Consider the following 115,343-nt stretch of genomic DNA (forward strand, 5'->3'; position numbering starts at 1 on the left):
CCGAAAAAGAAAGATTTCTGTTTCTACTGAAATCTTCAGCATTAACTATAAATCTTTTCTTTGTAAAACTATGAGAAATTTCGCATTGAAGAGAAGATAAAATATCATTAATATTTTTTCGTCTAGGTTTAACTGATTGATTCACTGTTAAATATACGAAAAAAAGATAAGATAAACAAGGTGAATCGTCTGAAAATCAAAATATTAGACCCTTAACTTAATGACATTGGGCTGAAGCCCGCTCCTACTGAATCTGATACTATATGTATAATAGAAACATACAAGAGATTTATGTAAGAGATCCAAAAACGGATCAATGTCATTAGTAGTATTTTATTTAGAAAAAACGTTTGATTAACATCTTATATATATAGTACCCTATTAAGCATCCTACAGTATCTGCTACGACATCTAAAGATTCCATGGATCTGCCTAATCCCATCTCCTCCTGAAGGATCTCAGTAAGGAAGGCATATATAAGGATGATCTGAAAAAAGTATGAAAATTTGATTCTGGGAAATGCCGCAATGAAGGAGAACCCCAACATGGCAAATATGCTCACATGTAAAACTTTGTCGATACCGCTGAACATAAACCAGTATTCCTGGTTCTCTTCACCCGGCTTCAGGAGCATATAAGTAAGAAATGCCCAATAAATGGGCAAAATCTTACTGAATATTTTTGAAATCTTATCCAATGATTGCCTGGTATTCTTCTGCAGTAAGCAGTTCTGAATGGTCAGCACCATCAGCAAGTTCTAATTTAATGATCCAACCGTCTCCATAAGGGTCTGTGTTTAACAGCTCAGGCTGAGCTTCCAATTCTGAATTAAATTCAATAACTTTTCCTGCAATAGGTAAGAATAAATCTGAAACCGTTTTCACCGCTTCTACACTTCCGAAAACCGCTCCCCCTTCAAGATCGTCATCTACAGTATCTACATCTACATATACGATATCGCCAAGTTCTCCCTGTGCGAAGTCTGTAATACCAATTGTAGCTACGTTACCTTCAATCTTGATCCATTCGTGATCTTTCGTGTACTTTAATTCTGATGGTGTATTCATTTTAATTTTTATTTTGTACAAATGTATTCAAAATAATAGTAGTTTCAAATATCGGATATAAAAAATGTCCTTCAAAATTGAAGGACATTTAAGCTTTATCAGTTTTAGTTTAGAAACCACCGCCTGAGTCACCAAAAGTGAACGTCGCAGACAGACCGGCTCTGATGGTAGACAGCGGGAATGCCGTCGATATTTTATACTTGGAAGTCATCTGCTCGTAGAAGACTCTTAAGTTAAGATTCTCGGAAACATTGTAGTCTGCAGAAATCTTGATATTCATCAGTTTCTGACCTCCCGTGATCTGTGAATCATCGAGCAGGATATTCATGATAGAGGTTTTGCTGTCTCTTAATGAAATGTCTCCTCTGATGTTAAGATCGCTTCCTTTTCCTCTGGAACCTCTTGTATTAGCCATTCCTAATCTGAAGTTTTTCACAATATATCCCAACCTCACTACATATTCACTATTGGAGTCTTCCGTAAGGGTATGGTTTACCAGTCCAAGAATCATCATTCTGTTTCTGTTGTACTGAAGTCCGAACTGCATATTATTTCTCATGGTCACATCTATTCCGATAAGTGGTGAGAAAGATTCTACATAACCCACCTGAGAGAAGGTAAACGGATTGATATAATCATTATTCACATCGAATGCATTTCCTCCTGAAATCCTGTTAAAGTAATCAATACTTGACTGAATTCCTGTTGCCGTATAGGTTGCAGTATACCCGTGCAGGATATCAAATTTAGAGAACTGACCATTAATGATCGGAACATTTCTTAACCCTGAGTAAGTAATCCTCCAGTTTGGAATCGGGATTCCTGCTTTCTTGGCATTTCCGATCTGCTTCACAGATTTTCCTTCTACTGCTGCTCTGAACGCCGGGATCAATACATAAGCATTGGCAATACTGTAATGATCTGCAAAACCGTCGCTATTCAATATTTCTCCTATACCCATCTGTTGTGACAGTATTCTTGCATTCTCTCTGATCGCCTGGTAGACGGCCTTAGTTTCCTGGAATGAAGTTTTAAGAAGCACCACTGAATTGGAGTATGTCACCTGATCATTAGCAAAGGCATAATCATGATTGGCTGTTCCGAGGTTATTCCTGTTATTAAATCCGGATTGTGAAAAGTTTCTGTTATAGTTGTGCAGTGCACTCAGGTCAATCCTGAAATCATTCATCGGAACGATCTGTAAATTGGCTCTCAGTTCCCTGGTCGACATCTTGATGTAAGGATCGGTCATGTATGGCGAATCACTTACCCATCCGTTCTCCAGCACTGTTCTTCTGATATCGGCCTGTGATCCGAAAAGGAATCCCATCGTAGGACCACCCAATGTCTGGCCGTAACCATACATATTTGGAGCAGACAGTAAACCGGGAAGCACTGTTCCGTTGTTTTCAGAGTAATTAACATCTAACTGCTTGAACGATGTCAATACAAAAGCTGCACTCTGAAGAATCGTCAGTTTGTTTTTAAATTTATAGCTCTTGTATCTGTATCTTCTCTTCTCCCACTGCTGAGTATATGCGTTATTCAGGGAGTCTATTTCCTGCTTACGTTTCTGTAGTTTTGCGGAGATATTCTTGAAGTATTTAAACTGTCCGAAGAACTTAGGAATATCTGCCGTAGCTGTTACCTGGATCACGTTGGTATTCTGCCCCACGGAACCTAAGCTTCCTTCAGGACTTGAAAGGAGTGCTGTAGATCTGGAATTCCAGTTATACGTCATTCCGTAACCTACTTCTGCATCGATGAAATCTAAATACGGAAGATACTGGAACGGCAGTTTGTAGTTCAGCTGTACTCTGTGATTGTACAATACCGGTCTACCCGCTCTGAAGATATTTCCAAAGATGGATTTATCATTCATTCCATTCACGTCTATATTATCGTTCAGTGTTCTTGTTGCAGAATTGATTTCCAGTTTTAATGATTTTGTAAAATTGAATCCTAAACCGTACTGCCACCCAAAGAAGAAGTTTCTGTTTCTGATGGCCGCAAAGCTATCCCCTGTATTTCCGCCTAAGATGGCCTCTACATTTCTAAACTCAAGCTCGTTATAATTTCTGTCTATTTCCGTTCTGAAAGATAATCTGGTAGGAATCGGATTGAAATTGAATTCTTTGACCCATCTCAGGTATTTTGTAGACTTCGCCGTATCACTGATCATTTTGTTGAAAGGCTTAATCACCCAAGGCTTGAAGGTGTAGTTGTAATCCACATATCCTCTTAGATACTGTCTGTAGTTTTTAGAGGTATAAATATCTCTGAAATAGTCATCGTTGTAAACCGCGGTTACGGAAACGTTTTCTATATCGTAGAATTTAGGTTTTTTATTCGGATTTACTCTTTCCTTGTGCATGTTCACCACACCGATACTTCTTTGCTGGGTGTAGGTTCTTGCTACTTTTTTCAGCTGCTCTTTATTGGCGGCTTTACTGAATTCCACATCGGTATCAAGAGGATTGTATTTCGGATCCTCAATGGTTTGTGCATAAGAGTAATTCAATGGAATTTTCATTCCACTTTTTTCAGGAAGGAATTTATCTACATTGATCGCGGTATTGATACTGAATGCTGACTGTGTAGACTGAGTTCTTTCTGCCGGTTTTGAATCTATATTACCGAAACCTACAGAGGTATACGATGCACTCGTATTAATGGTTGCAAAATCCCCAAGGTTAAAATTCAAGCTTGCATTCCCCGCATATCCGCCATCGTTTTCAATTTCAGAAAGACGGATTTCGTTTACCCAAAGGATTCTCTCAATCCCGGCAGACAGACGATCATTGTTTCTTACTCCTATCATGATCGTTGTGATATTCCCCAAGCTTGGACGCCCTTTTATGTAAATCTTTTTAAGCTCGTTAGCCGCACTAAATGCAGGATCTTCAATTCTATTGACAATATCATTTGGCGAGTTTTTATCTCTTCTTATTTTTGCATCGACAAAATTTTGAATTTCAAAATCTACATTGTTTTCAATAGGCCATATTTCCAGTGGTGCAGTTGCTGTACCTTTTGTAAGCATCATTGAAGATTCATATTCATAGTAATTATCTGTAGCATCACTACCGAAACGAATGAAGAACTTAGCCTGCGGGTCAATATTTTCATATCGATTAGATGGATCCTGAGCATGCACAAAAAGTTTTAGCTTTTTATATCTTCTCATATCCAGTGACGTATTTTTGAAAACTCCTCTTGCTTCAGCCTTCAAATCTTTCACTCTCATATAAAGAGATGCCTCATTCTGTCTTTGTGCGCCGGCATTTCCGCTCAATACCTGTCTGTCGATACCCGGAGGCAGTACATAAGGAGGCTGATTCAATGCATTTTCTTCAATATTTACACTCCCTACTTCAAAGTTATTGTTCAAATTCAGATCTGTAGATGCTACCCCTTCATTAGCAGAGGTTACAGTCTGGCTGGCAATCTGGTTTGGATATCTTCTCCAGTCAGATCTTACAAGATCCATTGTACCGAATCTTAAAGTAGAAGTCTGCTCGAATCCTGCAAGCATTAATCTTGCAAACCTTACATTGTTCAACACGGACTGACTTCTTTCTCCTTCAGCTTCTGTCTCTGCATATTTTGAAACCGGGATTCGGAATAAGTACCATTTTACATCTGAGGTCTGTCCGTTCTGGAAGCTTGCCTTTACTGTTTTTACATCTACGATATTGTTTGTTCCTAAAGCAAGGCTAGGCTTATCAAGTTTTACAATATATTCATTGTAGCTTTCCGTCTGATCAAGGTTGTAATCTTTATTGATATCTTCTGCATCCGGAGTCTGTGAAGCCACTTCCAGAGAGTTGGCCAGAGAGTTCCCTTCCGGGTTTCTGAAGTATTTGTATCGCTGAACAAGAGATGAAGCCTGCCCGCCTGTAAATTTGTCAGACATGAAAAACACGAAATCATCTACTGCAGGGTCAGCCAGGTTGGTCACCGGGTTTACGAATGTATTCCCGAATCTCATCGCTTCCTGGTCAGAGCTTAAACCATCGTATCCTAAATCCTGAGATCTTCTGTCGTCTCCTTCGCTGGAGAAGGCATAAAGGATAGGTGGCTGTTTCGGCTGTACTCCCCAGTTGGAGGTGGTTGTAGTAGAAGGTGCTCCCGGAGTAGGAAGACCGTTTTCATACTGCATTTTACCGTCCTTCAGGATATCTTCGGAAACGTTTCCTAGGTGAAGTAATAGTCTGGCTCTGTTTCCTAATGTATTTCCGTCCGCATAAGGATCCATCATCCAGAATTCCACATATTCGATGTTGGAATTCACAAAGTTGGACACACTGATTGGTCTCATGATCCCCGCCCATCTCGCAGCTGCTGTTTCAGTGCCCGGATTGACGTTATAAGGACCTTTTTCATTCGGGTAATAAGAAATATCTAAAGTATTGGTGAAGGTCTGCTCACCCGCAACAAAATCTCTGTTATTGTAAATTTCAGAATACTGAACTCTTCTGGAAGCGTGATTGGAAACGGACTGTGCCGTAATTCCCGCAGGCGCTCTGCCTCCTACTCCCCAGAATCTAGGGTCAATATTATACCAGGATAGAAGTCCTCTACCGTAACCGCTTGTTAATGCATCGTCAGCAGGTGGTCCGTTGAACGGTGCTGCTGTATTTTTCTCCGGTCTTGAAGCAAGGCTCCATGCAGCCGGTTCTTTTAAAGATATTTTAGAAGTGGTCTGTTCGAAATCATCTACATAAGACTGGTCATTGGTTCCTTTATTCAGTCCCGGAAGCAAATAAGCTGCTTCCATCTTAAAGTTAAGGTTGGATGGTGCTTCGGTATTTATTAATGGAATTTTATCCGTCAGTCTGGTCAGGAAAGGTACTTGATTGTTGTACATCATATTCACTCCTGCCATGGTGTTGTTAACAGCCTCCTGTCCATAATTTACCTTCTGGGTAAGCGGAGATTCTGAATAATTGACAACGGTACCTCCCACGATAAAGTTTTCACTGAATCTTCTCTCAAGGTTTAACCCTAAGAATCTTTTTCTCTGGGTATTAAATGTAAGCTGGTTTTCAAGTGAAATATTGATCGCCTGTCCAGACTGTTTAACGTTTTCATTGATTATCGTTACCGTTCCCAGCATATAGTCTACGGTATAGTCTACCCCTTCGGTCAGCTGAACTCCGTTTGCTGAAACTTTTACAGATCCCTGAGGAACATTTACTGCTCCAAGAGAAATTCCCTGCCCCTGTGTTCCTTTGTAGCGCCCCTCGATGGTATAACGCTGTGCAAGATTACTGGAAGTGGCTACCTGCTTTTGCTGACGGTAAAGATCATTAAAGACAAACTGCGGGTCATTGGTTCCTATCTGACTCTGCATAAAGCTTCCGAAAGGCTGTACTTTGGTGAAAATAATTCTTCCTGTTTCCGGGCGTATCGTAATCCCGTTCACAAAGTCAAAGATACCGTCTCCCAATACACCGCTGCTGGCCTGGATATCACCGTTCATGTTCAAACGGTCCCAGTTGAATAGTTTCAATAGATTCTTATCCTGAACAGGGGTACCCGGAAGATAGTTTACCTTACCTCCGCTCTTAGGATCTCTGTAGAAAACATTAAGAATAAATCCGTCCTGGGCTACCTGTCCTGCATCCAGAGAATAGATGTTTTTCATCATCAGGTCCCACATCGGAGACTCTGTATTCACTTTGTTGTTTACTCTAAGAACCTTGGTGACCAATACAGGGCTTTCTTCGGAGAATTCCCCTACTTTATATACTTTATTGGTTCCGTCTGTATAAGAGTAAGAAACGGCTAAAAGCTGATTTTCGTTCAGCTTCTGGTTTAATGAAACATATCCTAACTGAGGCTGTAATGTATATTCATTGGTATTCAGCCTTCTTGCTTTTGTATTAAAAATAAACTGCTCACCGTTATCATAAGGTTGCACACTTCCCGGGAAACTCTGTCCCTGGAATGTCGTTGCATAGTTTTTACCGGCTTCTCTCGGTCCTATGGCAGCATTAATAGACTGGTACAAACCATTCTGTGAGTTATCCGGCAATCCTCCGGCCCCTTCTCCAAGGTCCCTGATCCCAATGATACTTTTCTGGTAAGCCAGGTTACTGTTCCCCTGGTCCAATACCCAAACTTCCAGTCTGGTTACGTTGACTGTGGAATTGATCTGCGGATAATTAAGTAATGCCTGGTCATAACGGTCGAGGAAGTAATGTCCCAGGAAAAAGTGTTGGTTATCTTCGTAGTCGATGGCGTTGACTTTAAAGTTATTCATCACACCACCACCCTGTACTACAATATTTCTGGCCTCACCCTGCTGTTGGGAAAGAACCACTGTTCCGAAGGTCTTCCCAAGCTGGAATTCCGACTTTACCCCAAACAGTGATTGCGAGCCACGGATAAGACTGGTAGAAAGCGGCATATTCACGTTACCGAATTCTACTCTTTTTATGATTTTATCTTCCCCTCCGGCACTTGGCTTATCTACATCACCAAGACCCTTGGTTTGAAGGTCTTTCCAGCTTCCTTTTGCCTGCCATACGAGGTTCATTCTGTTTTCAAATGCGAAACCACTTTGGGTATCGTAATTGGCTTTCAACTGAAGGTTCTCTCCTACCTTTCCTAAAAGTCCCAGTTGTATTCTCTGGTCTATATCAAACGTAAAACTGGTCCTGTTTTGTGGCAGGATCAGCGGGTTGTCTATTTTCTGGTAAAGTCCGGCAAAGTCTAAAGAGGCATATCCTGAAGGAATGATCTCAATTTTATTACTCCCGAAAATCGTTTCAAACAATCTGTTGTTGATCATCAGAGATGGAATAAGGCCTTGCTTTTTGGCATCCGTCCTATCTCTTCTGAAAAGGAGACTGTATTTATCCGATTTCTCTTTGTAGTAAGCTCTTGTCTGGGTAGCGAGCATAAATTCTTTATACTCTTCAGGAGACATCGCTGTAGGCGGGCCGGTGTAAGTATTTCCAATCTTTGGATATACATAGTACATTCCGGTTTTTATGTCATAAAAGGCTTCATACCGGGTGGGGTCAGCCAGTTGATATTCTTTCTTTATGATCGCAGTATCACGTACCTGCTGTGCAAAGGCACTTACTGACATGCACAGGAACGACAGGAACAGAAATATTTTGAGATGCTTATTATTCGCCACCAAATGTTAAATGTTTTTTAAAATTTGTTTTACCAGTTCTTCTACCGAGATCTCCGGATTCTGCTTCATCATTCTGTCTGCTATCTTCTCGCTCATTCGTTTCGGGATCCCTAAAACTTCTAATGCAGATAACGATTCTTCCTTAACTTTATTATCCACAAAAGCAGAAATATTTTCTGCCTCAATGCCGAATTTCTGGACTTTATCCTTCAAATCTACAATGATTCTTTCAGCGGTTTTAGCTCCTATCCCTTTAGCTTTTTGGATCAGTGCGCTATTCTTGGAAAGGATAGCCGTAGCGATCTCTTCAAGGCTTAAAGTAGATAGAAGTATAAGGGCGGAAACAGCTCCTACTCCGTTAACGCTTATTAACAGATTGAACATTTCTTTTTCTGAACGAGTGTTAAAACCAAAGAGAAGATGTGCATCTTCCCGAATGATCTGCTGAATAAATAAGAATGCCGGCTTATTCAGGGCCAGTGCCTGGGAGGTCATCAAACTGATACCTACATAGTAACCAACTCCTTGTACGTTGATCACTGCGTAAGTGGGCGTAAGTTCTTGAACGCTGCCTTGTAAGGAAAATATCATTATTAATTTTTAAAACTCCCAAATATAGCAATTTAAACTAATTAATATTTTCATTTCATGTACGAATGATTTTTAACTTAAATTTTGACTATGAATTCAATGAATTAATATAAAAACAAAAGACTCCAAAATATGGAGTCTCGTGTTCTATTTATCAAGATTAAAATTGTCTTTTAAATAACAATCTGACTATTTCTAGCCATTATTTTTTTCAGCATTTTTCTTTTCTCTTCTCTGAGCATCAAGAACGGCTACCGTCGCTAAGTTTACAATTTCGTCTACGCTTGAACGCATCTGTAAAACGTGTACCGGCTGCTTCAGTCCCATCAGGATTGGCCCGATTACCTGAGCTACTTTCATTCCTCTGATGATCTTGTAAGAAAGGTTCGCACTTTCAAGATTCGGGAAAACGAATGTATTGGCAGGAGTGGTTCCTAATTTAGAGAACGGATAATCGCTCAAATGATCTGCATTCATCGCAAAATCCGGTTGGATTTCACCATCAACTATCATTTTAGGATATTTCTCGTGAAGAATGCTTACCGCTTTCGCTACTTTTTTGGACGTATCGGAAATGGCTGCAAAGTTTTCGAAACCAAGCATCGCAATTCTAGGCTCTATTGCAAAAGATTTCACTGTGATTTCTGCCATTTTCGCAATATTCACAAGGTCTTCTGCGGTAGGATTCTGGTTGATGGATGTATCAGCAAAGAAAATAGGTTTCTTTTCTGAAAGGATCATCATCATCGCCGCGATTTTATCTACACCTTTATCTTTTTCAATCACTTCCAAAACAGGACGAAGCACCGATGTATAGTTTTTAGAGAAACCAACGATCAATCCGTCTGTATCTCCATGTCTCAACATCAATGGACCGAAATAATCTCTCTGGCGCACATATCTTTTCGCTTTGTACTCGTTCATTCCTTTTCTCTGACGAAGTTTCCAAAGGGTTTCTCTGTATCTCTTTCTGTTTTCCTTCTGATCATCATCGCTTGGATCAATAATCGGAATATCCAGATTGATACCGAAACGTTCCATCTGTTCTTTGATGTATTTTTTATCTCCTAAAAGACTTGGGAATGCAATTCCTTCCTCATAAAGAATCTGTGCTGCTTTCAATACGTTGTACTCTTCAGCATTTCCTAAAGTGATTCTCTTCGGATTAGATTTTGCACGGCTCTGCATCATTCTTACCAACTTCTCATCTCTTCCCATTCTGTCCAGCAGCTGGTTTTCGTATTCTTCGAAGTCTTCGATGGTTTTTCTGGCAATACCGCTTTCAATAGCTGCTTTTGCTACAGCGCTGGAAACTTTGGTGATCAGTCTGTTATCAAATGGTTTTGGAATAAAATATTCTCTTCCAAACTGTAAGTTCTGAACATTATAAGCAAGGATTACAGCTTCCGGCACCGGTTCTTTGGCAAGATCTGCAATCGCGTGTACCGCTGCAAGCTTCATTTCTTCATTAATTCCTTTCGCCTGAACGTCCAATGCGCCACGGAAAATGTAAGGGAATCCCAATACATTGTTCACCTGGTTAGGATAGTCGCTTCTTCCGGTTGCCATGATCACGTCTTTACGGGTTTCAAGGGCAAGATCGTAAGCGATTTCAGGATCCGGGTTCGCCAAAGCAAAAACGATAGGATTCTCAGTCATGCTGGAAAGCATTTCCGGAGTCATTACGTTTCCTTTTGACAATCCGATGAAAACATCTGAACCTTTTACGGCATCTTCCAGTGTTTCAATATCGGTATTGGCAATGAAATCTATTTTTTCAGGTGTAAGGTTTTCTCTTTTATGATTGATCACCCCTTTACTGTCGCACATTAAAACATTTTCTCTCTTCAGACCTAAAGAAATGTATAAGTTGGTACATGCAATGGCAGCCGCTCCGGCTCCGTTCACAACCATTTTTACTTCACCGATATTTTTACCGGCAATCTGAAGCGAGTTGATCAGTGCAGCAGCTGAAATAATAGCTGTTCCGTGCTGGTCATCGTGCATCAAAGGAATATCAAGCTCTTCTTTCAGTTTCTGCTCGATATAGAAAGCTTCAGGAGCTTTGATATCTTCAAGGTTGATTCCTCCGAATGTGGGAGCAATTCCTTTTACAATCTGGATAAATTTGTCCGGATCTTTTTCATCGATCTCAATATCAAAGACATTGATGTCTGCAAAGATCTTAAACAAAAGACCTTTTCCTTCCATTACCGGTTTTGAAGCTTCAGCTCCGATATCACCAAGACCTAGTACAGCCGTTCCATTGGAAATTACAGCTACCAGATTTCCTTTTCCTGTGTAGTCATAAACGGTTTCCGGCTTATCGTGGATCTCCATACAAGGAACTGCTACACCTGGTGAGTATGCCAATGATAAATCTCTTTGAGAAGAGTGAGGCTTCGAAGGGATAACTTCGATTTTTCCTTTAGGTTCGGCTTTATGATAATCTAACGCGGCCTGATTAAAGTTCTTTTCGTCGCGGTGGGTTTTACTTGACATAGAATTTTGTTTTTTATTAAAGTATATACTTAATATGGTAGTCTACTAAACTTTCGATAGGTTTCTGGACAACGTGTCCTACATTTAAATGAAATTCGTCTGCAACTGAGCGCAGCGTATCTTCATAGTAATACGCAATAGAGCCGATGAAATTGATCTCGGCATCTTTTGATTGTTTATAAGGAATGACCTGATATTCGAAGAAGTTTTTCATTTCCTCGTATACCATATCTTTAAAGTAAGGATGATCCTTTCTTTCGATGACAAATTTGTTGAAATCCGCCAGCCAGGCGTTAGGTCTTGAGCTGTGATACATATTTTTCAATGCATCTTCTATTTTCAGCCCATAATTCTGCTCAAATTCCGTATGAAGGTCTGCCGGCAGTTTTTTCATAAAATATCTTCGCACCAGCTGTTTTCCAATGGCGCTTCCGCTTCCTTCATCTCCCATAAGGAAACCAAGGGAAGGAAGTTCTATTTTAATGTCTTTACCGTCGAAATAACACGAATTGGATCCGGTTCCCAAAATACAGACGACAGCAGGTTTTCCACTGTACGCAGCGTAAGCAGCGGCCACAAGATCTTCTCTCACAAACACTTCAGCTTTTGTGAATACTTTTTTCAATTCTTCCTCTATGGTTTCGCAGTTTTTTTTCACACCGCATCCGGAACCATAGAAGAAAATCTTCGTAATGGAATTTCTGACTAATATAAGGCTGCTGTTCTTTTCTATTTCAGGAACGATAAGTTCTCTATTGATAAAATTAGGATTAAAGCCGATAGTTTCTGTTTTTAAAAACACTTTTTTGAAGTCATCAAGGATCACCCAATCTGATTTGGTAGAACCACTATCAACAATAGCAACCATATATTACATTTTAGTTTAAGGATGCTAAATTATGAATTTATCTTTACATAGCGTTTAAAAACAGACTGGAAGCTTCTAATGTTTTATATCAGCTTTTTGATTGTCAAACTTCATCAGCCAGTCTTCAATTTCATCCTCCAGATAAGAACTCTGAAGCATGATGGCATTGATAAAATCATCCGGCACCGGTTTGTCTGTAGAGTTTTCAAGGTTCCACAATTCGTCTGCCATATTTTCATACTCTGAATACACTCTTTTGAAGCGGGAATTCTCTCTCTCAAGAGCCTCAATATTTTTTTGCTGAAGCTGGAATTTTCTGTATTTGTTTTGACTTTTCATACAAATATTGTTATAGTTTGGGTCGTGAAAATTAAGGTATTATGCGTTAGAGCGCACATTCCAAGATAGAAAAAACCATCAACACAAGGAGTTGAAAATGAATTTATTATCAGGTTATAATTACATCATTCAGAAGATTAAATTTAGAAATTATTTTGATTCAAAAAAATTATTTAACAACTTTTTTCATTGTTTAACATATGCTTATCACAATATTTTCAGCCTCCAGATTCCGGATCATCTTCAATCCCTTTTGCTTACAACGATTGTCCTGTTTATCTCTCATTTATTAAATGATCATAAAGTAATTTTATGGTCTGTTTCAGTCATTATCAGGAACTGTTCAATGGAATACATGACCCATTATATAAAGTATTTTCGGCCTATCCATCGCACAAAACGACATACACAACGCTATCAATCAACAAAATACGTTCATTTTTAATTTTAAAATAATCTTTTATTCTTACATTATTGACATATAATTATAAATTTGCACTTTCATATATATTGAATGAGAGAATTACTAATACGCCAGAAACAGGTTTTGTTCTTCATTATAGCCGGAGGGCTCAGCGCTATCGTAGAGATTGGAAGCTTCAAGGCTTTCAGTACCTACCTTCCGCATTTTTTCTCCGGAGAAACCAATTTTCACGGCATCCATTATCCTTTGAGTAACATTTTCTCAACCAGCTGCGGGATCATCACCAATTATTTTTTGAGCATCTGGTTTGTCTTTGAAAGGGGAAAACATTCCAAAAGAAAGGAATTTGCTTACTTCATGGGCGTTTCTTTTGTATCAACGTTACTAAGTTTAGGCTTTTTCCAGATTTTCTACAGCTTTATATTTAAGGATAATATCAATTTAATTTTTTATACCTTAAGCCCGGAAATGATCAGTAAGATCGCGGCGATCGTACTGGTTTCGATTCTGAATTATTCAGTGAAAAAGAAAGTAATTTTTAACGGTTAAGCGGTGACAAAAATTTTAAATTATCTCTGGAGATTCTGGCTGCTGCTACTGGCATTTGTCTTAACAGTTACCTTGGGAATCCCTGTCTATATTTTATCCTTTAATAAAAAGCATTACAAATACGCATACAAATTCATCCGCATCTGGTGCTTCGGGATGTTCTACGGCATGGGTCTGAGATATGATCTTACCCACCTTTCCGATCAGAAAAAAGACAAAAGCAAACCCTACGTTTTTATTTCGAATCATACTTCGATTATGGATATTATGCTTACCTGTATTCTGATGCCGGATCATCCGATTTGTTTTGTGGGTAAAAAAGAACTGGTAAAGATCCCGATTTTCGGTACCATATATAAAAGGATATGTGTAATGGTAGACCGTGGAAGCGCAAGAAGCCGTGCAGATGTCTACAGAAGATGTGCTGAGAAAATGGAAGAAGGCAACAGCATTGCCATATTTCCCGAAGGTGGTGTACCGGACGACACTTCTATTATTCTGGATGAATTCAAAGACGGAGCATTTACTTTATCTTCCAAACACAACTCCCCGATTGCCGTCTATACCTTTGTAGGGCTGAAGGAAATTTTCCCTTTCGACAGTGCAAAAGGCTATCCTGGCCGTGTAAAAGTGTATTTCAACGGAATCATGGAGCCTTCCGATTCTCCAAAAGACCTAAAAACAGAGGCTTACAAAGAAATAAAAAAAACGCTGCTGGAACACTCTATATAAAAGAAATAGTTATATTTGTTTGCGAAATTTTTAACAAACATGTCTAAAACAAATCAACCGACTAATTACCCTGCACTATACACGCTGGTGCTTGTATTTTTTTTCTGGGGTTTTATTGCAGCCGGCAATAGTATTTTTATCCCTTTCTGTAAAAACTATTTTTCCCTTGACCAGTTTCAGTCCCAATTAATAGACTTTGCGTTTTATACGGCCTATTTCTTAGGAGCATTGTTGCTGTTCATATCCAGTACGATTAAAGGTATTGACATCATAGGAAAATGGGGCTACAAAAGGAGTATCGTATACGGACTGCTGCTGTCAGCCATAGGAGCTGCCATTATGATCTTGGCCGTTAAAGCCAATGTGTATTACGGAATGCTTATCGGGCTTTTCGTTGTAGCCTTAGGTTTTTCTATTCAACAGACGGCTGCCAACCCTTTTGCCGTCCTTTTGGGAGACCCGAAAACAGGAGCTAGCAGGCAGAATTTAGCCGGAGGGATTAACTCTTTTGGAACATCCATCGGGCCTATTATTGTAGGTCTTGCACTTTTCGGAACGACTGCTACGGTAGATGACGATCAGATCAAGCATCTGGCGCTGGATAAAGTAATTTTACTTTACACTGCTGTAGGAGCCCTGTTTTTAATTGCTGCCGGAGTTTTCTATTTTTCTAAAAAACTTCCAGACGGAATCTCAACTGAGCCTATGGAAAAAGCTGGAAAAGCCAGAAAGACTTTGATTGCAATGACGATATTGGTGATCTTATTCTTTATCCCGGTATTCAGCAGCTACAACTCTGATGAAGCGAAGAAAATCGAAGCATTAGGCAATGAAATTTCAGTCCTTGACACGAATCTGAAGAAAGAAACAAACGCTGCAAAAACAACTGAATACACCACACAGATCGCTGCCAAGAAAACAGAACTTGAAACTATAAAACATCCTCTTGAAAAAGAGAGAATGATCTATCTGGGAGGTGCATTACTTTCCGTTATTGTATGTCTTATTTTCGCCAACACCAGTTCGAAAAAGAATCCGGACGGTTGGGGCGCAATGAAATATCCACAGCTTGTATTGGGAATGATTGCCATTCTCTGCTATGTGGGAGTGGAAGTGGCGATAGGAAGTAATTTGGGTGAACTTTTAAGTACCCCTGCGTTCGGCGGACATCAGTCCTCAGATCTTGCTCCTTATATTTCAATGTATTGGGGAAGTTTGATGATCGGAAGATGGACCGGGGCTATTGCTGTATTCAATCTTAATAAACAACAACAAACTATTGCTACTATTGTGGTTCCTTTTGTGGCATTCCTTGTCATTATCGGTATCAATACGATTGCACAAAAAGATATGTCTCACCTTTATTTCTATGCGATCTGTATTGCAATTCAGGTGATCTTATTCCTGGTTAGTAAAAATAAACCGGCTACTACATTGACAATTTTTGGTCTCTTTGGAGTGATTGCAATGATCGTAGGACTTCTTACCACAGGAAACATCGCTATCTATGCATTCCTTTCCGGAGGTCTTGCCTGTAGTATCATGTGGCCGTCTATCTTTACTCTGGCCATTACAGGTTTAGGAAAGTATACTGCTCAGGGTTCAGCATTCTTAGTCATGATGATTTTAGGAGGTGGTATTATCCCGCCGCTACAGGGGAAACTTTCTGATATTATCGGAATTCACAATTCCTATTTCATTCCGGTGCTGTGTTTTGCGTATATTGCATTATTCGCATACATAACCAAAAAGGCTTTGTCTAAACAAGGAATCAATGTTGATATTTTAGAATCTGATGGAGGTCACTAATACAACAAAAAAAATAGATAAGAAAAGATTTTGGGCAGGTGGATTACTTGCCCAATTTCTTTTGTTCTATGCGTTCTCTAAGTCGAAAACAATGATCTCTTTTTTCGAATGGTTCTTTGAATTTCAGAAAAAAATGCATCAATTGCTTTTCAGCTGGGTCCCGTTTTCTTTCGGCGATCTTATTTACATTCTTTTAGGGATTTTTCTTTTATATGGCCTTATTCTTTGTTTTAAAAAGAAAAGCAGAAACAAGGCTCTTTTAAGGCTTCTGGCCGGCATTAACATCTTCTACTTCATCTACCAGATCTGTTGGGGCATGCTGTACTTCCAGACTCCTGTTATCAAGAAACTGTCGAGTCAGAAAGAACCGGAAATCAATAAAGCAAAGACATTAGCCCTTCGTTATCTGGAAAAATGCAAAGTGACCAGACAATCTGTACGGGAGGATAAAAACGGAGTATTTATTATTACTGATCTGAAGGCCGTACAGACTGAAATTCTTCAGCAACAGACCCGGCTTCCAAAATATATTTCAGATAAGTATGCGCCGGAAATCAATGCTTTTAAGCCCAGCCTTTTTAAAAGTGTGATGAATTTCACAGGAATACTGGGATACTATAATCCGTTTACAGCAGAAGCACAATATAACAGTGAACTGCCCCATACTTTCATCCCATTTACATCGGCACATGAAAGCTCACACCAGCTTGGTTTCGCCAGAGAACAGGAAGCTAATTTTATAGGCTATCTGCTCGGTGTGAATGCTAAAAATCCGGATCTGAGATACAGTACAGAATATTTTACATTAAAAAGTCTTTTAAGATTTATTGTAGAAGAAGATCCTGCATTTGTAAAGTCTGTGCTTAGTCAATATTCTCCTGCGATGAAAAGAGACCGTCTCTATGAAAGGAGCTTCATTTTCAGACATCAGGGCTGGCTGGATGACTTCTTTGGGTTTACGAATAACCTGTTTCTGAAGAGTAACCAGCAGGAAGGAGCGGTTACTTATTCTTACTTTATCGACCTTCTTCTGAACTATGAAAGGTAGTCAACAAAAAAAAAGAATCGTATCAGGCGATACGATTCTAAAAACACAAATGATGAAAAAAAATTTATTACCTTGACTTGTTCCCTCATTCAAGGCGATGTAAAAGTACAATATATTTTATAAATACAAAAACATTTCTAACCTTTTTTAAAACTTTAAGAAAACTTTATGATTTTTTAAGTTTTTTTGAGTTCATTCCTGAAAATTAGAATTTTACCAAAACAAATAATTCAATAATAAATCATTATTTAAATTTAAAATTCACTATGAAAAGCGTATAAATCTAAACAATTGTTTAAAGATTAAATATTTGAATTTTTTGGTATTTTTTCAATCGTAAAAATTAGAGTTATTTACTTTAAGTGGGTAAAAATGAATAAAAAAAAGATCAGAATATTTCCATCTTCCGGGACCGGATGATTTTTTACATTTTTAAAATCTTTCACCATAAAAAATAGCAAAAACCATCTTCATTTCCCGTCTTTATTAAACTCCGATCTACTTTGGTGCTAAAAATTTGACATGCATTGGCTGTAAGGTTCGGAACTTAATGTTTCAATACTGACGGTAATCATTCAATATATCCCTTTTATCATTTTTTCTGAGTTATTGCTTCTCTCTACAGAACTATCTAGCAACCTTACAGAGAATAAATCAACCCGGTTTGATTATGAAATTACCTTCATATTCTACTAAACAATGTAAAAAATTCAGTAATATTTACACATAATCAAGCATTTAACAAGTGTATATCACTAACAAAAGAAAAAAAATTTGTTTTTTTAAAACATCTGCGTATTTTAGTTAAAAATATTACTATGATTTTCGATAAACTAATTAACTATCTAAAGCTCGATAAACAGGAGTTTTCTTTCCAGTTCAACTCACATCCAAACTACCCATCTGCCCTTGCATTCAGTGATACGCTTAACTTTATGGGAGTAAAAAATGATGCTTATGAACTTGATAAGGAATATTGGGATGAACTACCGGAAGAGTTTATCGCGATCGTAGATAACTCCTTTTCTCTGGTAAAGAAATCGGGAGTCAGTTATTCGGTTTATTCCGAAAAAGCAAAAACACTGAATAAAGAGGAACTTCACCAGAAATCTACAAACTTCGTTCTGTTATTTGAAAAGAGCGAAAATGCGGAAAACAAGCTGACATTTAGTTTTACACCTCTTTTATATGTTGTTTTCACCATTATTATTGCTTACTCTTTTTTCACTCAAAACGTATACGAAGCTCTTTTTAATATTCTTTCTCTGGCAGGTGTTTATATTTCCATTGAAATTTTCAACCAAAAATTCGGAAATACATCGACCGTGATCGGCAGTATCTGTGGAGATACTTCCGCTAAACAAACGGCCAATTCCTGCGATAAAATTATCAAACAGGACAAAACGAGTATATTCGGCCTAAAGTTCTCCGATTTTTCACTGATCTATTTTGTAGGACTTGCCGTATTGGGACTTTTCCTGCCGGCAACAGCTTATATTGTAAAAGGATTTACCTTCGTTTCTATTCTTGCCATTGGATATTCTCTATATATACAGGCCTTTGTAGAAAAAGCTTTCTGCAGAGTCTGTCTTTTAATTATTTCTATCCTTGTGGGACAGTTGGCGCTCAGTATTTTCTTCTTTCAGAATACATCACTCAATATAGGAATGCTATTGTTAACAGCGATCTTATGGATTCTTGTTTTTTCTGCGGTTTTATATTTCAGCAATATTCTTTCCCAGAAAGAAACTCTTCAGAAGTCCAATGCCAAGAACCTTAGATTTAAGAGAAATTATGAACTTTTTAAAAGCCAGCTTTTAGAAAATGAAAAAGTAGAGTTCCAGGATACCGAGACTTTTTCATTAGGAAGCAAAGATGCCAAACTCCGTCTTTCTATTGTATCCAACCCCTACTGTGGATTCTGTAAAGACGGTCATAAAATCATGGAAGGTCTTCTTGAAAAGTATCCTGAGGATATTTCTGTACAGATCCGTTTCAATTATTCACAGGAAAGAGCTGATGAGAAGTATACGAAATTGCTTTCAGCTTTTAACTATATCTACCACCACAAACCTCAGAAGGATTTCCTTAACGCCGTGGAAGAATGGTTTGAAACAAGAGATGAAAACAAGATTGTTGCTCTTTCCGGATCAGCTGCAGAAGAAGATCTTACGCCATTTATTGAAATGACAAAAGATAACAGCGCAGCAGGATTGAACTTCACCCCTATTTTCATTCTGAACGGACATCAGTTCCCGGACAAATATGACCGTGATGATATCTGGTTTTTCGTTGATGAATTGATGGAAGACGAGGACTTGCACTAAGAAAATCTTCACGAATTAAAAAATTCACTATCTTAGGAAAAAATATAAGCAGCATCCGAAAAGCTTTGATAGAGTAGGAAAACAGCAAAACTAAATAACACTATGAAAAACTTAAAGAAAATCTCAAGAGAAAATTTAAAGTCTATAAAAGGAGGATTCAGAAGATGTCCTGATAATGGAGAGTGTGGTGGTGACCAGTGTTGTGCCAACGGAGTATGCAGACCTATTGCAGGAGCCGGCCCGAACACTTATTATTGCACACCGCCTACCATGATTGATTTCACACCACAAGGTTAATAGGAATTCGTTAAAAAAAAACCAGGGGAAGTATTATCTTTTCCCAGCTATTAATGATCCTTTAATTTGTATCGATGTATACAATAATGGTGCATGATATAAATGAACGATATAAATTTGAATATTAATTTGAATAAGTAAAAATGTCGTCATATTTTGGCGGCATTTTATAATGAATATCAATTTTGAAGAAATTTCCCTTTTACAAACAGCCGGATGCCAAAGACTGCGGCCCTACCTGCCTTAGAATTGTAAGTAAATATTACGGCAAAAGTATTTCCCTGCAGCAGATCCGTACCCTTTCTGAAACTACCCGTGAAGGAAGCAGCCTTTTAGGCCTTAGTGATGCATCAGAAAATTTAGGATTCCGTTCTCTCGGAGTTCAGATCGATTTTAATACCCTTGCAGAAGAAGTCCCCTTCCCCTGCATCGTACACTGGAACAAGAACCACTTCGTTGTTGTCTACAAAATTGATAAAAATAACAAAGTCTATATTTCAGATCCCAGTTATGGGCTGATCACTTATTCCCGTGATGAATTCATCAAATTATGGATTGGGGAAAATGCCAATGAAAATACGGAAGAAGGAATTGCCCTTATTCTTGAAACTACACCTTCATTTTTTCAGACCGAGTTTGATTCAGACGAAAGCAAGGCCAGTTTTTCTTTCTTATCCAAATACCTGCTTAAGTACAAATCTCTTGTCATACAGCTTGCAGTAGGCCTTTTGGCGGGAAGTTTACTTTCGCTTATTTTTCCTTTCCTTACGCAGAGTATTGTAGACGTCGGGATACAGAATCAGGATCTCAACTTTATTTATGTGGTTCTTCTTGCCCAGATCATGCTATTTCTGGGAAGAATGGGTATTGAAGTCATCCGAAGCTGGATTCTTCTCCACCTTTCCGCAAGGATCAATATTTCGATTATCTCAGATTTCTTTATCAAACTGATGAGACTTCCGATAAGCTTTTTTGATACGAGAATGACCGGAGACATCATGCAGAGGATCAATGACCACCACAGAATTGAGCAGCTACTGACGAGTTCTTCGTTAAATACCCTTTTCTCTTTGGTGAACCTTATTATCTTCAGTATAGTCCTTCTGTTTTATGATTACAGACTGTTTGTCGTTTATCTGGTAGGTGCAGCCCTGTATATCGGATGGATCAGCTTTTTCCTTAGTAAAAGAAAGGAACTGGATTATAAAAGATTCTCTCAGGTTTCACAAGAACAGAGTAAAGTGATCGAATTGATCAACGGGATGCAGGAGATCAAAATGTATAATGCTGAGAAGCAGAAACGTTGGGACTGGGAATTCCTTCAGGTTAAATTATTTAAAATCAGAATCAAATCTCTATCTCTGGAACAATGGCAGTCGGTAGGAGGAAATTTCATCAACCAGATGAAAGATATTCTGGTCAGTTTCCTTTCAGCCAAACTTGTATTGGAAGGGAGTCTTACTTTAGGGATGATGCTTTCGGTACAGTATATCATCGGACAGTTGAACAGTCCACTGTTACAGCTTATCGATTTTATCAAACAGACTCAGGACGCTAAAATTTCCCTTGAAAGATTGGGCGAGATTCACGATAAAGAAGACGAAGAAGACAAAAATGAGCAGTATGCAGGAGAAATTCCTAAGAAAGACATTGAAGTCAGTAATATATCATTCAGGTATATCGGGTCAGATGTTCCTGTATTTGAAGATCTGAGTCTTACCATACCTTATCAGAAAACAACAGCTATTGTTGGAGCCAGCGGAAGTGGAAAAACCACGCTTTTAAAACTTCTGATGAAATTTTACGAACCTACGGCTGGAGATATCAGACTGGGAAGCACCCAGCTGAAAAGTATTTCCCCGAGATTCTGGAGAGATCATTGTGGCGTAGTGATGCAGGAAGGATATGTATTCAATGATACCATAGCCAATAATATCGCAGTAGGAGAAGACCACGTAGACAAACAGAAATTACGGCGTGCCGTAGAAATTGCCAACATCAAAGATTTCATTGAAAGTCTTCCGTTAAGCTATAATACAAAGATCGGAAATGAAGGTGTAGGTGTGAGTGGTGGTCAAAAGCAAAGGCTTTTCATTGCCAGAGCCGTTTACAAATCTCCTGAATTTATCTTTTTCGATGAAGCTACTTCTGCTTTGGATGCCAATAATGAAAAAGTGATCATGGAAAACCTTGAACAGTTCTTTAAAGGCAAAACCGCTATCGTGATTGCACACAGACTTTCAACCGTAAAACATGCCGACAAAATCATCGTTCTGGACAGAGGTCAGGTAGTAGAGGAAGGTAATCATGCCGAACTGGTCGCTTTAAAAGGTGAATACTACAGACTTGTAAAAAACCAACTGGAACTAGGAAATTAATTGACTCCCCATAAAAACATAAGGGAAACTTTATTTTATAAAACATGAAAGAAGATATTTTAGACAATATTGAACTCCGCTCCGAGAGTGTTCAGGACATTCTCACCCAGCCTCCTCATTGGATGATACGTTGGGGAAACAGCGTGATATTAATTATACTCCTGCTTATCCTTGTGATGAGCTACATCATTAAGTACCCGGAATTTGTTGCTGCCCCGGTTATAGTGACATCACAAAATCCTCCTGAGAAAATAGAAGCCAGAATGAACGCGAAAATTGAAAAGATTTTTATCAAAGATCATCAGCAGGTAAAGAAAAACGAGGTATTAATGGTGATGCAGTCCACTGCCAATTATAAGGATATTTTAGAACTGAAAAAACTGGTGGATTCTATTTCTCCCCAGCAGCTGCAGAGTTTCCCGATCGCAATAACCTCAAGATTCAAGCTTGGTGAACTGCAGGGAGATTACAACAGTTTTGCAAAAGCCTTTCAGGATGAGGAACTTTTCACAAGACTTCAGCCTTATGCGCCGGAAAATATAGCCGCGAATCAGAGTATCTCAGAATACAGGGTAAGAATTGCTACTTTAAAACAGCAGAAAAGTCTGGAAATGGCGAAATATGAATTATCAAAAAAGAGCTACCAGAGATCTCAGGAACTTTTCAACCAGGGTGTCATTGCTTCCGTAGAACTTGAAAATGAAAAAATAAAATTCCTTCAGGCTCAGCAGAATCTTGAAAACCTTAATATTTCCATTTCTCAAATGGATGAAGGAATTTCCAATCTGAATAAAACCAAAAGCGGAACAGCCATTAATACAGAAAAAGACAAGATCACTTATTCTTCTCAGTCTTTACAGCTTTTTGAACAGCTTCGTAAATCTTTAAAACAGTGGGAGCAGAATTATCTTGTGATTTCTTCTATAGATGGTATGGCCAGTTTTCAGCAGTTTTTCGGAGAAAATCAGTTTGTAAAAATGTCAGAACCTATTGTTTCCATCCTTCCTACCAATAAAGAAAAACTGGTGGGAAGAATGTCTGTACCTACCGTTAATTCAGGAAAGATTATGACAGGCCAGAAGGTATTGATCAAACTTGACAATTACCGTTTCCAGGAATATGGTATTGTGGAAGGAAAAGTGCAGAACATTTCTCTTATCCCCGATGACAAAGGAAACTATTATGTAGATATCACCCTTCCAAAAGGATTGAACACCAGCTATAACAAAAAGCTTACTTTTGACAAAGAACTTAGAGGAAATGCAGAAATCGTAACCAAAGATCTTAGGCTTATCGAAAGATTCTTCTACCAGATCAGAGAATTATTGGGGTACCAAACTTAATATTCCTTTAAAATATACATAACAAAACCGCAGCTTACGAAGACTGCGGTTTTGTTTTTATGAATGAGTACGAATTTAGACCTACTCCAGGTTACTTTTTTATTTTTCCAGTTTAGGTTTAACCTTTAAAAATATAAAACTGTAATCCGTAGGATATTTCTGATCTCCAACCGATGCATTTTTATGACAGTCCATACACTGTTTCTCTTGGATATAAGTCTCCATTGTGACATTGGCTATATTTTTCGGGGTAATCCCACCGGTCATCAAAGGAGCCTTTTTATTGTTGTCTTTATCCTTCACCGGATTTTCCGGCCACTGCACATTCACCAGTTGATAGTATTGCCACACAGATTTAGGATTACTGGCCTTAATCATATCCTGGATCTGCTTATTCAGCTGCTGTATTTCAGGAGTAATGGCATTGTCTGCAATACGAACCACCTGAACGGGTTTGTTTAAACTGTCTTTTCCTGGAACCGGAGACTGGTTAGGTTTGTCCGTGCTTTTAGGGTCATAAAAACAATACTTTACGGAAGGATCAATCTTTCCATCTGTTGGCGCATTGTTCACGTGCTCAAAAGTCATCCAGGTAAATTGGGGAGACTGATTGGTTTTTCTGATGATATGAAGACCCACCAATCCTAAATATTTCTGTGAATATTTCCCATAGATCGGCTTATTATTCTTATCAAAACCTTTGATCTCCGGAACCATCGCCATGGATATTTTATAAAAATTCTTCAGCGATTCCAGCTGATCTTCCGGAATGATCCGCCATGCCGCTTTGATCTCAATAGATTCCATCGGAAACCAAACCCCTTGATTTTGGGCAGCAAAGGCACTTAAGCTTCCATAATTATAAAGTTTATTATCACGCACAAAATCACTTTCAACAGTATTCATCCGGATTTCGTACCAAACGATGTTTCCGCTTTGATCGGTCAGCCACGCTCCTTTAGCCTGCATGATCTCGTCTACATTTCCTCCCAGCATTGCTCTCAGCTTAGGTTTCGGAAGACTTGCATTGATATCCGTAAACTTATTGATTTCATTGATGTACTTCATATACCCGTTTTTGCTTCTAAGATTCCATTGTGCTGGTGGTTTGGCAGCAAATACATCATCAATACTCAGGTAGCTTTCCCATACCGTAGGTTTGTAGTCTCCGGGCATCCCGTAATCAGCGGCAACCGCAGTAGTATCAGGAACTCCCCTTTGGTCTGAAGCCAACCAGTTCAATGCAAGAAAGTTTTTCCAGGCAAAACAGTTCATTACATTCTGAGAACTGTTCACACAGCTGGAATCTGCCGGCAGCTGATACGTTACCGATGGAGGATCACAAAAGGCACCACAGTCGAAGTCTGCCATCTTTTGAGAAAAGCCAACTCTGGAGTTTAATTTTTTGTCCTTTTTTCCGGATTCACATGAAATTGAAATTAAACTCAATAGAAAAAAGGAAAATAATAGTGTTCTCATTTCAGTATTTTTTGAACCTGTTTGATTTGCTGATCAGAAAGTAAGGTCTGGTTTGGCGTAATGTTCAGTTTTGGAAGTGAACCCGGTGCCACGACTTCAAGAACTCCTGAAATTGTATATTTTGGATCTGAAGTATTATTGTACAGCGCAAGCGGTTTTTCTCCCAACGAGACGGCAGCATGAACGGTAATATCGATCATGAACAGCTGGTTATCATTTCCAAGATCCTGATAATCGGTCACAGACACACTGATTCCAGGACCAAAATCAAAACCTGTTTCCCTGTTGGCATCACTGGCCAGCACAGCAATTCCGCTTGTAGTGGTTCCTGCTTCAATCTGGGTAATGCATGAGGTTAAATTAGAAAACGTATTCAGTTTGTTGTAAAGACTCGCCTGAAGCAGATTATTATCCAGAAGATACTGTACACTTGGCAGGGTAACATCCGGATCTCCTACCGGTGGGTATTCCTGAGGCTTGTCACTTCCTCCCGGAATTCCTGTTCCTGCAAGCTGTACTTTAAAAACATCCGCAATCTGTGAGCCCCATTTTAAAGGCTGGCCCTGTACTTTAATATCACTTAGTTTAAATTGAGCTCCGGCCGGAACCTCAAATCTTGAATGAAGAACCATATTAAAAGGATAAAAATCAGTCCCTGGATTGGTAGCCGTTCCTCTGATAATTTTATAACAGTCTTCAATAGTATACCCTTCCGCTGAATCCGGCATGGCAAACTGAGTAAAATCCGGCATCTGACCATACAGTGCTATTGGGTTGGTCAATGATATTTTCAGCTTTTTATTATACACCAGGGCATTTACATTCTGTCCGATACGGGGATCACTGTTTCTGTAGATCTGCCCGTACTGTGCAGCACAAATCAGTGTATTCGCATCAGTAATCACTTTTCCTCCAACTACTCTTAGAATAGTAGCTGCTGCTCCAAGATAGATCTCTGCACCTAAAGAATTGGGCGGACTGGTAAGATGTACCGCTCCTCCTCCTTCTGCTGTAGCCGAAGAGCCGTTGTTCCATTTATTAATCGGATTATAGGCAGGCAGACCTGTTTCTCTTACTATAACAGGATTCCCATTTTCATCCAAAAGATAGAGATCTTCCTTCTGTACATTGGGGTTATTAAGAATTTCTTGATAAAGCGAAACCACCATATCCTGAGAAACTTTCCACATATGGAACCAATATTCCGGATTTTCGTGGGTGAAATTTACAGCGATAATATCTCCGTTGGTATCTCTGGTCACGCTCCATTCACAGTATTCATCCTGCCAGCCTCTGGGACCGGAAGGGCCGAATGCTTTTGTATCCGTATTAGTCGGATCACATGGATTTTTAGGAACCACCAGTTTTGTACCATATTTTTCAGTGAATGCATTCGGTCCGATATCAGCAAGTTCATGCAGCTTGTCCTGGACTTCATTAGGAAAATCCTTAGTAAACTGACTGGTAAAATAATGATTGATTCTGTTCGGGAAAGCACCCCACTGGATTGGGACTGTATTATTTTTATTAGGAGTAACAGGTGTTACAAGAGGATTATAGTACCAGCTTCTGGGATGATCATAACTGCTCGACCATGGATTTCCCATCTGTGAATTAATGGTACAGTATTTTACGTAATTGCTCCAGGCATTTTCGATCTGATTTCTCAGATCTGGCTGGTCTTTAAAATCTTTGTCAGCCTGATAGGCCGGGGTGTCAAATTTTTTCATGGTTTTAATTTTTAATGGTATGTAGTTTTAAGAATTTGAAGTAACTGCGGTAAGAATGTTCATTCTCCCATACATCAGCACCGAAAGTGCAGTGAACCTCCTATTTCAAAAAAAGCACCACCAGAAAATAATTTCTACTGATGCTCACGTGAAAAGTAAATTATGATACTCAAAGCTAGAAATTCCTCTTTGAAATTCTTTACGTATTTCTACGCAAATTTATTTTTCAAAGTTTATACCTATTGCTAGAACCCTTTTAATACGGAAGGAATAACAACCTTAAAAATCCCAAGAATGGGAAATTAGTATCAAGTCACAAAAAAACCGCACTCCTCAGTGCGGTTTTCTCACCCTTATTTTACATAAGTCCGGTGAAGTAGAATATAGTAGAAAACAAAAGTATTCAGTTGAATTTTAATACATTTTTTATATTAAGTCTGGTCTGTGCAATCATAACACGGAGCAGCTTCAAACGAAAGCTGAAATGCCATCCCGGAGATCTCGGATGTTCCATATGTTCGCTGATCATGATGAACGTAACGACAATCATCGCCAGATTATGTCCGGAATGCAACAACATCGGGAAAAGCATTAGTGCCCATCCTGCTCCCACACACCAGATTCCGTGCATAATTCCAAACATAAATGCATCACGATCTGCTTCGGAACCGAACGCAGCAAGTGCAACGTGATCATGTCCACGGTTCAGACATTTTTGCTTGATCGGAGAAAACTGCCATATTACTGCAATGATTCCAACACCCAATGCAGGAATGTAAGAATTCGGTAACAGCAGATTCAGCCCTACAATGATCGCATTCATAAAAAAGCCCATAACGATCCATACTGCTGTATATCCCAATATGAAAAGTAATGCAGACCAAAACCTGCGGCTTTTGAAACTTCGATCATAAATATACTGAACCGGCGTAATCAGTTTAGGGAGCATCATCGCCAATACCATCAGGGTCCAGCCAATCATCAGATCAGAGACCGGATTCATCTGAAGCATCATCTGAAGTGAAGCTTTGGATGGTCCCTCAAGGGTAACATGACAATGCTTTACCGTCATAATACCACCGGGATTAAACAGCAGAATTATCCAAAAGAAAGCACTTACCACCAGAATCGTTATACTTATTGAATAACGGATCCTTTTCGAGGTTTTCATAGTTTCTGCTCTTCACGGTAGATGCTTACGCGACCTACCGTAATTTTTTCATCAGAAGGAATCACATTATCCGGCAGGATGGTTACATCCAGAGAATTAATATCGAGCTGATTATTGATAAACAGGTTGTCGATAATGTCTGTAATATTAAGGATAAAGGTAAGTCCTGTCCCACCATTGTGCCCGTCTTTGTCGGAAGCATTACGCAACCCGAAAAGAGAAACATGTCCGGCCAGCTGATGGTTCACAGAAACGTTCAGAATATTTGCATCTCTCGTTCCTTTCACATTTTCCAGCTGAAGATAGACCTGATCCGGTAAATTGGATACAGAGGCTTTCATCAGACTGTTGGGTACATTCTTCCAGGAACTGCTTTCTAATGTAACGGTAGTTTTCGCTCCTGATCCGTCTATCTGAACCTGTCCGGCATTGGCACCTACAAGTTCTGAGTTGTCTCCTAAGTCCATATCTTGTTCTTGTAAATTTTCTGTTTCTACAGATTGTGCTCCTAATTTAGTCAATCTTTGTGATAACGTTTTCTCTACTAATGGAGCCGTTGTTGGTTCAAGATCATCATAGGTATAATCAAGCTTAGCTAAGCTGGTCATTTCTGCCGGAGTATAGACCCAAGCTTTATTATCGGGTAAAGGCATGATGAATTCTCTTTCGCCGTAAAGTGCCGGTCCTCCTAACCACAGTGGATTAATGGGATTGCTGTTCTTTACATTCCATGCAGCCCACATTCTGTCGATATTACAGTGGTGAAGATAGAAAATAGGATCAAGTCCTGCAGAATCAGGATCAGACATTATTCCGTCATTTCCTCCTACCTGTACATGCACGAGATTATGTGGATTACTCTCAAGGTTACCACTGGTAGCTCCGTCGTGTGAAAATTTGGTTTCCGGTCCGCCATACCCTGGCTTTGAAGTTGCAGAATTGCTTCCTGTATAAATGGTATTTCCCTGACAAGCTTCTGAAAGCGGCGGAATCACCACATAAACGTTTCCATCACTTTTAGGACCGTATCTTGCGGTTACATATAAAGGATTCGGAGTTTGTCCGTCCGGAAGAGTTTCTTGTGTAAATGCCGGAGGTATTTTGTACTGGTCACCTGATCCCAGATAATTCCAGTATGGAAGTGCCCAGTCTGCCGGACCTCCTAAGCTGATTACCGCCTGACGGATCTGTTCTTCCAATGCAATAAGATAACCACGGTGCCATGGGGCAAAATACCAACTCTGGTGCTGGCACTGATTCCAATATTTATTCATTATATCTGTGCTCGGAAGTGGACTTGTCGGGATACTTGGAGGTCCCGGAATAACATTCCAGTTAGGAAATGTACTTCCACCCATTTGCTCACCATGCATGGCTGCAAAAAACCACCAGCTGTTTTCGTCATTTAAAGCCCGGGACTGCATCACCCCTACTGCTTTTGCATACCACAAAAGATCCGGGTTGTCAAAAGTACCGTTATACTCCCAAGCATTTTTTCTTGTAAACTTTGCCATAGAATTAGTTTTTAGTTTTTCTGGTTATCAATTTTTTATCAAAAATTCTGCTCTTTACAGGCAGATTTTATGTTAACCACAAATCTAGGCACACGACATGAAAAAGGATTACGTATTTATACGTAATTTATCCCATATTAGTGAAATTTAATAAGCCGATTCTGCCGGAGTATAAATAGTCAATTAGAAACTTAAGGATGGATAGTGTATGAAAAAAAGAATAGATAAGTCACGTAAAACTTATCGTAAGGAATTTTTAATTCATCTTTTTAAAATAAGTAACAATGAATCATTAAAATAAAAAAGGGAAAGTAAATCTATTACTTTCCCTCTTATTGTAGCGAAGACGGGAATTGAACCCGTGACCTCAGGGTTATGAATCCTGCGCTCTAACCAACTGAGCTACCTCGCCGTTTTGGTGGTGCAAATATAGAAAATATTTGTTTACCACCAAAATTATTTTAACTTAAAATATTCCAAAACATCACCTACGTGGTCTGGTTTATTGATTATCTTATTGTTAGCATCTAAAATAAAATACGTTGGAGTTGCATGAACATTGTACGTATCTACGTAGGTACTGTTCCATCCTCTTAATTCAGAGTCATTGATCCATGGAAATGCAGCGATCTTCTGAGTATAGGAATTCTTATCCGTGTCTAAAGACAGTCCTACAACCTGAATATTTTTCGCTTTTAAGTCATTGTATTTTGCTAAAAGCTGTGGCAACTCACTTTCACAGTGAGAACAGGTAGAAGACCAGAAAATGATCACTTTCTTATCCGCTTTTACGTCATACAGTGACTTTGCAGAGGTGTTCGTGGCTGACTGGAATTTCACATTAGGAAATGCAGCTCCCATTTCCACATTCGCATTGGATTTTAAAGTAGTGGCAAGTCTGTCAGTAATGGTGCATTTAAGGTTTTTCGCAAGGGTCAGATACTTGGTTTTAAACTCTTCCATATCATAGGCATCAAAAATGTCGATAAGCTCAGATAAAACAGTCTGCCCTCTTGGAGTTTCTACCTTTAAACGGTCTAAAAGTGTATCAACTGAAGCTCCGACATTCGTATTTCCTCCTGAGTTAAGATATGATACCAAAACAGGTCTTAAAAGTGATGAAGACTCAAGCATATCATTAGACTTATCCAGGAAGTTAACAATATCGTCCTGAGTTACCTTTTTTGCGGGATCTGCTGAGTTAGACAGGAATTTAGCGTAATTGGTATTATAATAAGAGATAAAAGGATGCTTCGCAGCATCAACGCCAGTGCTGGTTCCGGAAAGTCTGTCTATTTCTGTTTTAAGAGCTTTTCCGAACTCTGTATTATCTTTATAGTATTCTTTGATCTGAGCCAATGCCGGCAGAATCAGTTCCTTTTTCTGGGAACCTTCCTGCTGTTTGCTCATCAAATCATTCACTTCATCAAGATAAGCTACATCTTTGATTTTATTATTCTGAACATCTATTTTAATACTTATATTTTTATTCTCCGAAACAAAGCTTACCGCGTTATTTGAAGTAGGAAAATACACTTTCATCATTCCCATATAATGATTGGGATACTTAAAGGTCCATGTATTATTCTTATTCTGTTCTTTGGTAACGATGATATCTTTTGAGCCGTTTAATGTATATAGAATGGCATCCTGATCTTTAAATTCGGCAGGAGCCTGGACTGTAACCGTAAACTGGGCCTGCAGAGAAAATGCAGCCAATACTGCAGATAATATATATATCTTTTTCATAGAGTAAAAATAAAAAAACTCTCCGATTAATCAGAGAGTTTAATGTTATTTTAATAAAATTTTAGGCTTTTACGCTTTTTAATTTCTTTGTATAGAATATAATAAGTGCAATGGCAACTACAGACAGCAGATAAACATACATGTCAATAGGTGATGCTGCAGCTCCCGGTCCTACCCCTCCGGTACCACCTCCTCCAGGAACTGGTGGAACTTCATCATCGGCCTTGACCAGAAATGTTCCGAATAAGAAAAGAGCAAGTACTAGTTTATTAATAGTTTTCATAATATTTATTTTAAGATTTTAGTGTTAACGGTTTCTCCTTTATCAGAAACAATTTTTACAACATAAGAATTTTTAACAGCGCCGTTAAGCTCAATTACAAAATCCCTAGATGCATCGACTGCCTTTTTAGAGATAACCAGTTTTCCGCTCATATCATAAACTTCAATATCTGCTTTTTTCCAGTTTGGATCAAATCTAACAATGTAGTTGGTAATTTCTGGATTATATACTACCATTGTTCTTGAAGGAACACTAATAGGATCTTTCGTACCTAATACCACATTATTTGGATCACCATAATATAAATCATAAGATGCAACAGCGTTAGGTGCAATACCTCCCTGTGTTGCCTGCTGTACAGTACCGTTGGATGCTTTATAGTAGAAGCCGATACCAGCAGACAGCAAGTGTGTTCCTGCTGGAACCAACTCTCCGTTTTCTCTTATTTCGAACTTGTAAGATTTAACTTTATCAGTTTTATAATTTACAAGTTTAACATTTTTTCCTTTAAAGTTATTTTCATTGGCTTCATTGATATATAGCCAATACTGTGCTGTATAATTTGAATCATAACCTCCATTTAAAGCTTCTTCAAATGTACCGATCATGTTTTCAGATGTAGCCGTAGCCTGAACCGTAGTGGCTATAGAGGTCTGGTGACCTGTAGTAGCATTAGGTGAAACTACATAATATGTTCTTGCCAATTCATTACCGTTAGCATCTAAACCAATTACTCCAAGCTGTTTTACAGTACCATCAATGCTTTTTGAAGCATTTTTGGCAGCCGTAACACTGTAATCAGTACCTGCAGCTCTTACAGTTTGGTTAAATCTTCTAAGGGTGTTGAAGTTTAACGTCTGTGGAACAGAAGTTCTTAATTTCAGTACGAAAGTCTGCATTGGCTTGATGATCATCCCAATATCTCCAACAGGAACTCCTGAAGCATCATAAGTCTGAATCAATGCTCCAGTACTGTATGCGTTTCCTTGAGCTCCTACAGCAACAGTTCCCGGATCGTATCTTACTCCCCAAAGGTTAGGAATGTTGTTATTATCAGTAGTTCCTCCGTTTTCAATATATCCTATTTTTGATAAATCAAGATTGGTTAAGAAAGGATTTCCGAACTGATAAATGTTCTTACCGTAAGTATTCGCCCATGGTGTAACTGATACTTCGAACTGATCCTGAAGATAGGTGTTGTATCTTTCATTATACCCGTTAAGGCCATTTCCTCCTGTACCTAAAGTAACATTCCCTCCATTTTGAAGAGACACATTACTGGCCAGTGAAGTATAAGGACGACCATTAACGGTACGAAGAGCGCTGCTTGTGTCCAAATTATTATTGGCTGATCCCAACATATAATATCCGGTAGCATCAGCTGTAGGAACGGTTAAATCTATAAAATCTGCAACAGCACCTGTGTTGTTCCATTTTAAGATTTCGTTCTTACTTCTTCTTACTGTTCCAAATGTTTTACCAAGCTCAGTGGATAATGAGTTCAAGACTTTACCGGAGAAAGGCATTGCTACCTGCTGATAAAAATCTCCATTACCGTGTTTCTTGGTTCTGAATTCTTTACTTACGATTCCAGTGATCTGTGCCTGGTTTAAACCATCAACATATAACTGTCCGTAAGTAGATGCGTCGTCTGTATTTCCTGGAGTGTTAAGCCTTAAAATAATATTTCCGCCATCGGTTTTATCTCCACCGCCAGCGTCTATTGTTTTAAAAGCGTCTCCGGCTGTACCTACAACCATGACGTTTCCGTGCACATCCAGGAGGCCATTACCCCGTGTCTGTACACCTCCACCACTGTAAACAAGGGTGCCTTCGCTCACATACATATTAGCATTAGTGTCAACGTGACATAGTACCTGCGCCTGAACAGAGTAACTAATTGCTAAAAGACCTATAGCAAATAAACTTTTTCTCATTGTATAAATTATTTGTGTGTTAATACAATCTTCACCCGCAAAGGTAAGATTTTTTTTTAAAGAAAAAAAAATATTTTATTTATTAACAAAAATATTATCCTCCGTTAATATGATTTCTTTCTCCTCTCCTATTGAAAACATATAGTCCTCCAGAACTTTTTCAGTTGTTCCTCTTAAGCCTCTGGCTCCCAATCCTTTTTCAATAGTTTCTTCTACTATCTTTTCGACAGCGCCGTCTGTAAATACCAAATTCGTGCCATCCATTTTGAACAGTTCTATAAACTGATTGATGATCGAATTTTTGGGTTCTTTCATGATTCTTACCATGGTCTCTTTATCCAGTTTATCCAGGTAGGTAATGATCGGGAATCTACCTAAAAGTTCAGGAATTAATCCGAAAGTACGAAGGTCAATAGCATTGATATTGGTCAATACATATTTTTCTTCGTCCGTATTATTTATTTTTTCAGAACTGAAACCAATGGCCTGCTTGTTCATTCTTCTTTCAATGATATCTTTGATTCCGTCAAAAGCTCCACCGGCAATAAACAGGATGTTCTGAGTATTCACCTGGATGTATTTCTGATCAGGGTGCTTTCTTCCCCCCTGAGGCGGAACATTGACGATACTCCCTTCAAGAAGTTTCAGCAATCCCTGCTGCACTCCTTCTCCGGAAACATCTCTTGTAATGCTTGGATTGTCAGATTTTCTTGCAATTTTATCGATCTCATCAATAAATACAATTCCTCTTTCTGCCTTTTCCACATCATAATCGGCTACCATCAGAAGTCTTGAAAGGATACTTTCCACATCTTCTCCTACATAACCGGCTTCCGTAAGAATAGTAGCATCCACGATACAGAAAGGAACGTTAAGCTCTCTTGCAATGGTTTTTGCCAGAAGAGTTTTTCCTGTACCGGTTTCGCCTATCATGATGATATTTGATTTTTCCAGTTCTACTTCCCTGTTCTCATCCTGAGCGTGAAGCAGTCTTTTATAATGATTGTATACTGCGATCGAAAGTTGCTTTTTTGCCTGATCCTGTCCAATAACATATTGGTTAAGGAATTCTTTGATCTCTTTCGGTTTTTTAAGTTCGTCTATACTTTCTGCCGGAGAAGTCTCCGTTTTAGAAACGCTGTCTTTTACTATAACGTGCGCCTGTTCGATGCAGTTTTCGCAAATAAAGCCGCTCTGCCCTGAAATAAGCATCTGTACTTCATTTCTTTTTCTGCCGCAGAAAGAACATTGGTTTGAATTCATACTATATAATAAGGTTAAAGAAAATCGTAAAAAATTTCTTTTTTACGATTTTATGCTTTTAAGAAATAATTGAGTTTTGAATCTCTTTATATTCTTCGTCTGTTAGTTTCAGTCTTTCATTTTTGAAGTTCATGTCCTCCACTCTGTTTAAGGGAATGAGGTGAATGTGGGCATGGGGAACTTCAAGTCCTACTACAGCGACACCTACTCTTACGCAGGGCACTGCATTTTTAATCTTTTTGGCGACTTGCTGGGCAAATCCCCAAAGGTTTTTATATTCTTCACTGTCCAGATCAAAAATCAAATCCACTTCTTTCTTGGGAACTACCAATGTATGTCCTTTCACCAAAGGCATTGCGTCCAGGAATGCGATAAAGTTCTCATCCTCGGCAATGGTATAAGAGGGAATATCGCCATTAATGATTTTTGTGAATATACTGCTCATAAGGTAGAAGTTAGAGGTTAGATTTTAGAAATTTGATTCAGGATATCGTACTTAGATTATAGGGAAATATCTAATACTTCGAAAGACAGTTTGTTTCCGTTGGGTAATGTAATATCAGCTGTTTCGCCGATTACTTTTCCAAGCAATCCTTTTGCAATAGGTGTATTTACAGAAATTCTTCCTGTTTTAAGGTCGCTTTCATTATCCGGCACCAATGTAAACACCTGCTCCTGATTGGTAGCATTGTTTTTAAGTTTTACCGTAGTAAGGATGGAAACTTTTGAAGTATCTAGTTGACTTTCATCTATGATCTTGGAAGATGCAATAATATCTTTCAGCTTGGAAATTCTCATTTCAAGCATACCCTGAGCTTCTTTAGCCGCATCATATTCAGCATTTTCAGACAAATCTCCTTTGTCTCTTGCTTCTGCGATCTGCATGGTAATTTTTGGTCTTTCCACAGTTTCCAACTGTTCCAGCTCAGCTTTCATTTTCTCTTGTCCCTCCTTTGTTACATAGCTTGCCATAATTTTCAAAATTTAGGTTTGGTATAAAAAAATAATCCGACATTTGCCGGACAATGTATTACGTGTTATATCGTTTAACTTTTACAAATATATAAAAATTTAAATTGAAATGAAAAAAACTTTTTCAATACTTTCTATTTTAACGACACTGATTTTCAGTATTTTAACCATAAACTCATGCGGAAGCAGAGAAGACACCGTAAGCTGTTTTCCCAGCAACCCTATCAATGTAACTTTAAATCTGAACCTGCCTGCTTATTATGATCTCACTTATGATGGAGGCTGGATTTATGTAAACGAACAGCAGGCCGGAACAAGAGGACTGATCGTAGTGCGTGTGGGAGACAACTTTAAAGCCTATGACAGGAATGCCCCGCATTTATGCCCTGACAGCAACACCACCCTTGAAGTGAAGGATAATATTAGTATTCTCTGTCCTAAAGACAACACCAGATGGATTTTGAGGACAGGAGAACCACAGTCCGGTTCACCCACTTCCCTTCCGCCTAAAACTTATCTTAACAATTATGACCCGGCGACTAAAAATTTAAATATTTATTACTAAAATGAAGATCGTTATACAGAGAGTTTCAGAGGCCAGTGTAAAAGTAGACGGGAAAATTGTCGGGGAAATCGGGAAAGGGCTGATGCTGCTGACCGGCATTGATGAAAATGATGAAAAAGCAGATGCAGACTGGCTGGTTCAGAAGATTTTAAATCTCAGGATTTTCGGTGATGAAGATGACAAACTGAACCTTTCTGTTAAAGATATTTCAGGAGAAATTCTTTGTATCAGTCAATTCACCCTGATCGCGGATTATAAAAAAGGCAACCGCCCTTCTTTCATCAAAGCTGCAAAACCAGATAAAGCCATTCCCCTTTTTGATTATTTTAAAGAAGAAATTGCTAAATCAGGATTAAAAACTGAAAGCGGGATTTTCGGGGCGGACATGAAAGTTTCCCTTATCAATGACGGCCCGGTGACGATTGTCATGGATTCCATTACAAAAAGCTGATCAATATTAATATAATCAAGCATTATCAACCTTAAGAGTTAAAGTAAAAACACCTTATTCATGCCTCTTCGTTCTAAATTAATAGCCGGACTTTTATTCACGTTCAGTATTCAAATGATCTGTTTTGCCCAGAGCCGTGAAGACCTTTTAAAATCCAAACTGGATTCTGCGTTCTCGGAACTTTTCAAGGCCGATGAACCGGGCGGTGCAATTCTGATCCAGCAGGGAAATAAAGTGTTGTATGAAAATTCTTTCGGGCTGGCTGATCTGAAGACTAAGGAAAAATTCACCAGCAAAACGGTTTCGAATCTTGGTTCTATTTCTAAAACTTTTGTCTCTTACGGTATTCTGATGCTTCAGGATCAACACAAGCTTTCTACGGATGACAACCTGCTGAAATTCTTTCCGGATTTTAAAAATAAGGATATTGCTTCTACAATTAAGCTCCGGCATGTTCTTACCCACAGTTCCGGCCTTCCAGATCTCAGACATGTGGAGAAAGACAGCATTTTTTACCTTACAGCAAAGGATGAGGAGAATTTCAGACCGTTAAAATCTGCTGATTCACTGGAATTTGAACCGGGAACACAATTCAGTTACTCCAACCCCGCCTACAACGGACTGGCGCTGGTGATTGAAAAAACGAGCGGCATGAAATGGCAGCGTTTCATTGATAAAAACATCTTCAAACCTTCCGGAATGAAAAACAGCCGCATTACAGACGGAAGCTATCCTGACAAGAATGTAGCTCACGGTTATATCCTGAAAGATAAAGTATACACAGAATACGATTATGGCGAATCCCCCACTTTTGCTGCTGCCGGAAACGGAGGGGTCTGGAGTTCCATTGAAGACCTGAAAAAATACATTACAGCTATTCATCAGTGTAAATTCACCAACTGCTCTGTTGTTGAAGCTTCAAAAACGCTTTATAAGCCTGAACAATGGAATGGTAAAAAACCTGTTTACCACACCGGAACCTGGTTTGTTCACAAAGGTTTTTACGCCGACACTCCAACAGAAGAGAATGTAAATGTCATAGAGCATTCCGGTGATCAGGGAGGTTTTAAATCCCACCTCATCATGATTCCTGAGAAAAATATTTCCATTATCTGGCTGACAAACAATAATAAATTCATTACAGGTCATATCCGGAGACTGCTTCTTAAAATGAATTATATCAACTAAATCAATTTATCAATTGATTATCATTAATCGGTAACGCATATTAAATTTTCATATTATTAATTTAATTTCACAAAATTGTGATTTAAATTGATTTTATCATCATTTATATCAATTTTTCATTATAATTATCAACCGTACAACAAAATACATTTATTTCATTCTATTTATCCTTTTTCTGTGATATAAATTATATATTTGGTTAACAACCATTTAATAAGATATTATGAGAACAGAAATTAGACTTTTCACATTATTTATTTTCGGCTTTATCCTTTCTTACGGCCAGAACCCATCGGAGAAAAATGATAAGCCCAACCCGAACATTTATGTATGTTTTTCTAAAAACATCACTTCTGAAAAAGCAGCACTCGGAAATCCGGAACTGGCAGAATTTGTCAAAAACAATGGAATTTCGTTTGTCAACGATTTTGGTTTCAGTGACCGAAAACTCGACGAAATGATCAAAGACAGCAGAGCCAACGGGAACTCCGGTGAATCTGTTGAAAAACTGAGAAGGATATTCAAAGTCAATATTCCTTTACAAAACAATGAAGACGCTGAAAAGCTGGCACACACGCTTGAAAGATTCCCTGAAGTGGAATATGTTTCTGTAATGAGCAGCACACCTATCGAACCCCCTTTCGTTAAAGCGTTTGTAGCTACTCCGGATCTTGAAAGTCTTCAAACCTACCTCAACGACAATCCGGGAATTAATGCCAAATACGCCTGGTCGAGAGGAATCACGGGACAGAACATCAGAATCCGTGATGTAGAATATGGTTTCTATAAAACTCACGAGATGCTTTCCAATCAAAATTCTATCCAACTGGAACCGGGATACAGTCCGAATGCAGGATTAGCCAACAATAACTACCGCGATCACGGAACGGCTGTGGTAAGTATTTTAGGATCTGTAAAGGATAATATCGGTCTTTCAGGAGCTGCTTACAGTGCTTCCCAAATCAAAGGCTATATGGAATGGACTACTGTGGGATACAACAGAGCTTCCGCGGTGAGCAGATCCATCAATGCATCGCAGGCCGGTGATATTATTCTGTATGAAATGCAGACCGGCGGGAAAGACGGACAGTACTGCCCTGCAGAATACGACAGCGTGATCTGGGACTTAACAAAAGCAGCTACAGATTCAGGCATCATCATCATTGCAGCAGCAGGAAACGGAAATCAAAACCTTGATGATCCTTTTTATGCGGCTTATAACGCGAGAGGAAACAGCGGTGCTATCATTGTGGGAGCAGGTTCCCCGAATACTACCCATTCAAAACTAAGCTTCAGTACATTCGGAAACCGGGTGGATGTACAGGGCTGGGGAAGCAATGTGCTTGCGGCAGGATACGGATCTTACCAAAAGTATGATAACGATAATAACAGAACTTACAATTATTTCAGCGGAACGAGTTCTGCCACTCCTGTGGTAGCTTCTGCAGCCACACTGATCCAGTCTTATTATTACCAGACAACAGGTCAGTATCTGACTCCGTCTGCTATGAAAAATCTGTTAATCTCTACGGGAATTCCTCAGGGTGGTACCGTTGTGAATCAAAAAATTGGTCCTTTTCCTAATGTGAAAAATGCCATCTTACAACTGGAAGGAAGTCTTAAAACGAATGTCAAAGCTCAGGCTCCTTTAGAAATTAAGATCTATCCTAATCCTGTGACCAGCTCTATTGCCATTCACAGCAATGACAATAAAAAACTTGATTTCGAGATCATCAATATGCACGGAAGAACCGTTACAAAAGGTTCAGTTTCTCCGGATGAAAAAATCAATACATCAAATCTTCCTACCGGACAGTATATCATCAATATTACTGAAGGACAGAGAAGAGTGGTTGAAAAATTCACCAAACTGTAATATCAGGACATTCATACCTATTTAATGAAAATAATGAGGGGATCCGGATTCGGGTCGCCTCATTTTACTTTTAAAAACTGTAAAAATAGGATAGAGATCTTTTTTTTACGCAAAGCTTTATGAAAAATGCTTTTGAATTGGAGGAGGCTAAGAGTTCGACTTCGTCGTTGATGAAGCTGTCGAATATAGTGTCTGCTTAATCTGTTTTTTAATTAAAGATTTCAAAGATGATTTTTTTTAAACACAAATTTCACAAATAATTTCACAAATAACACGATTATGATAGGCTAAAAAATTGTGTGATCTGTGGGAGATTGTGGCGCCAAGTTTTTTATTTATAGTGTCTGCTTAATTGAATCAATTTCTTTATGTTAAAAAAAACATATCTGTAAAATAGCTGTATCTTGTTTTCTTTTTAATACAATAAAGAATGAACGGAGAAACAGATTTAGGAAAGCTTTTAAAAAGTATGAAACCCCAACACAATCCGGGTGACTATGTTTTTTGTACCACGAAAAGTACAGAAGGTTTTGATTTGAATGAAATTGATATGTTCTTCAGAGAGGAAGAAGGATTTACCCTTATTCTAAAAAAGGAAATTGCAGACAGATTACAGCTGGACTATTCCGTTGTCATGTCGTGGATAACACTGACTATACATTCTTCCCTGGAAGCGGTGGGATTAACCGCTGCTTTTTCAAAAGCACTTTCTGAAAACGGCATCAGCTGTAATGTTGTGGCGGCGTATTACCATGACCATATTTTCGTTAATACAAAAGATATTGAAAAGGCGCTTGAAGTTTTAACAAAATTATCTGAATAATACTTAGTAAAAAATAGGCTGCCTTTTCAGGACAGCCTATTCTGTTTTAAACGGTACAAAAATTATTTCGCTGGAACACTGTTGAAATTCAGTGCTATTTTAAGATTCATATCCGAAGTCGTCTGATTTTTCAACTCATAGACTGTTCTTACGGTTAGTCCTGAGCTTTTTACGACCTCATCTAAATATCCTGTATCATTAAGATCAAGATTTAAACTTGAAGAATCTGTTGTAATATTGGAACGGGATGCTACCAATTTCTCTCCTGTCCCGCTGGATGAAACATATACTTTTACAGATTTCACTGCGCTTAAGTTTCCACCTGAAGGGGACACTACAGAAATTTTAGCCTCAGAAATTCTTACATCTTTGATCTTCGCATTATTGTTTCCTCCAAACCACGTCTGCACATTGGTCGCTGTAGATGTTGAGGAAACTTCTTTATCGGCCGGAACTCCCGTAGACACCAAAACATTGGCGGTATAAGGGAATGTGTTCTGAACCAGTGACTGCACCGTTCCACAGCTTACTACTACTGCTGAAACTGCTGCCGTCATTAACCATATATTTTTCATAACTTTTAAACTTTAGTAATGAGTTTGCAGAAATTATACCAAAGGGATAAAACCTACTCTACACTTACATTAAAACTTCCTTTTGTATTTCCGGAAGCCATATTGCTTTTCCCGATAATCAGCCACACTTCTCCGGTACCTTTAGTATCGTAAGTGATTTCTCTGCTGAACGGGCCGTCATAATCTCCGTTGGGAAGTTTGATCTGGTTAAATCTGATATTAAAGTCTTTTTCATTCGTTGAAATTTTGGCTTTAATAGTCGGTTTGTCATAATGGGTCAGTTTTAAAACAAGTTCCTGACCGTCTTTCGTGAATTCTTCTCCCAGTGTGAAAGGAAGCTGAGACGCATCTGCCGTTCTTACGATCTGGCCTTCTTTTTCACTTCTCATAACGCCTTTGCGCAGTACTTCTTTGGTAACGGGAGCATTGTTAATGATTGAATCTTGCTTTCTGATGGCAACGGAATCTGCTTTAGCGGCAGCGTCCGGCATTTCTGTGATCACGGCAGAGTCTTTGTTGGGAGCCTCTGTAATGTTCGCTTCTTTTTTACATGAAATAATAATCAATGGAATTAACAATAAGGATTTTTTCATAATAACTACTCTTTTAATGTTTCATAGTAAAGGATTTTTGAAAGGAAAGGCTTGGCTTTTTCTTCTTTTACTTTTTCAAGTATTTTCTTTTTAAGCTGCAGATCTTTCTTTTCATCCGCATACTTCAGAAGCCTTCTTTCACTGAAACTGATTTGCTCAAGGTGATATTCCACGGCAAAATCTTTACGTTTCATATTCTGGGAGGTAATGATTCCGCCCCAGTTGACATAACTGCAAGCCAAAATTGTTCCATAAAAATACCAGGTCATTACATTGAACAGGAATGCATTTCTTTTTTGCTTTTGAATTTTAATCAACGTAAGAGCCAGACCAATCAGCGCCAGCAGTAGAAAAGCAAGTACGCCCAGCCTTTTGTAAGTAAAGCCATACGTGATAATATATTCATAGTTTTTCAGTGCTGCGGACAATACAAGTATTGCATTCAGAATGATCCAGATTCTGGCCAGGATCTTCATCAGCTTTGCTTTAGGATCAAAATTGAATCCGGATTTAAAATAGAACATAATCACCATAACGGCCATCACAATGGATATGATCACGGCATTCACTCTTTCATGCGTTTCCTCTGAAAGCTGAACCGGCGTTTTTGACACTTCATAAAACTGTTCGTAATTGTATGTGATAATGAAAAATACCAGCAAAATATTCAGGCAAATGAAAGAGATTACACCGCTGGTTCTCTCTGCATCCAGATCAAGGAATGAATAGGTGGCTTTCTGAACTCTAGATTTATTGTTAAAGTTATCATCCAGCAGATAATTATTTTTGTAAATAAATCTTTCCACGGCATAATTCCAGTAATTGAACGCGATAAAAAAGCCCAAAACAGAGAGAGATAACAGTTGCCACACATTAATATCCAGTTCATAATCCGTAAAAAGCGCTGCAAAATGATCACTTCCCGCAGAATAGATTCCGAAAAATATAGAAATAAATACAAGCGGAATCACAACGAAAGCCAATGTTTTCTGCCACACGCCGGAAATGTTCTTTTTCGGCAGCCATGCATCAAAGCTGAAGAACCTGAAAATGGAGGTGAAACTGTTGATGATAAAAACCGGGATCAGGAACAGTATTTTAAGCTTTCTGTTTCTCGAGCGGTAACCCAGCAAAAGAATGGAACTTACAACCGCCAGCAAGGAAGGAAAATCTCTGTACCAGATGAAAGCAAAGCTTGACAACAGACTTGTAACAAAAAGTATCAGAAAGGTTCTGGTCCTGTTTCTCTCAGGAGTTTTGAACAAAGTAAGCAATGCATAAACAATGGCAAGAATACCGAGATTCACTCCCATTTCCTGATCGTAGAATACGATGACGAACAAGGCGGCTGTAAGGAATATATAGTGATGTGTTTTCATGATTTTAAAGATTTAAAAATTAAAGGATTGAAACATTTAAAGATTTAATGAGTTAAGCCATTAAGTAGGGGTAAGATTTTAAGAATATTAACAGATAGCTCCGCTTTAAACTTAAAAATCAAATTGATTTTCTTAATTAATCTTATACTCTTAAAAATTCTTAATGGTTTTTTGATTTTAAAATTGATAGTTTATAGTTTAAAATCGATGAGGATGCCCATGTAGAGGATGGTGACGGGAATATTGACCAAAAGAAGGAGTACAGAATTTCCGGAGGATTTCTTGTCCGGAATATGGGTTAGAAATTCCATCAATTCATACAGTAACACAAGTAAATTGACTACCGCTGCAATGATGACATAGTAGAACCCGAAGACCATCAGAAGTTCTGCTTTCGTGATCAGGTAACCGATTAAAAGTAAGGTTCCTGATAAAAACGAGATCAAAAAAGTATTTCTGCCAAGTGCAGTATATTTTATTTTCTTCATGGCTTATCATTAATAGAGCGGTGCTGTTTCTTTCTGTTGGATATAATCCTTCAGGTGATCGAAATTCTGCCACAAAAGGCTTTCAAAGTCCCAGTGGTAAAAGGGTCTCATGCTCTGCCCTTTCCTATATGACTTCATGTACAGTTTCAGATATTCCGGAAGGATGAGCGTTCCCAATACAACAGCGGCTAGCAAATGAGCATTGAGCTTACCATTTCCAAGAAGGAGATATTGCATGGCCACCTCATCTTCGAAGTGGGTTCCACATCCGGTGATCAGATGATGGACGTCGTGGTCTTCCATTTTCGGGATCATGGAGAACCCGTGCTTTTTATAGAACTCGCCCAGCTTTCTTCCTAAAGAATCTTCCTGGAACTGCAGCAACTGTTCTTCGTTGAACTGCCACTGTCTTTTTTTCTTTTTAAAATATTTTCTGTAAAGTTTCTGGGTTTTATCGTAGACAAAAAGCAGAAATTGAACACGTACTTTTTTCATAATGTATTATTTAAATATTAGATTAATTCCTAGCATAACATAGAGGAACCCAAGCGGTGCATTGAACATGATTAAGCCTATCGCCTTTAAACAGGCATTCATTTTAAGCTTTTCAGCAAATCCGTAAAGAAGCAGACCGATCACCGCAAGAAGACTGACTAGTATTCCATAGACAAGAAAAACGATTCCCCATTGCATAAACCAAGTGCTTTCGGTGATGAAATACCCGGAGAAAAAGATATTTCCAAGTAGAAAACAAAGTCCGAAAATGTATTTTCCAATGTTTATTATTTGATGGTCTTTCATCGATACAGTATTTTAAGCTTTTGTTAAAGTAAAGACGGTAATTTCCGGACGGACCATAAATCTTATCTGGAAGGAATGACCGATGGCTCTGTTGATGTAGAGCATTCTTCCGTCCTGAAGATCTATTTCTCCAGAGACATAATTTTTATTTTCTACAGGAAGGATTGGAGTGATAACACCTGGAATTCTGCATTGTCCTCCATGCGTATGACCGCTTAGAATCCAACCCTGATAGCCATTCCATATATCTCTGTCGCAGGCATCCGGATTATGACAGAGGACGATATTGGCTTTTGAAGGATCATGGTTTTTCATCACTTCTGCCGGATAGAAATTGGGTGACCACAAATCTTCAAACCCGATAAAATTCAGACCGTGGCTTTCTTCACTCCTATTTTTAAGCATTCTGATTCCAAAATCTTTAAGAATATCACAGATATTTTCTGAGCATTCTAAGTCGTCCCAGTTCTTTCCGTAATCATGGTTTCCTAGAATTCCGAAGGTTGCCAGCTTTCCATAGACTGCCTGTTTCATTACTTTTTCCAGATCTTTCTGCTCTTCTGCCGTTCCGTGATTGACAAAATCTCCGGTATAGACCACAAAATCAGGATTAAACTGTTTTGCTTTTTGGAAAGAGTCGATCAGGAAATTCCAATCGAAACGGTCTCCGACATGGAGGTCTGATATCTGCATCAGTGTTTTCCCTGCTAATGTTTCCGGGAGATTTTTAACGGGTAGCTTTCTTTGGACAAATTCTACCCAGAAAGGTTCTATCTGCCATGAATACAATGCCGGAAATGCTCCTATTACTGAAAGCTGTGCCAATCTTTTAATGAAATGTTTTCTTGTCATCACTGAAACCTGTATGATTAAAATCTTCGTTTAACTTCCTGCGAACGGGCTTCCAAAAAGACCTACTGCCAATTCAATCCAGACCAATGCAAAGACGATCAAAACGAAAACGCAGATCAAAATTCTATGACTTTGTTTTTTGACTTTGGTTCTTACCAGATTGATCAGAAAAGCTGTGCTAAAGAGTAAAACGCCTCCGATCAGAAAATCTGAAGCTGACCAATTGACCTCATTTGAAGTTAGATTTCCCAGCAATGGAATACACAGTAAAACCAGTGGGAGCGCATAAATGGCGAGTGTTTTTTGTTTTTGTGTCATCATTTTATTTAATTTTAAATTATAAAGTACTTTGTATTTCAAAGTTGAATTTCAAAAAAATATAGCCTTTACCTTCCCAGCAATTTTTCAAGAGCATCCAGATGTTCATTAAAAGCCTGTCTTCCACTTTGGGTCACCCGGTAAGAGGTTTTCGGTTTTTTGCCTACAAATTCTTTTTTCACTTCGATGTATCCTGCTTTTTCCAAGGCATTACTATGGCTGGCGAGGTTACCGTCTGTGATTTCCAGAAGTCCTTTCATTTCAGAAAAATCAACCCAGTCGTTGACCATAAGAACGGACATAATCCCCAGTCTTACACGGCTTTCGAATTCTTTATTGAGTTGATTTATTTTTATCATAGTAAGGCAATAGCTGCAAATCTTTAAGAAGCTGTTCTTAAAAAGTCTGCAAATTTAATCTTTATTTATATTTTTTATGCATGATCAGCCCATACACAATATGCAAAATTCCAAAACCGATGGTCCAGAACACAAGCCCCCATCCTAAAAAGAAGAGAGAAATAAGTCCCAGCGTAATCTGACAGTATCCTAAATATTTAATATCTGTGAGTGTATATCTTTCTGCACTTACTAATGCGATTCCGTAGAATATAAGTGTAGCCGGCGCTACCCATACAAACAAATGGTGAAAAAGAAGTGCGAGGCAGAAGACGCCTCCTGTTACCAAAGGAACGGCAAACGTAAATAACAAACGCTTCGTTGTGCTGTCCCAGATCTTTTGTCCTTTCTTTTTGCTTTTATTGGCGGTGAAGATATAACCGCTTAAAACGGCAGTCAGCAAAATCACAGTTCCTACCAGTACAAGTTCCCGGACCAATGCCGGACCGAAAAAGTTCCTGTCACCGTCTAAATAACTGATTCCTTCCCTCTGGAAGATATAATATACATATCCTGCACCGATCAGCGCAGCTAAACCGGCAAAAACCCCGGACAGTCCACTTAATGAAATAAATCTGGAAGACCGCTCCATCATGGAACGGATATGTGATAAGTCTTCGTGATAGTTTTTCGAATCCATAAAAAGAACTTTGAATTACAAAGTTATAATTTATTTTGAATCTGCCAATTATTTTTTTAATATTTTAATAACAACTTTTTACCATCCCATTCCTACAATTCTTAACTTTAAGAAATCAGGATCAGACTGAAAGAAATTCTACATCTATTAAACGAACACATTATGGCGAAAACTTCAATAGATTATTCTCAGATTGAACTGCAGGAAAATATTCCTTTAACGGAAGAGGAAATAAATAATATCGCGAATCAAAAGCAGGATTTTTTCAAACACGTTCCGGGTGTGTTATTATTAGTCATCCTTCTGATGGCCCTCATGGCCTGTTACCTGTTGAAAGATAAGTTTCATGATTTCAAATACTATCATTATCTCCTGTTTTTCGGCATCACATTGGCGCTATATGCTCTTTCATACGGCATCATGTACCTTGTTTATATTTACTTTGTTAAAAACTGGGAAAAGGATATCAAAAACGGTAAAAACAGATTAACAAGTTTCATTATCAGTGGCCACAAAACAGAAAATGACGAATACATCATCACCTTCTCCGGCCGTAACAGGAAAGAAAAGATAAGACTTCCTGTTTCTAAATCTGATTACTTAAATTATCTTGTAGGAACTCAGGTTGTCGTGGTTTATTTAAAGTACAGTAAAACCGTGATTTCTTTTGATCATTACAATCATTCAACACATTCATATCCGTAAAAAAAAAGAACCCTGCCCAAAAGCAGGATTCTAAAAAGTAGTATGTTTTTTTTGTTTTAATTATAATGGATTCTGAACGATCAATGGATTGGCATTGATTTCCGTTCTCGGAATCAGGAATTCCCATCTCGGATCAGTATTCGGAACAGTCATCAGATTATTCGTAACCACAGACGAATGATTTGCACCAGTTCTATCCAATCCCTGATTCAGTCTCTTCAGATCTAAGAGTCTAAATCCTTCACCCCATAATTCGAGCCTTCTGCTGTTAAGAATTTCATTGATATAGGCATTACCTGTTGTACTGGCTCCAGCATAGCTAGTATTTCTGTTTTTAGCGAGTAGGTTAAATACGGTCTTTGAGTCTGTTTCATTTCCTAATCTGGCTAAAGCTTCCGCCTCTATAAGATACATTTCCGCAGCACGCATATAAGGAAGATCTACTCTACTGTCTGCAAAACTGGCAGAAAGAAACTTCTGGCTGGTGTATGCAAATTTAGAATAAGTTGAAGGCAGGGCCAAAGAAGTATGCGCTCCCGAAGGATCAAAGTTTTTAGTTCTCACATCTGTCGAAGGGAACATCAGAAATAATTTACTGTTAATCGCTTTTGGCGCCTGACGTATATTGGTGGAATTAAAATTTCTTGACATATACGCTCCGAAATTCGAGAATGTTTCGCCCTGATCTGCAATAATAGTAGCACCCCAAATCCATTCATTGTTTCCTGCAAGATTATTAAATCCGGCTGTATAAGCTGTGTTATCCATCAGAGGATAATCAGTTCTGGCTAATTTAGCAGATGCAGCGGCAAGGGCATAATTTCCTTGTGTCAAAGCAATTCTGGCTCTCAATCCAAGAATCACCTTATCATCAAAATGAGACTTTGTTAGTCTTTTACTTGCGGCAAGTCTTGTGGAAGCTTCATTAAGATCATTATTGATTTGTGTATAAACATCTTCAACGGTATTTCTTTCCAGAGGAATTTCATTAGCCACCAATCTGATGGGAACTCCAAGCTGACTATTAACAATACCAGGAACATATCTTTTACCATAAATCTGAACCAGCATATAATAACAGAATGCTCTGAATGCATGAGCTTCACCAATCGCCAGCTTTACCGTATTGGCATCAGCAGCATTAGCAACCGGAACTGAAGGTCCGTTGGCTATCACTAAATTGGCATTTCTGATAAGGGCATAATAAAACTGGTACGGATAAAAAACATACGAACTGCTTTCATTCACCTGATCCTGCCATCTGACGGTTGAAATATACCAGCCATTCCCTGTAGAAGGAAACACAAGATCTTCCCCTATAGCATCCATCATAATCATGATACCTCCCTGACCGTTCTGCCCCTGGCTATCATTCTGTCTGTAATACATATCTCTATGCATCCCGTTTATAATAGCCATCAGATTCGATGCACTTGAATAGGCTGCATCTTCAGAAGCTGCAGTCGTAGGATCTGTTTCAAGATAATCGCTTTGACATGAGATCATTGCTGTGAAGACCGATGAAAGGACCACAGCCCATTTGATATATTGTTTTTTTAGATTTTTCATACTTAATTTTTAAAATGATACATTAAATCCGATGGTAATAATTCTCGCAGGTGTATATCTGTTGGATGTGGTTCCATTAAACGCTTGGGCAGGCTCCAATCCCTTTCTTGCCGTTTTGCTCCAAAGGTTCTCGCCGGAAACCAGAATCTTGAACCCTGCCAATCCCAGCTGGGATAAAGTTTCAGCATTAAAACTGTAGCTTAAAGTAGCCTGTCTGAATGTAATAAAGTCTGAGCTTATAAGCCATCTTGAAGAAGCTGCATTTGAACTTGTATAGGTGGATGAGTTTAACGCAGGAACATCAGTAATCTGTCCCGGAGTCGTCCATCGGTTTAAAATATCTGTACTTAACGCTCCTCCCTGAGAGTAACTTGACATTAGGGCTGCATAATTGGAATCATATGTTTTTCCTCCCAACTGATACGTAAACATTGCAGATAACGCCCATTGCTTATAGGTAATCGAAGTTCCAAAGCTTCCAAAAAGATCCGGAATAGCAGTCCCTGAATAATCATATTTGGCTTTATTAAAGTTGGTTGTCACCTTGGTTCCATTTACAGTTCTGATATCTGCAGCAGTTGTATTAGCAAAGGCATCAGCTACTAAAAAGAGAGGTGAACCGTCTGCAGGATCAACTCCATACCACTGTCTCAACCAATAATCATAAATAGAATGACCTACTGAAACTTTCTTGGTTCCGTTAATAATTTCCGTGATACCATTGGAAAGTTCCGTAACCTGATTTTTCAGCGTGGATGCATTGGCATTCATATTCCATGTGAAGTTTTCATTTCTGATCACATCCGCATTAAGACTGAATTCAAATCCACGGTTATACATTGTCCCTACATTTCTGCTTATATTATTATCGGGAACTCCGGCAGAAACCGGCAGAGGAACCTGAAAGATCAGATCTTCGGTAACTCTTTTATAATACTCTACAGATCCGGAAATTCTATTATTTAAAAATCCAAAATCAATTCCTATATCACTCTGCTTATTTGTTTCCCAGGTAATCGTAGGATCGGCTAAAAACCCGAATAGGATACCTGCCTCCTGAGCATTATTATATCCTAAAGTATAGGTACTTTTATACATATAATAGCTGTCTGTTCTGTCATTTCCTACCTCACCATAAGAACCTCTAAGTTTTAATTCACTGATCAGACCAGAGTTTTTCAAGAATTCCTCTCCTTTTATTCTCCATCCTGCCCCAAGAGACCAGAATGAATCCCATCTTACATCTTTACTGAATCTGGAAGAACCGTCCCAACGAATGGATCCGGAAAGTAAATATTTTGAATTGAAATCATAGTTCAATCTTGAAAAAACACCTTCTTTTCTGTAATTGTCTGTTCTGGAAGTAAGTGTTGTAGGCGTAACAAAATTGATCAGTTCGTCATTATCATCCACGATCTGCCCTTTCTTGTACCCATACAAATATTCATAGGTGAATTTATAGTTTTCATGCCCTAATAAATATTCAAAATTATGCTGACCAAACTTTCTTTTATAGTTCAAAAGCTGGTTCCATGTAAATGTCTGTTCCGTAATACTGTATTTTTCCGCTGAACCTCCCGGAGCCGCATCACCAATGATTTTATTCCCATAGGTGCTTCTTTTGTTATTTCTGATGTCATATCCTACATTGGTAGATAAGGTCAGATAGGGATCAACCTTAACTTCAGCATAAGCTCTGGAAATGATATAATAATTCTTGGAAAGATCTTTATTTAAAAGCGTTTCCTGAATCACATTTCTTCCGGCAGCAGCATCAGCTCCTCTTCCACTCCCCGCATCGTACATGATATTCCCGGCATTATCGTAAAGATTAGCATTGGTCACCGGATCATGAGCATACGGACTGTAAATAGGCCCCATCGTTCTTGTCCACCTGTAAGGATTGATGTATGAAGAATTACTGTCTACCCCTTCCACTGAATTGTTTCCGTTGGAAGAAACTCCACTGATACTGGTTCCTAACTTCAACCAGCTTTTCACCTGCGAATCTACTTTCAATCTGGCGGTAAATCTTTCAAAATCCGATTTTATAAGATATCCTGTTTCATTGGTGTAGCCAACTGAAGTAAAATAGGTTGTTGTATTACTTCCACCGCTGTAATTTAATTCATAATTCTGTCTGAAACCTGTATTCATCAAAGGTCTCTGCCAGTCAAGATCCGAATATCTCAGTTCTGCATTGGGATTTAAGATACCGTCTATGACCAGTTGATTATCCGCAACATTGAAAACATTAGTTTTCAGCACTCCTGATATCAGCTGCGTTGTGGCATACGTATTAGCCTGTGCTAATGTTGAAGTTGGTACAGATGTCATCCGCCCGTTTCTGATAGCTTCCCAAATAAGCGGATAATATTGATAGACATTCACTCTTTCATATTCGGGAATAGATCTCTGTACATATCCTGTACTCATTCCGAAATTAAATGAATCTTTTCCTTTTCTTCCTGATTTGGTAGTGATGATAATAACCCCGTTAGCGGCAGCCGAACCATAAAGTGATGTTGAAGCTGCATCTTTTAAAATATTAAATGAAGCAATATCGTTGGGATTAATGGCGGCAAGAGACCCCGTATACACCGTACCATCCACTACATACAAGGGTGATGTTGTAATTCCGTAAGACCCTATTCCTCTAATCTGAATACTTGGTGAGCTCCCAGGCTGACCAGTTCCGGTACTTACTTTAACCCCCGCACTGGCTCCATCCAGCGCCTGCCCAATACTTGATATAGGACGGTCTGCAAACTGTTTCGCTTTTACCTCCGTACTGGAACCTACCATGGTTTCCTTTTTTTGACTTCCATACGCTACAACAACCACCTCATCTATGGCATGTTCTTCCTGAATGGTGTCCCGCTTAGCTTTTTGAGCCTCAACAGTCTGCCCTCCTGCAAAGAAGAGAACAGCTGTTAACAATGACAACTGTAATTTCATATTAACAAATTTTAACTATAATACAATCAAATATATATTAATAAACGTTAAAATGTCTAAAATGAAGTTAAATACTATAGAATTAATTAATCAATGTAAATTATAAATAAATAATAATAAATTAATTTACAATTTTAATATCAGTTCAATAAATACAAAACAAAATTCATTGCTGGTTTTTAAGTTTTCCACAAAAAAACCGCTGAAATATTCAGCGGCTATATTATAATGATGCACAAAATACTATTTTGCTCTCAGTCTTTCTTTAATGGATTCGATATTTTTTTTAGCAGAATCTTCAAGAATTAAACTGGCACTCATGTGGATTCTTGCCGGCATCAGTTCACTGAAATGATCTGTTCCTTCCCATGATACTTTTTTGATCAAAGCCAATGCATCACTGCTTCTGGAAGCCAATGTCTGCATAAACTTCGCCAGTTTGACATCCATCTCCTGAATATTTTCAGATACGGAATGATACACATTATGCTGTTCTGCCCATTCTGCCGATCTGAAGTCGGCATCAATAGCCATGGCAGAGAACTGAGATTTTCCGATTTTTCTTTCTACGTATGGCCCAATCACAAATGGTCCAATTCCCAGATTAATTTCTGTAAGTGCCAAAGCTGAATCTTTCGTAGCGAAACAGTAATCTGCTCCACACGCAATTCCCACTCCTCCACCGGTCGTTTTCCCCTGAACTCTTACGACAACTATTTTCCCGCAGTTTCGCATCGCATTCAGAACTTTTGCAAAGCCACCGAAAAATTTCGTAGATGCCTCCAGCTCTTCAATAGCCAAAAGTTCATCGAAGCTTGCTCCCGCACAGAATGCTTTCTCTCCTTCACTCTTTACTAAAATAGCTTTTACTTCTTCTTTAGCCCCTTCATCCAGAATAGTCTGAGCCAGTTTTTCGAGAATGGCACCCGGAAGGGAATTACTTTTTGGTGTTCCGAATGTAATTTCGGCAATATTGTTTTTAATTTCTGCTGCTACGAATTCGTTCATTTTTATTTTTATTGGATTCTTACAAAAATACTAAATACCGCTGTCCCGGAGAAAATTATAAGAAACAAATTGCAGATTAAACACAGCTTATTACCTCAAGGTGTTTATTATATCACAAAACCCTTCCCATAACGAAAAACAAACATCCATTACGTAGAAATACGGACTCTTCAATTTGGTATTTTCTACTCTAGCACTGCCTTTCTATAAGTTGTTCCTTTGGCTTATCAAAAAAACTAATAACCACCGGCGGAATCCGAAAAGCCCAGAACAGAGTAGGAAAACTTAACAACTGAAAAAACTATTATCATGGACGAGTACATTGGAATTGTAAAACTATTTGCTGGAAATTTTGCACCTAGAGGCTGGATGTTTTGTGACGGAAGCTTACTGAGAATTTCAAATAATTCTGCTTTATTTTCCATCTTAGGAACCACTTACGGAGGAAACGGTATAGATACTTTTGCACTGCCTAATCTGAAAGGACGTATGGCTATCGGAGCCGGAAATGTAAATGCAAACGAATATTATCCTTTGGGAGTTGTTGCCGGAACTACACAAAATACAATTATGGCACAGAACCTTCCAAGTATAGGTTCAGGGTTTCAACTGAAAGTGGCTAACACAAATGCTACAGTTTCCACGCCTACAGCCACTACTTCCATAGCCAAATCAGGAACACAGGTAGGAAGAGATTTCAATGCTGTACCGAGCTTTGCAGCCGTAGATCCTGATACCACTATTAACGCAAGATCTCTATCATACATCGGGCAAAATCTTCCGGTGAATAACATGCCGCCTTATTTAGGGCTAAACTACATCATCTGTATTGAAGGAATATATCCTCCACGCAGCTAAAAAAAACAACTTATTTAAAACCTAAATCATGAAAAGAACTATTTTTTTAACCATCTGTAGTCTGTTCATATCCTTACTTTCTTTTGCACAGACAAGTACAGAGCAATTTGAAACCGAATCGAACGGAAGTTCAAGTTTTACGGATAACGGAGTGATCTTTAATATCATCTCTCACGTAGGACTTTTTGACATCCAGGCGAATTTTCCAAATACAGGATGGAACGGAACAGCTAACGATAACAGATATATCGATAACTCCAATGATACGGCTTCACCACCGTCTTTCAGTATTAAAACAACATCGAACCTGTTTAAAGCAAACCGTTTCTGGATGTACCTTTCTGCTCTTAATTTAGATCTGACTGTAGCGGGAACTCTAACAGTTACAGGAAGGCTAAGCGGTGTCACTAAATTTACTCAGACGAAAAGTACAGGCTTTAACACTTCTATGGCTACGGCAAATGGATACACCCTGATTGATCTTACCAACTTAAACGGTCAGAATTACTCAAATATCATTATTGACGAGCTTAGAATTACTATGGGAGGAGGTTATAGATATGCAGGACTTGATGCATTTACCTGGGTAAAAGATTCCGGTATCGTACTGGCAACGAATGAAGCTGCTGCTTCAAAAAAAATGATGAGCATCTATCCTAATCCTACCAGCGGATCTCTTTCTATTCAGGCAGAAGACAATGCTCCTGCTGAAATTTACAGCCAGGACGGAAAACTGCTTAAAAAACTGGATATGAAGAAAGGAACCAATCAGACAGACCTCTCGGAACTTCCGAATGGCGTTTATATCATCAAAACACCATCAGGCTCTTCCAAGATCATCAAAAAATAAAAATTTTTCATAAGTGATTTGTGCCCTCGAAAAAGATTCTAATGCATAAATGAGAAAATTCCCTGATCCCTCAGGGAATTTTTGTTTTTTAACGGGTCCATTTGTGAGGATGTTCTATCCTTGCATTTCTTTTTAGCAGGGACTGAAACCTCAACTGTAAAAGAATACGACGTCCTTCAATGGTTCTGGTAAAAACAAGTTCTGATTTTTCAATTTTTTCGCTCCAGGTTTTCATGAACAGCTCGGCACTTTTTTTGTTTTTGGCAAAAACTTCAGGGATAGGATAATAGATATATTTCTTTGTGAAGAAAAGCTTAGCCTGCTGTTTTAAAAGATAACGCGGATTATCAATCTTAGAAATAACCTCCTGCAAAACCTGAATAAACTGTGACTTCTCATAGTGACTTCCTCCATCGAGATAACAGAACATATCACCTTTAGTCCCGGAACTTACCACTTTCATCTTTTCTGGAGGAGTTGTAATAATTCTCTCATAGATCAGGCATTCCAGAACAGTTTCACCCATGAGTCCGATATGTACTGCCGCGTTTTTATATTTGAGATACTGTCTCAATGCACGGTAAAATTTTAAACCATATGCCAGAAACCCTAGTCCTCCAAACAGAAACATAACCCAGGAAAAGCTTTTAACAGAATCTATCGTCTGCATATTTTTTAGTATCCCCAGAAGAAGATCCTGCCCAAATAGCAAAACGGTTGAGATCATTACTTTAGAAAGATCTGCCGTCATTTTTCCGAGATAGGTCATCTTCATATCGTTCACTTCGGTAAGATCGCCGGAAGGAACCTTAATTTCTTCGACGAGAATATTTCCTTTATCTAAAGCTGATTTCCATCGCAGAGTGAGATCTTTCCTGTTTTTAGCCCAGGAAAAACTCTCCTGATTGATTACTGGAACCTGATCTTCTTTTTCAATGGTTTTGATATTAAGCCTTTCAAAATTGTTCTCAATGGACGTTTCATCGTGGGTTGAAATTCCCACAAAGGTTTTAAATCTCTTTTTGACAATATCCATATCCTGACCACCATTCTCACTCTTTGGATCAAAACATACGAGATGCCATATATTTCCTGTCTTTTGGGGACTGTCTTTATCAATTCTTATCACTCTTCCCCTCATCTGGTTGGAAAGAACAAAGGAACTCACAAAACTGGCAAGAATCAGAGTATTCATTTTAGGAGCATCCCAGCCTTCGCCCAGTAAAGCTTTTGTACCAATCAACACCTGAATATAGCCCTGTTGAAAAATTTCCGTGATGATATGAACGATATCGTGTTTTATCTGTTCCGTAAGATTGACCTGGATGTAGTCTTTATCATATGTAACAGGTGAAAACAACGCTTCCAATATCCCTTTTCTGGAACACAACTCATTCATCTTTTCCATTGCAGATAACGGAATGATGACAATACTTCCCGTCAGAACACCTATTTTTTTATTCTGGGAATTCTCACGTCTCAGCTTTTCAAAAATAGGGATGGCTCCGATTTTGTCCAGATGGAGATTATTTTCGGTATCTGTGGATAAATATTCCTTTTTTATAAAATCGGTAAGAACTACCATTTTCAGATCTTCTTTCAAAACAGAAAATTCAAATTCCACAATGTCTTTAATCCCCTGAAGTTTTCCAATACTGGAATTAAGGATCTGGCTTACATTTTTATTGTTGAAAAAACTGATTGTCTTTTTTTCCAGGAATCCCTGTCTTTTCAATCTGTTGCCTAAAGCAGTACGGTGATCTTCTTCGTTTTTAAAATTCACTTCATCTACGATCAGATAAAAGTCGAGAAGTTCTTCGAGCCAGAAAAAATCAAATTCTGGAATGTACTGATGCTGATCACCAATGATTTCAAAATGAATCTCAGAGATTTCTTTTTTTCTGAAATGAAGATAAATGAGTCCGGAGGTATAGGAGGATATATTTTCATAGATCCATTCCAGATGATCCATTGGTTTCTGGTAAACAGGATGCTGTTCCAATGCATTGAGAAGAATATCGTCATTCTCAATTTCTTTAAAAAAAGTGGCAGCCTGTGTATGATAATGTTCTATTTTCTGCTGTTCTTCATAGGTTGGCAATGTAAAATAAACCAGGTCCTGATGCGGGCAAAGATCGCCTTCAATCATTAATTCCGGAACGGAAATCTCTGCATCTATTGGACCGTTCAGCTGCATATATTTCTGCCATTCAGAACCGGAAACATCAAAAGGAGGTGTTGCGGTAAGGGAGACAACGGTTGGGTCTATCGCAGCTTTCAATTCCATCAAGCTTCTCCACCATGCATTTTTCAGATGATGGGCCTCATCAAAAATAAAGGTTTTTACTTTCTGCTTCTGCAGTTTCCTGATAATTTCAGCTAAGGAAACTCTGGATGTTTTTTTATCAATCTCTGTTTCATCGTCATCCGGAAAACCTGATGCCGCATGAATTCCCTGATAAGTGGTTACAGTAATAAGTCCGGGATTTTTGATATCAGTGGAGATCCAGTCCGGTACTGTTTCTGTATCAAGAAAAAGTTCGCAAAATCTCTGCACCCATTGATTTTTAACCGCTAAGGTTGGCGCTACAATAAGTGTAGGTTTATTGAGTCTCAGCATAACTTCCAGTCCTAAAACGGTTTTTCCGGAGCCGGGAGGTGCAGTGACATGCAGATGCCGATCGGTAAGAAATCCTTCAAGATCATCCAGAAATCTCTTCTGATAGGCGCGCCAGCTGTATTTAAATTTTGTGTGAGCAGGAAAAATAGTCATGATCAATTGTTCAGTGATGCAATTAACAGCTATTTTTTCAAAGCCAAAATATATTTATCGATGTACAGCTGTTTTTCTTTTGTTTTATACTGCTGGATATATCTCGGATGTTCAAGGACGGTCATGGTTTCAAATAATTTGGCTTCTTTGTTCAGTGCAGAAATAAATTCTGAATTCTTTTTGCCGAGAACAAATACTTCGGAAGTATCCACACCCAGGCTGATATGTTTTTTCAAAGAATCAATCATAAACTCTTTTACGGCTTCAAAGAGTTTTTTATCATCATAATAATTCGCGTTCAGCCAGCCGGTTTTTGCTTTCTTCACAATGGCCAGCGGAAAAGGTGAATTGATATAAACGTCTTTATAAAATTCTTCCGGACCACCATATTCGGCAATCATATCATACATAAAAACAGAAGAAACTTCATGCGTGTGGGCCGACTGCATTTTAATTCCGCAGACCGCTTCCAGCCTTTTGGTATCGGTAAACGGAACGCCCGTCACTCCTGCTCCATGCCGGCTGGGATTGATTCCGATCATCAGTTTCCTCTGGTTTCTGTCATTATAATATTTGTGATAAAATTCCTCCATCACCGTCATCGTTTCCGGATTATCCAGATAGGGATTCATAGCCTCAAAGCCTTCAGGAAGATCTCCTGAAAACTGAAGGTTTTTATTGAATTCTATGACAGCATCTGCAAAATTTTTATTCATTAGAAATTATTTTAAAACCACGAAATACTCTACCGATCTGTATTTTCATCATCGTCTTCGTCCTCTTCTCCTTCAGATAATTCCATTTCTATATCAATAAAGTGAATATAAAGACTGCAGATTTCGTCCTTTGCATCATATCCAAAGTACACAGGATATACTCCATCTCCTAAACCGCTTGCAAATATTGGAATCTGATATTCTGTTTCCGGCACCTTCCAATTGATCCAGTCTCCCAAATCTCTTTGATTATCAGGATTTTCTTTATAGTTTTTAGCAAAGAGTTCTGCAAAATAGTCATCGTAAATATTTTCCACATCAAGTTCTGCAATAAACTTCTCCACATAAGGAACTACCTGTGTATCCGTAATACACGCCAACCCTGCATCTACTACAAAGCCAAAATTATCTTCTTCCTCAGAATCTCCAAGTTCCTCTTCTCCTATTAATGCCTCTCTGTATACAACAGCCTCTTCTTTTGTAAATTCTACTTTCACAGCGGCATAGCGATCTCCCCAATCTTCGAATTTGGCCACAGCGATTTTAACGGGGAAATTACCTTTGGGTACTTCAACAAAATAGGGTTTCTCGTTTGCATTTAAATAAACCAAAGGATCTCTTACAATCACTTTTCCTGACGGCAGCGAAACATTCCCGATCTCCATTACTTCCATTTTCTGCTCCATAATTTCATCTGAAGTAAAATAGGTTTCCAAATCTACAGGGCAGATAAGTCTATCTTTTACCTCTTCCCATTTTTGCATCCAGCTTTCGTTCATTGTTTTATTTTTTTGTGATCTGATTTAAAGTTTAAAAGTACCTGTTTAATTATTCACCGTCAAATTCATCTTCATCTTTCAGGCCTTTTATGAAAGTTTCAAAGTCTTTGGCCAGAAATATCTTTTGGTAATCATTTTCCTGATCAATGTGAACCACTTCAGGTTCTCCATCTTTGCCGCAATTGGAATAGTCCAGCAAAACCATATCATGCCCCGCCGAAGGACAATCGCAGATGTAAATACCGATTGCAGGATATCCCCATTCTTCAATCATAAACTGGCTTCCGAGTTCTCCACAGATAGAATAGGTTTTCTCTCTTCCAATACCCATAATTCCGGTAATCGCAATATGATCATCCGCCCATGAATTCTCTTCTGTTGTAGGAAAGCAGGATTTCTCAACCAATCCGCCGTTCTGCAGTTTCATCAGTTCGATATAAGAAGCGGGAAGTTTGTAGCCAAGTTCTTCTTCTACGGAAGCAATAAGCTCATCATCCGGAAAAGGTTCAATATAATCTCTCACGGAGTAGCTGCTTTCGTTCCGGAAATCCGTAAAATCAAAGTCTTTGAAAAATTGTAATTCCATATTTTATTTTAAATAAGTGAGATTCTGATTTACTGTAAAAGTAATTATCATTTTTAATAAAAACCTTTTTTTGAGCTAAGATTTTTGCAGTAAACAACCTCGACAAGGATCATTAAAAAATCCCTTTCAGTAAAAACCAAAAGGGATTATCAATTTATATTTTATTTTGAATTAAATCAATCCAAACTGTTCAAAGTGGTGGGTAAAATGCTTCTTATGCATCAGCTCCCACATTTCTTTATTCAGTTTTCCGAATACATAGTTCATATGTTCAGCCTGTGGATTTTCTCTGTAATAGACTACAAATCTCTGTAAAGTATCCAGGAATGACTGTTTCGCAGCATCCAGATTTTTATGTTTTAATTCCAGTAAAGTATCATCTTCAGCCAGGAATGGAGCAGGGAAATCTTTCGGCATTTTTCTGTGATTATATAGGGAATCCTGCCATTTTTCCAACTGTTCTTCCGGTGTGAAACATTTGTCGGCTTCCGGTTCACCTAAACTTACCAGAACTCCGTGTTCAAGGTGTTCGATCATTTGCTGAGGAGACATTTTACCCCAGTTTAACGGTGTCGTTTCTGTTAAACCATTCAATATTTTCTGAACATTTTTCACTTTCAAATCGATGAAAGGAGAATGCTTGGCCACCAATGTCAGGATCGTCGCTACACAAACGATCTCATCTCTTTGGTTAACCACTTCTACCAACCATTTTACAACGCCTGAAGGAATGTTTCTTCCTTTTACGCCTCTGTTTATTTTTTCTTTTGCGGTTAAATAAACCGTCATCGTATCTCCCGCATAAACCGGTTTAAAGAATGAACAGTTTTCCAGACCGTAGTTTGCAATAACAGGTCCTTTCTTCCCTGAAACAAACAGTCCTGCCGCTGCAGAAAGGATGAAATACCCGTGAGCTACTGTTTTATCGAAAATAGTTCCGCTTAAACTTGTAGCATCTGTGTGTGCGTAGAAATGATCCCAGGAAACGTTGGAGAAATTAACGATATCTGCATCAGTAACCGTTCTTCCTGCCGTTTCCAATGAATCTCCCACTTCAACTTCTTCGAAATATTTCTGGAACGGATGCTTGTCTGAGAATTTTTTCTCTGCACCCTGCTGATATACTTTTGTAATCGCTTTCAATACATCCGGAGAACCCTGAATCGCTGTTTTCTGAAGGAAGAAATGAAGACCGTTCAGTCCGCCCATTTCCTCGCCTCCACCAGCTCTTCCCGGACCGCCATGCATCAAAGTAGGCAACGGTGAACCGTGACCTGTGCTTTCTTTGGCGTTGTCTCTGTTCAGCACAAAAATTCTACCGTGTTGGGAAGCCATTTTCCATGAAGTTTCTGCGATAAAGGTTTCGTCGTGGGAAATGATAGATCCTACCAAACTTCCTTTTCCTCTTTTAGCAAGAGCCGCCGCTTCTTCAGCATCTTTGTAAGGCATTAACGTAGAAACCGGTCCGAAAGCTTCTACATCGTGAGAGATATTTTTCTCGAAAGGCTTATCGTTTAAGAACAGTTTCGGGCTCATGAATGCACCATTATCATAGTCTGCATCTACAAGTTCATGTTTTCCGTCGTAAACTAATTCTGTTTCTGACTTTAAAATATTTACTTTTCTAACCACTTCATCGTACTGCTGTTTTCCTACCAGTGATCCCATTCTGGTTTCTCTGCTTAGCGGGTTTCCGATTTTGGTTTGATCTAAAGCTTTAGACAAAGCATTCTGAACATCTCCGATCAGGTGTTCAGGAACAATAATCCTTCTGATTGCTGTACATTTCTGACCTGCTTTTGTCGTCATTTCAGTACGTACTTCTTTGATGAAGAGATCAAATTCAGGAGTTCCCGGTTTTGCATCCAGACCCAAAATTGAACAGTTCAGAGAATCCGCTTCCATATTGAAACGCACTGCATTTCCTGCAATAGAAGGCATTGATTTCAGTTTTCTTCCTGTATGGGCTGAACCGGTGAACAGTACAGAATCACCATCCTGAACATAATCCAGAATATTTCCCGGCTCACCGCAAACCAATTGTAGGGCACCTTCCGGAAGGACACCACTTTCGATCATGTCCTGGAAAACTGCATTGGTCAGGTAAGAACCATAAGGAGATGGCTTCACAATAGAAGGAACACCTGCCAACAGTGATGTTGACAATTTTTCCAACATTCCCCAAACCGGGAAGTTATAGGCGTTGATTTGTATAGAAACCCCTTCACTTGGTGTCAGAATGTGAGTTCCCAGAAAAGTTCCATTAGCAGAGATTTTCTGAGTTTCGCCATCCACCCAGAACGGAGTGTTGGGAAGCATTCTTTTGGCCAATCCGGAATAGGTAAAGAAAGTACCGAAACCTCCTTCTATATCTACCCATGAATCTGCGTGGGTAGCTCCGGTTTTATATGATAATTCGTAATATTTTTTCTTTCTTTCCAAAAGATAAAGAGCCACTTTTTTCAGCATCTCTCCTCTGTCATAAAACGTCATGGAAGAAAGGTTTTTGTAGCCTACTGTTCTTCCGTAGTCAAGAGCCTGCTCAAAATTAAGCCCTTCTGTATCTGAAACAGCAACCTGCTCGCCTGTAACGGCATTGTATAAAGGAAGTCCGTTTCCGGTACCCTCTACCCATTCTCCGTAGATGTAATTTTTCAGTTTTTCCATATTATTTTTAACTTTTTACCTGACTTTTATTTTTTAATAATGAGTTGTACTATTTTCCTTCCTCCCATAAACAGCAACAGCAGAATAAGGGAAAAATCCAGGATCAGGACAGCATCCACAAACAGGGTATATAAAAAATCCTTCTGTTTCAATTTTCTGATCACATGTTCTGATTCTACATGCTCCAACGCATCGGAAATACCCATTGATTCCCATAATAGATAGAACCCCGCATAATTGATTCCGATAAGGGCAATCAAGAGGAAAATCCAATATTTTTTTAGACGTTCTATCATTTATTTCTTTTTCTGAAGAAGGTCCAAAGCTTCTTTCAATGTATATTTTTTGTATTCGAATCCTCCTGCATCTTTAGCATAATCTTCGATGGTTCTGCCAAATCCGGAATTCTTTCTCAGTTCGTTCACTTGCTCCGGGTCTTTTACCGGCCACACAAATGAGAGGGTTTCCGTTTTCCCGTTTTTTGTGGAAAAAATTGAACGGATCTGTGTTCCATAGATCTGTTCTTTGTTTTCGTACATGAGCTTTCTGTCCATCATCATAGCATACAATCTGAACGGAAGTTCTTTTTCATCGGCTGCTTTTTTGATCAGAGGAAAGTATTGTTCGATTTTTGGGGAATGCTGAATAACATACCATACGGCATAATTCTCAGGTTCGCCCACCATAGATTTTCCGGGATACCCATATTTTTCAATGATCTTTTCAACTTTAACCAGATTCTTCTGATCCTGATCGTCCATCAATTTGATCAACCCCGTACTCACATCTTCTGTAGAGAGGTTTTTCTCTTTTATGATCTCTGCCTTTCTTTCGGGTGTAATATTGGGCTGTGTCAGCTCACGGTAGATCTGGTCGTCTTTATAAATCTGAGCAAGCTCTTTCTTGAGTTCAAGGTTGAGTGGTTTTCCTTCCGTTTTCTGGCTATCTCCGAACTTTAATACTTCATCTAAAGTATAATTTTTAAAAACAAAATTTTTCCCGTAGAGGCGCTTGGCATAGCTTTCCACCGTATCATAAAAACCGGCTTCCTTTCTGAGTTTATTTACATTTTTAACATCTTTAATCGGCCAGATAATAGGATCACTTTCTTTCTCTCCATCGTGAGAAGAAAACCCCTGAGTTCCGTAGATCTGTTCTTTTCCATCATTCATCAATTGTCTGTCCAGCATCATGGCATACAATCTGAACGGAATTTCTTTATGCTCAGCTGCCGCTTTAATAAGGGGCATATATTGATTAATTTTTGAAGAGTGCTGAATAACAAACCATGTGGTTTCATTTTCCGGCTCTCCTACCAAAGATTTTCCAGGATAGCCATATTCTGCAATGATTTTTTCAACTTTTTCAAGATTGATCTTATCCTGCTCATCCATCAGTGACCACAATTTATCCGTAATATCTTCCTTACTCAGATTTTTTTCTTTCATGACCTTTTCCTTTTGCTCCTGGGAAACGTCAGACTCCATCAGTTCACGATAGATTTGATCATCTTTTTGAATCGTGGCCAATTCATTTTTAAGCTTTACATTAATTTTCTTATCCTGCTTTTTCTGGGCATTGATTAACACTGAAAAGAAAATGGCGAAAAATAAATATCTCATGATTCGTATTTTGATGGTTATTTTTTAGGTTCCTTGTATGGAAAAAGTTTTACCAAACCTTCATACAGACTCCTGTGAAGAATGGTTGCATGATTGTCTGTTTCCATCATTTTATATTCCACAGTCCAGTTCTTTTTACCGGCCTGTTTCAATACGTCATAAAGAGATCCTGTGTCTTTTACCATCACAGGATGTTCATCTTTTCCTACAGAAACGTAAATAAATTTCTTCGTATCCGGGCTTTTGGAAAGCCACTGCGGCGCCTGTTTCAATAAGCTCTGATCATCCCACCACAAACTTGGGCTGATGATAAAATAGTTATTGAACATTTCCGGCTTTTTGAAAAGAATTTCTGTAGCCAAAAGCCCACCCAGTGACTGTCCGAATACGTATTTCTCTGTTGTTTTATACTGGCTTCCTATGTAAGGGAGTAATTCTTTATCCAGAAATTCTATAAATTTATCTGAATGTCCTGTCGTAGGATAATCCTTCTGTAAATCTTTCAGATCGGTATGAAAGGTAAAATCTCTTTTTCTGTCGATATTGGCGACTCCTACCACAATGGTTTCAGGCATCGCATACATTTGATTAAAGAACTGTACTAATCCCGACACATGGATAAAATCTTCAGTCATTGAACCATCCAGCAGATAGATCACCGGGTATGATTTTGTTTTATCAAAACCTTGCGGCAAATAAATATTTAAAGTTCTGTCTTCATTTAAGATCTTAGATTTAAATGTTCTGACCTCTCCGATAGTCAATGGTTTTACTTTTTCATTCTGGGCTAAAACCATGAACTGAAAAGCAAACAACATACTACAGGCAATGAGCATCTTTTTGATCATATTCTTTTTCATTATATCATAAAACCTTATACGTTTTGAATAAGGTTTAAAAGTTTATTTTAAATCCGCCCAGATACTGTAATCCACAGTTTTGGTAGCGGTCTGTTCTACATATTCTGAGAACGGTTCACATGGAAGAATAGCTTCTTTTCCTTCTCTTGCCAGTTGTTGGTAAAGCTTGGTTCCTTCTGTTTTCCAGTGAATCATTTCATCCGAAACGTCACGGATAATTTTCGCAGGACTTCCTACGATCAGTTTTCTTGGTCCACAGGTGAAATTAGCAGGAACAAAAGCCAATGCTCCAATGATGCATTCATCACCGATAACAGCTTTATCCATCACGACGGAATTCATTCCTACCAGGCAGTTTTTACCGATATGTCCGGAATGGATGATTGCTCCATGCCCGATATGTGCTGATTCTTCAAGAATGGTTTCAATATTCGGGAACACATGCAGGGTGCAGTTTTCCTGGACATTGGCTCCGTCTTTAATGATAATTTTCCCCCAGTCGCCGCGGATCACGGCATTGGGTCCGATATATACTTCTTCACCGATTTCCACATTCCCGATGATCACCGCCTGCGGATGAATATAGGCAGAGGGCTTGATGATGGGACGGATACCGTGGTATGAGTAGATGTTCATAAAATTTTTGTTAAAAATTTAATTTAACAATGTATCAATCTAACAGTTTACCAATCTAAAAACTCTGAGGTTACATTGATAATGTTACACTGATACATTATTAGACTGTTACATTTAAAAATTTAATTTAACAATGTATCAATCTAACAGTTTACCAATCTAAAAACTCTGAGGTTACATTGATAATGTTAAACTAATACATTTTAGACTGTTACATTTAAAAATTTAATTTAACAATGTATCAATCTAACAGTTTACCAATTGAAATGCTTCGACAGACTCAGCATAGGAGGAATTGTTACATTGATACATTTTTATATTGTTACATTATTGAAAAAATTATACTTTTTCAATCACCATTGCATACCCCTGTCCTACACCGATACAAAGGGTACATAATGCATATCTCTTATCTTGTTTCTTCAGTTCAATAGCAGCAGAACCAATGATTCTTGCTCCTGACACTCCCAGCGGATGGCCGATGGCAATAGCTCCTCCGTTTGGATTTACTCTTGAATCATCATCTTTCAAACCTAAGCTTCTGGTCACAGCTAATGCCTGTGCTGCAAATGCTTCGTTCAGTTCAATGATGTCCATATCTTCCAGAGAAAGGTTTAATCTTTTTAATAATTTCTGGGTCGCTTCTACAGGTCCGATTCCCATAATTCTAGGCTCCACACCAGCTACAGCAGATCCTAAGATCTTAGCTTTCGGTTTTAAACCATATTTTTTTACCGCTTCTTCACTTGCCAAAATAAGCGCTGCTGCTCCATCATTCATTCCTGAAGCATTTCCTGCCGTTACGGTTCCTTCTTTTCTGAAAGCCGGACGGAGTTTTCCTAAACCTTCCATTGAAGATGTAGGCTTGATGAATTCATCCTGATCAAAAATTTTAGGTTCACCTTTTTTCTGAGGGATTTCAACTTTTACAATTTCTTCCGCCAGTCTCCCGCTTTGTTGGGCTTTTGTTGCTTTCTGCTGAGACCAAAGGGCAAATTTATCCTGATCTTCTCTGCTGACATTGTGCATATCGGCTAAGTTTTCAGCGGTTTCTCCCATTCCATCAACTCCGTACATCTCTTTCATTTTCGGGTTAACAAAACGCCATCCGAAAGTCGTATCAAACATCTGGCTGTCTCTTCCGAAAGCAGCACCCGGCTTAGACATTACGTAAGGAGAACGCGTCATCTGTTCTACTCCACCAGCAATATAAATTTCACCCTCTCCGGAAGCAATGGAACGGAAAGCATTAGCCACCGCTGACATTCCTGAAGCGCAAAGCCTGTTTACCGTTTCTCCACCGATTTTGTAAGGTAGCCCGGCCAATAAAAGAGCCATTCTCGCTACGTTACGGTTATCTTCTCCCGCCTGATTAGCACATCCGAAAATAACATCCTCAATTTCCTCAGCAGGAACTTCAGGATTTCTGGCCATAACTTCTTTAATAACCACTGCCGCCAAATCATCAGCTCTTACTTCTGATAATCCGCCCTGCAGTTTTGAAATGGGTGTTCTGACGTAGTCTATGATGTATACGTTGTTCATTTTTATTAATTTAACAATGTATCAGTTTAACAATGTAACAATTGGATTGGTAGATTGGTACATTTTCAAATTGGGACATTTTGTTTATAGTTCTGTTACTTTTTTTCCGATTTTATAGACGGTTCCGACGAATTTTGCGATCAGTTCACTGTTTTGATTGGTGATCTTTATGTCGTAAACGGCTGTTTTTCTGGTATCATTCACCAGAATACTTTCTGCTCTGAAAACATCCCCTTCTTTACCGGCTTTGGTAAAATTGATGATACAGTTCAGCGCAACGGCTGCATCGCCGCAATTGTTGGACGAAAATGCCAATGCAGAATCTGCAAAAGCAAACGTAACGCCTCCGTGAACCGTTTTCAGCCCATTAATCATTTCTTTTTTGATGGGCATTTCTATTAAACAATAGTTTTCTTTGACTTCGATCATTTTGATATTCATCCACTGGGAAAAATAATCCTGACCGAACATATAATCTGCAACTTGTCTCGGCGTCATTTCTTTTAATTTAACAGTGTATCAATGTAACAGTTTACCAGTAGAAATTCCTCAGTAATCCTAGAATGATCAGTGGATTGTTACATTGTTAGATTTATTATATTTTGCGAAGCAAAGGGCTTTGTCTGTATCTTTCTTCCTGATATTCTCCGTAAAGGTTCTGCAGGGTTTCTGAAATTTTTGAATAACCAATTTCTTTTCCCCATGCCAGTAATCCTTTTGGATAGTTGACTCCTTTCTGCATGGCCAGCTCGATATCTTCATCATTCGCAATTCCTAATCTTTTGGCTTCCACAGCTTCGTTGATCAACATTGAAATGATCCTTAAGAAGATCTGCTGATATAATGCATCGTCTTTTTGAGCAACCGCTTTTTCTGCGCCTTCTGCATAATCATAGAAACCTTTTCCTGTTTTTCTGCCGTGAAGCTTGGCCTCAGCCATTCTTTGCTGAAGCAGAGAAGGTTTGTATTTCGGATCGTAGAAATAGTCTTTGTAAACGGTTGTGGTTACGGCAAAATTGACGTCAACACCGATTAAATCCATCAGTTCAAAAGGTCCCATTTTAAAGTTCCCCAGTGTTCTCATCGCTTCGTCTACCTGTTCAGGCGTTGCCATATTTTCTTCAACAATCCTTAATCCTTCGCCATAGTAAGGACGGGCAATTCTGTTGACGATAAATCCGGGAATATCTTTAGCAATCACAGGAGTTTTCCCCAAATCTTTCATGAGGTTATAGATTTTTTCCGGTAATGATTTTTCTGTTAATAAAGAAGGAATCACCTCAACCAAAGGCATCAGTGGCGCCGGATTGAAAAAGTGAATTCCGATGAAACGTTCTGGTTTCTTTAATTCTGCACCAAGAGAGGTGATAGAAATGGATGAGGTATTGGAACCAATGATACAGTCGTCGGAAACATAGGTTTCAAGTTCTGTAAATACTTTGGTTTTTATGTCTTTGTTTTCGATGATAGCTTCTATGACAAGATCTGAGTCTTTCAGATCCTGTAAAGCTTCACCTTTAACGATATTTGTTCTGATTTCTGTGGCTTTTTCCTGAGAAATTTTAGCTTTATCCACTAATTTCTGAAGTGTTTTCTCTAAGCCTGATAATGCTTTATCAATCTGCGGAGCATTTGCATCGAATAAAACGACTTTGCATCCCGCTGTTGCAGCCACTTGAGCAATTCCTACACCCATGGTTCCTGCCCCAATAATTCCGATATTGTTCATGTTCTGTATTATGTAAAATGTACAATGTAAAAAGTATAACAACGACAACGTACCTTGTACATTGTACTTTTTACATTGTACAAAATCTTTTATTTTCCTTTATACTCAGGTTTTCTTTTCTGTAAAAAGGCATTCACACCTTCGATGAAGTCTTCTGTTTCTGCAGCTTCCTGTTGTAAATCGCCTTCCAGCTCCAATTGTTCTTTTAATGTGTTGGTATAAGACTGAGCAAAGGCTTTCTTGGTTAATTTAAGAGCAGCAGTCGGCATATTTGACATTTTTTCAAGAATCTCCATAGATTTCGGAGCAAATTCTTCTTCAGTGAATACTTCAGCCACTAAACCGTAAGATTTAGATTCTTCCGCTGACAATCTTTTCCCTGTAAATGCTAAATAATTAGCTAACTGTCTTCCCAATAATTTTGGAAGGAAATAAGTTCCACCTGTATCAGGAATCAATCCGATATTTGAAAATGCCTGAGCAAAATAAGATTTATCTACTGCCAAAACAAAGTCACAGATCAATGCCAACATTGCACCTGCACCTACTGCAGGACCGTTTACCAATGCCACAACAGGTTTTTTACAACGCGTGATTTCTGTTACCAGAGGATTGTAGTAATCCACTACGATTTTTCTGATGATATCGTTATCATGGTGTTCGTTACCCTGTACGAAAGCATCATCCAGATTCTGACCGGAACAGAAAGCTCTTCCTCTTCCCGAAATCGCCACACATCTTACGGTAGGGTCTTCACTACATTCTTTAACAAAATCTTTCAGATCTGATAAAGATGGCTTGGTAAGCGCGTTCATTGTTTCCGGCTGATTGAGGTAAGCAATTTTCAGTTTTCCGTCAAAATGCGTTTCAATATCAAGTTGTGTATACATGGTTTTAAATTTAAAATTAAATGATTAAAGAATTAAAAAATTACACTGCTCTAATTTAACAATATAAAATAATGTGGCAATCTCTTTAATATAACAATATAGCAGTTTAACAATGTAGCAATCAATAGTTCTGCATAATATAAAACAATCTAAAAATCTAGCAATGTAGCAGTTTAACAATTATTCTAACACTGTTAAACTGCTACATTATATCATTCAAATAATTAAATAATTACGTTATTATAAAAATTCTCGTGATAAATTGTTTGGCCAGGTACGTCTGTATCATTAATAGCACCTATTGATGCATTATAAATCAAATTATCTTTAACAAATACTTTCTTAGTTCTTATATAAAGTCCTGTCCCAACATTTTCGATAACATTACCTGTTACCGTGATAACATTGTCTAAAGAGTCCCCTGTATTAGCAATAATACCATATCCGTAATTATTGTTTGTAATAAAATTATTATTAATCAAAATTCTTCCCATGAAAGAATGCTGCCCATTTTTTCCATCTATCTGAACCCCTACAATCCCTTTAAAATCTGGGTTTGAATGTCCACTAAAATTGTTATCATTGATATATATTTTAGCCATTTTACGAGGTTCCATTTCTACTCCATTAATAACTTTACGTCCCTGAATATATATTCCGATAGCCGTAAGGTTAAAAGCTTGATTATTACTAATTGAAACAGTGTCCATATCTCCGTGAAGAGTTATACAGCTTTTCAAATTATAGAATTTATTATTTGAAATTTCAATATTTTCTGTATTACAGAATGATGACAATCCTTGAAGAATTATTCCATAACTTGTCTCTCCTGATGATTCTAAAATATTGTTACTAATGATAACATTCCTAAACTCTGTCTGGTTAAATTCTACCGCGCCTCTGGAAGATGCGTTGATCATTCCGCCATCATCTGAAATTAGCTGATGAATAATATTATCAGTAATAATCCCATTCTTTCTAATCCCGTCAAACCTAATCGCTCCCCAAGTCGTATTTCGGAATGTATTGTTAGAAATAACAAAGTTGTTAACATTGTCATAAAAATCTATCGCATATAATCTATGATGTCCTGTATTATCTCTTCCACAATACTCAAAATAGTTGTTATTAATCAGTACAGATCCAAATAACCCCAGATCAAATCCAAAAATACCACATGGTGCTTTAGACGAGTCATGATTTTCGGCATTTTTGAAACTGTTATTTTCTACAACTACATTAGCATTGTGAGATTGTGAAATAACTAAATGCTCCATCACATAAATCTGATTTTGGAGCCCACTTTCAAAAAGATTATTATTCACTATTATATGTCCTTCATGACACGAATAGATTCTTATAGCACGATTATATAAATCAAAAAAACTACAATTTGTAATTTCTATATTGCTTGAGTCAGTAAAAAATACTCCCCCATTAAACTCTTTTTGAACAGCATCATCAGCTGAATTATAAGCCAGTAAATTTCTTTTGTTTAAATCAAACTTTAGGCCCTCTATAATAATGTTTTGGCAAGTTGTAAAGCTGAAATAAAAACTTTCAAACCTTTCATTAGTATTTGATTTAATTACTGTATGTTGCTTATCTCCCAAAAGTTTAAAACAGGAAATATTTACAAAACTTAATTGTTCATTAAGAATATATTCTTTCGCATCAAATCTTAAAGTTGCTCCCAAATATCCCGCGGTATTAATCGCTTTAGTTAGCATGACTTTATCTCCGGTCCCATTTGTTAAATCAGTGGGATAAGTACATCTGTACCATTCTACATTAATGGTATTCTCTGTATAAATGGCTTTATAATATTTTCCGTTTTCTTGTCTCAGAACAACACCATCTAGTAAACTGGTACTAATAGGGTCTATTTCCTGATAACGGATAACTTCTCCGGTATTGTGAAATGTTTTAATAATAGTAGATTCCTGGCACGTTGATGGAAATTTCTGACTGTTGCAATTTGTCATAATAAATGTTTTGTGTTGATTATTGTAAATAAGATCATTAATAAATGATACTGAAGCAAAACTAAGGGCTGCTAACGACAAAACTCGTCGTATCATTTTTTATCTACATCATCAAGTCATTTATTTTGAAAATAATTTCTTACTATTAATGACATTTAAAATAATCAAACGGCTCCAGACAGTCTAAGCACTGATAAGAGGCTTTACACAAGGTAGATCCGAATCTGCTGATCTGTTTTGAATTCATAGAACCGCAACGCGGACATTTTTTCGGTTTTCCGATGTGATGTTCGTCTGCTCCTTTTTCGGGAGGTGTGATTCCGTAAATACGAAGTTTTTCTCTCGCTTCATCCGTTAACCAGTCCGTTGTCCAGATCGGAAACATTTTGGTTACCACTTTCGCATCCCAGCCGTTTTCCTTCATGATCTTCGTGATATCTTCCTCAATGGTGAACATGGCGGGACAGGCAGAATAAGTAGGCGTAATGGTTACTTCACAGGTATTTTCACCGGTAACTTTTGCCTCTCTTACAATACCTAATTCCACAACATTGATCACCGGAATTTCGGGATCGGGAACCTGGGATAATATATTTAATAAATTTTTCAAAATTTTAATCTAACAATTTAGCAGTGCATCAATGTAACAATTACTACCACGTACAGCCCGGGTAAGCTCTCTGCATATACTGAAGTTCGCAAAGGATAAATCCGAAATATTCTGTATGATAACCTGTTCTTGATTTAGGCTGCATAAATGGATTTGCCGGATATTCCAAACGATATTCTGCAAAATCTTTTTGGGTGATCGCTAAGAATTCTTTGTATAATTCATCTCCATTCGGAGCGATATTTAAAGCAATTAAATCATCCTCCCCTTCCACTTTCGCGAATAAACCTTTTGAATATTCCCAGATATTGTCAAGAGCTTTTACCAAACGCTCACGGCTTTCTTCTGTTCCCTGAGCGAAAATTTTCATCCAGGAAGAAGCGTGGGTGTAGTGATATCTTACTTCTTTTAAAGACTTCTGAGCCAATGCAGAAAGTTCTTCATCTGCAGAATTCGATAATGCCTCATACATCAGTTTTTGATATACAGAGAACACATATACTTTAAGAATAGTCTGTGCGTAATCTTCATTAGGAAGTTCTACCCAATGTGCGTTGACATACTCGTGCTCATATCTTAAGAAGGCTAAATCGTCTTCACTTTTACCGTTATCCGCAACTCTTGATGCATACACATAAAAGTTATTGGCCTGGCCAAGTTCGTCCAATGCAATGTTTGTCAATGCGATATCTTCCTCTAAATAAGGACCTTCACCACACCATGCAGACAGTCTTTGTCCCATGATGAAGCTGTCATCAGCAAACTTTAATAAATAATTATATAATGGATTCATTGTTTTATTTTTTTTGTAAAACGTAAAATGTCGGTTGTACTTTGTACTTTTTACAGCCTACCTTTTACAGAAAATTACATATTTTTTACATCATTAGGAATATCATAGAATGTCGGGTGACGGTATAGTTTGTCATCTGCCGGATCAAAGAAAGCTTCTTTGTCTACTCCTTCTGAGGTCACGATATATTTACTTGGTACTACCCAAACGGAAGTTCCTTCTTTTCTTCTGGTGTAAACGTCTCTTGCGTTCTGCAAAGCCATTTCTGCTGTAGGAGCCTGTACTATTCCTGCGTGTTTGTGAGATAATCCCGGTTTAGTCTGAATAAACACTTCCCACATATCTAAATTTGCCATAGTCAAATTCTAAATTTAACAATGTATCAGTGTAACAGTTTACCAATCAGAGATTCTTCGCTTTGCTCAGAGTGACCAATTGATTGTTACATTTTTACATTGGTATATTGTTACATTATTATATTACTTCTTTTTGTTGTTTCTCTGCAAAAGCTATTGCTGCTTCTTTTACCCAAAGGTTTTCCTGCTGCGCTTTTACTTTGGTTTGTAATCTTTTCTTATTACAAGGTCCGTTTCCTTTTAAGATTTCCATGAATTCATCCCAAGGAAGTTCACCGAAATCGTAGTGCTGTCTTTCTTCGTTCCATTTCAGATCTTTATCCGGAACGGTTAATCCCAAAAATTCAGCCTGAGAAACGGTAACGTCGATAAATCTCTGACGAAGACTGTCGTTACTTTCTCTTTTTACTCTGTAATTCATTGAGATTTTAGAGTTAGGCGAGCTGTCATCATTCGGACCAAACATCATTAAAGCTGGCCACCAGAAACGGTTTAACGAAGCCTGAGCCATTTCTTTCTGCTGTTTCGTTCCACGGCAAAGTGCCATCAGAATTTCGTAGCCCTGTCTTTGGTGGAAAGATTCTTCTTTACAGATTTTCACCATCGCTCTCGAATAAGGACCGTAAGAATTCCCCATCAGCATGACCTGATTCATAATGGCTGCACCATCTACCAACCAACCGATTGCACCGATATCTGCCCAGCTCAATGTAGGATAGTTGAAAATACTTGAGTATTTCGCTTTCCCTTCCAACATATCGTCATAAGTGGCGTCTCTGTCCGCTCTGATGGTTCCGTTTCCTAAAGTTTCGGTTGCAGAATACAGATATAAACCGTGTCCCGCTTCATCCTGAACTTTAGCTAAAAGGGCCATTTTTCTTCTCAGTGAAGGCGCTCTTGAAACCCAGTTGGCTTCCGGCAGCATTCCGACAATCTCAGAATGCGCGTGCTGTGAAATCTGACGAACCAATAGTTTTCTGTAATCATCGGGCATTACATCTTTTGGCTCTACTTTATTCTCGTCGTGAACGTATTGAACAAATTTTTCTAAATCCATAATTTTCAATTTAGCAATGTATCAGTTTAACAATGTACCAATGATTGTTACACTGGTAAATTATTAGATTGTTACATTAATTTTTACACATCATAATTAAGCATCACCACATTCGTTGTCGGGTGACATTGACACGTCAGAACATAGCCTCTGGCTACTTCATCTTCGGTAAGCGCGAAATTTTTCTCCATGAAAACTTCCCCTTCCAAAACCTGCGCTTTACACGTACAGCAAACTCCTCCTTTACATGCGAAAGGTACCGGAAGATTGTCTTTTAATGCTTTATCTAAGATACTCTCTTTTTTAGAATTCAGGTGGAAAGAATATTCATCATCATCAATGATCACCGTTACCATACTTTCCAAATTGGCAATGGCTTTAAATTCATCACTCATCTCCTCAGAATTCTCTTCGTCAGGAGCCGTGAAATATTCAAATAGAACCTGAATGGCAGGTACTTTTTTATCTTTCTTTAAATAATCTGCGATCCCTTTAATCATTTCTGCCGGACCACAGATAAAATATGTTGCTTCCTTTACATCAATGTCTGCATATCTTTCAAACAGCTGTTCCAGTTTTTCAGCAGAAATTCTTCCTTCGAATACCGGATCTTCATGTTTTTCACGGCTTACCAGATAAATGACTTTCAGTCTTCCGTTGAAGTGTTCCACCAATTTATCAATCTCAGCTCTTTTCATCACATGATTCATGCTTCTGTTGCTGTAGAAAAGATAAGCGCAGCTGCTCGGTTCCTGGTAAAGACTTTCCTTAATATTCGATAAAACCGGGCTGATCCCGCTTCCCGCCGCCAAACCTACATAGGTTTTCACATTGGTAGGGTGATACGAAGTATTGAAACCACCCATCGGAGGCATTACTTCCAGCACCTCATCCATATGAAGATGCTCATTGAAATATCCTGAAACCTTTCCACCATCCAAAAGCTTTACCAGCACTTCCAGTGTATTGCTTTTTTCGCTCGGGGCGTTGCAGATAGAATAAGAACGTCTTTCTTCGTTCCCGTTGATCATCATACGGAAATTAAGATACTGTCCCTGCTTGAATCTGAATTTATCCTTCAGCTCCTCAGGAACTTCTACTGCTACGTTCACCGCATCAGGAGTATCTTTCTGAACCCTTACCGTTTTAAGTTTATAAAATGAATTCATTATTTTTTAAGTATTCTATTAATTTTTCCGCCTTCGCACTTCGGCAGGCTGTCCTGGGCGTGAATTTTTACTTTCGTGGTAATTCCTACCCTCTTTTTTATTTCGTTTTCTATGTTTTTTCCAAAGTTGCCGACAAAATTAAAATAATCATCGGTATCAGCATCTATTTTTTCAGCTTTCACCAGTTCATCATCAATTTCTACGTCGATATCCAATGCTACACACATCTGCTCTTTTTCAACCGGTGTAAGATAATAGTTCGGAACCACTCCTTTTACATGTGAAAATGCTTCTTCAATCTGACTTGGATATACATTAACCCCTCTTACGATCAGCATATCATCTGCTCTTCCTTTGATGGGTCTCATTTTCACCATCGTTCTCTTCGCATTCTCATCATAGTAAAGACTTGTGATATCATTCGTCCAGTAACGTAAAAGTGGCATTGCTTTTTTCGTTAAAGTCGTAATCACCAAAACGCCTTCTTCTCCGAACGGAACCGGCTGTTTCGTCACAGGATCCAATATTTCAGGATAGAAATGATCTTCCCAGATGTAAGAACCTCCTTTCTCTTCAAAATCCTCCATGGATACTCCGGGACCAATGATCTCGCTTAATCCATAGATATTGGTGGCATGAAGACCCAGTCTTTCTTCGATGTGGCTTCTGATAATTTCCGTCCATGGCTCTGAACCTAAAACGGCATATTTCAGACTGATCTCATCTGCAGAAACACCTCTTTTCGTAAACTCATCCGCAATCGTTAACGCATAAGAAGGCGAACAGCAGATCACTTCAGGTTTAAAATCTAAAATCAGATCAACCTGTCTGGCGGTCATTCCCCCTGAAATCGGAAGAACACTCATTCCTAATTTTTCAGCTCCGTAATGAAGGCCTAATCCTCCGGTAAAAATTCCGTATCCGTAGGCATTGTGCAACTGCATTCCCGGTCTTGCTCCCGCTGCATATAATGATCTGGCTACAACTTCACTGAAAAGATCCACATCTTCTTTTGTGTAGCCTACTACTGTAGGTTTTCCTGTCGTTCCACTTGAACAGTGAATTCTCTGCAGCTCATTTTTCGGAACGGTAAAAAGTCCGAAAGGGTAATGATCCCTCAGATCCTGTTTGTAAGTAATCGGAAGTTTCGTGATATCTTCAATGGTCCTTATGTCCTGTGGAGATATTCCTGATTCATTAAATTTTCCTCTATAAAATTCTGATCTCTCCTCAAGATAGCCGACCAAATCTGTCAACCGCTCAGACTGAAGCCGTCTCAACTGGTCGAGTTTTAAATATTCAACTGCAAAATCCATATCCTACTAACTAACATTTGTTAGGTGTAAATTTAAAAAGATTTTCAATGCTGACCAAATTTTTATGATTTTCGTCATATTTTGAATGATTCTAAATAACTGATTAAGGAAAGAATGAGTTGTTTCGCCTGTGAATAGGACCAAATATTTGGATTATATGAGAAGCCTGTGATTGGAAATATCAAGATTTTTTTTAGCAATTATACTTTAATTCATCATTCATACTTAAAAGAAAGCAACTATCCCGCCCTTCCTGAATATCCTTGATAAGGTTTAAAACCTTGCCAAGGATAAAAAAACTGTGCGCTATCCAACACTAAAACATTCAGCTTAAAATTAAACTGAAGCATCTAAAAACTTTTGTTCCTTTTGTGGTAAAAAATTATTGCTTTTGATTTCCTAGTAGGCCATACAAGAGCTTGGCTCTTATTTCATCAGTAATTTCAGAGGTAGATTCCGTATTCCTTTTGAACCAGAAATACGAATTATTAAGAGTGTGAAGAATAAATCTTGTTGTAAAGGTAGGTGATTTCAGTTCCCATTTCTCAGCTTCGTAGATCTCAGAAATTAGCTGTTCTACCTCATTCTGATAGTTCTTCCTCAGTTCTATGAATTCGGGAAGTCTTTCTTCAAGATGCCTCCATTCATTGGAGTAAATATGGGTTACATCCCGGTTTTGGAGAACAACCGATAAATGTTTATCTAAAAATAAATTGAGTTTTTCTTTTGGAGCAATGTCCGTGTTTTTTACTTCCTGAAGTTCATCAAAAAATTCCTGTGCAATACCAAAGCATATCCATTCCAGAATTTCTTCCTTTGAACGGATGTGGGCATACAGCGACGCAGCTTTGATATTAAGCTTTGTGGCCAGATCTCTTACCGAGCTGCCCATATAACCCTTTTCCTTGAAAAGTTCTACGGCTACGTCTAAAATTTTCCTTTGTTTTTCTTTAAGTTCCATCTGTAAAATGCAAAAGTAATTATTCTGAGGTTAAAAAAATTAATTTAACACTATGATTTTAAACACTGAAGCGGGAGTTTTGCTCAACTACCCCGTCAAATCTTTGATTTACCATCCCTTCGGAGGAGGGGAATTTCAGGTTAATTTTATATAAAGTAGCCGTTAAATGCTGAAGTTTCCACTTCTTTCCAATTTATGTTTTTCAGGAAACTGACGGTTTTTCCATTATTTCAAAGCAAATATCAGGGAATCGGAAATTTTGTCAAGTTAATTTATCGTTAAAAATAAACAATCCGGAAATTTTGTCCATCTTTTTTGTAAATTTAATAATTGAACAGTTTTTGCGGTAAGGTAATCGATTAAATGATTAAATAACTGATGGCATTAAGAAACCGGGCCTCAAAATTCAGTTTCTTGATGTCTTTTTAAAGCACAACCAACAACAAATTATTACAAAAAACATAAAAAATATGAACTTAAACCAATATACTGTAAAATCACAGGAAGCCATCCAGGCGGCACAGCAAACTGCTCTGGAATTTGGCAATCAGAGTATAGAACCACAACATATACTTGAAGGGATCTTTCAGGTAGATGAAAATATATCGCCTTTCTTATTAAAAAAATCTGAAGCAGATGCTACATTGGTAAGAGAGCGCAACCGTGAAAATATAGAGAAACTTCCAAAAGTTCAGGGAGGGAATATTTATCTTTCCCAGTCAGCGAACAAAGTATTGCTGGATGCCCCGAACATTGCCAAGAAAATGGGCGACGAATATGTAACGATTGAGCATTTATGGCTTACGTTACTGGAAACCGGTTCTGAAGTATCTAAAATGCTTAAGGATATGGGTGTGACCAAAAGTCTTTTGGAAGGCGCTATTAAAGAATTAAGAAAAGGAAGCAAAGCTACTTCTGCGAGTTCGGAAGAAACCTATCAGTCCTTAAATAAATATGCTAAAAACTTCAATGAATTAGCAGCGGAAGGAAAATTAGATCCGGTGATCGGTCGTGATGAAGAAATCAGAAGAGTGCTTCAGATCCTTTCGAGAAGAACAAAAAACAACCCTATCCTTATCGGGGAACCGGGTGTAGGTAAAACGGCGATTGCTGAAGGTATTGCCCATCGTATTATTTCGGGAGACATTCCTGAAAACCTTATGGACAAAACGCTTTACTCTCTGGATATGGGTGCGTTGATTGCCGGAGCTAAATATAAAGGTGAATTTGAAGAGCGTTTGAAATCTGTGGTGAATGAAGTGATCAAGTCTGAAGGACAGATTATTCTTTTCATCGACGAGATTCACACGCTGGTTGGAGCCGGAGGCGGTGAAGGCGCAATGGATGCCGCCAATATCCTGAAACCTGCTTTGGCAAGAGGAGAATTAAGAGCAATTGGTGCTACGACTTTAAATGAATACCAAAAGTATTTCGAGAAAGATAAAGCATTGGAAAGACGTTTCCAGAAAGTGATGGTGGAAGAACCGGATACAGAGTCTGCGATTTCTATCCTTCGTGGAATTAAAGATAAATATGAGGCTCACCATAAAGTAAGGATCAAAGATGAAGCGATCATTGCGGCAGTAGAAATGTCTCAGAGATATATTTCAGACCGATTTTTACCGGATAAAGCGATTGACCTTATTGACGAAGCTTCAGCGAAGTTGAGAATGGAGATCAATTCAAAACCGGAAGAACTGGATGTACTGGACAGAAAACTGATGCAGCTGGAAATTGAGCTGGCCGCTATTTCAAGAGAAGGCAACCAGACCAAAATTGATCACCTGAAAGAAGATATTTCAAAAATATCTGAGGAAAGGAATGAGATCAATGCGAAGTGGCTGAAGGAAAAACAAAAATCTGAGGATTTAACACAGATCAAAAAACATATTGAATCATTAAAACTGGAAGCAGAAAAAGCCTCAAGAGCAGGTGACTATGCGAAAGTTGCAGAAATTCAGTACGGAAAAATAAAGGAAAAAGAAGATGCTTTGCAGAAACTCGAGCTGGAGATGCAGAACCATCAGAATGAATTAATTAAAGAGGAAGTAACTTCTGAAAATATCTCTGAAGTGATTGCGAAATGGACAGGAATTCCTGTCACCAAGCTTATTCAGTCCGAAAGAGAGAAGTTACTGAACCTTGAAGGCGAACTTCATCACCGTGTCGTAGGACAGGATGAAGCCATCGGAGCGGTTGCAGATGCCATCAGAAGAAACAGAGCCGGATTAAGTGATGATAAAAAACCAATCGGATCTTTCTTATTCTTAGGAACAACCGGGGTTGGTAAAACTGAACTTGCTAAAGCTCTGGCAGAATATTTATTCGATGATGAGAATAATATGACACGAATTGATATGAGTGAATACCAGGAAAGACACAGTGTTTCTAGGCTGGTAGGAGCTCCTCCGGGATATGTAGGGTATGATGAAGGCGGACAGCTGACGGAAGCGGTAAGAAGAAGACCTTATTCGGTGGTTCTTCTGGATGAAATTGAAAAGGCGCATCCGGATGTTTTCAACACTTTACTTCAGGTATTGGATGACGGACGTCTGACGGATAATAAAGGACGGGTGGTGAATTTTAAAAATTCAATCATCATTATGACGTCCAATTTAGGCTCGCACCTGATTCAGGAGAATTTTGAAAATATCACTGAGGAAAATCAGGATCAGATCGTCAGCAAAACAAAAGATGAAGTTTTTGATCTTCTGAAACAGACACTGCGTCCGGAATTCCTGAACAGAATTGATGAAGTGGTATTATTCCAGCCTTTAAACAAAAAAGAGATCGGAAAAATTGTTCAGTATCAGCTGAGAGGTTATAATGATATGCTTGGTAAACGAAACATTATCATGACGGCTACTCAGGATGCGGTAGATTATCTGATGAATAAAGGATATGATCCTTCTTTCGGAGCGAGACCACTGAAAAGAGTGATCCAGCAGGAAGTATTAAATAAATTATCCAGAGAGATTCTTGCAGGAACGGTGAATGACGGTGACAGAATCACTTTAGATTATTTCGAAGAAACAGGTTTGGTGTTCAGGCCGACAGATCAATAAGTAGTTTTTTTCATATATATTATTTTTGTAAGTAAGTGGTGCAGCCCAATCTGCATCACTTATTTTTTTATGCTAAATTTTATCAAAATACAGTGATATATTTGTATCTTTATAGAACCAAACAAATTAATAACTAAAACAAAATCAGCATGAAAAAGCTAAAAAGAAGCTCACTAAAAACCATTTTAGGAGGAAAAATTGACTGTCGATGCAACATATTTACTTACCCTGATGGCTCCACCAGCGGAACTTGCGCAACGGAACGTTGTTCACAAATCAACATTAATTGCGGACAGCTTGAATGTCGACCAGGCCTTATTGATTAACCCATAAAATCATCGTATGAAAAAGTTAAAAAGAAATGATTTAAAGAAAATCAGCGGTAGCGGTACGGCAATCATTACAGAATGCGACATTGATATGAACTGCCCGACCGGACTTTGCTGTTCGAACTGGAATATCTGCAGGGATCCCAAAAAATATCCTTGTATCTAATCACACAGGCTGGAGATTTTTTCTCCGGTTTTTTTTTGCTTTTAACATCAATTATTATTTTTCACAAAATTTAAAAGACATAGTCTATCAATTTGACATATTAATAGAATACTTAAAATATTTCAATAAAATAAATAATTTAACGAATAATTTAAACTTCAATAAAATATCATATCATCAACAAATAATGTTAAATCACTAAATAATAATCAATCAATACTTATTTTTCATACATTTGTGACACATTCAAACCACAAACCATTTATATTATGAAAAAAGCAGTACTAGGAGTATTGATTACTCTTTTCGTGTCGTGTAACAACGAATCAGAAAATATCGCTTCCGAAAACAAGACCCCGGATCAGCCTTCCATGGCGGATAAATCAGCAGCTATCTGCGGCTCGGATTTAGTGAGACAGAAATTCCTTTCAGAGAATCCAGAGGCAGCACAGCGTATGCTTCAGATCGAAAACAACACCGCAGATTATATTGAGCAAAAGAAAATGGGTAAAGTGCTTCCTGATGGCAGTGTAGAAATCCCGGTTATCTTCAATGTTCTGTACACCAATACAACAAACAATATATCTGATGCAAGAATCAATTCCCAGATCGATGTACTAAACAAAGCTTTCGCTTCAACTCACGCCAATGTATCCAATATCCCTGCTGCATTCCAGCCTGTGAATGCCGGAGATACAAAGATCAAATTCAGGCTGGCTCAGATCAACAGGAAATCTACAACTACCTCTAACTGGGCACCTAATGATAATATGAAAAAAACATCAACAGGCGGAGTTAACGCAACAGACCCCACCAAATATCTTAATATCTGGGTAGTAGATTACATGCCGTACCAAACAGGATATGTTTTAGGATATGCCACTTTCCCTGAATCTGCAGGTCTTTGGAATGACGGAGTTGTCATGATGGACGAATATGTAGGTGAAGGCGGACCGGTAGCCACTCACAACAAAGGAAGAGTAACCGTACACGAAGTAGGCCACTACCTGAACCTAAGACACATCTGGGGTGATGCGAATTGCGGAAATGACTTCGTAGATGATACTCCACAACAGATCACCAACCACAGAGGCGTTCCGACTTATCCTAAAATGGAAACATGCGGCGGTGTATCCCGTTCTACCATGTTCATGAATTATATGGATTATTCCGATGAAACTACTTTATTCATGTTTACAAAAAAGCAAAACGACAGAATGCAGGCTTCCATCTCTGCTAACGGTCCAAGAGCCGGATTGAGATTATTATAGAGACAATCATCATAACAAACATAAGGTCCTCAAATTATTTGGGGACTTTATTGTTTTATAGTCTAATTTGCAATCCGTAAAATCACGGAAAATTAAGGGGAAAAAACACATACTACTTAACATAAAAAATTACGAAATTTGCACTACTAACTAACATTCTTTTATAAAACTAACGTTATGAAAACAAAACCTACTTTAGAGGACGGAACCCTTGAAACCGTTTCTGGGACAAACACCATTGCTTCAGAGCTTGTTCAGAAGTTGATTTCCAACTACAGAGACAATCAGATGCAGGCTGTAAATAAAGAATTGGGAATTACCGACTCCCACGCTATATGGTTTGACCTTCCTAAGTTGAAAAAATTTATTGCATGTATAGAAAATGAGGCTGTAAAATCTAATCCGGAAGCTTCTGAGGCAGATCTGGGCATCAGATTCTATTATGCCGCTTATCCAAAAGCAGAAGACTGGAGCATTATGGAAAGCCATCCGGTAGAAAGAGAATATGCAGAAAGACACACTCTGGTAATGATCCCTACACTGAAAAAAGCAGATGAAAACGGGGAGATGCTTGACTACGACTTTTGCCCTTTAAATAATGGAAGATCTTTGGCTATGGCATCAAAAGGTGACGGTGATGGCGACTCTTTTCCACCTGAAACTATTGCAGAAAATCACGGAACCCTATCCCCACCACACGATACGAAAGTTGAACAGTTTCCTAATTAATAATATATTTTTCACCCGATAAGACCCATGACTGATTTTCAGAAGATACTTCAGGAATCCTTAATATGGATAGAAGGACTGGCTGCCCTAATATCCATTATTTACTATAACCGTGGTAATACGGACAGATATTGGAAGTATTTTTCTTTTTATCTTATTCTTATGTTTTTATGTGAAGTAATAGGAAAATGGGGCCATCAGTTTTTTGAATATGACAAGCCGAAGTTCTTCAATTATTTTGTAATCCCTGTTGAGTTTCTCTTCTTTTACTGGCTTTATGCCGCCAAGTCACTGGAAAGGCCTAAACTTTTCTATACATTATCTGCACTGTACTTACTGTCATTTTTGCCCAGTGAAATATTCTTCACCACGAAAAAGATCATTTTCTCTTTCAATTATACATTTGGGTGCCTTATACTCATGGTACTTGTAATTATGGAATACTACAGACAGATTAATTCCACTGAAATTTTAAACTTCAGCAGGAATAAAATGTTTTATATCAATTTAGGTGTAACTTTATTTTATATAGGAACACTTCCTTTCTGGACATTTTTCAGTCTTCTGGCGAAGTATAAAGAACTCTGGGATATGTACTTTAATTATTTTCTGATAACAGGAATCACAATGTATCTTTTATTCTCAATTTCATTCATATGGGGAAAACGGAGCTCATAATAACCATCATCCTATTCAACATCTTCTTTGTACTGTTTGTAGCTGCCGTCATGGTATACATCAGAAAGTACAAGCAGAGGAAGAGAGAATATATGAATGAAATTGAAGTAAAAAACGAAATCCATAAACGGGAGATTCTGGCCACGCAGCTTGAAATTCAGCAGGCAACGATGCAGCAAATCGGTCGGGAACTCCATGATAATATCGGCCAGAAACTGACACTGGTAAGCCTTTATACCCAGCAGCTTCTTTACGAGAACCGGGTTCCTGAGGTCAGTGAAAGAATAGATCAGGTTTCCCAGATTATCAACCAATCTCTGCAGGACCTGAGAAGCCTTTCCAAAACGCTGACAGATGACAACATCAATCAAAAGGAAATCGTAACTTTAATTCAGGAAGAAGTAGACAATACCAATACTTTTAAAAGATGTCATGTCACTTTTGAACATAATTTCAAGCAGCTTGACCTTGGATTTGTTCACAAGAATGTACTGCTGAGGATCACCCAGGAATTTATACAGAACAGCATCAAGCATGCGCAATGCAAAAATATTTTCATTAATCTGAACACTTCTGACGACATCCTCTGGGAACTTAACCTTAGAGATGACGGCACCGGATTCGACCGTACGAAGATAAAATCCAACGGCATCGGCCTGACCAATATGAAAAACAGGGCAGCCATCATAGGTGCCGATTTCAGCTTTGAAAGCCGGGAAAATGCCGGAACCACCCTCAATATTATCTTAAAAAAACAACCATGAAAAAAACAATAGTAATCGTTGACGACCATATTCTTATCGCTAAAGCACTAGAAGGAATTATTGGAAATTTCAGTGATTTCGAAGTGATCTATGTATGTGAAAACGGTAAAGATCTGATTGAAAAATTTGAAAATAACGGTAAAATTCCGGACATCATCCTGCTGGATATCAGCATGCCGATCATGGATGGCTTTGAAACCGCTGCATGGCTTACCAAGAATCATCCGGACATCAAAGTAATGGCACTGAGTATGCAGGGCGATGACAACAGTGTGATCAAGATGATCAAAAACGGAGCAAAAGGATACCTGCTGAAAAATACCCATCCCAAAGATCTTGAAACAGCATTAACAAAATTGAATTCAGACGGATTCTTCTATCCTGAATGGGCCTCAAAAATCATATTCTCCAACCTGAACAGGGACAAGGAAACAGAAAACGCCATAAGGATCTCAGACCGCGAAAGAGAATTCCTAAAATACACTGTCACAGAACTAAGTTATAAGGAAATTGCCGATAGAATGTGCTGCAGCCCAAGAACAGTAGAAAGTTACCGTGATCAGCTTTGCGATAAATTAGATTTGAAAACACGTGTGGGATTAGCGGTATTCGCCATTAAAAATGGTTTTGCAGGTGAATAATAAAAAATCATGATTAAAAACAGCAGCTCCAAAACTGCTGAAGCGACCGGATTCAGTATTGCAATAAGTTAAACCTGAAAAACCTGCCTGAAACCACTTATATCCGACATTAGAAACAATTCTTCTACTTGGTTAAAAATCGAAAATCACAGTTAAAAATATAAATCATTTTTATTATTTTACAGTAATATTTTTATTAAAAATAAGTTTATAGATAAAATAATTAGACACACACTTGTGATATGATTAAAATTCAACTAAACTATTAAATACATGCGTAATTCTTAATAAGAAGCAGTATTAAATGAAAAATATTTAAATATTTTTCCAATTATCTTGTTTATTAATTTTTTATAATATAAATTTGGAGACCAAACCATTAACAATTTATATATGAAAAAGCTATTATTTGGAGCTCTCATTCTGAGCTTCATGTCAGCCTGTAACAGCGATAACATCTCCAATCAGGAGGAAGCTTCACAGGATGTTTCTACCTCTTCCGGTATGCCTGCATCAAAAAGAGCCTGCCCTTCTGACCTCATCAGAGAAAAAGCCCTTAAAAGCGATCCTGCATTAAGAGCTAAGTTCGAAGCTAACGAATTACAGTCTGAAAACTTTTTAAGAGACCTTTCCATGGGTAAAGTACTTGCAGATGGAACGGTTGAAATTCCGGTTGTCTTCAATGTTATCTATAATACAGCTGCTCAGAATGTTTCTGATGCAAGAATCGCAGAACAAATCGCAGTATTGAATGCAGATTATGGTGCGACCAATTCTGATATCAATAAAATACCTGCTGCATTCCAGCCTTCTGCTGCCGGAAACGTAAAAATCAGTTTCAAACTGGTAGCTACCAACCGTAAGCAAAGCACAAAGACAGCATGGAGATCTGATCTGGAAGAAATGAAAAAAGCAACTACCGGAGGAATCAATGCTACAGACCCAACTAAAAATATGAATATCTGGGTAGTAAATTCTATCCTTGATGAGAACAGCCAGCCTGGAACATTAGGATATGCCTACTATCCTGAATCTGCAGGATTATGGTATGACGGTCTTGTAATAGGCTATCAATATATTGGAAAAACAGGTGCTTCTGCTCCGTTCAACTTAGGAAGAACAGTTACACACGAAGTGGGTCACTATTTAAACTTACCTCACCTTTGGGGATCATCTGATACAGGTTGCCAGACAGATTACTCTAATGACACACCGACTTCTCCCGGCCCTAATTACGGAACACCATCATATCCTTTAAACAGAACTTGTGGAGGAGTAAGCCGTTCTCAGATGTTCATGAACTATATGGATTATGTAGATGACAAAGCTATGTTTATGTTCTCTGCCAACCAAAAAACAAGAATGCAGGCTGTAGTGGCTGCAGCTGGTCCAAGAGCCGGATTAAGATAATACACACCAAATTAACTTTTACATAAAAAGAGCCTGAATTTTACATTCAGGCTCCTTGTTTTATAATGATCTTGTATTATTTTCCGGTGTATAATCCATAAAGATATCTCCGTCTAAAGTCACAGATTTCACTTTCTTTTTAATAGGAACGGTAAGATCTGTCTGTTTCTGGTTTTTCTCCCATATTCCGGGTGAGAAATGAAGCTTTTCCACAGATCCGTCTTCATAATTAAGCACCGCATCAAAAGGAATGGCGAATCCGCCTGCATTATCTACATTTACGGTAAGAAGGTCATTAAGCTGTGAAGCTCCGGTCACTTTTAAATCAATATAATTATTGGTATAGAACCAGTTTTGAAAGAACCAGTTCAAATTTTTTCCCGAACCCGTATTCATTGAATTAAAATAATCCCATGGCACGGGATGCTTCCCGTTCCAGTTATCCATATAATGAAGAAGCGCTTTCTTGAACAGGTCATCTCCTAAATAATCTTTCAATGCAAGATAAGAAAGAGATGCTTTTACATAAGAATTGTTTCCGTATCCCGCACCACTCACCTGAGTACTCATGGTAATAACAGGTTGGTCCTGTTCAGCAGAAGGGTCTTTAATCCACTTTTTAACGCGGAAGTTTTTATAGAATTCTTTTGCTGCAGCTTCACCGTTTTCATCAATTCCAATAAGGTATTCAAGCGTAGTTGCCCAACCTTCATCCATAAAAGCATAACGGGTTTCATTAATGCCCATGTAAAAGGGAAAATAAGTGTGTGCAATTTCATGATCAGCGGTAAGTCTTGCATCACGAAGATCGTCAGGAATGCTTGTATCATTGATCATCATAGGGTATTCCATATCAGCGTACCCCTGAATAGCAGTCATCACATTATAAGGATACTCCACGCCCGGCCATTTTTTTGAAAACCAGTCCAGATTATAGCGCATCCAGTCTACATACTGTTCAAAATCTTTTGCTCCTGTTTTATAGGCTGACTGAACACTTGCTCTTTTTGATTTCAACTGAACACTCGCTGCGTCCCAAACATAATGGTTGCTTAGCGCAAAACAGAAATCTGTGATATGATTGGCTTTAAATTTCCAGACATTCCATTTATTAGGCTTGGTTACTTTTCCGGATCTCATTTCCTGCTCGGAAGCAATGTGGATCACTTTATCGCTTTTAAGAGAAGATTTATATCTTTTTAAATATTCCGGCTGAAGCACAGCATCCGGGTTCAAAAAATCCCCGGTGGCCCAAACCACAAAATTCTTTGGAGCAGAGATCGTAAAACTATAATCATTAAAGTCGTTATAAAACTCCTGTCTGTCCGAATGAGGAAGCATATCCCAACCATTGTAATCATCGTACACGGAAACCCTCGGGAAAGAATAGGCTACATAAAAAGTTTCAGGATCTATCTGTCCTTCTCTTCCACTCTGAACGGAAAGCGGATATTCCCATTCTATTTTGATCTCTGTTTTAGATCCGGCTTTAAGGGCTTTATTCAGTTTTACTTTTTCAACCGTTCCCCAGTCATCGCTGTTGATGGCATATTTTTCACCGTTTACAATGAAAGATTTGATGTGAAGACCTGAAGACAGGAAGTCTTTGGACACCGTTCCTGATCTCGGCGACTGTGGTTTGTGAAGGTTATTCACAAATCTGATGGCCAACTCATGAAGTTCGTCCGGACTGTTATTGGTATACGTGATGATTTCTTTTCCTGAAACGGTCTTCGTTCCGGCATCCACTTTTACATCAACATTATAAATTCCTTTATTCTGCCAATAGTTTTTGCCCGGTGCACCGGAAATATCCCGGGTTCCCTTTTCATAGGCTTTTTTAATATTTCTCGGCATATAAAGCTCCTGTGCAGAAACCTGCTGCATCGAAACAGTCACTGCCAGAGCATAAAGAAATCGTTTCATATCTCTAATTTTTAAAAATAAGTATCAAAATTAGCGAAAATGTAACACCGGACCGTTATTTCTTTTTATAATAATGTTTTATGGGTATTAGTTTTTTATAAATAAGAAAGGAAAATGGAAGTACTATTGGTCGCCAGGTTCAATGATTGAGAAACGTCAATTGTCAATTTTGCTACGCAAGTGAAATGTGAAACCAAACTTATAACTCAAAAACACTCCCAAACCTTGAAACACTCCGACGCTCCCACTCCGTAAAACGAAACCCGATTACAATCTATCCTGTTCATCCGTCTTCTTAATTGTTTTGGCATTCTTCACCGCCTGGTTTCCAAAATTGAATTTCAGTGAAAGCGTAAATCCCTGTGTGTCTCCGTAGTCCAAGAAGTAATTGTCCTGATTGGCATATTTCGTACTGATCTTCTGCCCCATGGTTCTGAAAATATCATTGACAATAAATGAGGCTTCCAGTTTTTTATTAAAGAATTTACGGTTCATCACGAAATAAGCAGACCATGCGCTGGAGATCGTAAAAGTTCCCTGTATTCCCGGTGAATAGTATTTGTGCCCTACCTCCATTTTCCAGTCATTGCTTTTATCCAAAGTAACCGCTGTAGAAACATTCGATACCCAGTTCCACACTTTATTTTTATACAGAAGATCATCCGTTCCTTTGAAATAATTTTCGTTGTGTTCCAGATTTTCAGAAAGAATAAGCGTCCACCATGGTTTGATTTGGAAACTCTTGTACAGACTTGCTCCAAAGGCCTGCCCTTTTTCAATATTGGTAAAGTAATATATAAGACTATTTGTGCTTGGTTCCTGATACGAAATTTCCATAGACGGATAAATTTCTTTCCGGTAGTACATATCCAGATTCCAGCCTTTCCACGAATACGTAAGATTCAGGTTATGAATGATGGTGGCTTTCAGTTTCGGATCTCCCTGATAATAGGAAAATAAATTATAATACGATTTCGCCGGATTCAGCCATGAATAAGACGGTCTGCTAATTCTTTTTCCGTAAGAAAACCCGAATTCATGCTTACTTTCTGTAGTATATTGGGCATAAAATGTAGGGAAAAGATTCCAATAATTGTTTTTATTCCGTTCATAAGGCTCGGAAACGACACCTTCCAGATCTGTCATTTCTGCACGGAGCCCTCCTTTAAAATTCCACTTTCCGAGATTGTAAGCCAGTGAAGAATAGACTGCGAAATTATGTTCTTTGTAATCAAACAGACTGCTTTTTTCAGGACGCAGTTGCATCATTCCGCTTTCATTGTCAGAAAAATCCAGTCCGCTTGTTGTTTTCACAAAACTGTATTTCATTCCCGATTCCACCTCCAGTTTTTTATCTTTCCACTGATAATCGACCTGTGTAGAATACAATTTAACATCAGCTTTATTCCGGGTAAAGAAATTATCATCCCTCGGTGTCTCACCAGCAAAATTCAGATGGGTAAGCACATTTTGGTATTTATCCACATTGTTTCCGGTAAAATAACTGATCCACGAAAGGCTGCTTTTCCTGTTCAGTTTACGGTCTATCTGAAAGCTCAGTGAATTATTGATTGTTCTGGACTGATGATCATTAATCGTTGTATAATTAGACTCAGCCATATCCTGACTGTTGTAGATCAGCGTAGGCACCACATAAGTTCCAAAAGATTTCGGACTGAAGTATCCTGAGTAATTCAGACTCATATTGGTCAGACTGTCAATTTCATACTCCGCGTTGAAATTAAGGGTATTCTGCGCATTATTTTTATCTTTCCGGTTCATGGTGCTCACCCATCTGGTCTGGCTTTCCTGATAATTGACGAAATCAGTTCCCTCACGGTAATAGGTTCCGAAACCTCTGTAATAGCTCCCCATTAATGAAAGTTTATCTTTTTTATAATATTGGGAGATTCCTGCCACTCCTTTTGCATATTGGGTCTGAACATATTTTGAGGAAACAATTCCGCGGTAGCCTTCAATCTTATTTTTCTTCATGACGATATTGAGGACTGCGCTGCCGGAGGCTTCATATTTTGCAGGCGGATTGGTAATCACTTCTACGGATTTGATTTCGTCTCCCTGGGTATTTTCAAGAAAGTTTTTGAGCTCATCCCCGGTCAGCATTACTTTTTTATCATTGATGGTTACCAAAATCCCCGTCCCTCCTTTGATGGCAATCACATCATTATTGATCGTTACATTGGGTGTTTTCTTTAAGATTTCCCACGCATTGAGTGAAGAAACATTGCTGTTTTCCACATTGAATTCCAGGCGGTCTACTTTTCTGGTGACTACCGGTTTCTGCTTAGTCATTACGACAGCTTCTATTTCCTGGGTTTCTTTCTTAAGGATGATTTTTAAAAGTTCGTTTTCCTTTTGCAGATCTACCATCTTCTCAAATGGAGCATAATCCGTTTTATTGACGGCTATTTTTATGGAATCACCCGAGATCCCTTCTACACTGAAATAACCGTTTTGATCAGTTTTCAGTGTTTTGATCAGTTCATTTTTTAAATTATAAACGGTGATATCCGCGGAAGATATTTTGCTACTCCCGGTATCCGTCACAGAACCTTTAATAATCTTCGTCTGGGCCGACAGCATTATTGGAAACAGCAGTAAAAGAAAAACTTTATACATAATTAATTCTGAAAAGCATGGATGTGACTCTGCTTTCCGGTTCAAAATTCAGTATTTACAGAGAGAATTTCGGTTAATGGAAGGTTAATGATGGGTTAATGCCAGCAAGGGGAAGCCTAAAGTTTTTATCTTTGTTTCAATGATCACCAAAAGCAAAAATCTTATTGCTCTTTTCGCTGCCCTGTTCCTGCTTCTGCTTGGGATACAGGCTTATTTTATGTACAAGACGTATCAGGTAAAGGAACGGGAGATTTACAGAGATGTTCATGCAAGACTTACCAACTATACCGACAGACTGGAAGATTTGGGTGGTATCAAAAGCAGAACAGATGATACTATTCAGAAGATCTTAATCCGATATCATGATAAAAAGATCAGTAAAAAAGATTTTCTGGAGTACTTTAAAAAAAACAGAAAGGAAAATGAAAAGCATCTCAGCGACTACGTAGATGCCAGTTTTAAAAAAGAAGGCTATAAAATTGCCACCAAAACAGAATACATTTCCATCATTTATATTCCTGACAGCACCCGCCTGATTGATCAGCCAATCACCCTATATGAAACCCGAAATAAAGTTTCCAATCCTAAAATCTCCAATACAGGGAAATGGGAAACTACATCACGATCCACGACTAATGATGACACTCCCGGCAGAAATGACTCTTTTATCCTGAAAAGCAATACCGGTTTCGAGATTTTAAATATCAAAACCATCATATTTAAAGAGCTTGCTCTGCTCACCATATGCTGTGCTGCCATCCTTGCCAGTGTACTCTTACTTTATATTTTCACCGTTAAAAATCTAGCCCGCCAGCAGAAACAGGTAGAAGTTCTCCACACTGTTGTGGATAATATTTCCCATGAATTTAAAACGCCGATCGCCACTTTAAAAATAGCCTCAAAAACTTTAAAAAAAGAATGGAATCCTGAAACACTGCCCCTCATCGACCGGCAGATCAACCGTCTGGAAAACCTGATGATTCAGCTCCACAAAGACGAAACTTCTGAGGAAACTCTTTCCATACAACTGGAAGACTGGAACTTTTTTGTAGAGGATCTGGCTTTTACTTATCCACAAACCAACTTTGATTTGTCCAATAAAGTCACAGAAGAACTTCCTTTTGATCATCATCTTATGGAAACCCTCATCAAAAATTTATGTGAGAACAGTGTAAAATATGGAGCTTCCGATGTGAAAATCAATATCAGCAATTCACTTCAAATCCTTAAAATAGAAATTAGCGACAACGGCTGCGGCATTGAGAAAAAGGAACTTGCCCACATTTTTGAAAAATTCTACAGAATCCAGGCTAATAATATTCACAATACCAAGGGATTGGGACTGGGGCTTTATTTTGTGAAAAAGATCGTCACGAAATACGGTGGCAATATAGAAGTTTCCAGCCTTCCTAAAACCGAAACGACCTTTAAAATATCTGTTCCGTATGAAAACTAAGATTCTTTTAGCAGAAGACGACCCCGATTTCGGGATGATCCTGAAACAGTATCTGGAGCTGGAGGATTTTGAAGTCACCTGGTTTCAGAATCCGGAGGAAATCGTATGTCTTTTAAGCACTGATTTCCATTTTCATATCGGAATTCTGGATATTATGATGCCTTCCATTGACGGTTTTTCTTTAGCCAAAATGATCTTAAAGGAGAAAAATAATTTCCCTCTGCTTTTCCTCACGGCTAAGAATCAGAAAATAGACCGTCTGATGGGCCTGAAGATCGGAGCGGATGATTATATTGCCAAACCCTGCGATCCGGAAGAGCTGGTGTTGAGAATTAAAAACATCCTTAAGAGAACCCAACCTAATGCCACGGTGAAGATCAAAATCGGGGATTATTATTTTGATACAGAAAAACTGTTACTTTCCCATCCTGAAGGCAATGTACGCCTTACGATCAGGGAACGGGAACTTCTTCTGTATCTTCTGAAATACAATGGCACCATGATCAAAAGGGATGATATTCTGGATAACCTTTGGGAAACGAACGATTATTTCACGGGAAGAAGCCTTGATGTATTTATCAGCCGTCTGCGGAAATATTTCATGAATGATCCCCAAATAAAAATCCAATCCCTGAGAGGAATTGGATTTGAAGTTGATTTTCCGTTGACTTAAACTAGAATTAATACGAAAGCTCTGCCAATACCGGAAAATGATCCGACGGATACAGCAGGTTTTCTCTTCTGTCATTGATATGTCTCTGGGACTTTATTCTAAAACCTTTCACGAAAATATAATCGATTCTGTCTTTTGGAACTTCATTGACATTGAAACCTGTGAATGTTCCTTTGGGTCCATAAGGTTTAGTCTGTGAATGGTAAAAACTATCATCCAGATTCTTTGAAAGAATTTTTATCGGCTCGGAATCTTCCGTTAAATTAAAGTCACCCGTTAAAGTGACAGGAAGATTTTTAGGATTCATTTCTTTGATCTTTTTCAGAATAAGTTCGGAGGATTTCACTCTCGCTACATTTCCGATATGATCAAAATGAAGGCTCATCGCCAGGAATTCTTTTTTTGATTTTTTATCTTTAAAAAACGCATAGGTACAGATTCTGTTAAGCGCAGCATCCCACCCTCTGGAAGGTATTTCCGGTGTTTCCGAAAGCCAGAATGTTCCGGATTTTACGACCTGCAGTCTGTTCGTATCATAAAAAATAGCTGAAAATTCTCCTTTTTCTTTTCCGTCATCTCTTCCTACACCTACATATTCGTAATTCTTAAGGCCTGCTTTTATATCTTTCATCTGCTCGGGAAGCGCTTCCTGAACGCCAAAATAATCGGGGTGATAATAATTTAATAAATCCACAGCATCCTGTTTTCTTTCCGTCCAGGCATTTTCTTTATCTGAAGTCACCTGCAACCTGATATTGAAACTCATCACTTTAAGATCCTGCGAAAATCCCAATGCAAAAAACAACAGGGATAAGATTGAAAATCTGAAATTCATTGTCATATGTTTAAATTACAATAACAAAAATAGAACATCTTTCTGAGAGGTGGTGGAGGTTTGTGTTAATTTTAGGGAAGTGATGAATGATGAGTTATGAGTTTTGTGATAGAAAACCCAGAGTTGGGGAATTTCACATTTCACTTGTGCAGCAAAATTAACAATGCACGTCTATCTCTCTTCCTTACTCATAAAAAAAAACCTGAACTTCAAATGAAGTTCAGGCCTCTCAATAGGAATAAGCTATGTTTTAGTCTTTCGTAAATTTATATTCTCTTCCGCCCTGCTTAAAGGCAACGTCTTTTTTATCTTTACTGAAAACAAGTGTTATTTCACCTTCTTCAAAAGTAAACTGATTATTTCCTGCATAATCAATTGGAAATTCCTGCTGGTCACCAATTTTAGTATAAATCTGTCCATTTTTATCTGACAAAACCAACTTAACCGATGTTCCTTTCATAGAATAAGTTCCTGTAAAATCTTTTGCATTGATCTTTTCAACAGGTTTTGCCTGTGCTGAAGTCCATACGTTGTTTTTTGCATTCACATCAGGAATCATAGAATCCGGATCCAGCATCACCTCATCAATTTCTTTAGTTGAGTTTACTTTAAGCAACCATTCCGTGTTACGTTTCCAAACTTCAACCGGGATTTTCATGATCTGTTTTGTCCCGTCTTTGAATTTCACCTGAACCGTCGTTGGCATCGGCAGCTGACCAAGGTTTTCAACAATGATCTGAGCTCCGTTCTTAAAGTCGCCATTCACATATTTCACATCTTTTACAGACTGATCGATTTTCCATTTATTGATGAACCATCCTCTCCAGAACCAGTTCAGTTCTTCTCCTGAAACATTTTCCATCGTATGGAAGAAATCCCATGGTGTAGGATGTTTGAAAGCCCACCTGTCGATATACGTTTTAAAAGCTTTGTCAAATTTCTCAGGACCTAAAATGGTTTCTCTTAAAATCTGCAGTCCCATTCCTGGCTTGTAGTAAGCCAAAGCTCCAATGCTTCTTTCTTTCATATTATCAGGACCCACCATGATCGGCTCAAGATTATCTCCCATCATAAAACCTCCGGCTCTCGCAATATTTTTCTTGCTATAGTATTCTCCGTTGTTAAAAGCCTTTGTGGATAACTCGTTGATAAAGGTATTGAAGCCTTCATCCATCCAGGCAAACAGCCTTTCATTCGAACCTACGATCATTGGGAACCAGTTGTGCCCGAACTCATGATCTGTAACTCCCCAAAGATCTTCACCTGCAGAATCCATATGACAGAACACAATTCCCGGATATTCCATTCCACCTTCATTTCCTGCTACATTGGTAGCTGCCGGATAAGTGTATTCGTACCATTTCTGAGAATAATGTTCAATGGCTGCCTTCGTATATTCTGTAGATCTTCCCCACGCTTTTTCGCCTGCACTTTCTGCAGGATAAGCTGATATAGCTACAGATTTTTTACCACTTGGAAGGTTTATTTTTGCAGCATCCAGAATAAATGCAGGTGATGAAGCCCATGCAAAATCACGGGTCTGATCTATTTTAAATTTCCATGTTTTAGTCCCTGAAGCCTGGTTTTTCCCAATCTCAGATTCCGGACGGATCAATACTGTTTTATCACTGTTTCTTGCCTGTTCCCAACGGTTATTTTCTTCTTTGCTGTAAACCTCTTTATAGTTTAAAAGCTCTCCGGATGCTACCACATAATGGTTGGCAGGCACTGTAATATTCGCAGAAATATGCCCATATTCCAGATAAAACTCTGATGCTCCAACGTAAGGAAGCGTGTTCCAGCCCATCACGTCATCGTATACACACATTCTTGGATACCATTGGGCTATGGTAAATACTTTCCCATTTTTCGTTTTCTGAACGCCCATTCTGTCGGATCCGTATTCAGGAGAAACAAAGGTATACTCGATTTTAATTTTAGCAACACCGCCTTTAGATTTCAGTTCTTTCGGAAGATCAATCTGCATTCTGGTATCCGTAATCGTATATTTTACGTCTTTACCATCCAGTTTCACAGATTTAATTTTATAACCGCCTTCCAGTTCTTCACCGTGAGCTCCGTTTCTGCTTCCTGATGGAGGAACAACCGCATTTCCACGGGAATCTTTTGCAAATAAATTCTGATCAAGCTGCAGCCAGAGGAAACCCAGTTGGTCCGGACTGTTATTGGTATAAGTGATATCAGCCGTTCCGGTGATTTCATTTTTCGCTTCGTTAAGGCTTACATTCAGATCATAATCTGCTGAATTCTGCCAGTACGCATGTCCCGGCTGTCCGCTTGCAGAACGGGTTTCCGTCCCGGTTTGAGGATAAAAGAAAGGTTTGAATGCCTCTACATAACTGTATTTCGGTGTTTCCTGTGCTAAAGCAGATCCTGAAAAAAGGAATATGGCCGCTGCTGCCACAAGGCCTGGAAGTTTATAATTCATTGGGTATAATTTATACTATTTCTGTGATAAGTTATAAAAAAACCCGGAATCGTTACAAGTCCGGGCTATTTTTATAAAAATTTTAATGAATTGAAGTTCTAAGTGGGTTTGAGAGTCAGAGTGTTTGAGTGTTTGAGAGTTTCGAGAGATGCATATTTGAGTCTTGTCTCATGTCTAAAAACTCATATTTACCAAAAAATCATCATTCACTTACGAAGTAAAATTGACGATTAACGTTTCTCTTGGAGTCTCAATATCTTCCCTCTTCCAGTTTCAGGCTTCCTGCCTTCTTCAACTAAAAATATTTTAATTTGTTTTTTTCGCTTTGATCATTGCTTCCAATGCATCCCACATTTCTTTTGGAATATCTTCAAGCATATTGAATTCGCCGGCTCCCTGAAGCCACTCGCCACCGTCTATAGTTACTACTTCTCCATTCATGTAAGCAGAATAATCTGAAACCAGATAAGCAGCCAGATTCGCAAGCTCCTGATGTTCTCCCACTCTTCTCAAAGGAACTTTTTTCCTCATATCAAATTTTTCCTGAAGATCTCCCGGAAGCAATCTGTCCCAGGCTCCTTTCGTAGGGAAAGGTCCCGGTGCGATTGCATTGAAACGGATTCCGTATTTTGCCCACTCTACAGCCAAAGATCTGGTCATCGCCAGAACACCAGCTTTTGCACAGGCTGAAGGAACTACATAAGCAGATCCTGTCCACGCATAAGTAGTTACAATATTTAAAACAGTTCCCGGACTTTTAGAATCGATCCAGTGTTTTCCGATGGAAAGGGTACAGTTTTTTGTTCCTTTTAAAACGATATCCAAAATAGAATCAAAAGCCGAATGCGTCAGTCTCTCTGTAGGTGAGATAAAGTTTCCGGCCGCATTGTTTAACAGAATATCAATTCTTCCGAATTCTTTCAATGTCGCTTCTTTCATTGCTTCCACCTCATCCCAGTTTCTCACGTCACAGGCAACACACAGAACTTTTCCTCCGGTTTCCTCTTCCAGTTCTTTTGCAGTCCCCTGTAGTTTCTCCAGATTACGGGAAGTGATCACCACTTTTGCTCCCAGTTCCAGAAAATATTTGGTCATTGCTTTTCCCAGGCCGCTTCCGCCTCCCGTTACAATCGCAACTTTATCCTGTAATGCACCTTCGCGCAACATTGGCTGTGTATATAAATTCATATGATCTTATTTTTTCCTAAAAATACTAAATATTGAATTCATGCCCTTTAAAATAATGGGATAAATAATAATGTTATAAATAGTGATTCTCTTTTCCAGAGATAAAAACAATACCAGCGTTATAGAATTTGAGATAAAAAATAATTTCAAGCTGGAAAAAGTGAACAGGTGCAAAATGACTGAATAAAATTGTACGTGTATTTTTTAGCGCAAAGTTTTACATTAACTACGCATATTATAAGCGTTGCAAAGATGGAATCGATCTTTGATCGATTTGATTAAGCGAATGTTTATACTAAAAACAACCCTGTAACGAATTACAAGGTTGCTGGATTTATGATGATTGTCTGTTATAAAAACGGATTATGCTACCACTACTCCTTTGAATGAAAGAGTTTTAGGTGTTTTGCTTTCGCTTGTTGTAACATTCACTGTTTTCATGAATGCACCAGCCGCTGCTGCGTTGTAGCTGGCTTCTACAAATCCTTTTTTCCCAGGAAGAATAGGCGTTTTAGTGTAGTCTGCAGTTGTACATCCACAAGAAGGAGCTACATTTTCAATAACGATTGGTTTTGAAGAGGTATTTGTAAATTCGAATCTGATTGTTTTTGGTTTTCCCTGAGGGATGTTTCCTACGTCTATAGATTCTGATTTCCATTTAATGGCATCTGCAATTGTTCTTACGATAGAAGCAGTTTCACCTGGAAATACGTTCGCATAAAACGGAGAGAAAGCAAGCACTGCTAAAAGCGCTGAGATTTGTAATTTTTTCATGAGTATATATTTAATAGTTAATAAAAAATCAAAGGAATCGGTTATTATCGTTTGATATAGCAAATATAGAGCGGATCATTCATACAACTTGTTAATCACTATCAAACATTTGTTAATGAGTTGTTAATGATCAAAGATAAATAGATATTTTTGGATAATATTGCTTCAGGAAATGAAAATCAAAAAACTCAATATTATTATAACACTGGGATTCATTGCTATTATTGGGATTTTAATAGCACAGCTTCTCTGGACCCGGCAGGCTTATAATCTTGAAGATAAAAAATTTAATCAAAAGGTAAATATTGCCTTAATGGAAGTGGCGGAAAAATTATCCGGCGGAAAAACTTCTTTCACTGAAAATCCGGTACAGATTATTGCCAACGATTATTATGTAGTTAATACAAATAATGAATTTCATCCCGTTGTACTGGAACACTATCTGAAAACAGAATTCACCCGTTTCCAGGTGAACACAGATTATGTATATGCTTTATATAACTGTCACAGCGATAAAATGGTGTATGGAAAGTATATGTCGAAAAATCAGGAAAGTCCGAGTGATAAGGTAATTAATTTTCCAAAGCATAAAAATCTGATCTATTATTTTTCGATCCGTTTTCCTGATAAAACCACTTATCTGATCAGCTCACTAAGATTTTGGTATGTCCTTACTTTTGCCCTTATTATCATTCTTCTGGTTTATGTTTATTCTATCTACACCATTATCCAGCAAAAAAAATTCTCGGAGCTGCAGCGTGACTTCATCAATAATATGACCCACGAGTTTAAAACGCCTCTTTCTTCTATCCTTCTGGCTTCAGAATCGCTCAACAAGCAGAATATCGTGCAGGAAAATCCAAAACTACAAACTTACACGTCCATCATTATCAATCAAAGCTACAAGCTCAATAATCATATTGAAAAAATACTCAATATCGCTAAAAATGACACGTCCGGATTGTCATTAAAACCTCAAAAAATCATATTACTTCCGTTTATTCAGGAAATTGCTGACACCATTCAGCAGAATAATGAAAATATGACGATCGATATAGACATCGAAAACAGTTTCTCCGTCATGGCAGATGAATTTCACTTTACGAACATCATTTACAATATTTTGGACAATTCCGTAAAGTACTGTGAAAACAATCCTCAGATCGCCATTTCAGCCTATAAAGATTCAAAAGGTTTATATTTAAAGTTTAAAGACAACGGAATGGGGATTCCTGTTAAAAATATTCCTCATATTTTTGATAAATTTTACAGGGTGAATACCAGAAAGAGTGAAGAAGTCAATGGCTTTGGATTGGGATTATTTTATGTAAAAAAAATCGTCCAGCAGCACAACTGGAAAATTTCAGTTGAAAATAATGCTGATAAAGGAATTACTACGACTCTCTTTTTCCCGTCTTAAATTTAATCATGTGTACGTATGGAGAAATCTAAAATTTTATATGCAGAAGATGACGAAACGATAGCCTTCCTGATTCAGGACAGCCTGGAAAGTTATTATGATATCAACTGTTACCCGGATGGAAAATCTGCACTTGAGGCATTCAACAGCCAAAGTTTTGATATCTGCCTGCTGGATATTATGATGCCGGGACTCAACGGATTTGAAGTGGCAGAGCACATCCGCAATAAAAATTCAGACATTCCTATTATTTTCATTTCTGCAAAAACTTTAAAAGAAGACAGAATCAAAGGGCTGAAAATCGGGGCCGATGATTATCTGGTAAAACCTTTCAGCATTGAAGAACTGATCCTTAAAATCGAAGTTTTCCTGAAACGTACTAAGAAAACCAATACATCCCCGGCACAATACAGAGTCGGGAAATATGATTTTGATCCAAAAAATTACACACTCCAGAATCAGGATAACAGCATTACGCTTACCCAAAGAGAATCTGAACTCCTTTTATATTTTATCCGCCACAAGAATATTGTTGTTAAAAGACAGGACATTCTGAAAGCGATCTGGGGAGACGATGACTATTTTATGGGACGAAGTCTGGATGTATTTATTTCCCGCCTGCGAAAAGTACTGGCGGATGAGCAGACTATTTTAATTGAAAATCTGCACGGAATAGGCTTTCGTTTTTCTGAAAAAAAATAAAGTTACGCGGTACAGGTTTTTTAAGAGTTATGAGTTTTGAATTATGAGTAATGAGTTTCAGGATAAAAGCTACAGAATTTGGGATTTGAAAGTATGGGGAATCGCCTGCAAAACTTGGAAGAAATAAGTTTTTTTCACGCAAAGTTTCATCTTGTTAATGTTTAGTTTTGAGGAAGGCAAAGACTGTGACTGCGTCACTGATGAAGCTCCCGGTATGCAACATCCACTTAATCGAATCAATGAAATTGATTCCTCTCTTTGCTCTCCTTGTACTGTACGGTATTAGAATAGAACTTTGCGTGAAAAAAACTTATCTCTTGCTCAGGGTTTAAAATTGATCCAGTATATGGACGTAAAAATAGTTTATGGTTTGAACCACGAAACCCACATCCAGAAACGTTATCAGGTACTAAGATTCATAAAAAAGTCTGATGTCTGAAATCTAAAACAAATGTCTTATCCCGAACTCCGGTTAAATTTGGATACGATTGTTTCTAAATTACAACGGTAACGGATTATTCTTTGATTTTTAATTAATTTTAAACTTTGAAAATGAATCCTTAATGAAAAATCACGGAACTACTGTTTTTCTATTCCTTTTATTTTTTGGTTTACATCTTAAAGCCCAAAAATTTGAAAGATTAATACAATACGTCAATCCATTAATCGGGACCGAAAAAATGGGACATACCTATCCCGGAGCTACCGTTCCTTTCGGAGCTGTACAACTGAGCCCGGAAACGGATACGATTTCGTATGAACTCAATGGCAAATACAACGGCGAGGTTTATAAATACTGTGCAGGATACCGCTATGAAGACAAAACAATCGTAGGCTTCAGCTCTACGCACTTCAGCGGAACAGGACATTCTGACCTTGGAGATTTCCTGATTATGCCGACAGTCGGTAAACTGCAGTTGAACCCAGGAACCGCAACAAATCCTGAAAGAGGCTACAGAAGCCGGTTCTCCCACGAAAATGAAAAAGCAGAGGCCGGATATTATAAAGTCAAGCTTGATGATCACAATATTCTCGCAGAACTGACGGCTTCCACAAGATCCGGAGTTCACCGTTATACCTTTCCAAAATCTGATCAGGCCCATATTATTTTAGATCTGACCGCAGGAATCTATAATTATGAAGGTAAAAATGTATGGACCTACGTTCGTGTAGAAAACGACGGAACAGTCACAGGTTATCGTCAAACCAATGGCTGGGCAAGAACCAGAACGGTTTATTTCGCGATGAAATTCTCAAAACCTTTTAAATCTTACGGACAGAAAAATTTTGACGGACCTCAGGTGTACAGAGGATTCTGGAGAAAATTTGATCAGAATAAAAACTTCCCGGAAATTGCCGGCAAAAACCTGAAAATGTATTTTGATTTCGATACTCAGGAAAATGAAGCCGTTGAAGTGAAACTGGCCATTTCTCCGGTAAGCCAAACCAATGCTCTGGAAAATCTTGAAAAAGAAACAGGCAATCTATCTTTTGATCAGATTAAAGCAAAAGCCCAGGAAAACTGGAATAAAGAACTGAATAAAATCGTTATCAAAGGTTCCGAAACAGAAAAAACGAACTTTTATACCGCGATGTATCATACTTTCATCAGTCCTACCACGTATATGGACATCAATGGAGAATATAAAGGTTTGGATCAGAATATCCACAAAGCGGAAGGTTTCACCAATTATACAACGTTCTCTATCTGGGATACGTACCGGGCCCTTCACCCTTTCTTTAATATCATCCAGCCAAAACGAAATAATGATATGGTTAAATCGATGATGGCCCATTATGATCAGTTTTCCATGAAAATGCTTCCGATCTGGTCCCATTATGCCAATGACAACTGGTGTATGAGCGGTTATCACAGCGTAAGTGTAGCTGCTGATGCCGTGATCAAAGGAAATTACAACGGTGATCCTAAAGAAGTATTGAAAGCCTGCATCGCAACCGCCAACAAAAGAGATTATGAAGGCATCGGATATTATATCGACATGGGTTATATCCCAGCTGAGAAAAATGGAACTTCAGTTTCCAATACGTTGGAATATGCTTATGACGACTGGGCGATTGCTCAGCTGGCCAAACATTTAGGCGAAACAGAAATCTACAATCAGTTTATTAAACGTTCTGAAAACTGGAAAAATAATTTTGATCCTAAAGCCGGATTTATGCGTCCCAGATTAGCAGACGGAAGTTTCAAAAAAGATTTTGATGTTCTAAGCACCCACGGTCAGGGTTTCATCGAAGGAAATTCCCGGAACTACAGCTTTTTTGTTCCTCAAAATCCTGATGGTTTAATGCAGATGATGGGTGGAAAGAAAAAATTTGCTTCAAAACTGGATGAACTTTTCACCATGCATCTACCCGATGAATTTTTCGCCGATACAGAAGATATTACCCGAGAAGGAATTATCGGAGGTTATGTTCACGGAAACGAACCGGCTCACCACGTGGCCTACTTCTACAACTGGGCAGGACAGCCATGGAAAACCCAGGCTCAGATCCGCCGTATTTTAGAAATGCAGTACAAAGCGACACCGGACGGCCTTGGAGGAAATGACGATGCTGGACAAATGAGTGCATGGTATATTTTAAGCTCTCTTGGATTTTATCCGGTAGCTCCGGGTTCTGAAGATTACTCGATTGGAAGTCCAGCCGTAGATCATGCGGTTCTGAATCTTGAAAACGGAAAGACTTTTGAAATTGAAGCCATCAATCAGAGCCCGAAGAATGTGTATGTGGAAAAGATCCTTCTGAATGGGAAAGAGATTAAGAATTTTATCTTAAAGCATTCTGAGATTACAGCGGGTGGAAAACTTACTTTTTATATGAGTGCAAAGGCGAAGAAATAGTTTTTCTAAACACAAGCGCCACAAATAACCTACACAAATATCCCCAATCATCTGTGAAATCAGTGGTTAAAAAAATATTACGAACCACAAAGCGGCAAAAGATTTTGAACACTTAAGTTATTTTAAGTCCAATGCTTTTCGAATAAGAAGATCACATAAGTTTTAAAAAATCATAGATTTTTATATTGATAAATACCATTTATTGAGGTGGCGAAAATTCAAAGAATTTTTGACGGGGTGGTTTCAGCATCCGGAATTATAAAAACAAAAAGGGCAAATAGTTGTATTTGCCCTTTTATTATTTTTAGTTTAATCTTACTATTCTCCTACTTCAAAAAGAAGTCTCTCTCCGAATTTTTCTTCTGCAATATTCCCGTTGTCATACACCAGATGTCCATTAACAAAAGTCTGGGTTACTTTAGAATGTAAATTCATTCCTTCCAGAGGACTCCAGCCGCATTTGTACAGAAGGTTATCTTTAGCTACCGTCCAGTCTGCATTCACATCAACCAAAACAAGATCTGCCTTATACCCTTCTCTTACAAAACCTCTTTTCTCAACCCTGAAAAGGATCGCCGGATTGTGACACATCTTTTCAACAATCTTTTCCAAAGAAATTTTTCCCTGATGATAATTTTCCAGCATCACAGGTAACGAATGCTGTACCAAAGGAGCACCGGAAGGACATTTTGTATACACATTCTGTTTTTCTTCAGCAGTATGCGGCGCATGGTCGGTCGCGATTACATCGATCCTATCATCCAAAAGCGCTTCCCAAAGGGCATCTTTGTCTTTCTGGGTTTTTACAGCGGGATTCCACTTGATCAGAGAACCTTTTGTTTCATAATCTTCATTGGTAAATGTCAGGTGATGAACACATACTTCAGCGGTAATTTTTTTATCTTTTAATGGAATATCATTTCTGAAAAGATCCATTTCTTTTGCTGTTGAAAGGTGAAAAACGTGAAGCCTCGCTCCTGTTTTTTCTGCCAGCTCAATGGCTTTTGAAGATGATTTATAGCAAGCTTCTTCACTTCTGATCAGGTGATGAAATTTCACAGGAATGTCCTCTCCATATTCGTCAAGGTAGGTCTGTGTATTCGCTCTGATCGTAGCTTCATCTTCACAGTGAACAGCAATCAGCATTTTTGTGCTGCTGAAAATATTTTCCAGCGTTTCCGGATTGTCTACCAGCATATTTCCGGTAGAAGAGCCTAAGAATAATTTTATTCCCGGAACATTTCTCGGATTGGTCTTTAAAACTTCTTCAAGATTATCATTGGTTCCGCCCATCATAAAACCGTAGTTGGCATATGCTTTCTGAGAACCTATCTCGTATTTATCCGCTAATAATTCCTGAGTAACGGCATTAGGAACCGTATTCGGCTGATCGATGAAACTTGTAATTCCACCTGCGATGGCAGCTCTTGATTCTGTTTCAATATCTCCTTTATGCGTCAATCCCGGGTCTCTGAAATGCACCTGATCGTCTATGACACCAGGCAGAAGATATTTTCCGGAACCGTCAATGATCTGATCCGCCTCTTCAGCAATCGAGGAATCTATTTTAGAGATCAGGTCATTTTCTATTAAGATATCGCTTTCGAAGATCTTACCTTCATTCACGATCTTTACATTTTTGATTAGGGTCTTCATTTTTACTTTAGAAATTAGATGTTAGATATTGGAAGTCAGATGTCAGAAAATTTTTAAGCTAAAAATTATAAGTGCTTGATAAAACTGCAATCACTAATTTCTAACTTCTCATATCCAACATCTACAAAAAGCAAAATTAAGGTTTATGAATGAATTTTAAGTTCGCTCGTTAAAATCAGTTTCTAAATATTTACATTTGCATAAAATTTTCGAGTTTGTATAAGAAGTTATTCGGTCAGACCGCCGTATATGGGCTTAGTTCAGTATTAGTCCGTATTTTCCCGTTCATCATTGCACCTATTGTGACAAAGGCTTTCGGGCCCGCGGCTTCATCGCCCTTTGTAGACTGGTACTCCATCGCAGGAGTAATTACGGTTCTCCTTACCCACGGTATGGAAACCTCTTTTTTCAGGTTTGCACAGGAAGAAAGCATTGATAAGAAAACATTGATTTCAACATGTTCGGTAAGTATTATCAGCATTGCCCTGATCTATCTTGGCTTAGGCTATGTCTTCAGAAACGAACTCGCCATAGCTTTTGAAACTCCGGACCAGGTCAACTATCTTGTCATCTTTTTATTCATCCTTTCTCTGGATGCGTTTTCTACCATTCCTTCCGCTATATTAAGGCTGCAGGGGAAAGCTTTCAAATATATGTTTTCCAAGGTGGCAGGATCTGTCGTTTACTTTCTATTAGTCATATTCTTTATCAGGTGGCTTCCAAAACATCCGGAAGGAATTTTTGGTTTAAAATATGATCCTCAATTGGGAGTTGGCTATGTATTCATCGCCAACTTAGTACAGAGTATCATCACATTACTAATTGTAGGAAAAGAATTTTTCAGCTTCAGTATTTCCAAATTTGATTTTAAATTATGGAAAAGAATCATGAATTATTCATGGCCGGTAATGATTGCAGGACTGGCAGGAATCGTTAACCAGACGCTTGACAGACAGTTTTTGAAATATCTACTTCCTCCGGACGAAGCACGCCATCAGATCGGAGTTTACGGAGCGGTTTATAAAATCGCGACTTTTATTACGGTTTTCAGACAGGCGTATCAGCTGGGCATAGAACCGTATTTCTTTTCAAGTTTTAAAAATAAAGATTCACATAAAACGTACGCTGTGCTAATGGATGTATTTGTCATCTGCAGCTGCATTATTTATATGGGACTGATGGTAAATCTTCAGTGGATTTCAGAAAAATACCTGAGTAACCCATTATATTATGAAGGGATTGAAATCATTCCGTTTGTAATGCTGGGTGCTCTGTTCCTTGGAATCTATCTTAATCTTTCCATCTGGTATAAATTATCTGATCAAACCAGAGTCGGTTTATATATTTCAGTGATTGGTGCATGTATTACCGTTTTCATCAACTTCTTCTTTATTCCGGAATATGGATACTGGGCTAGTGCCATGGCCGCGTTGATCACCTTTATGTCTATGATGGTCATTTCATACGTCTGGGGACAGAAACAGTACCCGATTCATTACAATACCGGAAAAATTGCACTCTATCTGGTCTTTACCATTACGTGTTCTCTGGTATCCTTCTATTTTTTCAGAACCAATTACTTTGTAGGAAATTTATTTTTACTTCTTTTCATTGGCCTCGTAGCCTATAAAGAGAAGGCTATCGTATCCAAAATACTAAAAAAGTCTTAGGGTATGGCCTCTAATTTGATACTATTGAGTTCTTTAAAAAAAATTAAACAGCAGTTTGCAAAGATGATAAATATTACGATCAGCAATGATTTAAATTATTACCTTTAGCCGTACCAAAATAAAAACTAACAAATAAAAACATTGTCATATAGTCTATGAAAATAATTGTTCCTATGGCTGGACGCGGTTCCAGATTACGTCCACATACTCTGACCGTTCCTAAACCTCTTATTCCTATTGCAGGAAAACCTATCGTGCAGAGACTGGTAGAAGATATTGCTAAAGTAGCAGGTGAAAAAATTGAAGAAGTAGCATTTATCATTGGAGATTTCGGACCGGAGATTGAAAAATCTTTACTTCTGATAGCCGAAAAACTGGGAGCAAAAGGCAGCATCTATTACCAGAACGATCCTCTGGGTACCGCACACGCTATCAAATGTGCTGAAGACTCTATGCAGGGAGATGTGGTGATTGCTTTTGCAGATACGCTTTTCCGTGCAGATTTCCAGCTGGATAAAAATTCGGATGGAGTAATTTGGGTGAAAAGTGTGGAAGATCCGTCTGCTTTCGGAGTGGTAAAATTAGACAACTATGGTTTCATTACAGACTTCGTGGAAAAACCGCAGACCTTTGTATCAGACCTTGCCATCATCGGGATTTATTATTTCAACAGTGCTGAAAAACTGATGAATGAAATCAATTATATTATGGACAATAATATAAAAAACGGTGGCGAATATCAGCTGACAACTGCTCTTGAGAACCTTAGAGCAAAAGGAGCAAAATTCACTTTAGGAAAAGTAAACGACTGGATGGACTGCGGAAACAAAAATGCTACCGTAGAAACCAACAGCAAAATCCTTGCGTACGAAATAGAAGAAATGAATAATTATCCTGCATCAGCAGTTATCGAAAATTCATTGATTATCCAGCCGTGTTTTATTGGTGAAAACGTAAAGATCTCCAATTCAAAGGTAGGTCCGGGCGTTTCATTAGGAAACAATACGATCATCGTGAATTCAAATATCGAAAACTCTCTGATTCAGGAGAACACAAGGATCAATCACGGAAACCTTTCCAACTCTATGATTGGAAATTCTGCACAATACTTTGGAGTGGCCAGAGAAATCTCATTAGGTGACTATTCGGTTTTAGATTTTTTATCTAAATAAGATCAGAAATAATTAATATAAAACAAGATACATCCAGACCACACAACATTTTTTGTGTGGTTTGGCGTTAATATTGCAGCGTTTTTTCTTTAATTGAAAGATAAATACATGAAAAACTGGATCCCGATACTTTTACTATTCCTTACCCTTTCATCCTGTAAAACAAGAAATGCAGCCAAAAACAACGGCAAAGCACAGGATAGCACTGTTGTAGTCACAGATGACAACCGTAATCCTAAAGATGCCAATGAGGCGGTAAGAGATAAGTTTTCATTTTATGAGCACGTGGTGGTTCCTCTGAAATTTGATCAGGTTAAGATCAACAGTAAAGTAAATGTGGAAACCGGAAGTTTTATTCCAACCCTGGATGCGGTGATCTATATTGAAAACGACAAAAAGGTATGGATGAATCTTCAGGCGCTATTTTTTAATGTAGCCAAAGGGATCGCCACACCGGAAGGAATTAAAGGCCAGGATAAAACCAGCAAAACCTACATCGATTCTGATTTTGATTATCTGAATAAACTGCTTAATGTCAATTTCATCGATTACAAATCGCTGGAAAAAATACTGATGGGCAGAACTTTTGTCAAGATCAGCGATTCTCAGTTTACCCTGACCCAAAACGCACAGGGCTTTAAAATGGTTTCCAATGCCAACCAGAAAATAACGACGGATGAGAAAACCAGAGAGTATAAAATTGTGCTTAACTATGATACGAATTATGATCTGCTAAGCGTGAATTTAAAGGATGTTTTATCTACAGACGAACTGGAAATCTCTTACAGTAACTGGAATGAATACGATGGAATCCGCCTTCCAAAAAATGTTAAAATAATTATAAAAGGCTCAAAATCTAGTCAGATTTTACTGGAAAACACGAAATTTGACTTTTCGAGGATGGAAACACCTTATTCTGTACCATCCAGTTATAAGAAAATTGAGATTAAATGATTAAAAAATTTAGCTTTTTAATAGGTATTCTACTGTTCGGCCTGCATCAGGGACAGCAGAACAAGGAACAGCTTCAGAAACAGAATGCCGATCTTAAAAAACAAATTGTACAGATAAATACAGATCTGGCTAAAACCAGAACCGAATCTAAACTTTCAGTGGCCTATCTTACCAACGTTAATAAAAAACTGACGTTGAGAGAAAAAGTATACACCAATACCCAGAAAGAAAAAAGATTCATTGAAGACGAGATCTATCTGCGTCAGTTGGAAATCAACCGTCAGAACAAAGAACTGGTGGTTTTAAGAAAGAATTATGCTGACGTTTTAGTCAATGCTTACAAAAACAAAGGGGTACAGAACAAAGTAACCTTTATCCTTTCGTCCAAAAATCTGGGTGAAGCCATAAGAAGGGTTCAATACCTGAAACAGTACGCTGACTATCAGGACAAAAAAGCGGCAGAGATCAGCAACGCTGCAGCTCAGATCAAAAAATCAATCGCACAGAAACAGAGTTCCGCAAGGGAAAAAGATAATCTTCTGGTGAACCAGCAGAAAGATCTGGCTACCATCAATGCTGAAAGAGCACAGAAGGAACAACTATTGTCAGATTTCAAGAAAAATGAAGCCAAACTTACGGTAGAACTTAAACAGAAACAGGTTCAGTCTAAAGCTTTGGAAGGGCAAATCAGAGCCATCATCGCTGAAGAAATCAGAATAGCAAAAGCTGAAGAAGAAGCCAGAAGAAAAGCCGAAGCAGAAAAAATCCGTATGGCTAAGATCATCGCGGAAAGAGAAAAAGCAAGAATTGAAGCTGAAGCTAAAGCCAGAGCCGAAGCCCTGGAAAGAGAAAGAAAGCTGGCAGAAATTGAAGCTAAAAAAGCCGCTGATCTTGCCGCAAAAAGAGCTGAAGAAGAGAGAAAACGTAATGAAGAGGCTACAAGAGCAGAAGCCAGTGCAAAAGACGAAGCCAGAAGAGTGGCCGCTAAAAAAGCAACTGATGAAGCCAATGCCAGAGCAAAAGAAGCTACTGATAAACTTGTTGCCGCAAGAGCTGCAGAAGCTGCACTGAACAAGAAAAAAGAAGAAGAGAAAAAAGCCGCTGAAACGAAAGCGATGACCAGCTACGGTGTGACGACCTCTACCGGCAGCAGTTTTGCGGACAGCAGAGGAAAATTAGGATATCCTGCGGACAGAGCCGGACAGGTAACCCACCGATTTGGAAGACAACCACACCCGGTTTTTAAAAATATTGTTGAAGATAATACAGGAATCAAAATAGCCGTCCCTTCAGGAACACGCGCAAAATCTGTATATCCCGGAACAGTCTCTTCTGTATTGGCCAACAGCGACGGAACCAAAACCGTTATGGTAAAACATGGAAGCTATTTTACAATTTATTCTAACCTAGGAAACGTAAGTGTATCCAAAGGACAGCAGGTTTCTTCCGGAACTCCGGTAGGTACTGTTGCTCAGGATTTCGATGGTTCTTATACCCTTGATTTCCAAGTATGGAACGGAAATACACCAGTTGATCCATTAGGTTGGATTTCGTATTAAAAAAAGCTTTAACTTTGTAAAAATCTTAAGAGATGAATACACTTACAATATTAGCCTTATCTTGGCAGCACATCCTTATCGTAGCGATACTTTTGGTATTGCTTTTTGGAGGAAAGAAAATTCCGGAATTAATGAGAGGAGTTGGTTCAGGAATCAAAGAATTTAAAGATGCAGTGAAGGAAGAAGACAAACCGGGTTCTGACAAAACCTCTTCTACCAACAACAATAATAACACTCCCAGCAACTAAAATTCCTCAGAATTAATGAATTTTACCGAGACTGCATGGAAAGTCTTCAATCAATCTATTGAAGACTATCACGTGTCCGATGACGTTAACACTCTAATTAATAACCCGTTCGAAAAAGATAGTTTGGAACGGATTTTGTATGCAAAGAACTGGATTGATACCGTTCAATGGCATTTAGAAGATATTATTAGAGATGAAAATATTGATCCCGCTGAAGCTCTTCAACTGAAGAGAACGATAGATGCATCTAACCAGAAAAGAACAGATCTGGTAGAATTTATCGACAGCTGGTTCCTTACTAAGTTTGAAAATATAACTCCTAGACCTGATGCAAAAATCAATACTGAAACGCCCGCTTGGGCTGTAGACAGACTATCAATTCTTGCATTAAAGGTTTATCACATGTCGTTAGAGGCCAATAGAGAATCCGCTTCTGAAGAGCACCGTGCCAACTGCCAGGCTAAACTGGATGTACTGCTTACTCAGAAAGAAGACCTATCAACTTCTATAGATCAGTTGCTTACTGATATTGAATCCGGTAATATTAAGATGAAGGTATACAAACAAATGAAAATGTATAACGATGACAGTCTTAATCCGATCCTTTATCAAAAGGGGCAACAGAAATGAGAAAACTGATTTTTTTTGGAGTACTACTAATTATAACTTCCTGCGCAACGGAGAAGCTTAACCTTTCCCCGTTGTCTAATAATTTTTACAGCGAAACTAAAGGTTCTGATTCCGACAGAGGGGCAAAGAAAGGTTTTGATATCAATATCAAAGAAAATGTAAATGCTTCTGAAATTTCAAATCTGATTTCTACTTTTCCAAAGTTTAAGAATAACGGTTTAAATGATGAAGTCACCAGCTTGAAATACAGCCTGCAGAATTATTTATATGCCATAGATGCCAACAACTCTAACGGAAAAAACAGGGCAGTTAAAAGCTTCGAAAAATCATACAAGAAAATTCAAAAACTCAGACAGCAGCTTGATAAAGATGATGATGAAGTTCTCAACAGATACCTGGTACGTCTAAAAACCAATATTTCTGTCATAGAAGATTCTTTAAAAGGAAATTAAAAACGAACCACTATTAATGATTAAAATTCAGGCAGAAGCTAATGTTCCTACAGAACACGGCTCTTTCCGAATGATCGCTTTCTCCGAAAACGAAAACGACTGGATGCCACACATGGCCATCGTTGCAGAAAATACAGATTTTTCAAAACCGGTGAACGTACGTTTCCACTCAGAATGCATTACCGGAGAAGTTTTCCATTCAAAAAAATGTGAATGCGGGCAGCAACTGGATGCCGCAATGAAATATACCCACGAGCACGGAGGCATTATTGTTTACCTTCGTCAGGAAGGAAGAAATATAGGGATTATCAATAAGCTGAAAGCTTATTCACTTCAGGAAAAAGGGCTTGACACAGTACAGGCGAACCTTCAACTGGGACTCCCTGCTGATGACAGAAAATTCGGTGTTGCTATCGATATTCTGAACCTGCTGGATGTAAAAGACATTAATCTTTTAACCAATAATCCGGAAAAGGTAAAATATGTAGTAGACAGTAATATTCATCTCAATTCAAGGATTCCTTTACAGATTCCCGCCAATGAGATGAGCAAGGGCTATCTGCAGACAAAAAAAGATTTCTTCGGCCATTTATTAGATGATAATGACAATTAGATAAAACATAAAAGCTCCGGAAGAAATTCTGGAGCTTTTTATTTTGATTATCCACATCCGATTATAAAGGAGTAGGTAAAAATTTCAGAGACCAGTTTCCCCTAAAATGATACTGTTTCCACGTCCCGGATTTGGTTTTTAAACTTCCGGTGAGAACAAAACCTTTTGGAGAAACAGAAGAATTTATAACACCACTTTCATTGGGCTGAAGGCTTGCGGAATACACTTCCTCTACATTATTATTTACAGTTCTTGTTACCTCAATGCTTCCACTTTTTGAAACATTCAGGATCAAAGTTCCATTCAATTCACCTGAATAGGTTCCCACCCATTTTCCCATATAGGGAGAAACATAGTTTTCATCTGCATTATTATCGTCAGTCTCTCTGCATGAAGACAACATCAATAAAGGAATAATAAGTAAAAATTTAAAATAACAGTTCTTTATCATAGTTTTACTATTCATAGTTTGAAGGTAAAATTAATCTTTTTTATTTCTACACAAAGAAAACTGTAAAGAATGAAATAAAAAAAAGCTCCGGAATTACTCCCGAAGCTCTTAATAATTATAAAAAACTGAAAAGATATTTCTTAATTAGTTTACCTTGGTATTCTTTACCTTAGTTTCATCAAGGTTGTAGTACTTCACCACAGCGTTATAATCACTGTAATCTACACTACTTGCATTTTTGCTTGCTTGTGCAGGAACAAGTACTAATCTGAATCTCTGATTATTTAAATAAGCTGTAGTCTCAGCTGGTGTCATTTGTGTTCCAAGATCAAAATTCTGATCGTCGATTCTGATTTGTACATTCTGAGAATCAAAAACGAAATTATAATCAAATACTCTGTTTGTAGGTAAAGTCCCTGAATTTGGTAAATAAACAGATTTTGGAATCTGCTGCCATGCATTACCTGCCGCTCTATACACTAAAACCACATCTGTCTGGTTAATATCAATTCCCTGTGTAAACGCATATCCGTTTCCATTAGTGAATGATCCTGTGATATCTCTCATTCTTGAATAGGTATCGCTATCTGAATCATCTTTGTTATCACAGCTGAATATAAATAATGATACAAATGTCAGGAATAGAAAAGGAAGAATTTTTTTCATTTTTAGAAAAGTTTAGTTATTATTTATAAAGCGTATTCAAATCATATACCAAAAGTTGCAAAAACTTTGTTTTCATCATTTTTTTAATTGTATTTTTGTTCTTATTCAAAAGATCATGAAGAAATTGCTATATACTTCCCTCTTTATTTTTTCTTTAATAAGCTTTACAGCCAAAGCTCAATACCAGCCTAAAAACATTTCTAAAGAAGACCTAAAAAAGGCCAATCACTGGGTGGATAAAACCTACAGATCGCTTTCACAGGACGAGAAACTGGGTCAGCTGTTTATTGTAGCACTCTATACCAATAAAGGTGAAGACTATATCAACCAGATCAGAAACATCGTGGTTAATGATAAAATCGGAGGACTGATCTTAATGCAGGATGACGCAGCCAGAGAAATTAATCTGGTAAATGAATTCCAACAAAAATCAAAAGTTCCGATGATGATCGGGATGGATGCAGAATGGGGAATTTTTCAGAGAATTGCTACTGCACACAAATTTCCATGGGCGATGACGCTTGGTGCTATACAGGATAAAAGCCTTATTTATCAGATGTCCGCCAAAATAGCGGAAGACTGCCATAGAATGGGAATCAACTGGGATTTTGCACCGGTAGTGGATGTGAATACCAATCCTAACAACCCTATTATCGGGAACAGAAGTTTCGGTTCAGAAGTGGATAATGTGATCAGCTCAGCTTTATCTTATTCGAACGGACTTCAGGACAATACAATCCTTGCTGCGATCAAGCATTTTCCGGGACACGGAGATACGAGTACAGACTCTCACCTTGATTTGCCGGTAGTTTCACATAGTTTAGAAAGATTAAACAGCGTGGAACTGGCTCCTTTTAAAGCTTTGATGGATAAAGGAATCGGTGGCGTAATGGTAGCTCACTTATATGTTCCAAGTCTTGAATCCGGAAAAGGAATTCCTGCTTCGGTTTCTAAAAACATCATTACGGGAATATTAAAAGATCAGTTAGGATATAAAGGTTTAATTATCACCGATGCCCTAAATATGGGCGCTGTAGCCAATAAATATAAGCCGGGCGAACTGGATGCACTTGCGTTTAAAGCAGGAAATGACATTATGCTTTTCTCACAGGGTGTTTCGGAAGGAAAAAAATTAATTCAGAAAGGAATTGAAAAAGGTGAAATTTCTCAGTCAAGAGTTGAGGAAAGTGTCAAGAAAATTTTACTGACAAAATATTTCCTGGGTCTTACACTATACACTCCTAAAAATCCAGAAAACATCAATAACGACCTGAATAATGATTCTCACAAAACGCTGGTACAAAATCTTTATGCCAATGCTTTGACTTTGTTAAAAGATGACCAGAAACTTCTTCCGATCACCGGAAAACAAACTTATTATGTTCCTTTGGAAGAAGCGCCTTATCAGACTTTCGCGAATCAATTAGGAACTAATGTGATCACTAAAAAAGCCAACGAAATCAATACCATCCCTGCAGGTTCTACCGTAATCGTAGGGTTTCACAAGGATAATTCTACAGCATACAAACCTTATAAAATTTCAGCAGAATCAAAGAAAGTTCTGGCTGATCTTACCAAAAACCAGAATGTTATTTTAAATGTATTCGGAAGCGCGTACGCTTTAAAAGATATTGATATTTCAAAAGTATCTACCGTCCTTGTCTCTTATGAAAACAACGACGACTCTATGACCGCTGCAGCCGCTGCGCTGAACGGAAAAACAAAAATATGGGGCAAACTGCCTGTACTGGTGAATGACCAGCTGAAAGCAGGATTGGGAATCGAAAAGGCTCCTTCTGCTTCGAATGTGAACACCACAGTTTTT

98 protein-coding genes and 1 tRNA gene (1 of these 99 running past the window's edge) are annotated in these 115,343 nt (G+C 38.3%); 38 read left to right on the plus strand and 61 right to left on the minus strand.

The window, feature by feature from the left end; all coding sequences use genetic code 11:
- Nucleotides 1-337: 337 nt before the first annotated feature.
- The 7 genes from IW22_RS08495 to IW22_RS08525 all read right to left on the minus strand — a co-directional run bounded on the left by IW22_RS08495 (nt 338) and on the right by IW22_RS08525 (nt 12,520).
- Nucleotides 338-697 (minus strand): VanZ family protein, encoded by a 360-nt coding sequence (locus IW22_RS08495; RefSeq protein WP_117616577.1) that lies wholly within the window; start codon nt 695-697, stop codon nt 338-340.
- Nucleotides 690-1,067 (minus strand): glycine cleavage system protein GcvH, encoded by a 378-nt coding sequence (gene gcvH / locus IW22_RS08500; protein ID WP_034725701.1) that lies wholly within the window; start codon nt 1,065-1,067, stop codon nt 690-692. The genes IW22_RS08495 and gcvH overlap by 8 nt, the downstream gene beginning before the upstream one ends.
- Nucleotides 1,068-1,176: 109 nt before the next feature.
- Complete coding sequence (sprA, locus tag IW22_RS08505) at nt 1,177-8,169, minus strand: cell surface protein SprA (RefSeq protein ID WP_051891163.1); 6,993 nt, start codon at nt 8,167-8,169, stop codon at nt 1,177-1,179.
- A gap of 57 nt (nt 8,170-8,226) precedes the next feature.
- The gene (gene ruvA / locus IW22_RS08510) at nt 8,227-8,811 is read right to left on the minus strand and encodes a Holliday junction branch migration protein RuvA (RefSeq protein ID WP_034725702.1); all 585 of its coding nucleotides are present in this window, start codon (nt 8,809-8,811) and stop codon (nt 8,227-8,229) included.
- A 195-nt stretch (nt 8,812-9,006) separates the two neighbouring features.
- Nucleotides 9,007-11,313: an NADP-dependent malic enzyme gene (locus IW22_RS08515; protein ID WP_034725703.1), complete on the minus strand. Its 2,307-nt coding sequence runs from the start codon at nt 11,311-11,313 to the stop codon at nt 9,007-9,009.
- A 16-nt stretch (nt 11,314-11,329) separates the two neighbouring features.
- On the minus strand, nt 11,330-12,181 hold the full coding sequence (locus IW22_RS08520) for an ATPase (protein WP_034725704.1): 852 nt from the start codon (nt 12,179-12,181) through the stop codon (nt 11,330-11,332).
- A 75-nt stretch (nt 12,182-12,256) separates the two neighbouring features.
- Nucleotides 12,257-12,520 carry a hypothetical protein gene (locus IW22_RS08525; RefSeq protein WP_034725705.1) on the minus strand — a complete coding sequence of 88 codons (264 nt, stop codon included), beginning with the start codon at nt 12,518-12,520 and terminating at the stop codon, nt 12,257-12,259.
- A gap of 514 nt (nt 12,521-13,034) precedes the next feature.
- Here IW22_RS08525 and IW22_RS08530 point away from each other — a divergent pair.
- The 8 genes from IW22_RS08530 (at nt 13,035) to IW22_RS08565 (ending at nt 23,427) form a co-directional block, all read left to right on the plus strand.
- Nucleotides 13,035-13,493, plus strand: a complete 459-nt coding sequence (locus IW22_RS08530) for a GtrA family protein (RefSeq protein WP_034725707.1) — start codon at nt 13,035-13,037, stop codon at nt 13,491-13,493.
- Between the two features lie 3 nt (nt 13,494-13,496).
- Nucleotides 13,497-14,225 (plus strand): lysophospholipid acyltransferase family protein, encoded by a 729-nt coding sequence (locus IW22_RS08535; RefSeq protein ID WP_081873919.1) that lies wholly within the window; start codon nt 13,497-13,499, stop codon nt 14,223-14,225.
- Nucleotides 14,226-14,264: 39 nt separating this feature from the next.
- Nucleotides 14,265-16,034: an MFS transporter gene (locus IW22_RS08540; RefSeq protein WP_034725708.1), complete on the plus strand. Its 1,770-nt coding sequence runs from the start codon at nt 14,265-14,267 to the stop codon at nt 16,032-16,034.
- Nucleotides 16,021-17,082 (plus strand): DUF3810 domain-containing protein, encoded by a 1,062-nt coding sequence (locus IW22_RS08545; RefSeq protein ID WP_034725709.1) that lies wholly within the window; start codon nt 16,021-16,023, stop codon nt 17,080-17,082. The genes IW22_RS08540 and IW22_RS08545 overlap by 14 nt, the downstream gene beginning before the upstream one ends.
- Before the next feature lie 818 nt (nt 17,083-17,900).
- On the plus strand, nt 17,901-19,409 hold the full coding sequence (locus IW22_RS08550) for a vitamin K epoxide reductase family protein (protein WP_034725710.1): 1,509 nt from the start codon (nt 17,901-17,903) through the stop codon (nt 19,407-19,409).
- A gap of 102 nt (nt 19,410-19,511) precedes the next feature.
- Nucleotides 19,512-19,706 (plus strand): bacteriocin-like protein, encoded by a 195-nt coding sequence (locus IW22_RS08555; RefSeq protein WP_034725711.1) that lies wholly within the window; start codon nt 19,512-19,514, stop codon nt 19,704-19,706.
- Nucleotides 19,707-19,891: 185 nt separating this feature from the next.
- Nucleotides 19,892-22,084: a peptidase domain-containing ABC transporter gene (locus IW22_RS08560; RefSeq protein ID WP_034725713.1), complete on the plus strand. Its 2,193-nt coding sequence runs from the start codon at nt 19,892-19,894 to the stop codon at nt 22,082-22,084.
- 44 nt (nt 22,085-22,128) lie between these two features.
- Nucleotides 22,129-23,427 carry an HlyD family secretion protein gene (locus IW22_RS08565; RefSeq protein ID WP_034725714.1) on the plus strand — a complete coding sequence of 433 codons (1,299 nt, stop codon included), beginning with the start codon at nt 22,129-22,131 and terminating at the stop codon, nt 23,425-23,427.
- 99 nt (nt 23,428-23,526) lie between these two features.
- On the opposite strand, the gene IW22_RS08570 is transcribed toward IW22_RS08565, so the two are convergent.
- The 11 genes from IW22_RS08570 to greA all read right to left on the minus strand — a co-directional run bounded on the left by IW22_RS08570 (nt 23,527) and on the right by greA (nt 35,525).
- Complete coding sequence (locus IW22_RS08570) at nt 23,527-24,906, minus strand: hypothetical protein (protein ID WP_131401711.1); 1,380 nt, start codon at nt 24,904-24,906, stop codon at nt 23,527-23,529.
- Complete coding sequence (locus IW22_RS08575; RefSeq protein ID WP_051891164.1) at nt 24,903-26,636, minus strand: hypothetical protein; 1,734 nt, start codon at nt 26,634-26,636, stop codon at nt 24,903-24,905. Before IW22_RS08575 ends, IW22_RS08570 begins: the two co-directional genes overlap by 4 nt.
- Before the next feature lie 403 nt (nt 26,637-27,039).
- Nucleotides 27,040-27,807, minus strand: a complete 768-nt coding sequence (locus IW22_RS23615; RefSeq protein ID WP_051891165.1) for a DUF2182 domain-containing protein — start codon at nt 27,805-27,807, stop codon at nt 27,040-27,042.
- Entirely contained in the window at nt 27,804-29,321 is a 1,518-nt protein-coding gene (locus tag IW22_RS08585) for a tyrosinase family protein (RefSeq protein WP_034725716.1), read from the minus strand. The genes IW22_RS23615 and IW22_RS08585 overlap by 4 nt, the downstream gene beginning before the upstream one ends.
- Before the next feature lie 338 nt (nt 29,322-29,659).
- A tRNA-Met gene (locus tag IW22_RS08590) sits at nt 29,660-29,733 on the minus strand.
- A gap of 44 nt (nt 29,734-29,777) precedes the next feature.
- On the minus strand, nt 29,778-31,070 hold the full coding sequence (locus IW22_RS08595; RefSeq protein ID WP_034725717.1) for a peroxiredoxin family protein: 1,293 nt from the start codon (nt 31,068-31,070) through the stop codon (nt 29,778-29,780).
- A gap of 61 nt (nt 31,071-31,131) precedes the next feature.
- Nucleotides 31,132-31,353 (minus strand): hypothetical protein, encoded by a 222-nt coding sequence (locus tag IW22_RS08600; RefSeq protein WP_034725718.1) that lies wholly within the window; start codon nt 31,351-31,353, stop codon nt 31,132-31,134.
- 5 nt (nt 31,354-31,358) lie between these two features.
- A complete protein-coding gene (locus tag IW22_RS08605; protein WP_034725719.1) occupies nt 31,359-33,290 on the minus strand; it encodes a T9SS type A sorting domain-containing protein in 1,932 nt (643 codons plus the stop codon).
- 75 nt (nt 33,291-33,365) lie between these two features.
- Nucleotides 33,366-34,553, minus strand: coding sequence for an ATP-dependent Clp protease ATP-binding subunit ClpX (gene clpX / locus IW22_RS08610; protein ID WP_034725720.1), 1,188 nt, complete (start codon nt 34,551-34,553; stop codon nt 33,366-33,368).
- Nucleotides 34,554-34,611: 58 nt separating this feature from the next.
- A complete protein-coding gene (locus tag IW22_RS08615) occupies nt 34,612-34,998 on the minus strand; it encodes an HIT family protein (RefSeq protein WP_034725722.1) in 387 nt (128 codons plus the stop codon).
- A 56-nt stretch (nt 34,999-35,054) separates the two neighbouring features.
- Complete coding sequence (gene greA, locus IW22_RS08620; protein ID WP_034725724.1) at nt 35,055-35,525, minus strand: transcription elongation factor GreA; 471 nt, start codon at nt 35,523-35,525, stop codon at nt 35,055-35,057.
- A 109-nt stretch (nt 35,526-35,634) separates the two neighbouring features.
- On the opposite strand from greA, the gene IW22_RS08625 reads away from it, so the two are divergent.
- The 5 genes from IW22_RS08625 to IW22_RS08645 all read left to right on the plus strand — a co-directional run bounded on the left by IW22_RS08625 (nt 35,635) and on the right by IW22_RS08645 (nt 40,428).
- Nucleotides 35,635-36,090: a hypothetical protein gene (locus IW22_RS08625; RefSeq protein WP_034725726.1), complete on the plus strand. Its 456-nt coding sequence runs from the start codon at nt 35,635-35,637 to the stop codon at nt 36,088-36,090.
- Nucleotide 36,091: 1 nt separating this feature from the next.
- Nucleotides 36,092-36,541 carry a D-aminoacyl-tRNA deacylase gene (gene dtd / locus IW22_RS08630; protein ID WP_034725727.1) on the plus strand — a complete coding sequence of 150 codons (450 nt, stop codon included), beginning with the start codon at nt 36,092-36,094 and terminating at the stop codon, nt 36,539-36,541.
- A gap of 60 nt (nt 36,542-36,601) precedes the next feature.
- Nucleotides 36,602-37,729, plus strand: coding sequence for a serine hydrolase domain-containing protein (locus IW22_RS08635; RefSeq protein WP_034725728.1), 1,128 nt, complete (start codon nt 36,602-36,604; stop codon nt 37,727-37,729).
- Between the two features lie 223 nt (nt 37,730-37,952).
- A complete protein-coding gene (locus tag IW22_RS23620; RefSeq protein ID WP_051891166.1) occupies nt 37,953-39,605 on the plus strand; it encodes a S8 family peptidase in 1,653 nt (550 codons plus the stop codon).
- A 430-nt stretch (nt 39,606-40,035) separates the two neighbouring features.
- Nucleotides 40,036-40,428, plus strand: a complete 393-nt coding sequence (locus IW22_RS08645) for an ACT domain-containing protein (protein WP_034725729.1) — start codon at nt 40,036-40,038, stop codon at nt 40,426-40,428.
- A 62-nt stretch (nt 40,429-40,490) separates the two neighbouring features.
- Here IW22_RS08645 and IW22_RS08650 read toward each other — a convergent pair whose 3' ends face one another.
- The 10 genes from IW22_RS08650 to IW22_RS08695 form a co-directional block, all read right to left on the minus strand.
- Complete coding sequence (locus IW22_RS08650) at nt 40,491-41,003, minus strand: hypothetical protein (protein WP_034725731.1); 513 nt, start codon at nt 41,001-41,003, stop codon at nt 40,491-40,493.
- A 53-nt stretch (nt 41,004-41,056) separates the two neighbouring features.
- Entirely contained in the window at nt 41,057-41,596 is a 540-nt protein-coding gene (locus IW22_RS08655; protein ID WP_034725732.1) for a hypothetical protein, read from the minus strand.
- A 5-nt stretch (nt 41,597-41,601) separates the two neighbouring features.
- On the minus strand, nt 41,602-42,975 hold the full coding sequence (locus tag IW22_RS08660; protein WP_034725733.1) for a DUF4153 domain-containing protein: 1,374 nt from the start codon (nt 42,973-42,975) through the stop codon (nt 41,602-41,604).
- A 191-nt stretch (nt 42,976-43,166) separates the two neighbouring features.
- Complete coding sequence (locus tag IW22_RS08665) at nt 43,167-43,463, minus strand: hypothetical protein (protein WP_034725735.1); 297 nt, start codon at nt 43,461-43,463, stop codon at nt 43,167-43,169.
- 9 nt (nt 43,464-43,472) lie between these two features.
- Nucleotides 43,473-43,958 carry a Coq4 family protein gene (locus tag IW22_RS08670; protein ID WP_034725739.1) on the minus strand — a complete coding sequence of 162 codons (486 nt, stop codon included), beginning with the start codon at nt 43,956-43,958 and terminating at the stop codon, nt 43,473-43,475.
- A gap of 6 nt (nt 43,959-43,964) precedes the next feature.
- A complete protein-coding gene (locus IW22_RS08675; RefSeq protein WP_034725740.1) occupies nt 43,965-44,264 on the minus strand; it encodes a hypothetical protein in 300 nt (99 codons plus the stop codon).
- 12 nt (nt 44,265-44,276) lie between these two features.
- Nucleotides 44,277-45,116 (minus strand): metallophosphoesterase, encoded by an 840-nt coding sequence (locus IW22_RS08680; protein ID WP_034725741.1) that lies wholly within the window; start codon nt 45,114-45,116, stop codon nt 44,277-44,279.
- A 30-nt stretch (nt 45,117-45,146) separates the two neighbouring features.
- Nucleotides 45,147-45,437, minus strand: coding sequence for a hypothetical protein (locus IW22_RS08685; RefSeq protein ID WP_081873928.1), 291 nt, complete (start codon nt 45,435-45,437; stop codon nt 45,147-45,149).
- Nucleotides 45,438-45,502: 65 nt separating this feature from the next.
- Entirely contained in the window at nt 45,503-45,793 is a 291-nt protein-coding gene (locus tag IW22_RS08690) for a winged helix-turn-helix domain-containing protein (protein WP_034725742.1), read from the minus strand.
- Between the two features lie 61 nt (nt 45,794-45,854).
- On the minus strand, nt 45,855-46,472 hold the full coding sequence (locus IW22_RS08695) for a hypothetical protein (protein WP_034725743.1): 618 nt from the start codon (nt 46,470-46,472) through the stop codon (nt 45,855-45,857).
- Nucleotides 46,473-46,634: 162 nt separating this feature from the next.
- On the opposite strand from IW22_RS08695, the gene IW22_RS08700 reads away from it, so the two are divergent.
- Nucleotides 46,635-47,177 (plus strand): hypothetical protein, encoded by a 543-nt coding sequence (locus IW22_RS08700; RefSeq protein ID WP_034725744.1) that lies wholly within the window; start codon nt 46,635-46,637, stop codon nt 47,175-47,177.
- Between the two features lie 60 nt (nt 47,178-47,237).
- On the opposite strand, the gene IW22_RS08705 is transcribed toward IW22_RS08700, so the two are convergent.
- From IW22_RS08705 to IW22_RS08715, 3 genes are all read right to left on the minus strand, one after another.
- On the minus strand, nt 47,238-48,746 hold the full coding sequence (locus tag IW22_RS08705; RefSeq protein WP_034725748.1) for a RagB/SusD family nutrient uptake outer membrane protein: 1,509 nt from the start codon (nt 48,744-48,746) through the stop codon (nt 47,238-47,240).
- Nucleotides 48,747-48,755: 9 nt separating this feature from the next.
- Nucleotides 48,756-51,704 carry a SusC/RagA family TonB-linked outer membrane protein gene (locus tag IW22_RS08710; protein ID WP_034725751.1) on the minus strand — a complete coding sequence of 983 codons (2,949 nt, stop codon included), beginning with the start codon at nt 51,702-51,704 and terminating at the stop codon, nt 48,756-48,758.
- A gap of 243 nt (nt 51,705-51,947) precedes the next feature.
- Nucleotides 51,948-52,712 carry an enoyl-CoA hydratase/isomerase family protein gene (locus IW22_RS08715; protein WP_034725753.1) on the minus strand — a complete coding sequence of 255 codons (765 nt, stop codon included), beginning with the start codon at nt 52,710-52,712 and terminating at the stop codon, nt 51,948-51,950.
- A 309-nt stretch (nt 52,713-53,021) separates the two neighbouring features.
- Here IW22_RS08715 and IW22_RS08720 point away from each other — a divergent pair, with 309 nt between their 5' ends.
- Both IW22_RS08720 and IW22_RS23625 read left to right on the plus strand, forming a co-directional pair.
- Complete coding sequence (locus IW22_RS08720; protein WP_051891167.1) at nt 53,022-53,570, plus strand: phage tail protein; 549 nt, start codon at nt 53,022-53,024, stop codon at nt 53,568-53,570.
- 28 nt (nt 53,571-53,598) lie between these two features.
- Nucleotides 53,599-54,420 carry a T9SS type A sorting domain-containing protein gene (locus tag IW22_RS23625; protein ID WP_051891168.1) on the plus strand — a complete coding sequence of 274 codons (822 nt, stop codon included), beginning with the start codon at nt 53,599-53,601 and terminating at the stop codon, nt 54,418-54,420.
- An 88-nt stretch (nt 54,421-54,508) separates the two neighbouring features.
- Here the strand turns inward: IW22_RS23625 and IW22_RS08730 are convergent, their stop codons facing one another.
- From IW22_RS08730 to IW22_RS08835, 21 genes are all read right to left on the minus strand, one after another.
- On the minus strand, nt 54,509-57,193 hold the full coding sequence (locus IW22_RS08730) for a DEAD/DEAH box helicase family protein (protein WP_034725759.1): 2,685 nt from the start codon (nt 57,191-57,193) through the stop codon (nt 54,509-54,511).
- A 29-nt stretch (nt 57,194-57,222) separates the two neighbouring features.
- Nucleotides 57,223-57,909 (minus strand): SMUG2 DNA glycosylase family protein, encoded by a 687-nt coding sequence (locus tag IW22_RS08735; RefSeq protein WP_034725761.1) that lies wholly within the window; start codon nt 57,907-57,909, stop codon nt 57,223-57,225.
- Nucleotides 57,910-57,938: 29 nt separating this feature from the next.
- Nucleotides 57,939-58,688 (minus strand): DUF4241 domain-containing protein, encoded by a 750-nt coding sequence (locus tag IW22_RS08740; RefSeq protein ID WP_034725763.1) that lies wholly within the window; start codon nt 58,686-58,688, stop codon nt 57,939-57,941.
- Nucleotides 58,689-58,737: 49 nt separating this feature from the next.
- Nucleotides 58,738-59,274, minus strand: coding sequence for an SMI1/KNR4 family protein (locus tag IW22_RS08745; protein ID WP_034725766.1), 537 nt, complete (start codon nt 59,272-59,274; stop codon nt 58,738-58,740).
- Nucleotides 59,275-59,445: 171 nt separating this feature from the next.
- Nucleotides 59,446-61,941: a phenylacetic acid degradation bifunctional protein PaaZ gene (gene paaZ / locus IW22_RS08750; protein WP_034725768.1), complete on the minus strand. Its 2,496-nt coding sequence runs from the start codon at nt 61,939-61,941 to the stop codon at nt 59,446-59,448.
- Between the two features lie 26 nt (nt 61,942-61,967).
- Entirely contained in the window at nt 61,968-62,237 is a 270-nt protein-coding gene (locus IW22_RS08755; RefSeq protein WP_034725772.1) for a hypothetical protein, read from the minus strand.
- Nucleotides 62,238-63,563 carry a DUF6624 domain-containing protein gene (locus tag IW22_RS24550; protein ID WP_185113577.1) on the minus strand — a complete coding sequence of 442 codons (1,326 nt, stop codon included), beginning with the start codon at nt 63,561-63,563 and terminating at the stop codon, nt 62,238-62,240. It lies immediately after the preceding gene.
- Between the two features lie 17 nt (nt 63,564-63,580).
- Nucleotides 63,581-64,423, minus strand: coding sequence for an alpha/beta hydrolase (locus IW22_RS08770; RefSeq protein ID WP_228384022.1), 843 nt, complete (start codon nt 64,421-64,423; stop codon nt 63,581-63,583).
- Between the two features lie 42 nt (nt 64,424-64,465).
- On the minus strand, nt 64,466-65,059 hold the full coding sequence (locus IW22_RS08775) for a transferase hexapeptide repeat family protein (RefSeq protein ID WP_034725774.1): 594 nt from the start codon (nt 65,057-65,059) through the stop codon (nt 64,466-64,468).
- Nucleotides 65,060-65,398: 339 nt separating this feature from the next.
- On the minus strand, nt 65,399-66,604 hold the full coding sequence (gene pcaF / locus IW22_RS08780; protein ID WP_034725776.1) for a 3-oxoadipyl-CoA thiolase: 1,206 nt from the start codon (nt 66,602-66,604) through the stop codon (nt 65,399-65,401).
- Nucleotides 66,605-66,688: 84 nt separating this feature from the next.
- Entirely contained in the window at nt 66,689-67,102 is a 414-nt protein-coding gene (locus IW22_RS08785) for a PaaI family thioesterase (protein ID WP_034725778.1), read from the minus strand.
- A gap of 97 nt (nt 67,103-67,199) precedes the next feature.
- Nucleotides 67,200-68,333, minus strand: a complete 1,134-nt coding sequence (locus IW22_RS08790; RefSeq protein WP_034725780.1) for a 3-hydroxyacyl-CoA dehydrogenase NAD-binding domain-containing protein — start codon at nt 68,331-68,333, stop codon at nt 67,200-67,202.
- 89 nt (nt 68,334-68,422) lie between these two features.
- Nucleotides 68,423-69,223 carry an enoyl-CoA hydratase/isomerase family protein gene (locus IW22_RS08795; protein WP_034725783.1) on the minus strand — a complete coding sequence of 267 codons (801 nt, stop codon included), beginning with the start codon at nt 69,221-69,223 and terminating at the stop codon, nt 68,423-68,425.
- A gap of 224 nt (nt 69,224-69,447) precedes the next feature.
- Nucleotides 69,448-71,304: a right-handed parallel beta-helix repeat-containing protein gene (locus tag IW22_RS08800; RefSeq protein WP_034725786.1), complete on the minus strand. Its 1,857-nt coding sequence runs from the start codon at nt 71,302-71,304 to the stop codon at nt 69,448-69,450.
- Nucleotides 71,305-71,353: 49 nt separating this feature from the next.
- Nucleotides 71,354-71,818: a 1,2-phenylacetyl-CoA epoxidase subunit PaaD gene (gene paaD / locus IW22_RS08805; protein ID WP_081873920.1), complete on the minus strand. Its 465-nt coding sequence runs from the start codon at nt 71,816-71,818 to the stop codon at nt 71,354-71,356.
- Between the two features lie 43 nt (nt 71,819-71,861).
- Entirely contained in the window at nt 71,862-72,611 is a 750-nt protein-coding gene (paaC, locus tag IW22_RS08810) for a 1,2-phenylacetyl-CoA epoxidase subunit PaaC (RefSeq protein ID WP_034725792.1), read from the minus strand.
- A gap of 74 nt (nt 72,612-72,685) precedes the next feature.
- Nucleotides 72,686-72,967, minus strand: coding sequence for a 1,2-phenylacetyl-CoA epoxidase subunit PaaB (gene paaB, locus IW22_RS08815; protein ID WP_034725794.1), 282 nt, complete (start codon nt 72,965-72,967; stop codon nt 72,686-72,688).
- Between the two features lie 118 nt (nt 72,968-73,085).
- Nucleotides 73,086-74,024 carry a 1,2-phenylacetyl-CoA epoxidase subunit PaaA gene (paaA, locus tag IW22_RS08820; RefSeq protein WP_034725797.1) on the minus strand — a complete coding sequence of 313 codons (939 nt, stop codon included), beginning with the start codon at nt 74,022-74,024 and terminating at the stop codon, nt 73,086-73,088.
- A gap of 83 nt (nt 74,025-74,107) precedes the next feature.
- Nucleotides 74,108-75,193: a 2Fe-2S iron-sulfur cluster-binding protein gene (locus IW22_RS08825; RefSeq protein WP_034725799.1), complete on the minus strand. Its 1,086-nt coding sequence runs from the start codon at nt 75,191-75,193 to the stop codon at nt 74,108-74,110.
- On the minus strand, nt 75,193-76,509 hold the full coding sequence (locus tag IW22_RS08830; RefSeq protein WP_034725801.1) for a phenylacetate--CoA ligase family protein: 1,317 nt from the start codon (nt 76,507-76,509) through the stop codon (nt 75,193-75,195). The genes IW22_RS08825 and IW22_RS08830 overlap by 1 nt, the downstream gene beginning before the upstream one ends.
- Nucleotides 76,510-76,891: 382 nt before the next feature.
- Entirely contained in the window at nt 76,892-77,470 is a 579-nt protein-coding gene (locus tag IW22_RS08835; RefSeq protein WP_034725803.1) for a TetR/AcrR family transcriptional regulator, read from the minus strand.
- Nucleotides 77,471-77,940: 470 nt separating this feature from the next.
- Between IW22_RS08835 and clpB the strand changes: the two genes are divergently transcribed.
- From clpB to IW22_RS08870, 8 genes are all read left to right on the plus strand, one after another.
- Nucleotides 77,941-80,535, plus strand: a complete 2,595-nt coding sequence (clpB, locus tag IW22_RS08840; RefSeq protein WP_034725806.1) for an ATP-dependent chaperone ClpB — start codon at nt 77,941-77,943, stop codon at nt 80,533-80,535.
- A gap of 342 nt (nt 80,536-80,877) precedes the next feature.
- Nucleotides 80,878-81,030, plus strand: a complete 153-nt coding sequence (locus IW22_RS24345; protein ID WP_165571873.1) for a hypothetical protein — start codon at nt 80,878-80,880, stop codon at nt 81,028-81,030.
- A gap of 269 nt (nt 81,031-81,299) precedes the next feature.
- Nucleotides 81,300-82,301: a zinc metalloprotease gene (locus IW22_RS08845; RefSeq protein WP_034725808.1), complete on the plus strand. Its 1,002-nt coding sequence runs from the start codon at nt 81,300-81,302 to the stop codon at nt 82,299-82,301.
- 177 nt (nt 82,302-82,478) lie between these two features.
- On the plus strand, nt 82,479-83,030 hold the full coding sequence (locus IW22_RS08850; protein ID WP_034725810.1) for a hypothetical protein: 552 nt from the start codon (nt 82,479-82,481) through the stop codon (nt 83,028-83,030).
- A 27-nt stretch (nt 83,031-83,057) separates the two neighbouring features.
- Nucleotides 83,058-83,708: a hypothetical protein gene (locus tag IW22_RS08855; RefSeq protein ID WP_034725811.1), complete on the plus strand. Its 651-nt coding sequence runs from the start codon at nt 83,058-83,060 to the stop codon at nt 83,706-83,708.
- Nucleotides 83,687-84,472, plus strand: a complete 786-nt coding sequence (locus IW22_RS08860) for a sensor histidine kinase (RefSeq protein WP_034725813.1) — start codon at nt 83,687-83,689, stop codon at nt 84,470-84,472. The genes IW22_RS08855 and IW22_RS08860 overlap by 22 nt, the downstream gene beginning before the upstream one ends.
- Nucleotides 84,469-85,113, plus strand: a complete 645-nt coding sequence (locus IW22_RS08865) for a response regulator transcription factor (protein WP_034725815.1) — start codon at nt 84,469-84,471, stop codon at nt 85,111-85,113. Before IW22_RS08860 ends, IW22_RS08865 begins: the two co-directional genes overlap by 4 nt.
- Nucleotides 85,114-85,506: 393 nt before the next feature.
- Entirely contained in the window at nt 85,507-86,523 is a 1,017-nt protein-coding gene (locus IW22_RS08870; RefSeq protein WP_034725817.1) for a zinc metalloprotease, read from the plus strand.
- Between the two features lie 60 nt (nt 86,524-86,583).
- Here the strand turns inward: IW22_RS08870 and IW22_RS08875 are convergent, their stop codons facing one another.
- Nucleotides 86,584-88,449, minus strand: a complete 1,866-nt coding sequence (locus IW22_RS08875; RefSeq protein WP_034725819.1) for a M1 family metallopeptidase — start codon at nt 88,447-88,449, stop codon at nt 86,584-86,586.
- 267 nt (nt 88,450-88,716) lie between these two features.
- Entirely contained in the window at nt 88,717-91,089 is a 2,373-nt protein-coding gene (locus IW22_RS08880) for an outer membrane beta-barrel family protein (protein WP_034725821.1), read from the minus strand.
- Between the two features lie 139 nt (nt 91,090-91,228).
- On the opposite strand from IW22_RS08880, the gene IW22_RS08885 reads away from it, so the two are divergent.
- Both IW22_RS08885 and IW22_RS08890 read left to right on the plus strand, forming a co-directional pair.
- On the plus strand, nt 91,229-92,545 hold the full coding sequence (locus tag IW22_RS08885) for a sensor histidine kinase (RefSeq protein ID WP_034725822.1): 1,317 nt from the start codon (nt 91,229-91,231) through the stop codon (nt 92,543-92,545).
- Nucleotides 92,535-93,218, plus strand: coding sequence for a response regulator transcription factor (locus tag IW22_RS08890; protein WP_034725825.1), 684 nt, complete (start codon nt 92,535-92,537; stop codon nt 93,216-93,218). Before IW22_RS08885 ends, IW22_RS08890 begins: the two co-directional genes overlap by 11 nt.
- Nucleotides 93,219-93,225: 7 nt before the next feature.
- On the opposite strand, the gene IW22_RS08895 is transcribed toward IW22_RS08890, so the two are convergent.
- From IW22_RS08895 to IW22_RS08910, 4 genes are all read right to left on the minus strand, one after another.
- Nucleotides 93,226-94,053, minus strand: a complete 828-nt coding sequence (locus IW22_RS08895) for an endonuclease/exonuclease/phosphatase family protein (RefSeq protein ID WP_034725827.1) — start codon at nt 94,051-94,053, stop codon at nt 93,226-93,228.
- 250 nt (nt 94,054-94,303) lie between these two features.
- A complete protein-coding gene (locus IW22_RS08900) occupies nt 94,304-96,502 on the minus strand; it encodes a M1 family metallopeptidase (protein ID WP_034725828.1) in 2,199 nt (732 codons plus the stop codon).
- A gap of 306 nt (nt 96,503-96,808) precedes the next feature.
- Nucleotides 96,809-97,690 (minus strand): SDR family oxidoreductase, encoded by an 882-nt coding sequence (locus IW22_RS08905; protein WP_034725829.1) that lies wholly within the window; start codon nt 97,688-97,690, stop codon nt 96,809-96,811.
- Between the two features lie 363 nt (nt 97,691-98,053).
- Nucleotides 98,054-98,464: a DUF1573 domain-containing protein gene (locus IW22_RS08910; protein ID WP_034725831.1), complete on the minus strand. Its 411-nt coding sequence runs from the start codon at nt 98,462-98,464 to the stop codon at nt 98,054-98,056.
- Between the two features lie 172 nt (nt 98,465-98,636).
- Between IW22_RS08910 and IW22_RS08915 the strand changes: the two genes are divergently transcribed.
- From IW22_RS08915 to IW22_RS08925, 3 genes are all read left to right on the plus strand, one after another.
- Entirely contained in the window at nt 98,637-99,884 is a 1,248-nt protein-coding gene (locus tag IW22_RS08915) for a sensor histidine kinase (protein WP_034725833.1), read from the plus strand.
- 18 nt (nt 99,885-99,902) lie between these two features.
- Complete coding sequence (locus tag IW22_RS08920) at nt 99,903-100,586, plus strand: response regulator transcription factor (protein WP_034725835.1); 684 nt, start codon at nt 99,903-99,905, stop codon at nt 100,584-100,586.
- A 563-nt stretch (nt 100,587-101,149) separates the two neighbouring features.
- On the plus strand, nt 101,150-103,447 hold the full coding sequence (locus IW22_RS08925) for a GH92 family glycosyl hydrolase (RefSeq protein WP_081873921.1): 2,298 nt from the start codon (nt 101,150-101,152) through the stop codon (nt 103,445-103,447).
- Nucleotides 103,448-103,765: 318 nt separating this feature from the next.
- Here IW22_RS08925 and IW22_RS08930 read toward each other — a convergent pair whose 3' ends face one another.
- Nucleotides 103,766-105,103, minus strand: coding sequence for a dihydroorotase (locus tag IW22_RS08930; RefSeq protein WP_034725836.1), 1,338 nt, complete (start codon nt 105,101-105,103; stop codon nt 103,766-103,768).
- Nucleotides 105,104-105,318: 215 nt separating this feature from the next.
- Between IW22_RS08930 and IW22_RS08935 the strand changes: the two genes are divergently transcribed.
- The 8 genes from IW22_RS08935 (at nt 105,319) to ribA (ending at nt 112,401) form a co-directional block, all read left to right on the plus strand.
- On the plus strand, nt 105,319-106,773 hold the full coding sequence (locus IW22_RS08935) for a lipopolysaccharide biosynthesis protein (protein ID WP_034725837.1): 1,455 nt from the start codon (nt 105,319-105,321) through the stop codon (nt 106,771-106,773).
- Between the two features lie 155 nt (nt 106,774-106,928).
- Nucleotides 106,929-107,945 carry a sugar phosphate nucleotidyltransferase gene (locus IW22_RS08940; RefSeq protein ID WP_034725838.1) on the plus strand — a complete coding sequence of 339 codons (1,017 nt, stop codon included), beginning with the start codon at nt 106,929-106,931 and terminating at the stop codon, nt 107,943-107,945.
- Nucleotides 107,946-108,053: 108 nt separating this feature from the next.
- Nucleotides 108,054-108,899, plus strand: a complete 846-nt coding sequence (locus IW22_RS08945) for a DUF4292 domain-containing protein (protein ID WP_034725840.1) — start codon at nt 108,054-108,056, stop codon at nt 108,897-108,899.
- Nucleotides 108,896-110,458: a peptidoglycan DD-metalloendopeptidase family protein gene (locus IW22_RS08950; protein WP_034725843.1), complete on the plus strand. Its 1,563-nt coding sequence runs from the start codon at nt 108,896-108,898 to the stop codon at nt 110,456-110,458. Before IW22_RS08945 ends, IW22_RS08950 begins: the two co-directional genes overlap by 4 nt.
- A 32-nt stretch (nt 110,459-110,490) precedes the next feature.
- On the plus strand, nt 110,491-110,706 hold the full coding sequence (locus tag IW22_RS08955; RefSeq protein ID WP_034725845.1) for a twin-arginine translocase TatA/TatE family subunit: 216 nt from the start codon (nt 110,491-110,493) through the stop codon (nt 110,704-110,706).
- 15 nt (nt 110,707-110,721) lie between these two features.
- Entirely contained in the window at nt 110,722-111,336 is a 615-nt protein-coding gene (locus IW22_RS08960) for a DUF4254 domain-containing protein (protein ID WP_034725846.1), read from the plus strand.
- Entirely contained in the window at nt 111,333-111,788 is a 456-nt protein-coding gene (locus IW22_RS08965) for a hypothetical protein (protein WP_034725847.1), read from the plus strand. The genes IW22_RS08960 and IW22_RS08965 overlap by 4 nt, the downstream gene beginning before the upstream one ends.
- Before the next feature lie 16 nt (nt 111,789-111,804).
- Nucleotides 111,805-112,401 (plus strand): GTP cyclohydrolase II, encoded by a 597-nt coding sequence (gene ribA / locus IW22_RS08970; protein ID WP_034725848.1) that lies wholly within the window; start codon nt 111,805-111,807, stop codon nt 112,399-112,401.
- Nucleotides 112,402-112,462: 61 nt separating this feature from the next.
- Here the strand turns inward: ribA and IW22_RS08975 are convergent, their stop codons facing one another.
- Both IW22_RS08975 and IW22_RS08980 read right to left on the minus strand, forming a co-directional pair.
- Nucleotides 112,463-112,852 carry a hypothetical protein gene (locus IW22_RS08975; protein WP_131401712.1) on the minus strand — a complete coding sequence of 130 codons (390 nt, stop codon included), beginning with the start codon at nt 112,850-112,852 and terminating at the stop codon, nt 112,463-112,465.
- Between the two features lie 144 nt (nt 112,853-112,996).
- A complete protein-coding gene (locus tag IW22_RS08980) occupies nt 112,997-113,518 on the minus strand; it encodes a hypothetical protein (protein WP_034725850.1) in 522 nt (173 codons plus the stop codon).
- A 115-nt stretch (nt 113,519-113,633) separates the two neighbouring features.
- Here IW22_RS08980 and IW22_RS08985 point away from each other — a divergent pair, with 115 nt between their 5' ends.
- Nucleotides 113,634-115,343 carry the 5' portion of a glycoside hydrolase family 3 protein gene (locus IW22_RS08985; RefSeq protein WP_034725851.1) on the plus strand. 21 nt of this gene lie beyond the right edge of the window, so 1,710 of the gene's 1,731 nt are visible here — the first part of the coding sequence; it begins with the start codon at nt 113,634-113,636; its stop codon lies off the right edge, out of view.

Source organism: Chryseobacterium sp. JM1, from assembly GCF_000737715.1.
Taxonomy (GTDB): Bacteria; Bacteroidota; Bacteroidia; order Flavobacteriales; family Weeksellaceae; genus Chryseobacterium.

What these genes read in the sequence shown, in the direction of transcription:
- gcvH (WP_034725701.1), bottom strand. Translation starts at nt 1,067, where the DNA reads ATGAATACACCATCAGAATTAAAGTACACGAAAGATCACGAATGGATC.
- sprA (WP_051891163.1), bottom strand. Translation starts at nt 8,169, where the DNA reads ATGTCAGTAAGTGCCTTTGCACAGCAGGTACGTGATACTGCGATCATA.
- ruvA (WP_034725702.1), bottom strand. Translation starts at nt 8,811, where the DNA reads ATGATATTTTCCTTACAAGGCAGCGTTCAAGAACTTACGCCCACTTAC.
- IW22_RS08515 (WP_034725703.1), bottom strand. Translation starts at nt 11,313, where the DNA reads ATGTCAAGTAAAACCCACCGCGACGAAAAGAACTTTAATCAGGCCGCG.
- IW22_RS08520 (WP_034725704.1), bottom strand. Translation starts at nt 12,181, where the DNA reads ATGGTTGCTATTGTTGATAGTGGTTCTACCAAATCAGATTGGGTGATC.
- IW22_RS08525 (WP_034725705.1), bottom strand. Translation starts at nt 12,520, where the DNA reads ATGAAAAGTCAAAACAAATACAGAAAATTCCAGCTTCAGCAAAAAAAT.
- IW22_RS08530 (WP_034725707.1), top strand. Translation starts at nt 13,035, where the DNA reads ATGAGAGAATTACTAATACGCCAGAAACAGGTTTTGTTCTTCATTATA.
- IW22_RS08540 (WP_034725708.1), top strand. Translation starts at nt 14,265, where the DNA reads ATGTCTAAAACAAATCAACCGACTAATTACCCTGCACTATACACGCTG.
- IW22_RS08545 (WP_034725709.1), top strand. Translation starts at nt 16,021, where the DNA reads ATGGAGGTCACTAATACAACAAAAAAAATAGATAAGAAAAGATTTTGG.
- IW22_RS08550 (WP_034725710.1), top strand. Translation starts at nt 17,901, where the DNA reads ATGATTTTCGATAAACTAATTAACTATCTAAAGCTCGATAAACAGGAG.
- IW22_RS08555 (WP_034725711.1), top strand. Translation starts at nt 19,512, where the DNA reads ATGAAAAACTTAAAGAAAATCTCAAGAGAAAATTTAAAGTCTATAAAA.
- IW22_RS08565 (WP_034725714.1), top strand. Translation starts at nt 22,129, where the DNA reads ATGAAAGAAGATATTTTAGACAATATTGAACTCCGCTCCGAGAGTGTT.
- IW22_RS08570 (WP_131401711.1), bottom strand. Translation starts at nt 24,906, where the DNA reads ATGAGAACACTATTATTTTCCTTTTTTCTATTGAGTTTAATTTCAATT.
- IW22_RS08575 (WP_051891164.1), bottom strand. Translation starts at nt 26,636, where the DNA reads ATGAAAAAATTTGACACCCCGGCCTATCAGGCTGACAAAGATTTTAAA.
- IW22_RS23615 (WP_051891165.1), bottom strand. Translation starts at nt 27,807, where the DNA reads ATGAAAACCTCGAAAAGGATCCGTTATTCAATAAGTATAACGATTCTG.
- IW22_RS08585 (WP_034725716.1), bottom strand. Translation starts at nt 29,321, where the DNA reads ATGGCAAAGTTTACAAGAAAAAATGCTTGGGAGTATAACGGTACTTTT.
- IW22_RS08595 (WP_034725717.1), bottom strand. Translation starts at nt 31,070, where the DNA reads ATGAAAAAGATATATATATTATCTGCAGTATTGGCTGCATTTTCTCTG.
- IW22_RS08600 (WP_034725718.1), bottom strand. Translation starts at nt 31,353, where the DNA reads ATGAAAACTATTAATAAACTAGTACTTGCTCTTTTCTTATTCGGAACA.
- IW22_RS08605 (WP_034725719.1), bottom strand. Translation starts at nt 33,290, where the DNA reads ATGAGAAAAAGTTTATTTGCTATAGGTCTTTTAGCAATTAGTTACTCT.
- clpX (WP_034725720.1), bottom strand. Translation starts at nt 34,553, where the DNA reads ATGAATTCAAACCAATGTTCTTTCTGCGGCAGAAAAAGAAATGAAGTA.
- IW22_RS08615 (WP_034725722.1), bottom strand. Translation starts at nt 34,998, where the DNA reads ATGAGCAGTATATTCACAAAAATCATTAATGGCGATATTCCCTCTTAT.
- greA (WP_034725724.1), bottom strand. Translation starts at nt 35,525, where the DNA reads ATGGCAAGCTATGTAACAAAGGAGGGACAAGAGAAAATGAAAGCTGAG.
- IW22_RS08625 (WP_034725726.1), top strand. Translation starts at nt 35,635, where the DNA reads ATGAAAAAAACTTTTTCAATACTTTCTATTTTAACGACACTGATTTTC.
- dtd (WP_034725727.1), top strand. Translation starts at nt 36,092, where the DNA reads ATGAAGATCGTTATACAGAGAGTTTCAGAGGCCAGTGTAAAAGTAGAC.
- IW22_RS08635 (WP_034725728.1), top strand. Translation starts at nt 36,602, where the DNA reads ATGCCTCTTCGTTCTAAATTAATAGCCGGACTTTTATTCACGTTCAGT.
- IW22_RS23620 (WP_051891166.1), top strand. Translation starts at nt 37,953, where the DNA reads ATGAGAACAGAAATTAGACTTTTCACATTATTTATTTTCGGCTTTATC.
- IW22_RS08645 (WP_034725729.1), top strand. Translation starts at nt 40,036, where the DNA reads ATGAACGGAGAAACAGATTTAGGAAAGCTTTTAAAAAGTATGAAACCC.
- IW22_RS08650 (WP_034725731.1), bottom strand. Translation starts at nt 41,003, where the DNA reads ATGAAAAATATATGGTTAATGACGGCAGCAGTTTCAGCAGTAGTAGTA.
- IW22_RS08655 (WP_034725732.1), bottom strand. Translation starts at nt 41,596, where the DNA reads ATGAAAAAATCCTTATTGTTAATTCCATTGATTATTATTTCATGTAAA.
- IW22_RS08660 (WP_034725733.1), bottom strand. Translation starts at nt 42,975, where the DNA reads ATGAAAACACATCACTATATATTCCTTACAGCCGCCTTGTTCGTCATC.
- IW22_RS08665 (WP_034725735.1), bottom strand. Translation starts at nt 43,463, where the DNA reads ATGAAGAAAATAAAATATACTGCACTTGGCAGAAATACTTTTTTGATC.
- IW22_RS08670 (WP_034725739.1), bottom strand. Translation starts at nt 43,958, where the DNA reads ATGAAAAAAGTACGTGTTCAATTTCTGCTTTTTGTCTACGATAAAACC.
- IW22_RS08675 (WP_034725740.1), bottom strand. Translation starts at nt 44,264, where the DNA reads ATGAAAGACCATCAAATAATAAACATTGGAAAATACATTTTCGGACTT.
- IW22_RS08680 (WP_034725741.1), bottom strand. Translation starts at nt 45,116, where the DNA reads ATGACAAGAAAACATTTCATTAAAAGATTGGCACAGCTTTCAGTAATA.
- IW22_RS08685 (WP_081873928.1), bottom strand. Translation starts at nt 45,437, where the DNA reads ATGATGACACAAAAACAAAAAACACTCGCCATTTATGCGCTCCCACTG.
- IW22_RS08690 (WP_034725742.1), bottom strand. Translation starts at nt 45,793, where the DNA reads ATGATAAAAATAAATCAACTCAATAAAGAATTCGAAAGCCGTGTAAGA.
- IW22_RS08695 (WP_034725743.1), bottom strand. Translation starts at nt 46,472, where the DNA reads ATGGATTCGAAAAACTATCACGAAGACTTATCACATATCCGTTCCATG.
- IW22_RS08700 (WP_034725744.1), top strand. Translation starts at nt 46,635, where the DNA reads ATGGCGAAAACTTCAATAGATTATTCTCAGATTGAACTGCAGGAAAAT.
- IW22_RS08705 (WP_034725748.1), bottom strand. Translation starts at nt 48,746, where the DNA reads ATGAAAAATCTAAAAAAACAATATATCAAATGGGCTGTGGTCCTTTCA.
- IW22_RS08710 (WP_034725751.1), bottom strand. Translation starts at nt 51,704, where the DNA reads ATGAAATTACAGTTGTCATTGTTAACAGCTGTTCTCTTCTTTGCAGGA.
- IW22_RS08715 (WP_034725753.1), bottom strand. Translation starts at nt 52,712, where the DNA reads ATGAACGAATTCGTAGCAGCAGAAATTAAAAACAATATTGCCGAAATT.
- IW22_RS08720 (WP_051891167.1), top strand. Translation starts at nt 53,022, where the DNA reads ATGGACGAGTACATTGGAATTGTAAAACTATTTGCTGGAAATTTTGCA.
- IW22_RS23625 (WP_051891168.1), top strand. Translation starts at nt 53,599, where the DNA reads ATGAAAAGAACTATTTTTTTAACCATCTGTAGTCTGTTCATATCCTTA.
- IW22_RS08730 (WP_034725759.1), bottom strand. Translation starts at nt 57,193, where the DNA reads ATGACTATTTTTCCTGCTCACACAAAATTTAAATACAGCTGGCGCGCC.
- IW22_RS08735 (WP_034725761.1), bottom strand. Translation starts at nt 57,909, where the DNA reads ATGAATAAAAATTTTGCAGATGCTGTCATAGAATTCAATAAAAACCTT.
- IW22_RS08740 (WP_034725763.1), bottom strand. Translation starts at nt 58,688, where the DNA reads ATGAACGAAAGCTGGATGCAAAAATGGGAAGAGGTAAAAGATAGACTT.
- IW22_RS08745 (WP_034725766.1), bottom strand. Translation starts at nt 59,274, where the DNA reads ATGGAATTACAATTTTTCAAAGACTTTGATTTTACGGATTTCCGGAAC.
- paaZ (WP_034725768.1), bottom strand. Translation starts at nt 61,941, where the DNA reads ATGGAAAAACTGAAAAATTACATCTACGGAGAATGGGTAGAGGGTACC.
- IW22_RS08755 (WP_034725772.1), bottom strand. Translation starts at nt 62,237, where the DNA reads ATGATAGAACGTCTAAAAAAATATTGGATTTTCCTCTTGATTGCCCTT.
- IW22_RS24550 (WP_185113577.1), bottom strand. Translation starts at nt 63,563, where the DNA reads ATGAGATATTTATTTTTCGCCATTTTCTTTTCAGTGTTAATCAATGCC.
- IW22_RS08770 (WP_228384022.1), bottom strand. Translation starts at nt 64,423, where the DNA reads ATGAAAAAGAATATGATCAAAAAGATGCTCATTGCCTGTAGTATGTTG.
- IW22_RS08775 (WP_034725774.1), bottom strand. Translation starts at nt 65,059, where the DNA reads ATGAACATCTACTCATACCACGGTATCCGTCCCATCATCAAGCCCTCT.
- pcaF (WP_034725776.1), bottom strand. Translation starts at nt 66,604, where the DNA reads ATGAACAACGTATACATCATAGACTACGTCAGAACACCCATTTCAAAA.
- IW22_RS08785 (WP_034725778.1), bottom strand. Translation starts at nt 67,102, where the DNA reads ATGACGCCGAGACAAGTTGCAGATTATATGTTCGGTCAGGATTATTTT.
- IW22_RS08790 (WP_034725780.1), bottom strand. Translation starts at nt 68,333, where the DNA reads ATGAACAATATCGGAATTATTGGGGCAGGAACCATGGGTGTAGGAATT.
- IW22_RS08795 (WP_034725783.1), bottom strand. Translation starts at nt 69,223, where the DNA reads ATGTATACACAACTTGATATTGAAACGCATTTTGACGGAAAACTGAAA.
- IW22_RS08800 (WP_034725786.1), bottom strand. Translation starts at nt 71,304, where the DNA reads ATGATACGACGAGTTTTGTCGTTAGCAGCCCTTAGTTTTGCTTCAGTA.
- paaC (WP_034725792.1), bottom strand. Translation starts at nt 72,611, where the DNA reads ATGAATCCATTATATAATTATTTATTAAAGTTTGCTGATGACAGCTTC.
- paaB (WP_034725794.1), bottom strand. Translation starts at nt 72,967, where the DNA reads ATGGCAAATTTAGATATGTGGGAAGTGTTTATTCAGACTAAACCGGGA.
- paaA (WP_034725797.1), bottom strand. Translation starts at nt 74,024, where the DNA reads ATGGATTTAGAAAAATTTGTTCAATACGTTCACGACGAGAATAAAGTA.
- IW22_RS08825 (WP_034725799.1), bottom strand. Translation starts at nt 75,193, where the DNA reads ATGAATTCATTTTATAAACTTAAAACGGTAAGGGTTCAGAAAGATACT.
- IW22_RS08830 (WP_034725801.1), bottom strand. Translation starts at nt 76,509, where the DNA reads ATGGATTTTGCAGTTGAATATTTAAAACTCGACCAGTTGAGACGGCTT.
- IW22_RS08835 (WP_034725803.1), bottom strand. Translation starts at nt 77,470, where the DNA reads ATGGAACTTAAAGAAAAACAAAGGAAAATTTTAGACGTAGCCGTAGAA.
- clpB (WP_034725806.1), top strand. Translation starts at nt 77,941, where the DNA reads ATGAACTTAAACCAATATACTGTAAAATCACAGGAAGCCATCCAGGCG.
- IW22_RS24345 (WP_165571873.1), top strand. Translation starts at nt 80,878, where the DNA reads ATGAAAAAGTTAAAAAGAAATGATTTAAAGAAAATCAGCGGTAGCGGT.
- IW22_RS08845 (WP_034725808.1), top strand. Translation starts at nt 81,300, where the DNA reads ATGAAAAAAGCAGTACTAGGAGTATTGATTACTCTTTTCGTGTCGTGT.
- IW22_RS08850 (WP_034725810.1), top strand. Translation starts at nt 82,479, where the DNA reads ATGAAAACAAAACCTACTTTAGAGGACGGAACCCTTGAAACCGTTTCT.
- IW22_RS08855 (WP_034725811.1), top strand. Translation starts at nt 83,058, where the DNA reads ATGACTGATTTTCAGAAGATACTTCAGGAATCCTTAATATGGATAGAA.
- IW22_RS08860 (WP_034725813.1), top strand. Translation starts at nt 83,687, where the DNA reads ATGGGGAAAACGGAGCTCATAATAACCATCATCCTATTCAACATCTTC.
- IW22_RS08865 (WP_034725815.1), top strand. Translation starts at nt 84,469, where the DNA reads ATGAAAAAAACAATAGTAATCGTTGACGACCATATTCTTATCGCTAAA.
- IW22_RS08870 (WP_034725817.1), top strand. Translation starts at nt 85,507, where the DNA reads ATGAAAAAGCTATTATTTGGAGCTCTCATTCTGAGCTTCATGTCAGCC.
- IW22_RS08875 (WP_034725819.1), bottom strand. Translation starts at nt 88,449, where the DNA reads ATGAAACGATTTCTTTATGCTCTGGCAGTGACTGTTTCGATGCAGCAG.
- IW22_RS08880 (WP_034725821.1), bottom strand. Translation starts at nt 91,089, where the DNA reads ATGTATAAAGTTTTTCTTTTACTGCTGTTTCCAATAATGCTGTCGGCC.
- IW22_RS08885 (WP_034725822.1), top strand. Translation starts at nt 91,229, where the DNA reads ATGATCACCAAAAGCAAAAATCTTATTGCTCTTTTCGCTGCCCTGTTC.
- IW22_RS08890 (WP_034725825.1), top strand. Translation starts at nt 92,535, where the DNA reads ATGAAAACTAAGATTCTTTTAGCAGAAGACGACCCCGATTTCGGGATG.
- IW22_RS08895 (WP_034725827.1), bottom strand. Translation starts at nt 94,053, where the DNA reads ATGAATTTCAGATTTTCAATCTTATCCCTGTTGTTTTTTGCATTGGGA.
- IW22_RS08900 (WP_034725828.1), bottom strand. Translation starts at nt 96,502, where the DNA reads ATGAATTATAAACTTCCAGGCCTTGTGGCAGCAGCGGCCATATTCCTT.
- IW22_RS08905 (WP_034725829.1), bottom strand. Translation starts at nt 97,690, where the DNA reads ATGAATTTATATACACAGCCAATGTTGCGCGAAGGTGCATTACAGGAT.
- IW22_RS08910 (WP_034725831.1), bottom strand. Translation starts at nt 98,464, where the DNA reads ATGAAAAAATTACAAATCTCAGCGCTTTTAGCAGTGCTTGCTTTCTCT.
- IW22_RS08915 (WP_034725833.1), top strand. Translation starts at nt 98,637, where the DNA reads ATGAAAATCAAAAAACTCAATATTATTATAACACTGGGATTCATTGCT.
- IW22_RS08920 (WP_034725835.1), top strand. Translation starts at nt 99,903, where the DNA reads ATGGAGAAATCTAAAATTTTATATGCAGAAGATGACGAAACGATAGCC.
- IW22_RS08925 (WP_081873921.1), top strand. Translation starts at nt 101,150, where the DNA reads ATGAAAAATCACGGAACTACTGTTTTTCTATTCCTTTTATTTTTTGGT.
- IW22_RS08930 (WP_034725836.1), bottom strand. Translation starts at nt 105,103, where the DNA reads ATGAAGACCCTAATCAAAAATGTAAAGATCGTGAATGAAGGTAAGATC.
- IW22_RS08940 (WP_034725838.1), top strand. Translation starts at nt 106,929, where the DNA reads ATGAAAATAATTGTTCCTATGGCTGGACGCGGTTCCAGATTACGTCCA.
- IW22_RS08945 (WP_034725840.1), top strand. Translation starts at nt 108,054, where the DNA reads ATGAAAAACTGGATCCCGATACTTTTACTATTCCTTACCCTTTCATCC.
- IW22_RS08950 (WP_034725843.1), top strand. Translation starts at nt 108,896, where the DNA reads ATGATTAAAAAATTTAGCTTTTTAATAGGTATTCTACTGTTCGGCCTG.
- IW22_RS08955 (WP_034725845.1), top strand. Translation starts at nt 110,491, where the DNA reads ATGAATACACTTACAATATTAGCCTTATCTTGGCAGCACATCCTTATC.
- IW22_RS08960 (WP_034725846.1), top strand. Translation starts at nt 110,722, where the DNA reads ATGAATTTTACCGAGACTGCATGGAAAGTCTTCAATCAATCTATTGAA.
- IW22_RS08965 (WP_034725847.1), top strand. Translation starts at nt 111,333, where the DNA reads ATGAGAAAACTGATTTTTTTTGGAGTACTACTAATTATAACTTCCTGC.
- ribA (WP_034725848.1), top strand. Translation starts at nt 111,805, where the DNA reads ATGATTAAAATTCAGGCAGAAGCTAATGTTCCTACAGAACACGGCTCT.
- IW22_RS08975 (WP_131401712.1), bottom strand. Translation starts at nt 112,852, where the DNA reads ATGATAAAGAACTGTTATTTTAAATTTTTACTTATTATTCCTTTATTG.
- IW22_RS08980 (WP_034725850.1), bottom strand. Translation starts at nt 113,518, where the DNA reads ATGAAAAAAATTCTTCCTTTTCTATTCCTGACATTTGTATCATTATTT.